91 protein-coding genes, 2 tRNA genes and 2 pseudogenes (1 of these 95 running past the window's edge) are annotated in these 84,298 nt (G+C 59.8%); 60 read left to right on the top strand and 35 right to left on the bottom strand.

The features are described from left to right. On the bottom strand, positions 1-1,604 hold a 1,604-nt coding region (gene rne, locus MCB86_RS03745), incomplete at its 3' end, for a ribonuclease E (RefSeq protein WP_239609862.1). Between the two features lie 552 nt (positions 1,605-2,156). On the opposite strand from rne, the gene rluC reads away from it, so the two are divergent. Genes rluC through sppA form a run of 3 tightly spaced genes read left to right on the top strand, consistent with a single transcriptional unit; the run spans position 2,157 to position 4,762 of the window. After that, positions 2,157-3,110 carry a 23S rRNA pseudouridine(955/2504/2580) synthase RluC gene (gene rluC, locus MCB86_RS03740; protein WP_239609859.1) on the top strand — a complete coding sequence of 318 codons (954 nt, stop codon included), beginning with the start codon at positions 2,157-2,159 and terminating at the stop codon, positions 3,108-3,110. Then, positions 3,103-3,789 (top strand): HAD-IA family hydrolase, encoded by a 687-nt coding sequence (locus MCB86_RS03735; protein WP_239609857.1) that lies wholly within the window; start codon positions 3,103-3,105, stop codon positions 3,787-3,789. The genes rluC and MCB86_RS03735 overlap by 8 nt, the downstream gene beginning before the upstream one ends. Continuing rightward, positions 3,779-4,762 (top strand): signal peptide peptidase SppA, encoded by a 984-nt coding sequence (gene sppA, locus MCB86_RS03730; RefSeq protein WP_239609854.1) that lies wholly within the window; start codon positions 3,779-3,781, stop codon positions 4,760-4,762. The genes MCB86_RS03735 and sppA overlap by 11 nt, the downstream gene beginning before the upstream one ends. Before the next feature lie 18 nt (positions 4,763-4,780). Here the strand turns inward: sppA and MCB86_RS03725 are convergent, their stop codons facing one another. Next, the gene (locus tag MCB86_RS03725; RefSeq protein ID WP_239609850.1) at positions 4,781-5,359 is read right to left on the bottom strand and encodes a nucleoside triphosphate pyrophosphatase; all 579 of its coding nucleotides are present in this window, start codon (positions 5,357-5,359) and stop codon (positions 4,781-4,783) included. Positions 5,360-5,463: 104 nt separating this feature from the next. Here MCB86_RS03725 and MCB86_RS03720 point away from each other — a divergent pair, with 104 nt between their 5' ends. The 14 genes from MCB86_RS03720 to MCB86_RS03655 all read left to right on the top strand — a co-directional run bounded on the left by MCB86_RS03720 (position 5,464) and on the right by MCB86_RS03655 (position 17,235). Then, positions 5,464-5,991 carry a YceD family protein gene (locus tag MCB86_RS03720; RefSeq protein ID WP_045162876.1) on the top strand — a complete coding sequence of 176 codons (528 nt, stop codon included), beginning with the start codon at positions 5,464-5,466 and terminating at the stop codon, positions 5,989-5,991. 12 nt (positions 5,992-6,003) lie between these two features. Further along, a complete protein-coding gene (gene rpmF, locus MCB86_RS03715) occupies positions 6,004-6,186 on the top strand; it encodes a 50S ribosomal protein L32 (protein ID WP_019342480.1) in 183 nt (60 codons plus the stop codon). Between the two features lie 3 nt (positions 6,187-6,189). Continuing rightward, entirely contained in the window at positions 6,190-7,260 is a 1,071-nt protein-coding gene (plsX, locus tag MCB86_RS03710) for a phosphate acyltransferase PlsX (RefSeq protein WP_239609848.1), read from the top strand. 59 nt (positions 7,261-7,319) lie between these two features. Continuing rightward, complete coding sequence (gene fabD, locus MCB86_RS03705; protein ID WP_045162874.1) at positions 7,320-8,258, top strand: ACP S-malonyltransferase; 939 nt, start codon at positions 7,320-7,322, stop codon at positions 8,256-8,258. 14 nt (positions 8,259-8,272) lie between these two features. Then, entirely contained in the window at positions 8,273-9,016 is a 744-nt protein-coding gene (fabG, locus tag MCB86_RS03700) for a 3-oxoacyl-ACP reductase FabG (protein WP_045162873.1), read from the top strand. A 190-nt stretch (positions 9,017-9,206) separates the two neighbouring features. After that, the gene (gene acpP / locus MCB86_RS03695) at positions 9,207-9,443 is read left to right on the top strand and encodes an acyl carrier protein (RefSeq protein WP_003283670.1); all 237 of its coding nucleotides are present in this window, start codon (positions 9,207-9,209) and stop codon (positions 9,441-9,443) included. Positions 9,444-9,619: 176 nt separating this feature from the next. Further along, the gene (gene fabF / locus MCB86_RS03690; RefSeq protein WP_045162872.1) at positions 9,620-10,864 is read left to right on the top strand and encodes a beta-ketoacyl-ACP synthase II; all 1,245 of its coding nucleotides are present in this window, start codon (positions 9,620-9,622) and stop codon (positions 10,862-10,864) included. A 2-nt stretch (positions 10,865-10,866) separates the two neighbouring features. Then, positions 10,867-11,682 (top strand): aminodeoxychorismate lyase, encoded by an 816-nt coding sequence (pabC, locus tag MCB86_RS03685; RefSeq protein WP_239609845.1) that lies wholly within the window; start codon positions 10,867-10,869, stop codon positions 11,680-11,682. Continuing rightward, the gene (gene mltG / locus MCB86_RS03680) at positions 11,679-12,746 is read left to right on the top strand and encodes an endolytic transglycosylase MltG (RefSeq protein WP_045162870.1); all 1,068 of its coding nucleotides are present in this window, start codon (positions 11,679-11,681) and stop codon (positions 12,744-12,746) included. Before pabC ends, mltG begins: the two co-directional genes overlap by 4 nt. Continuing rightward, positions 12,743-13,375 carry a dTMP kinase gene (gene tmk, locus MCB86_RS03675; protein WP_045162869.1) on the top strand — a complete coding sequence of 211 codons (633 nt, stop codon included), beginning with the start codon at positions 12,743-12,745 and terminating at the stop codon, positions 13,373-13,375. The genes mltG and tmk overlap by 4 nt, the downstream gene beginning before the upstream one ends. Continuing rightward, entirely contained in the window at positions 13,368-14,357 is a 990-nt protein-coding gene (locus MCB86_RS03670; RefSeq protein WP_239609843.1) for a DNA polymerase III subunit delta', read from the top strand. The genes tmk and MCB86_RS03670 overlap by 8 nt, the downstream gene beginning before the upstream one ends. A gap of 31 nt (positions 14,358-14,388) precedes the next feature. Then, positions 14,389-14,745, top strand: coding sequence for a PilZ domain-containing protein (locus MCB86_RS03665; RefSeq protein ID WP_025241024.1), 357 nt, complete (start codon positions 14,389-14,391; stop codon positions 14,743-14,745). Between the two features lie 125 nt (positions 14,746-14,870). Next, positions 14,871-15,656, top strand: coding sequence for a TatD family hydrolase (locus MCB86_RS03660; protein WP_045162867.1), 786 nt, complete (start codon positions 14,871-14,873; stop codon positions 15,654-15,656). 181 nt (positions 15,657-15,837) lie between these two features. Continuing rightward, positions 15,838-17,235 (top strand): amino acid permease, encoded by a 1,398-nt coding sequence (locus MCB86_RS03655; protein WP_045162937.1) that lies wholly within the window; start codon positions 15,838-15,840, stop codon positions 17,233-17,235. 226 nt (positions 17,236-17,461) lie between these two features. Here the strand turns inward: MCB86_RS03655 and MCB86_RS03650 are convergent, their stop codons facing one another. Continuing rightward, positions 17,462-18,595, bottom strand: a complete 1,134-nt coding sequence (locus MCB86_RS03650; protein ID WP_239609841.1) for an aminotransferase class V-fold PLP-dependent enzyme — start codon at positions 18,593-18,595, stop codon at positions 17,462-17,464. 71 nt (positions 18,596-18,666) lie between these two features. Between MCB86_RS03650 and MCB86_RS03645 the strand changes: the two genes are divergently transcribed. The 3 genes from MCB86_RS03645 to MCB86_RS03635 all read left to right on the top strand — a co-directional run bounded on the left by MCB86_RS03645 (position 18,667) and on the right by MCB86_RS03635 (position 20,664). Next, positions 18,667-19,287 carry a TetR/AcrR family transcriptional regulator gene (locus tag MCB86_RS03645; protein WP_045162936.1) on the top strand — a complete coding sequence of 207 codons (621 nt, stop codon included), beginning with the start codon at positions 18,667-18,669 and terminating at the stop codon, positions 19,285-19,287. 198 nt (positions 19,288-19,485) lie between these two features. Further along, positions 19,486-20,088 (top strand): DUF4823 domain-containing protein, encoded by a 603-nt coding sequence (locus tag MCB86_RS03640; RefSeq protein ID WP_045162865.1) that lies wholly within the window; start codon positions 19,486-19,488, stop codon positions 20,086-20,088. Positions 20,089-20,097: 9 nt separating this feature from the next. After that, entirely contained in the window at positions 20,098-20,664 is a 567-nt protein-coding gene (locus MCB86_RS03635) for a DUF1285 domain-containing protein (protein WP_239609838.1), read from the top strand. 117 nt (positions 20,665-20,781) lie between these two features. On the opposite strand, the gene MCB86_RS03630 is transcribed toward MCB86_RS03635, so the two are convergent. The 3 genes from MCB86_RS03630 to dapE all read right to left on the bottom strand — a co-directional run bounded on the left by MCB86_RS03630 (position 20,782) and on the right by dapE (position 23,209). Beyond that, positions 20,782-21,153 carry a hypothetical protein gene (locus tag MCB86_RS03630; RefSeq protein ID WP_239609835.1) on the bottom strand — a complete coding sequence of 124 codons (372 nt, stop codon included), beginning with the start codon at positions 21,151-21,153 and terminating at the stop codon, positions 20,782-20,784. Positions 21,154-21,260: 107 nt separating this feature from the next. Further along, positions 21,261-22,067, bottom strand: a complete 807-nt coding sequence (locus MCB86_RS03625; RefSeq protein WP_239609832.1) for a putative RNA methyltransferase — start codon at positions 22,065-22,067, stop codon at positions 21,261-21,263. Beyond that, on the bottom strand, positions 22,061-23,209 hold the full coding sequence (gene dapE / locus MCB86_RS03620; protein ID WP_045162861.1) for a succinyl-diaminopimelate desuccinylase: 1,149 nt from the start codon (positions 23,207-23,209) through the stop codon (positions 22,061-22,063). Before dapE ends, MCB86_RS03625 begins: the two co-directional genes overlap by 7 nt. A 209-nt stretch (positions 23,210-23,418) precedes the next feature. Here dapE and tcdA point away from each other — a divergent pair, with 209 nt between their 5' ends. Beyond that, positions 23,419-24,225: a tRNA cyclic N6-threonylcarbamoyladenosine(37) synthase TcdA gene (gene tcdA / locus MCB86_RS03615; RefSeq protein WP_239609830.1), complete on the top strand. Its 807-nt coding sequence runs from the start codon at positions 23,419-23,421 to the stop codon at positions 24,223-24,225. A gap of 47 nt (positions 24,226-24,272) precedes the next feature. On the opposite strand, the gene MCB86_RS03610 is transcribed toward tcdA, so the two are convergent. The 5 genes from MCB86_RS03610 to MCB86_RS03590 all read right to left on the bottom strand — a co-directional run bounded on the left by MCB86_RS03610 (position 24,273) and on the right by MCB86_RS03590 (position 27,867). Further along, positions 24,273-24,686, bottom strand: a complete 414-nt coding sequence (locus MCB86_RS03610; RefSeq protein WP_045162859.1) for a SufE family protein — start codon at positions 24,684-24,686, stop codon at positions 24,273-24,275. Continuing rightward, positions 24,683-25,885 carry an aminotransferase class V-fold PLP-dependent enzyme gene (locus tag MCB86_RS03605; RefSeq protein ID WP_239609828.1) on the bottom strand — a complete coding sequence of 401 codons (1,203 nt, stop codon included), beginning with the start codon at positions 25,883-25,885 and terminating at the stop codon, positions 24,683-24,685. The genes MCB86_RS03610 and MCB86_RS03605 overlap by 4 nt, the downstream gene beginning before the upstream one ends. An 84-nt stretch (positions 25,886-25,969) precedes the next feature. Beyond that, the gene (gene dapD, locus MCB86_RS03600) at positions 25,970-27,004 is read right to left on the bottom strand and encodes a 2,3,4,5-tetrahydropyridine-2,6-dicarboxylate N-succinyltransferase (protein ID WP_239609826.1); all 1,035 of its coding nucleotides are present in this window, start codon (positions 27,002-27,004) and stop codon (positions 25,970-25,972) included. Between the two features lie 46 nt (positions 27,005-27,050). Next, positions 27,051-27,422: an ArsC family reductase gene (locus MCB86_RS03595; protein WP_045162856.1), complete on the bottom strand. Its 372-nt coding sequence runs from the start codon at positions 27,420-27,422 to the stop codon at positions 27,051-27,053. Between the two features lie 112 nt (positions 27,423-27,534). Then, positions 27,535-27,867 carry a thioredoxin family protein gene (locus tag MCB86_RS03590; protein WP_045162855.1) on the bottom strand — a complete coding sequence of 111 codons (333 nt, stop codon included), beginning with the start codon at positions 27,865-27,867 and terminating at the stop codon, positions 27,535-27,537. Positions 27,868-28,005: 138 nt separating this feature from the next. Here MCB86_RS03590 and MCB86_RS03585 point away from each other — a divergent pair, with 138 nt between their 5' ends. Beyond that, a complete protein-coding gene (locus MCB86_RS03585; protein WP_045162854.1) occupies positions 28,006-28,251 on the top strand; it encodes a hypothetical protein in 246 nt (81 codons plus the stop codon). A gap of 11 nt (positions 28,252-28,262) precedes the next feature. Next, complete coding sequence (locus MCB86_RS03580; RefSeq protein WP_239609824.1) at positions 28,263-28,409, top strand: hypothetical protein; 147 nt, start codon at positions 28,263-28,265, stop codon at positions 28,407-28,409. 37 nt (positions 28,410-28,446) lie between these two features. On the opposite strand, the gene dapC is transcribed toward MCB86_RS03580, so the two are convergent. Genes dapC through purM form a run of 5 tightly spaced genes read right to left on the bottom strand, consistent with a single transcriptional unit; the run spans position 28,447 to position 32,845 of the window. Then, a complete protein-coding gene (gene dapC, locus MCB86_RS03575; protein WP_045162853.1) occupies positions 28,447-29,643 on the bottom strand; it encodes a succinyldiaminopimelate transaminase in 1,197 nt (398 codons plus the stop codon). A 52-nt stretch (positions 29,644-29,695) separates the two neighbouring features. Then, positions 29,696-30,361 (bottom strand): hypothetical protein, encoded by a 666-nt coding sequence (locus MCB86_RS03570; RefSeq protein WP_239609822.1) that lies wholly within the window; start codon positions 30,359-30,361, stop codon positions 29,696-29,698. A gap of 56 nt (positions 30,362-30,417) precedes the next feature. After that, a complete protein-coding gene (locus tag MCB86_RS03565) occupies positions 30,418-31,128 on the bottom strand; it encodes a DUF3108 domain-containing protein (RefSeq protein WP_045162851.1) in 711 nt (236 codons plus the stop codon). A gap of 8 nt (positions 31,129-31,136) precedes the next feature. Further along, positions 31,137-31,784, bottom strand: a complete 648-nt coding sequence (purN, locus tag MCB86_RS03560; protein WP_045162850.1) for a phosphoribosylglycinamide formyltransferase — start codon at positions 31,782-31,784, stop codon at positions 31,137-31,139. Continuing rightward, a complete protein-coding gene (gene purM, locus MCB86_RS03555; protein WP_196298676.1) occupies positions 31,784-32,845 on the bottom strand; it encodes a phosphoribosylformylglycinamidine cyclo-ligase in 1,062 nt (353 codons plus the stop codon). The genes purN and purM overlap by 1 nt, the downstream gene beginning before the upstream one ends. Before the next feature lie 370 nt (positions 32,846-33,215). Between purM and MCB86_RS03550 the strand changes: the two genes are divergently transcribed. The 3 genes from MCB86_RS03550 (at position 33,216) to hda (ending at position 36,181) form a co-directional block, all read left to right on the top strand. Beyond that, on the top strand, positions 33,216-34,256 hold the full coding sequence (locus tag MCB86_RS03550) for a DUF2066 domain-containing protein (protein WP_239609871.1): 1,041 nt from the start codon (positions 33,216-33,218) through the stop codon (positions 34,254-34,256). A 135-nt stretch (positions 34,257-34,391) separates the two neighbouring features. After that, positions 34,392-35,480 (top strand): AI-2E family transporter, encoded by a 1,089-nt coding sequence (locus MCB86_RS03545; RefSeq protein WP_239609820.1) that lies wholly within the window; start codon positions 34,392-34,394, stop codon positions 35,478-35,480. Next, the gene (hda, locus tag MCB86_RS03540) at positions 35,477-36,181 is read left to right on the top strand and encodes a DnaA regulatory inactivator Hda (protein WP_045162846.1); all 705 of its coding nucleotides are present in this window, start codon (positions 35,477-35,479) and stop codon (positions 36,179-36,181) included. Before MCB86_RS03545 ends, hda begins: the two co-directional genes overlap by 4 nt. A 201-nt stretch (positions 36,182-36,382) precedes the next feature. Here the strand turns inward: hda and MCB86_RS03535 are convergent, their stop codons facing one another. The 3 genes from MCB86_RS03535 to arsC are packed head-to-tail and all read right to left on the bottom strand — an operon-like array spanning position 36,383 to position 37,741. Further along, on the bottom strand, positions 36,383-36,793 hold the full coding sequence (locus tag MCB86_RS03535) for a DUF2069 domain-containing protein (protein WP_045162935.1): 411 nt from the start codon (positions 36,791-36,793) through the stop codon (positions 36,383-36,385). Further along, the gene (gene wrbA / locus MCB86_RS03530; RefSeq protein ID WP_239609818.1) at positions 36,786-37,391 is read right to left on the bottom strand and encodes an NAD(P)H:quinone oxidoreductase; all 606 of its coding nucleotides are present in this window, start codon (positions 37,389-37,391) and stop codon (positions 36,786-36,788) included. Before wrbA ends, MCB86_RS03535 begins: the two co-directional genes overlap by 8 nt. Continuing rightward, entirely contained in the window at positions 37,388-37,741 is a 354-nt protein-coding gene (arsC, locus tag MCB86_RS03525; RefSeq protein WP_045162934.1) for an arsenate reductase (glutaredoxin), read from the bottom strand. Before arsC ends, wrbA begins: the two co-directional genes overlap by 4 nt. Before the next feature lie 161 nt (positions 37,742-37,902). Between arsC and MCB86_RS03520 the strand changes: the two genes are divergently transcribed. Both MCB86_RS03520 and MCB86_RS03515 read left to right on the top strand, forming a co-directional pair. Continuing rightward, the gene (locus MCB86_RS03520) at positions 37,903-39,123 is read left to right on the top strand and encodes a virulence factor BrkB family protein (RefSeq protein WP_239609816.1); all 1,221 of its coding nucleotides are present in this window, start codon (positions 37,903-37,905) and stop codon (positions 39,121-39,123) included. Positions 39,124-39,157: 34 nt separating this feature from the next. Next, complete coding sequence (locus MCB86_RS03515; protein WP_239609814.1) at positions 39,158-39,613, top strand: TlpA disulfide reductase family protein; 456 nt, start codon at positions 39,158-39,160, stop codon at positions 39,611-39,613. Positions 39,614-39,664: 51 nt separating this feature from the next. Here the strand turns inward: MCB86_RS03515 and MCB86_RS03510 are convergent, their stop codons facing one another. The 4 genes from MCB86_RS03510 to MCB86_RS03495 all read right to left on the bottom strand — a co-directional run bounded on the left by MCB86_RS03510 (position 39,665) and on the right by MCB86_RS03495 (position 44,367). Then, positions 39,665-40,207, bottom strand: a complete 543-nt coding sequence (locus MCB86_RS03510) for a lytic transglycosylase domain-containing protein (RefSeq protein ID WP_045162933.1) — start codon at positions 40,205-40,207, stop codon at positions 39,665-39,667. Between the two features lie 42 nt (positions 40,208-40,249). Further along, a complete protein-coding gene (locus tag MCB86_RS03505; RefSeq protein ID WP_045162842.1) occupies positions 40,250-41,197 on the bottom strand; it encodes a hypothetical protein in 948 nt (315 codons plus the stop codon). Positions 41,198-41,205: 8 nt separating this feature from the next. Then, a complete protein-coding gene (locus tag MCB86_RS03500) occupies positions 41,206-42,921 on the bottom strand; it encodes a proline--tRNA ligase (protein ID WP_239609812.1) in 1,716 nt (571 codons plus the stop codon). A gap of 165 nt (positions 42,922-43,086) precedes the next feature. Next, entirely contained in the window at positions 43,087-44,367 is a 1,281-nt protein-coding gene (locus MCB86_RS03495; protein WP_239609869.1) for an OprD family porin, read from the bottom strand. A 463-nt stretch (positions 44,368-44,830) separates the two neighbouring features. Between MCB86_RS03495 and MCB86_RS03490 the strand changes: the two genes are divergently transcribed. Then, positions 44,831-45,253, top strand: coding sequence for an HIT domain-containing protein (locus MCB86_RS03490; protein WP_045162839.1), 423 nt, complete (start codon positions 44,831-44,833; stop codon positions 45,251-45,253). Positions 45,254-45,257: 4 nt separating this feature from the next. Further along, entirely contained in the window at positions 45,258-45,464 is a 207-nt protein-coding gene (locus MCB86_RS03485; protein WP_045162838.1) for a SlyX family protein, read from the top strand. Positions 45,465-45,518: 54 nt separating this feature from the next. Here the strand turns inward: MCB86_RS03485 and MCB86_RS03480 are convergent. The 3 genes and pseudogenes from MCB86_RS03480 to MCB86_RS03475 all read right to left on the bottom strand — a co-directional run. Further along, positions 45,519-45,731: pseudogene (locus MCB86_RS03480) on the bottom strand (cold-shock protein); the annotation flags it as partial. A 108-nt stretch (positions 45,732-45,839) separates the two neighbouring features. After that, positions 45,840-46,157 (bottom strand): annotated as a pseudogene (locus tag MCB86_RS23020) (cold shock domain-containing protein membrane protein); the annotation flags it as partial. A 269-nt stretch (positions 46,158-46,426) separates the two neighbouring features. Continuing rightward, on the bottom strand, positions 46,427-46,897 hold the full coding sequence (locus tag MCB86_RS03475) for a Dps family protein (protein WP_045162836.1): 471 nt from the start codon (positions 46,895-46,897) through the stop codon (positions 46,427-46,429). A 378-nt stretch (positions 46,898-47,275) separates the two neighbouring features. Between MCB86_RS03475 and aspS the strand changes: the two genes are divergently transcribed. From aspS to nadA, 17 genes are all read left to right on the top strand, one after another. Next, complete coding sequence (aspS, locus tag MCB86_RS03470; RefSeq protein ID WP_239609810.1) at positions 47,276-49,051, top strand: aspartate--tRNA ligase; 1,776 nt, start codon at positions 47,276-47,278, stop codon at positions 49,049-49,051. Between the two features lie 76 nt (positions 49,052-49,127). Continuing rightward, entirely contained in the window at positions 49,128-49,874 is a 747-nt protein-coding gene (locus MCB86_RS03465) for a YebC/PmpR family DNA-binding transcriptional regulator (RefSeq protein ID WP_239609808.1), read from the top strand. Between the two features lie 157 nt (positions 49,875-50,031). After that, on the top strand, positions 50,032-50,556 hold the full coding sequence (ruvC, locus tag MCB86_RS03460) for a crossover junction endodeoxyribonuclease RuvC (RefSeq protein ID WP_045162834.1): 525 nt from the start codon (positions 50,032-50,034) through the stop codon (positions 50,554-50,556). A gap of 84 nt (positions 50,557-50,640) precedes the next feature. Next, a complete protein-coding gene (gene ruvA, locus MCB86_RS03455) occupies positions 50,641-51,246 on the top strand; it encodes a Holliday junction branch migration protein RuvA (protein WP_025241065.1) in 606 nt (201 codons plus the stop codon). Further along, positions 51,246-52,298 carry a Holliday junction branch migration DNA helicase RuvB gene (ruvB, locus tag MCB86_RS03450; RefSeq protein ID WP_239609806.1) on the top strand — a complete coding sequence of 351 codons (1,053 nt, stop codon included), beginning with the start codon at positions 51,246-51,248 and terminating at the stop codon, positions 52,296-52,298. The genes ruvA and ruvB overlap by 1 nt, the downstream gene beginning before the upstream one ends. Positions 52,299-52,349: 51 nt before the next feature. After that, on the top strand, positions 52,350-52,793 hold the full coding sequence (gene ybgC / locus MCB86_RS03445) for a tol-pal system-associated acyl-CoA thioesterase (protein WP_239609804.1): 444 nt from the start codon (positions 52,350-52,352) through the stop codon (positions 52,791-52,793). Between the two features lie 2 nt (positions 52,794-52,795). Next, positions 52,796-53,488 carry a protein TolQ gene (gene tolQ, locus MCB86_RS03440; RefSeq protein ID WP_025241068.1) on the top strand — a complete coding sequence of 231 codons (693 nt, stop codon included), beginning with the start codon at positions 52,796-52,798 and terminating at the stop codon, positions 53,486-53,488. 12 nt (positions 53,489-53,500) lie between these two features. Further along, entirely contained in the window at positions 53,501-53,953 is a 453-nt protein-coding gene (gene tolR / locus MCB86_RS03435) for a protein TolR (RefSeq protein ID WP_045162831.1), read from the top strand. Next, positions 53,953-54,978: a cell envelope integrity protein TolA gene (gene tolA / locus MCB86_RS03430; RefSeq protein WP_045162830.1), complete on the top strand. Its 1,026-nt coding sequence runs from the start codon at positions 53,953-53,955 to the stop codon at positions 54,976-54,978. The genes tolR and tolA overlap by 1 nt, the downstream gene beginning before the upstream one ends. Continuing rightward, the gene (gene tolB / locus MCB86_RS03425) at positions 54,975-56,276 is read left to right on the top strand and encodes a Tol-Pal system beta propeller repeat protein TolB (RefSeq protein WP_045162829.1); all 1,302 of its coding nucleotides are present in this window, start codon (positions 54,975-54,977) and stop codon (positions 56,274-56,276) included. Before tolA ends, tolB begins: the two co-directional genes overlap by 4 nt. Positions 56,277-56,328: 52 nt before the next feature. Beyond that, the gene (gene pal / locus MCB86_RS03420) at positions 56,329-56,835 is read left to right on the top strand and encodes a peptidoglycan-associated lipoprotein Pal (protein WP_045162828.1); all 507 of its coding nucleotides are present in this window, start codon (positions 56,329-56,331) and stop codon (positions 56,833-56,835) included. A gap of 6 nt (positions 56,836-56,841) precedes the next feature. Then, the gene (gene ybgF, locus MCB86_RS03415) at positions 56,842-57,669 is read left to right on the top strand and encodes a tol-pal system protein YbgF (protein WP_239609801.1); all 828 of its coding nucleotides are present in this window, start codon (positions 56,842-56,844) and stop codon (positions 57,667-57,669) included. Between the two features lie 124 nt (positions 57,670-57,793). Next, the gene (queE, locus tag MCB86_RS03410; protein WP_045162826.1) at positions 57,794-58,441 is read left to right on the top strand and encodes a 7-carboxy-7-deazaguanine synthase QueE; all 648 of its coding nucleotides are present in this window, start codon (positions 57,794-57,796) and stop codon (positions 58,439-58,441) included. Positions 58,442-58,501: 60 nt separating this feature from the next. Beyond that, positions 58,502-59,176 carry a 7-cyano-7-deazaguanine synthase QueC gene (gene queC, locus MCB86_RS03405; protein WP_239609799.1) on the top strand — a complete coding sequence of 225 codons (675 nt, stop codon included), beginning with the start codon at positions 58,502-58,504 and terminating at the stop codon, positions 59,174-59,176. Positions 59,177-59,235: 59 nt separating this feature from the next. Next, positions 59,236-59,311, top strand: a tRNA-Lys gene (locus tag MCB86_RS03400). A gap of 188 nt (positions 59,312-59,499) precedes the next feature. After that, a complete protein-coding gene (locus tag MCB86_RS03395; RefSeq protein ID WP_239609797.1) occupies positions 59,500-60,999 on the top strand; it encodes an acetyl-CoA hydrolase/transferase family protein in 1,500 nt (499 codons plus the stop codon). Positions 61,000-61,239: 240 nt separating this feature from the next. Then, entirely contained in the window at positions 61,240-62,298 is a 1,059-nt protein-coding gene (gene nadA / locus MCB86_RS03390; RefSeq protein WP_239609795.1) for a quinolinate synthase NadA, read from the top strand. Positions 62,299-62,348: 50 nt separating this feature from the next. Here the strand turns inward: nadA and MCB86_RS03385 are convergent, their stop codons facing one another. Continuing rightward, positions 62,349-63,779 (bottom strand): M48 family metalloprotease, encoded by a 1,431-nt coding sequence (locus MCB86_RS03385; protein ID WP_239609793.1) that lies wholly within the window; start codon positions 63,777-63,779, stop codon positions 62,349-62,351. A gap of 106 nt (positions 63,780-63,885) precedes the next feature. Between MCB86_RS03385 and MCB86_RS03380 the strand changes: the two genes are divergently transcribed. Beyond that, the gene (locus MCB86_RS03380; protein WP_239609791.1) at positions 63,886-64,137 is read left to right on the top strand and encodes a sulfurtransferase TusA family protein; all 252 of its coding nucleotides are present in this window, start codon (positions 63,886-63,888) and stop codon (positions 64,135-64,137) included. A gap of 17 nt (positions 64,138-64,154) precedes the next feature. After that, a complete protein-coding gene (locus MCB86_RS03375; protein WP_239609789.1) occupies positions 64,155-65,234 on the top strand; it encodes an AI-2E family transporter in 1,080 nt (359 codons plus the stop codon). 31 nt (positions 65,235-65,265) lie between these two features. Here MCB86_RS03375 and MCB86_RS03370 read toward each other — a convergent pair whose 3' ends face one another. Then, positions 65,266-65,739: a peroxiredoxin gene (locus MCB86_RS03370; RefSeq protein WP_239609787.1), complete on the bottom strand. Its 474-nt coding sequence runs from the start codon at positions 65,737-65,739 to the stop codon at positions 65,266-65,268. A gap of 15 nt (positions 65,740-65,754) precedes the next feature. Continuing rightward, positions 65,755-66,315 (bottom strand): glycine cleavage system protein R, encoded by a 561-nt coding sequence (locus MCB86_RS03365; protein WP_025241081.1) that lies wholly within the window; start codon positions 66,313-66,315, stop codon positions 65,755-65,757. Positions 66,316-66,534: 219 nt separating this feature from the next. Between MCB86_RS03365 and dapA the strand changes: the two genes are divergently transcribed. The 4 genes from dapA (at position 66,535) to MCB86_RS03345 (ending at position 69,770) form a co-directional block, all read left to right on the top strand. Next, positions 66,535-67,413 carry a 4-hydroxy-tetrahydrodipicolinate synthase gene (gene dapA, locus MCB86_RS03360; protein WP_045162816.1) on the top strand — a complete coding sequence of 293 codons (879 nt, stop codon included), beginning with the start codon at positions 66,535-66,537 and terminating at the stop codon, positions 67,411-67,413. Between the two features lie 40 nt (positions 67,414-67,453). Further along, positions 67,454-68,554, top strand: a complete 1,101-nt coding sequence (bamC, locus tag MCB86_RS03355) for an outer membrane protein assembly factor BamC (protein ID WP_239609785.1) — start codon at positions 67,454-67,456, stop codon at positions 68,552-68,554. Positions 68,555-68,688: 134 nt separating this feature from the next. Then, positions 68,689-69,558, top strand: coding sequence for a phosphoribosylaminoimidazolesuccinocarboxamide synthase (locus MCB86_RS03350; RefSeq protein ID WP_045162814.1), 870 nt, complete (start codon positions 68,689-68,691; stop codon positions 69,556-69,558). Between the two features lie 122 nt (positions 69,559-69,680). Then, positions 69,681-69,770 (top strand) — tRNA-Ser (locus tag MCB86_RS03345). A gap of 404 nt (positions 69,771-70,174) precedes the next feature. Here MCB86_RS03345 and MCB86_RS03340 read toward each other — a convergent pair. Next, on the bottom strand, positions 70,175-71,209 hold the full coding sequence (locus tag MCB86_RS03340; protein WP_239609783.1) for an alpha/beta hydrolase: 1,035 nt from the start codon (positions 71,207-71,209) through the stop codon (positions 70,175-70,177). A 158-nt stretch (positions 71,210-71,367) separates the two neighbouring features. Continuing rightward, positions 71,368-72,489: an MFS transporter gene (locus MCB86_RS03335; RefSeq protein WP_239609867.1), complete on the bottom strand. Its 1,122-nt coding sequence runs from the start codon at positions 72,487-72,489 to the stop codon at positions 71,368-71,370. Between the two features lie 305 nt (positions 72,490-72,794). Here MCB86_RS03335 and MCB86_RS03330 point away from each other — a divergent pair, with 305 nt between their 5' ends. Beyond that, complete coding sequence (locus tag MCB86_RS03330; protein WP_239609781.1) at positions 72,795-73,694, top strand: LysR family transcriptional regulator; 900 nt, start codon at positions 72,795-72,797, stop codon at positions 73,692-73,694. A 152-nt stretch (positions 73,695-73,846) separates the two neighbouring features. Here the strand turns inward: MCB86_RS03330 and MCB86_RS03325 are convergent, their stop codons facing one another. Together MCB86_RS03325 and MCB86_RS03320 are read right to left on the bottom strand one after the other, a co-directional pair. Continuing rightward, a complete protein-coding gene (locus tag MCB86_RS03325; RefSeq protein ID WP_239609779.1) occupies positions 73,847-74,053 on the bottom strand; it encodes a DUF2795 domain-containing protein in 207 nt (68 codons plus the stop codon). Positions 74,054-74,324: 271 nt separating this feature from the next. After that, a complete protein-coding gene (locus tag MCB86_RS03320) occupies positions 74,325-75,230 on the bottom strand; it encodes an AraC family transcriptional regulator (protein ID WP_239609776.1) in 906 nt (301 codons plus the stop codon). A gap of 496 nt (positions 75,231-75,726) precedes the next feature. Between MCB86_RS03320 and MCB86_RS03315 the strand changes: the two genes are divergently transcribed. The 6 genes from MCB86_RS03315 (at position 75,727) to MCB86_RS03290 (ending at position 82,546) form a co-directional block, all read left to right on the top strand. Beyond that, the gene (locus MCB86_RS03315) at positions 75,727-76,623 is read left to right on the top strand and encodes a dienelactone hydrolase family protein (protein ID WP_239609774.1); all 897 of its coding nucleotides are present in this window, start codon (positions 75,727-75,729) and stop codon (positions 76,621-76,623) included. A gap of 240 nt (positions 76,624-76,863) precedes the next feature. Next, the gene (gene ggt, locus MCB86_RS03310) at positions 76,864-78,531 is read left to right on the top strand and encodes a gamma-glutamyltransferase (protein ID WP_239609772.1); all 1,668 of its coding nucleotides are present in this window, start codon (positions 76,864-76,866) and stop codon (positions 78,529-78,531) included. Positions 78,532-78,726: 195 nt separating this feature from the next. Continuing rightward, entirely contained in the window at positions 78,727-79,374 is a 648-nt protein-coding gene (locus tag MCB86_RS03305) for a hypothetical protein (protein ID WP_045162801.1), read from the top strand. Between the two features lie 223 nt (positions 79,375-79,597). Beyond that, positions 79,598-81,049, top strand: a complete 1,452-nt coding sequence (locus MCB86_RS03300; RefSeq protein WP_239609770.1) for a GMC family oxidoreductase — start codon at positions 79,598-79,600, stop codon at positions 81,047-81,049. Between the two features lie 8 nt (positions 81,050-81,057). Continuing rightward, complete coding sequence (locus tag MCB86_RS03295; protein ID WP_045162799.1) at positions 81,058-81,477, top strand: hypothetical protein; 420 nt, start codon at positions 81,058-81,060, stop codon at positions 81,475-81,477. Between the two features lie 67 nt (positions 81,478-81,544). Further along, positions 81,545-82,546, top strand: a complete 1,002-nt coding sequence (locus MCB86_RS03290; RefSeq protein ID WP_239609767.1) for a 2-hydroxyacid dehydrogenase — start codon at positions 81,545-81,547, stop codon at positions 82,544-82,546. Between the two features lie 15 nt (positions 82,547-82,561). Here MCB86_RS03290 and MCB86_RS03285 read toward each other — a convergent pair whose 3' ends face one another. Both MCB86_RS03285 and MCB86_RS03280 read right to left on the bottom strand, forming a co-directional pair. Beyond that, positions 82,562-83,584 (bottom strand): AraC family transcriptional regulator, encoded by a 1,023-nt coding sequence (locus tag MCB86_RS03285; protein WP_045162797.1) that lies wholly within the window; start codon positions 83,582-83,584, stop codon positions 82,562-82,564. A gap of 10 nt (positions 83,585-83,594) precedes the next feature. Then, on the bottom strand, positions 83,595-84,298 hold the 3' portion of the coding sequence (locus tag MCB86_RS03280) for a GGDEF domain-containing protein (protein WP_239609764.1). It continues 211 nt past the right edge of the window; 704 of the gene's 915 nt are visible here — the last part of the coding sequence; its start codon lies beyond the right edge, outside the window; its stop codon occupies positions 83,595-83,597.

Raw genomic sequence — 84,298 nt, 5'->3', positions numbered from 1 at the left:
GCGGGCGCCGTCCGTGGAGGGGCGGTTTTCACTGCCGCTTCCTGACGAACCAGGGTGCGTGTCGAGCTGACCGGTTGGGCTTCTTCGACCTCGGTCGGGCTCATCTCGTAGCTGGCCTGGCCGGCAATGATTTCCGGGCTGTCATCGCGAAGACGCTGCACTTCGAAGTGCGGCGTTTCCAGATGATCGTCCGGCAGGATGAAGATTCGCGCGCGGGTGCGCAGTTCGATCTTGGTGATGGCGTTGCGCTTCTCGTTGAGCAGGAATGCGGCGACCTGGAAGGGGACGCGGGCGCGAACCTCTGCCGTGCGATCTTTTAGCGCCTCTTCCTCGATCAGGCGAAGGATCGCCAGCGACAGCGACTCGACGTCACGAATGATGCCTTGGCCGTTACAGCGAGGGCAGACGATGCCACTGGTCTCGCCGAGCGACGGACGCAGGCGCTGACGAGACATTTCCAGCAGGCCGAAGCGCGAGATACGTCCAACCTGGATACGGGCGCGATCGGCCTCGAGCGCTTCGCGAACCTTTTCTTCCACGGCGCGCTGGTTCTTCGCCGGGGTCATGTCGATGAAGTCGATGACAATCAGCCCCCCGATATCGCGCAGACGCAGCTGGCGAGCGATTTCCTCAGCGGCTTCCAAGTTGGTCTGCAGCGCGGTTTCCTCGATATCGCCGCCCTTGGTGGCGCGCGCCGAGTTGATGTCGATGGACACCAGAGCTTCGGTCGGGTCGATAACGATGGATCCGCCAGAGGGCAGTTTCACTTCACGCTGAAAGGCTGTTTCGATTTGGCTTTCAATTTGAAAACGGTTGAACAGCGGTACCGAATCTTCGTACAGCTTGATCTTGCTTGCGTACTGCGGCATGACCTGTTGGATGAAGGAAAGCGCTTCGTCCTGGGCTTCGACGCTGTCGATCAGTACTTCGCCAATGTCCTGGCGAAGGTAATCGCGAATGGCGCGAATGATGACATTGGATTCCTGATAGATCAGGAAAGGGGCGGGGCGATCCTGGGAAGCTTCCTTGACCGCGCTCCAGAGCTGCAGCAGGTAGTCCAGATCCCATTGCATTTCTTCACTGGAACGGCCGAGCCCGGCGGTGCGGACGATCAAACCCATGTCGGCAGGGACATCGAGGCCATTCAGCGCTTCACGGAGTTCGTTGCGCTCCTCGCCTTCGATGCGGCGAGAGATGCCGCCGGCGCGTGGGTTATTCGGCATCAGAACAAGGTAGCGGCCGGCCAGACTAATGAAAGTCGTCAGGGCTGCGCCCTTGTTGCCACGCTCTTCTTTTTCGACCTGGACAATAACTTCCTGGCCTTCGCTCAGGACTTCTTTGATGTTGACGCGGCCTTCGGGGGCCTTCTTGAAGTACTCGCGGGAGATTTCTTTGAGGGGAAGAAAGCCGTGGCGGTCGGCGCCAAAATCCACGAAAGCGGCTTCGAGGCTAGGCTCGACGCGCGTGATCTTGCCTTTGTAGATGTTGGCTTTCTTCTGTTCACGGGCACCGGATTCGATATCGAGATCGAACAGGCGCTGGCCGTCGACCAGTGCGACACGCAACTCCTCGGGTTGAGTTGCGTTAATTAGCATTCTTTTCATGTAGTACCGTCGGTTTCCAGGGCAGCGGAAACGGCGTTCGGCACACACGACTCTCGCGGTCGGTGTCAGGTGAGTCAGGAATGGTTGTAAGGCACTCCAGTGTCCAGCGATGTAAGGCCAGTTGGGCCGGCGTCGCGACGACGTCTCCTGCTTGCTGTCGGAACAGAAGCAATGGTTCGGGAGGAGGAATCAGCAATCGGTAGCGGACGGAATGAAGCGTCTATGAAAGCCTTTGCTACGCAATCCGATGGCTGTACATCTCCACCCAACACTCATACTTTGAAAATCGGGTGCCGCTCGCAGAATCCGGGCGGGTTATCGATTATCGCGCTTCCCCGTCGGGGTTACGCATCATGTCTTCAAGGCTTGTTTCGGGGCTTCACCGCTACTTGAGGGAAGCTCCGTCGGACGGCCTCACGTCCTCGAACATTTGCTGGGTCAGGAATGGCGGTTTCGCTGGTATTCATTGACCTGGCCACTTTTGGCGGCGTTCGGGACTATAACAGCAATGTTTAAGTGCTTCAAATCCATGAAAATTGATATCATCCGGCGATGACCAATACCCCCTCTCAGACCTCCGGCGTGCAAATGCTCGAGGTCGCGCCGGAGCTTGCCGGCCAACGCATCGACAACTTTCTTCGTACTCAGCTCAAGGGCGTACCCAAGGCGCTGATATACCGCATTTTGCGCAAAGGCGAAGTGCGGGTGAATAAAGGGCGAATAAAGCCTGAATACAAGCTGCGGGCCGGCGATATAGTCCGGGTGCCGCCGCTTCGATTGCCCGAGCGGGACGAGGCGGTCCCGGTGGCGCAAGGACTTCTCGAGCGACTGGAAGCGGCCATCGTTTATGAAGACAAGGCGCTTATTGTGCTGAACAAGCCTGCCGGCATTGCTGTGCACGGCGGCAGTGGGCTCAGCTTTGGCGTCATCGAGGCGCTGCGTCAACTGCGTCCCGATGCGAAGGAGTTGGAGCTGGTGCATCGCCTGGATCGAGATACGTCCGGGCTGTTGATGGTCGCGAAGAAGCGCAGCATGCTACGTCACCTGCATCAGGAGTTGCGTGGCGATGGTGTCGATAAGCGTTACATGGCGCTGGTGCGGGGGCGCTGGGAGACCGGCAGAAAGCAGGTGAACGCGCCGCTCATGAAGAATACGCTGCGCTCAGGCGAGCGGATGGTCGAGGTCACTGAAGAGGGTAAAGATGCGCTGACGCTCTTCCGCGTGCTACGTCGTTTCGGCGATTTTGCCACGCTGGTCGAGGCCAAGCCGGTAACAGGGCGCACCCACCAGATTCGTGTCCATGCGCTTCACGCGGGGCACGGAATTGCGGGCGACAACAAGTATGGCGACGAAGAGTTTTCGAAGGTCATTCGTGATCTGGGCGGCAAGCGATTGTTTCTTCATGCCTATGCGTTGAAAGTGCCCTTGCCTGACGGTGGCGAACTGAGTCTGGAAGCGCCTGTCGACGACGTTTGGGCGCGGACGCTGGAGAGGCTTGGTGAGTAGATACGAGCTCCTGATCTTCGATTGGGACGGCACCCTGATGGACTCGATCGGGCGTATTGTCGAGTCCATCTCTGTCGCCGCAGCCCGTTGCGGCCTACCGCCCCTCGATGAGGCGGCTATCAAGGGGATCATCGGGCTGGGTTTGCCCGAAGCCATTGCGGTGCTGTATCCACATGTCACGGATGCGCGGACGGCTGAGGCGTTTCGTCGTGCCTATGCCGACCATTACCTCATGCTGGAGGCCGAACCATCGAAGCTTTACCCCGGAGTTGCGCTGGCGCTGCAGCAGTTTCGCGACCAGGGGCATCTGCTCGCCGTGGCGACCGGAAAAGGAAGGCGCGGGCTGGATAGGGTGTTGGACGGGCAGGGTTGGAGCGATTTCTTCGATGTGACCCGTTGTGCGGATGAAACCGCGAGCAAACCTGATCCATTAATGATTCATGAGATTTTGGCACAGTGCCGGGTCAGCCCCGAGCGGGCCTTGATGGTTGGGGACTCGGTATTCGATCTCGAGATGGCCCGGCGAGCTGGGGTAGATAGTGTTGCGGTGTCCTACGGTGCGCAGCCGATCGAGGTGCTGCGCGCATGTTCGCCGCTCATGGCCATTAATTGTTTTTCGGAGCTTGCCGATTGGCTGCGCTCCGCAAGTACAGCAGGGGTAGTTGCGAATGTCGGATGAATGGAAAGCACCTGTGAGCGAGCAGCAGGAAGATCGCAGAAGTTGGAAGTTGCTGGAAAAGACCTTGCTCGCCGGTGTCCAGGAGCAGCGGCGGGCTAGGCGGTGGGGGATATTCTTCAAGCTATTGACCTTCGTCTATCTCTTCGGAGCGCTGCTGATGTTCTCGCCTTTGTTGGAGATCGGCGACAGCAGGAGCGCGAGCGGCAGCCACACGGCGGTCATCAACGTTCGCGGCATGATCGCCGACGAAGAGTCAGCGAGTGCGGACAATGTCGTCGGGGCGCTACGCGCGGCCTTCGAAGATCCCAAAACCAAGGGCGTCGTTCTACGAATCAATAGCCCGGGCGGCAGTCCCGTACAGTCGGGTTACATTTACGACGAGATTCGGCGTTTGCGTGGCGAGCACTCCGACATCAAAGTCTATGCGGTGATCGCCGATCTGGGTGCCTCGGGCGCTTACTATATTGCCAGTGCCGCGGACGAGATCTACGCCGACAAGTCGAGCCTGGTCGGTTCAATTGGAGTGACGGCGGCGACTTTCGGGTTTGTCGAAACGATGGACAAACTGGGGGTCGAGCGCCGGGTTTACACATCGGGCGAACATAAGGCGTTTCTCGACCCATTCCAGCCGGAGAAGCCGGAGGAAACCAAATTTTGGCGCGACGTGCTCGGCACCACTCATCGCCAGTTCATAGACAGCGTCAAGCAAGGACGTGGTGATCGGCTGCAGGTCGCCGATCATCCCGAGCTGTTTTCCGGGCTCATTTGGTCCGGCGAGCAGGCGCTTGAGCTCGGACTCATTGATGGTCTGGGTAATACCAGCTACGTGGCGCGCGAAGTGATTGGCGAAGAGGAATTGGTGGATTTCACCGTGAAGGATTCCGCGCTGGATCGCTTCACCAAGAAGCTTGGTGCAAGCGTCGGTGCCCAGTTGGCGCTGTGGATGGGATTCCAAGGGCCGCAGCTGCGCTAGTTCTCCTAGGTTGAGGGATCAGGGAACTTTGACTCCGACGTTATTCAGCATGTCGACCAGTCGGATCAGTGGCAATCCGATCAGGCTGGTGACATCCGATCCTTCCGTGGCGCGGAACAGGCTGATACCCAAACCTTCGGCCTTGAAGCTGCCTGCACAATCGTAGGGCTGCTCGGCGTGCAGATAACGTTCGATCTGGTGGTCATCGAGGTCTCGGAAATGGACGATGAAGCTGACGCAATCGATCTGGGTGCTTGCGGTTCGACTGTCCAGTAGCGCCAATGCAGTCAGGAAATGTACGCTTTTGCCACTGCAGGCTTGTAGCTGCTGCTTCGCTCGCTCGAATGTTCGGGGTTTGCCCAGGATGCTCTTCTCTAACACAGCGACCTGATCCGAGCCGATGATCAGGTGGTCCTGATGGGTCGGCGCCAGTGCTTGCGCCTTTTCGTAAGCCAGCCGACGCACCAGTTGCTCCGGCAGCTCTTCAGGATGCGCGGTCTCATCTATTTCCGGGGCGCTGCAATCGAAGGTCAGCTGCAATCGCGAGAGCAGTTCGCGTCGATAGGGAGAGCTGGATGCGAGAAGCAGGCGGCGCATTTTCCTTCCTTTTATATAGAGGTCCGATCGTCGGTCGGCGGACCTCAATTGTGCGGCTGAATTCCTTTGACAGTCGAGAGGCGCATCCCTAGAATGCCGCGCTTATGTTGAAAGGACCAATACCTCCGCACGTAGATCCGCGCAAGCTTGCTGACCGAGCGGCTAACCTGAAGGGTGAGCTGCAATTGTCTGGGCTGAAGCGGCTCGTCGATCCTCTTGAGGATGACAAGGGTGTGGTGCGCGCCAGTTTTGATTTTGGGCGCGACGAGCAGCGCACTGTGGTCATTCACAGTGAGCTTGATGTTGAGGTCACCATGATTTGCCAGCGTTGTCTGGAGCCGGTTGTTCTACCTATTCACAGCGAGTGCGATTATGCCGTGGTGAATGAAGGTTCGAGCAGCCAGCACCTGCCTAAGGGCTATGACGTGCTGGAAGTGGGAGAGGATCCTCTGGATCTGCTGGCGCTGGTTGAAGAGGAGCTTCTGCTCGCTCTTCCGATTGTTCCACTCCATGACCAAGAAGTTTGCCAGCCGCCGGCTGGGCCTGATGAGCCCGAGCCGAGTGAGGACGAGGTATCGCGGTCCAACCCGTTCAGCGTACTGGCTCAGTTAAAGCGTGACCCAAACGTTTAGGAGTTGATCCCAATGGCTGTTCAGCAGAACAAAAAATCCCGTTCCGCCCGTGACATGCGTCGCTCGCACGACGCGCTCGAGCCGAACGCCCTTTCCGTGGAAAAGAGCACCGGTGAAGTTCACCTGCGCCACCATGTTTCCCCGGAAGGTTTCTACCGTGGTCGTAAAGTGATCGACAAGGGCGCTGACGAGTAAGTCTTGTCTGCTCCGATCATAGCGATCGATGCAATGGGTGGGGACTTCGGTCCCCACTGCATTGTTCCGGCCAGTCTCCACTGTCTGGCTGAAGTCCCCTCGCTGCACCTGGCCTTGGTTGGCCCATCCTCCATTCTTGAAGAGATCATCGCTCGACGTCCGGGTGTGGATCGCGCGCGTCTGACGATTGTCGATGCCGACGAAGTGATCGGCATGGACGAGCGTCCGACGCAGGCATTGCGCAGCAAGCCACGCTCGTCCATGCGCGTTGCGCTGGAATTGGTGCGCGACGGTCAGGCTCAAGCGTGTGTCAGCGCTGGGAATACTGGCGCGTTGATGGCGCTCGCCCGTCATGTATTGAAGACATTGCCCGGGATCGACCGACCCGCCATGATGACCGCGATTCCTACGATTGAGGGCGCCTGTCTATTGCTTGATCTCGGTGCAAATGTGGACTGTACTGCCGAGCAGCTCTATCAATTCGCAGTGATGGGATCGGTTGCTGCGCAGAGCCTTGGTATCGAGCAGCCACGCATTTCGTTGCTTAATGTTGGCACCGAAGAGATCAAGGGAAACCAGCAGGTCAAAGCGGCAGCTGCGCTGCTGCAGCAGGCGGGCGACATCAATTATCGGGGCTTCGTCGAGGGTGACGGACTGTTTCGCGGTGAAACTGACGTAGCGGTGTGTGATGGCTTCGTTGGCAATATCTTGCTCAAGTCCAGCGAGGGGCTGGCGCATCTGGTTGCCTTGCGCGTCGAAGCGCTTTTTCGCCGTTCACTGATTTCTCGTCTGGTAGGGGCGCTGGCTCTGCCGCTGTTGCGTCAGTTGCGGGCCGATCTGCGCCCGGCGCAGTACAACGGTGCCAGCTTTCTAGGGCTTCAGGGCATCGTCGTGAAAAGTCATGGTAGCGCCGGTGCTGAGGGCTTCCGGTCGGCTATCCTGCGCGCAACCCAGGACGTGGAGCACAATCTGCCGGAGCGATTGCACAGTCGGCTCGAGCATTTGCTCGTGACCAATCGGTCGGTAAAAGGCGCTGCTGATGTGACCACGTCCAACGGCTCGCCATCCAACTGACAATCCGGTGCGTCCCCGTGGCGTATTCTTCTGACGAACAACCACAAGAGAGCCGTTTCATGTCCGCATCACTTGCATTCGTCTTCCCAGGGCAGGGCTCCCAGTCCCTCGGCATGCTTGCCGAGCACGGGGCCCAGCAATCCCTGGTCATCGATACCTTCGCTGAAGCTTCGTCCGTGCTGGGGTACGACCTCTGGGCGCTTTCCCAGCAAGGTCCAGAGGCGCAGTTGAACCAGACCGATAAGACTCAGCCGGCGATCCTGACTGCTTCGATTGCGCTGTGGCGCCTGTGGCTGGCTGAAGGCGGAACGACCCCAGCGTTCGTCGCAGGCCATAGCCTGGGCGAATATTCTGCTTTGGTCGCTGCAGGCAGCCTGCCATTCGTTGATGCGGTGAAGCTGGTCGAGCTGCGTGGCCAGCTCATGCAGCAAGCCGTTCCTGCTGGTTCCGGCGGTATGGCAGCGATCCTCGGGCTGGATGACGCCGATGTGCTGGCGGCCTGTAGCGAAGCGGCGCAGGGCGAGGTGGTCAGTGCCGTCAATTTCAATGCGCCTGGTCAGGTGGTAATTGCTGGCAGCGCTGCGGCCGTTGAGCGTGCTATCGAGATTTGTAAGGCCAAGGGCGCAAAGCGCGCCATGCCGCTGCCGGTCAGCGTGCCGTCGCATTGTGCCCTGATGCGCCCTGCAGCGGAGCGTTTCGCCGATTCCGTCACTGCGGCCGCCTGGCAGGCGCCTCAGATTCCGTTGGTCCAGAATGTCAGCGCGGCGATCGTATCCGATCTCGATACGCTCAAGCATGATCTTCTAGCTCAACTCTACAGCCCGGTTCGCTGGGTCGAGACCATTGTTGCGTTGAACGCGCAGGGCGTGACCGACCTGGTCGAATGTGGCCCGGGCAAGGTACTGTCCGGTCTCAACAAGCGCTGCGTCAAGGGCATCAATACCTACAATCTAGAAACGCCAGAAGCTTTCGCTGCCACTCGTAGCGCACTGGTCTGAACAAGGAGATATTTATGAGTCTGCAAGGCAAGGTCGCCCTGGTGACAGGTGCCAGCCGCGGTATCGGTCAGGCCATCGCGCTGGAGCTCGGTCGCCAGGGCGCCATCGTGATTGGCACGGCGACTTCTTCGTCGGGCGCCGAGCGCATCGCCGAAACGCTCAAGGAAAACGGCATCGAAGGTGCTGGATTGGTGCTGGATGTTACCAGCGATGAGTCCGTCGCGACGACGCTGGAGCATATTCAGCAGCACCTCGGCCAGCCGGCTATTCTCGTGAATAACGCGGGCATCACGCGCGATAACCTGATGCTGCGGATGAAAGACGATGAATGGCATGATGTGATCAATACCAATCTCAGCAGCCTGTACCGTCTGACCAAAGGTGTCCTGCGTGGCATGACCAAGGCGCGCTGGGGGCGAATTATCAGCATCGGTTCCGTGGTAGGTGCCATGGGCAACGCTGGGCAGGTAAACTACGCCGCAGCCAAAGCCGGACTTGAAGGTTTCAGCCGAGCACTGGCCCGTGAGGTCGGTTCGCGCGGTATCACGGTCAATGCCGTGGCGCCGGGCTTCATTGATACTGACATGACGCGAGAGCTTCCCGAGGCTCAGCGTGACGCATTGCTAGGGCAGATCCCATTGGGGCGTCTTGGGCAAGCGGAAGAGATTGCTAAGGTCGTCGCCTTCCTAGCTTCTGACGGCGCCGCCTATGTCACCGGTGCTACGGTACCGGTGAATGGCGGTATGTACATGAGCTGATGTGACGCCCAATGCATGTATGCAGTCATAACGGCTGGTTAGTTCGTTATAAAACTGCGGTTTGTTTATAGACAGATGGTTGAAAGCCGGCTCATGCTTGCCCGCTTTCAGCTTGAAATGCGGAAAACGCTTTCTATACACTACCGCGCAGACCAGCTGCCTGATTTTTCCATAGGAGTGAAAACAAGGTATGAGCACCATCGAAGAACGCGTCAAGAAAATCGTTGCCGAGCAACTTGGCGTCAAAGAAGAGGAAGTTACCAACAGCGCTTCCTTCGTCGAAGACCTGGGTGCCGACTCCCTTGACACCGTTGAGCTGGTGATGGCTCTGGAAGAGGAATTCGAGACTGAAATCCCGGACGAGCAGGCCGAGAAAATCACCACTGTTCAAGAAGCTATCGATTACATCAACGCGCACGCGCAGTAAGTTGTAATCCTGCTTCGAACCAGTAAGCCGCACTGCCTTGAACGGGCAGTGCGGCTTTTGTTTGAGTTAGTTGTATTCAGCTGGTCGTGCCCCTGCGCGCGAGTCTGATGGCTGGTTCTTGCTCGTTGGCGTGCTGGCGGAGCAGAGCAGGTCGAATAAACGTAAGGAGAATTGCTGTGTCGCGTAGACGCGTCGTAGTCACCGGGATGGGCATGCTATCGCCGCTGGGTAACGATGTGCCAAGCAGCTGGCAGGGGATTCTCGCCGGCCGCAGTGGCATCGGCCTGATAGAACATATGGATCTTTCCGCCTACTCCACGCGCTTTGGCGGATCGGTCAAGAATTTCGACGTCGAGCAATATCTGCCAGCGAAAGAAGCTCGCAAACTCGATCTTTTCATCCAATACGGTTTAGCGGCCAGTTTTCAAGCGGTGCGCGATTCCGGGCTGGAAATCACCGACGCTAATCGCGAACGCATCGGTGTCGCGATGGGGTCGGGTATTGGCGGCCTGACCAATATCGAAAACAGCTGCAAGGCATTGATCGAACAAGGACCACGGCGTATTTCGCCTTTTTTTGTGCCGGGTTCGATCATCAACATGGTGTCCGGCTTTCTATCGATCCACCTGGGACTGCAAGGTCCTAACTATGCCATCGCTACGGCATGCACCACAGGAACGCATTGCATCGGCATGGCGGCGCGCAATATCGCCTATGGCGAGGCGGACGTGATGGTCGCGGGTGGTTCGGAAATGGCAGCCAGTGGTCTCGGCATCGGCGGATTCGCTGCTGCTCGTGCATTGTCCACCCGCAATGACGATCCGGCTGCAGCTAGCCGTCCGTGGGACAAGGGCCGGGACGGCTTTGTTTTGTCGGACGGCGCTGGCGCGCTGGTTCTGGAAGAGCTGGAGCACGCCAAAGCGCGTGGCGCGAAAATTTATGCCGAACTGATCGGTTTCGGTATGAGCGCCGATGCCTTTCACATGACCTCGCCGCCGGATGATGGTGCGGGTGCGGCTCGCTGCATTCGCAGCGCAATTGTGGACGCCAAGCTCGATGCGGCACAGGTGGACTATATCAATGCGCACGGCACCTCCACGCCTGCCGGCGACAAGGCGGAGGCCGCTGCGATAAAGACAGTGTTCGGCAGTCACGCCTACGAGCTGTCGGTCAGCTCGACGAAATCGATGGTTGGCCACTTGCTGGGTGCCGCCGGCGCTGTCGAGGCGATATTCAGCGTGCTTGCCATTCGCGATCAGGTGGCTCCGCCAACGATCAACCTCGATGAGCCCGATGAAGGATGCGATCTGGACTTCGTGCCGCACGAAGCTAAACCCAGGACAATTGATGTCGCCGTTTCCAATTCCTTTGGTTTTGGCGGCACCAACGGCTCACTGGTTTTCCGTCGGTTCGTCGAGTGACATTGAGTTGGGTGGACGGACGGCCCGCTGAAGGGCTGCCCGTTCATGATCGGGGGCTTGCGTACGGCGATGGTCTGTTCGAGACCATCAAGGTAGTCAGCGGTTCGCCGCAGCTTCTCGATCGTCATCTGGATCGTCTCGGTCTTGGATGCCAACGTTTCGCTATTCCAGCTGATCTGACAGCTCTTCGCGCACAAATTACCGCCTTCAGCGCGGCGCTTGGTACTGGCGTAGCCAAGCTGATTCTGACCCGTGGTGACGGAAAGCGCGGCTACGGCCCACCGGCTACCTGCCAGCCGCGCACGGTACTGCTGGGCTCGCCACTGCCAGATCATCCCGTCGAGCACCGCGAGCGAGGGGTGCGCTTGTATGCCTGTGCGACTCGCCTCGCTGAGCAGCCAGCTTTGGCCGGGCTGAAACATCTCAATCGGCTGGAACAGGTGTTGGCGCGTGCCGAATGGCAGGATTCCACCTTCGCGGAGGGCTTGATGCGTGATACGTCCGGACGCGTGGTGGAGGCTGTGTTCAGTAACCTCTTCATCGTGGAGTCCGGTGTACTGTTGACGCCATCACTTCACCGTTGTGGTGTGGCTGGTGTGATGCGTGAGGAAATCCTTGAGCGAGCGCGACAGTCGGGGATTCAGAGCAAGATAGATGACGTATCGCTCGGACAGCTGGTCGGTGCGGATGAGGTTTTCGTTTGCAACAGCCTTTATGGCATCTGGCCTGTTCGGCAATTGGGAGCCAGCGTATGGCCGGTGGGTCCGCTCACACGTAAACTTCAATGTCTGGTAGCTGATCTGTCGAGTAATTCGTGATTCGAAAACTGTGTTTTGCGCTCTTGGGCGCCGTGCTGGTCGCCGCGCTGACGCTCGGACTGATTGCCTGGAAACTCTACGCCGCGCTGGATCAGCCTTTGCAACTTGATGAGGCGCAGACGCTGGAAGTCGAATCTGGCGATACGCCCAGTGGCTTGTTTCAGCGCTTGGAGGGAGAAGGCAAGCTGAACGACTCGTTTTGGTTGCGACTGTACTGGCGCCTGAATCTTTCTGGGCAGACATTGCACAGCGGCGAATATCAGCTGCGTCCGGAAATGACCGTCCGCGACATGATAGGGCTATGGCAGCGGGGTGAGGTTGTTCAACACACCCTGACCATTGTCGAGGGGTGGAATTTTCGCCAGGTACGCGCCGCGCTGGAAATGTTGCCTACGATTCAGCAGACGCTGGGCGGTCTGTCGGACGCCGAGATAATGGGGCGACTCGGCCAGGCGGGTTTGCATCCGGAAGGGCGTTTCTTTCCCGACACCTACCGCTTTACCCGCGGCGTTACCGACCTCGAATTGCTTCAAAGGGCCTATTCACGTCTGGAAGCCGTTCTCGCCGAGGAATGGGAGCAGCGCAGTGAAGGCTTGCCTTATCAGGACGCATACCAGGCGCTGATCATGGCATCGATCATCGAAAAGGAAACCGGAGTGCCTTCGGAGCGCGGCGAAATCGCCGGTGTCTTCGTGCGCCGTCTGGAACGGGGTATGCTGCTACAGACTGACCCCACGGTCATCTACGGTATGGGCGAGCGGTATCGCGGACGGATCACCCGCAACGATCTGCGCAGGCCGACTCCCTATAACACCTACACCAACAGCGGGCTGCCGCCGACGCCGATCGCCATGGTCGGTCGCGAGGCCATTCATGCCGCGTTGCATCCGGCCGAAGGAAAAAGCCTTTACTTCGTCGCGCGTGGCGACGGCAGCCATGTGTTCAGCGATTCGCTGGACGAGCACAATCGTGCGGTGCGTGAGTACCAGCTCAAGCGCCGCGCCGACTATCGTTCCAGTCCGCCGCCCCGGCAAGCTCCGGTGCCGATCGAGAATATCCAGTGACAGGACTCTTTATTACCTTGGAAGGGCCTGAAGGCGCCGGCAAAAGCACCAATCGTGAGTACCTCGCGCAGCGCCTTCGTGATCACGGCCTTGACGTCGTGCTGACCCGCGAGCCCGGTGGAACGCCGCTGGCCGAACGGATTCGCGAGCTGTTGTTGACGCCTGCGGATGAACCCATGGGCAGCGATACGGAACTGTTGTTGATGTTCGCGGCGCGTGCGCAGCACCTTGCCGAGGTGATCCGTCCGGCGCTGAAACGGGGCGCCGTGGTGCTTTGCGACCGTTTCACCGATGCCACCTATGCCTATCAAGGCGGAGGCCGCGGCCTGTCCTTTCAGCGCATCGAGCAGCTTGAGACCTTCGTGCAGGGCGATATGCGTCCGGACCTGACCCTGATTTTCGATCTGCCTGTGGAGATCGGTTTAAGCCGCGCCGCTGCGCGAGGGCGTCTTGATCGGTTCGAGCAGGAGGGGCTGGGCTTCTTCGAGGCCGTGCGCAGCGCTTATCTCGATCGCGCACGCCAGGTTCCACAGCGCTATCGGGTAATCGATGCGGGCCAATCTCTGCCAATGGTGCAGCGAGCGCTGGACGCGCTCTTGCCCGAGCTGTTGGAGCGTGCCCTTGGCTGACGGCATTCTTCCCTGGCAGGCCAGCCTGTGGCAGCTGCTGGCGGGTCGTCAACAGCATGCCCATGCCTATCTCTTGCATGGTCCAGCGGGTATTGGCAAGCGTGCACTGGCCGAACAGTTGATGGCGTTCCTGCTGTGTCAGCAGCCGGCTCCGAGCGGAGCTTGCGGACGCTGCAAGGCTTGCATGCTACTGGCGGCACACACCCATCCCGATCATTACATTCTGGAGCCGGAGGAGGTCGACAAGGCCATCCGTGTCGACCAGGTTCGCCAACTGGTCGGGTTTGTCAGTCAGACCGCGCAGCTCGGGGGACGCAAGGTGGTTCTGCTCGAACCTGCCGAGGCGATGAACCTGAATGCCGCCAATGCGCTTCTCAAGAGTCTCGAAGAGCCTGCGGGCAATACCGTGCTGCTGTTGATCAGTCATCAACCCAGCCGGCTGCTGCCCACGATCAAAAGTCGCTGCGTACAGCAACGTTGTCCGTTGCCTGGTCGTCAGCAAAGTCTGGATTGGCTTTCCGGCAAGCTTCCGGATCTCTTGGCAGCCCAGCGTGAAGAATTGCTGACATTGGCAGCGAACTCTCCGCTCGCAGCGCTTAAGCTTCACGATATCGGCGTCTTGGAGATGCGCGTGCAGGTGATAGAAGGGGTGAAAAAGCTGCTCAAGCGGCAGCAATCCCCCAGTCAGCTGGCCGAGGCCTGGAATCCGCTGTCGCTGATTTTGCTGTTCGACTGGTTCTGTGAGTGGGCGCATCTGATTCTGCGTTTTCAGATGACCGGCGATGAAGCGGGGCTTGGCTCTGCCGATATGCAGAAGGTCATTCAATACCTGGCGCAGAAGACGCCGTCGACCAGGCTGCTGGTGATGCAGGACTGGTTGCTGGCCCACCGGCAAAAAGTATTGGGCAAAGCCAACCTTAACCGTGTCTTGCTTCTCGAAGCGCTCTTGGTGCAGTGGGCAAGTTTGCCCGAGCCAAGCTAGAATCCATCGGAACTGTTGTTAGGAATACCGCATGAGCCTGCCTGCAAACCTTGGTCCGCGTAACGGCATTCTGTCCCTGACCATCAAGGATAAGTCGGTGCTCTATGCGGCATACATGCCGTTCATCAAGCATGGTGGCTTGTTCATTCCTACTAACAAGAGCTACAAGCTCGGTGATGAAGTCTTCATGCTGCTGAGCCTGATGGACGAGCCTGAAAAGATCCCCGTCGCCGGCAAGGTCGTATGGATTACCCCCAAGGGCGCACAGGGAAACCGGGCCGCTGGCGTCGGCGTCCAGTTCAACGAGGGCGATTCGACTGCCCGCAACAAGATTGAAACCTATCTGGCCGGGGCGATGAAGTCCGATCGGCCAACACACACCATGTAAGCCGCAGTTGCGAAGATCGCTTGGCGGCTTTTTGCCTCTAGCGACGCCCACCTGCATCTGGTCGGTCTGCGACCTCTCGGTTGCTTTGCTCTACAATGGCGCGTTTTCTGTTTGGGTAATTCGCCATGTTGGTTGACTCGCATTGCCACCTCGATCGCCTTGATCTTGCCGTGCACGGCGGTTCTCTTGATGCCGCGCTGAATGCTGCGCGTCAGCGTGGCGTCGGGCATTTTCTTTGTATTGGTGTTAGCGTCGAGAATACCGCGGCGGTCAAGGCGCTTGCGCAACGCTATGACGATGTCGACTGTTCGGTAGGCGTGCATCCGTTGGATCTCGAGCCCGGTGCCGAACCTGCACTGGACTGGCTGCTGCAAGAGCTGGATGGGCCAGGCGTGGTGGCGATTGGCGAAACCGGCCTCGACTATCATTACGAGCCCGAAGCCGCCGAGTTGCAGCAGCAGTCCTTCCGCCTGCACCTGGAGGCCGCTCAAGTCTGCGGCAAACCGGTAATCGTTCACACGCGGGCGGCCCGTGCCGACACGCTGGCGCTGCTTCGCGAAGCGGCACTGCCACAAGCCGGCGTATTGCATTGCTTCACCGAAGATTGGGACATGGCCAAGGCGGCGCTGGATCTGGGCTTCTACATCTCGCTCTCCGGAATCGTGACCTTCCGCAATGCCGATGCGTTGCGAGACGTGGCCCGCCGCGTGCCGACGGATCGCTTGCTGGTCGAGACCGATTCGCCCTACCTGGCGCCGATCCCCTATCGGGGCAAACCGAACCTACCGCAGTACGTGCGCGAGGTCGCCGAGTTTCTGGCACAGTTACGTGGTGTCGATTTCGACGTCTTCGCCGAGCAGACCACGGATAACTTCAAGCGACTCTTCCCGTTGACTCGGGTCAAGGGCTGAGCGAGGTTGCCGCTCGAAGGCGCGTGCCCTTCAAGCCTCGTCGTCCAATGGCGTGTACAATCCGCGCCGCTTCGGTCCGCATGCCCGAACCCCGGCATGCGGATACGAGGGTTCAACTCGGCTCCGTATCACTGTCATGAGCCGGACCGCTTCCTCGTCACAGACCAATCAAGGTGACGCCATGTCCAGCGAGACGCTGCGTACCGGGCCGCTTCAGCGCGGCCTGCAAAATCGCCATATCCAGCTGATCGCGCTCGGAGGCGCCATCGGCACGGGGCTTTTCCTCGGTTCGGCCGGCGTGCTCCGCAGTGCGGGGCCGTCGATGATTCTGGGCTACGCCATTGGCGGGCTGATCGCTTTCCTGATCATGCGTCAGCTTGGCGAGATGATCGTCGAGGAACCGGTCGCGGGTTCCTTCAGCCATTTCGCCCACAAATACTGGACGCCTTATGCCGGTTTTCTTTCCGGCTGGAATTATTGGGTGCTCTACGTGCTCGTAGGAATGGCCGAACTGACGGCAGTCGGCAAATACGTGCAGTTCTGGTGGCCCGAGGTGCCGACCTGGGCCACCGCGTCGGCCTTTTTCGTGCTGATCAATCTCATCAATCTGGTGAACGTGAAAACGTTCGGCGAGACCGAGTTCTGGTTCGCGATCATCAAGGTTGGCGCCATTGTCGGCATGATCGCGCTGGGTCTGTATTTGCTACTGAGCGGGGAGGGCGGTAAGCAGGCCAGCTTCAGCAACCTGTGGAGCCATGGTGGATTCTTCCCCAACGGCGTAAGCGGGATGGTCATGGCCCTGGCAATCATCATGTTTTCCTTCGGTGGGCTGGAGTTGGTGGGGATTACCGCCGCTGAAGCATCGGATCCGAAGACCGTCATCCCAAAGGCTATCAACCAAGTCGTCTACCGCATCCTGATCTTCTATATCGGCGCGCTGAGCGTCCTGCTGGCGCTGTACCCCTGGGACACGTTGCTGGAAACCCTGGGATCTGCCGGCGATCCTTACAGCGGTAGTCCTTTCGTGCAGATCTTCTCGTTGATCGGTAGCGACACTGCGGCACATATTCTCAACTTCGTGGTGCTGACCGCGGCCCTCTCGGTCTACAACAGCGGTGTCTATTGCAACAGCCGGATGCTCTACGGTCTGGCTGAGCAGGGCGATGCACCCAGGGTGCTAATGATGGTGAACCGTCGTGGGGTCCCGGTTCTGGCAATCGCGCTCTCTGCTCTCGTGACGATGCTCTGCGTGCTGGTGAATTACCTGTTACCCCAGACGGCCCTTGAGTTGCTCATGTCACTCGTGGTCGCGGCGCTGCTGATCAATTGGGCGATGATCAGCCTCGCACACTTGAAGTTTCGCAGAGCAATGACAGCGCAGCGTATCGATCCCTCGTTCAAGGCTTTCTGGTGCCCTTTCAGCAACTACCTGTGCTTGGCTTTCGTGGCACTGATTGCGGCGATCATGCTCTCGATGCCGGGGCTACGTACCTCGATCATTGCCATCCCGATCTGGGTCCTGTTCATCTGGGTGTGCTTCCGGCTTCGGCTTTCCAGTCGGCGCGCCGCGCCTGGCTGATTGCTAAAGCATGTTGCTATCGCCAGCCAAAAAAAACCCGGCGTCGCGAGGAGCCGGGCCAAGACCATTAGGAGTTTGAGGTCACGTTCCTCGCTCCCTCAGCTGGCCGAGCATTGGGGGGATTGCGCGGCCAGTGCCTGAAGTATTGGCCTGGATCGCCAACTTTGCCGGGCGATTCATGCGCTTTTTAAAACGGATTTGGAATAGTTACGCGCACCTTGATCGCTCACTTTGCAAGCAGGCCGCGAACCACCGTCAATGTCTGCTCGATGACATCAGGGCGCGTGTAGAAATGGGGCGAGAGCCGTATACCACCACCACGAAGGGCACAGACGATCTGCTCGGCCTTGAGCTGCTGGAACAGCGCTGCGTTTTCCCAGCCATTGGCTCTGAAGGTCATGATGCCGGCCTGTCGAAACGGGTCGGTTGGGCTCAACAGCTCGACGCCGGGCATGGCCGCCAGCTCATGCTGCAGGTGATCGATGCGTTCGGCTAGCGCTCGGCTCACCTCGCTCATGCCAATCTCTTCGAGCAACGAAAGGCTGGCATCCAACGCCATGGCACCGAGCATATTCGGGCTGCCACACTCGAAGCGGCGGGCACTGCGGGCTGGCTGCCAGTCGCTGCGGTCGTAGTCGCCTGCGTGTTCGAGCATATGCCAGCCGTATTCGTGGAGCTTCAGTCTGGCGCGCAGATCGCTGCGGCAGTAAAAGACGCCGAGGCCCTCCGGTCCCAATAGCCATTTATGCCCATCGGCCATCGCGAAGGCGCACCGGTATTGCTGGACGTCGAAAGCGAGTGCGCCGAGCTGTTGGATCGCATCGATGCACAACAACACACCGCGCTGCTCGCAGCCTTCGCCTAGGCGGGGCAGATCGAGCCGTAGGCCGCTGGCGTACTGTACGGCGCTGATTGCCATGAGGCGTACCTTGGGTCCGCAGGCAGCCAGGAGCGCGGCTTCCGGATCGTCGCCCTTGAGGCTGACTTGTATCACTTCCACGCCCTGAGGTTGCAAAGCCTCCCAGACGACCCGGTTGGACGGAAACTCTTCGTCACTGATGACGATCTGGTCGCCGGCGTCCCAGTCCAGGCCAAAGGCTACGAATGACAGCGCTTCCGACGTGTTCTTGACCAGCGCGATATCGGCCGATGTCGGTGCGTTGAGCATCCTGGCCAAGCGATCACGTAATTGGCTTTCGACTGCCAGCCATTGGGGATAGTCCCGCGCGCCGAGCGCCATGTTCTGTTGTGCAAAGGCGGTCACGGCTTCAGTTGCCCGTCGAGGCCAGGGTGCGACAGCGGCGTGATTCAGGTATCGCAAACCTTCGATCTGAGGGAATTCGTCATTCAACGTACTCATAAGAGATGTTCCGTGCATTTTCTGACTAGATGGGCATAATCATCTGCTTCGATTTCAAGCCGCAGCCTCTTATGCAAAATGAACCCCGGAAGGTCCGCGAATTTCGCCGTCGCGAGCAAGAGATTCTTGATACAGCGCTCCAGCTGTTCCTTGATCAAGGAGAAGACAGTGTCACCGTCGAGATGATCGCCGACAGGGTGGGCATCGGCAAAGGCACCATTTACAAGCATTTCAAATCCAAGGCCGAAATCTATCTGCGGCTCATGCTCGACTACGAGCGGGACCTGAATGAGCTGCTGCATTCACCGAGCCTTGATCAGGACAAGGAGGCGCTGTCTCGCGCCTATTTCGAATTCCGCATGCGTGACCCCCAGCGCTATCGGTTGTTCGATCGCCTCGAAGAGAAGGTCGTCAAGGGCAATCAGGTCCCGGACATGGTCGAGGAACTCCACCGGATTCGCGCTTCCAACTTCGATCATCTGACCCAATTGATCAAGGGGCGCATTTCCGAAGGCAAGCTTGAGGACGTGCCTCCCTATTTCCACTATTGCGCGGCCTGGGCGTTGGTGCACGGCGCAGTAGCGCTTTATCACTCGCCGTTCTGGAGCAACGTACTAGAAGATCAGGAAGGTTTCTTTCAGTTCTTGATGGACATTGGCGTTCGCATGGGTAACAAGCGCAAGCGCGACTAGTTCGAATCGCCGGAGACGGGTGGCGGCTTGCGGAACGGGAATCCGGCCAGTAAGCCGTGTCGTTGGCCGATCCTTCGCGCAGTCGAGTGCCGTTGTGGCAGGAAGACGAGCACGCGCTACAGCCGTTTTGCGCGGAGCTGGCTTGTTTGCTGCATTGCTTTGCTATTCGCCGGTTTTCCGTCATTGGCAGGAGCAAAGATGAAAGTATTCAGCCTTATCGTGGCCGTGCTGGTTTTGGGCGGGTGCATGCAGGTCAGTGACATGGCCGAGGGCACTCGCAACCAGCTGCGAGACGTCGGGTTTCTCGATCACAGCGAGACCGTGAGGTCCGCATCATGGCGGCTGCAGCCCGATTCGTTCATCTACATCGCCCAAGGCCACTTCGTCCCGCCCGGCAATGCGTATCCGCGGCCGAACGTGGTAGCTGAGGAGGCGTTCAAGGGGTTTGTCGAATACTTTCCGCTGGTTCGTCGCGCTCCAGAGCCTGCAGGATTGGAAGAGGCATTGAACCAGGCAGCGGCTGTTGGTGCCCATTACTTGCTGTACACGCGATTTGCCGCCGCCGATGACCGCATCGGCAGTTTCGACGAGCTCGATGATCAGCGCGCGCTCGATCGACTTGGGGTCGATACCAGCGTGGTCCAGCTGATGCTGATCGAAACCGGGAATCGGTATCTGGTCGATACGGCGCGAATTCGCAGCCGCGGAGGGCTGCTTAATATCTATGATGCGACACCGCAGGTCTTGTTAGGGCCGCCGTTGCGCGATTATGCCCGACGCCTGACGGGCCTCAGCCGTTAAGGAGCGCACATGAGCGATGCTGGAAAAGCCGCGAATCTGCTGGGGCAGATTCCAAAGACTGAGAACAAGGGCCTGCCACCGGTTCATTTGTGGAACCCGCCCTTCTGCGGCGATCTGGATATGCGAATCGCCCGCGACGGTAGCTGGTTCTACATGGGTACGCCGATCGGAAGACCTGCCATGGTGAGGCTGTTTTCCACGGTCATTCGACGAGACGGCGACGACTACTTTCTAGTGACACCGGTAGAGAAGGTAGGCATCACCGTTGATGACGCACCTTTCGTGGCGGTCGAGTTGGAGGTCGAGGGCAGCGGCGAAGCTCAGGTGCTTCGCTTCGTCACCAATGTCGGCGACGAAACCGAAGCGGGTGCAGAGCATCCGATGCGGGTCGAGCTCGATCCTACCAGCCAGGAGCCGGCCCCCTACGTGCATGTGCGTGCCAATCTCGAAGCGCTGATTCACCGCAATGTCTTCTATCAGTTGGTCGAGTTGGCGGTCCCGCGCGAGATCGATGGCACCAGCTGGCTGGGCGTCTGGAGCCATGGCCAGTTCTTTCGGATTGGTCGCCCCGAATAGTCGGCGTAAGGGGCAGATTTCCGAGAATTTCGCTTCTGTGCGCCCAGTAATGGCCGACTGATCAGCTGTCTGGCGGCGGAGCGGGTAGCACCTGAATGCCACGGTGCAAACCAACATTCAGTCCGTGCGCCAGAGAATCTCCGCTTCGCCACGCTCGCTGACGCTGATCCAGCGATCGGCATTTTCGACTGACTCTTCTTCCTGCCAGCCACCTGGTGCGCAGCGGATTTCCACGCTCAACGCCTGATAAGCGGCGCGTGCGCAGGCGACGTCGTCGTTCCACGGGGTCGCATCGCTTTCCAATAGCAAGCTGTGCCATTTACCGACCGCCTTCGGAAACCAGGTCACCGGGATATCGCCGGCCTTGCACTTGAACGTCTTGCCCTTGGTTTGCCAGGGAGAGCAGGGTCCAACAGCCCGGTTCAGCCATTCAGTCACGGCGTCCTGGCTGGCGTCCCTGAGGTAGATCTCGATGTCCGGTTGACGCATGGATGATGGCCTTGTCGGTGGTGGTTGCAGCCTATTGAGAAATGAACCGGCGTGGCTTGGCTGGCCTCGTAGGATTGGTCGGCTACGGCTCTCTTACGTGCGCGATGCTACCGGTCACGCTGAATCCAGTCGTAGCGTATCGCAACCCGAACCTTGAGCGGTGTGTCGATCACTGCGGCACGGCGCTCGGCGCTGGCGCGCCAGCCGTGCGGTGTCATCGCCAGCAAGTCGGCGCGGGCTTCGGCGCTATCCAGTCGCAACTCGTAGCCGAGGGTTTCACTATGGGCCAGATGCATGCCGCCGGGGATCAGCGACAGGTGCTTCTCGTCATCGTACTCGCGTACTTCGTCATACAGCAGCCCGCGCAGTTCCCAAAGATGTTCACGGGTCGGCCCCATGCGCAGCAACCCGCCGCCGGGCGCTAGCAGGCGCTCAGCTTCGCTCCAATCCAGCGGGCTGAACACGCTGGCGAGCAGGCCGCAGCTGGCGTCAGCCAGCGGCACCCGGGCCATGCTCGCGACCAGCCATTCCAACTGCGGTGCGCGTTTGCACGCCCGCTTGACCGCCTCGCGGGAAATGTCCAATGCATAACCTTCGGCATCCGGCAGGGCTTGGGCGATCTGAGCGGTGTAGTAGCCCTCGCCGCATCCGATGTCCAGCCAGCGCGACGGCGAGCGTTCGGCCGCCAGCTGCGCCAGACGAGCCGCCAGCGGCGCGTAGTGGCCGCCGTCGAGAAAGCGTCGACGCGCTTCTACCATGGCCTGGTTGTCACCCGGGTCGCGGCTGTTCTTGTGTTGCACCGGCAGCAGGTTCAGGTATCCCTGGCGGGCGCGATCGAAACGGTGATTCGCCGGGCAGGCGACACCATTGTCGACCGTGGCGAGCGCGCCCTGGCAGAGCGGACAGATCAGCATGCGAGCAGGTTGACCAGGGTCTGGTAGTAGATTTCGGTCAGCAGGTCGAGATCGCTGGCGAGGATGTGTTCGTCGACCTGGTGGATGGTCGCGTTGACCGGGCCGAGTTCCACGACCTGGGTGCCGAGCGTGGCGATGAAACGGCCATCGGACGTGCCACCGCTGGTCGATGGCGTGGTCTCGCGGCCAGTGACCTGGCGGATGGCCGCGGCCACGCCATCGAGCAGCTCGCCAGGCTCGGTGAGGAAAGGCAGGCCGGACAGCGCCCAGTCGACCTTCCAGTCCAGGCCATGCTTGTCGAGAATCGCGGCGGTACGTCGCTGCAGTCCCTCAACGGTGGACTCGGTGGAGAAGCGGAAATTGAACACCGCTTCCAGGGTGCCGGGAATGACATTGGTAGCGCCGGTGCCTGAATTCAGATTGGAGATCTGGAAGCTGGTCGGTGGGAAGAAGGCGTTGCCGTCGTCCCAGTGCTCGGCAGCCAGTTCGGCCAATGCTGGCGCGGCGAGATGAATCGGATTCTTCGCCAGGTGGGGATAGGCCACGTGGCCTTGCTGACCGCGCACCGTCAGGGTGCCGCCGAGCGAGCCACGGCGCCCGTTCTTCACCACGTCGCCGACCAGGTTGGTGCTCGAAGGCTCGCCAACAATGCACCAGTCCAGTCGCTGAGCACGCTCACGCAGGCGCTCGACCACGGCCTTGGTGCCGTGATGGGCCGGACCTTCTTCGTCGCTGGTGACGAGGAAGGCGATCTGCCCCTTGTGGTTGGGATAGTCCGCGGTAAAGCGTTCTACTGCGACGATCATCGAAGCCAGGCTGCCCTTCATGTCCGCCGCACCGCGCCCGTGGAGCATGCCTTTCGCGTCGATGCGGGCGGCGAATGGCGGGTTCTGCCAGGCGTGCAATGGGCCGGTGGGCACCACGTCGGTGTGGCCGGCAAAGCACAGCACCGGGCCTTCCTGACCGCGGATCGCCCAGAAATTTTCCACGTCCTCGATGTGCATCGACTCGATCGCGAAGCCGCAGGCCGCGAGACGTTCGCTCATCAGCTGCTGGCAGCCCTCGTCCAGCGGAGTCACCGAAGGCCGGTTGATCAGCTCGCAGGCGAGTTCGAGGGTGGGCGAGAGGGCGGCGGTGGTCATCACGGCTCCGAGGCAGGCGGGAAAAAGAGCGCCATATTAAAGCAAAACCTGGGTTCTGCCGTGCTGTGCGTAGTGCCTTCGGCGGAGCCGACAGGAAAAGGTGTTCTGCCTGTCGCTTGGTGCCGGGCCTGAGGCAGCGTGATGCACGGCCCTGTGTCAGCCGGAGCGAAGGAACATATAATCGCCCGAGTCTTTTTCGGGGTATCGACATGTCCATTGACGATCAGCGTTTCGGCGGTATCGCCCGTCTTTACGGCTCCCTAGGCCTCGGGCGGCTGGCGGCAGCGCATGTCGCCGTGGTCGGGATCGGCGGGGTCGGGTCGTGGGCGGCCGAGGCGTTGGCGCGCAGTGGCGTCGGCGAAATCAGCCTGTTTGATCTGGATGATGTCTGCCTTACCAATACCAACCGGCAGGTTCATGCATTGGACGGTGCGGTCGGCAAGCCCAAGGTCGACGAGATGGCGGCGCGAATCAAGGCGATCAATCCGGGCTGCGTGGTGCACGCCGTTGCAGACTTCGTCACCCGAGAGACCATGGCCGAATACATCACCGAGCAGATGGATTGCGTCATCGATTGCATCGACAGCGTGCCGGCCAAAGCCGCGCTGATCGCCTGGTGCAAGCGGCGCAAGATCCAGATCATCGCCACAGGCGGTGCCGGTGGCCAGGTTGACCCTACGCAAATTCAGGTTGCCGACCTGAACAAGACCTTCAACGATCCACTCGCGGCGAAGGTGCGCTCGCTACTGCGGCGCGAATATAACTTCTCACGCACGCCGGGGCGCACCTACAGCGTGCCCTGCGTGTTTTCCACCGAGCAGCTGCGCTATCCGAAACCGGATGGCGGCGTCTGCCAGAGCAAGAGTTTCGTTGGTGAAGGGGTCAAACTCGACTGCGCTGGTGGCTTTGGTGCGGCGATGATGGTTACTGCCAGTTTCGGCATGGTGGCGGCGGCGCGTGCCGTCGACAAGCTGGTCGCCGGCGCCAGGCGGCCGTCGGAGCGAACACGAGGCTGATGACTGGGGTCAGTCACGCTGGTGTGCCATTGGCGCGCCGAGTGCGATCAGCCGCTCGAGGCCAACTCGCGCATTCGCTGCAGCACGGCATTCATTCCATTGGCGCGCGACGGCGACAATTGCCGCGATAGTCCGAGTTGCCCGAACCAGTCGGCAATATCCAGCCGCTGCAGTTCGCTCGCGCGCAGACCGTTCGCGCGCAGCAGCAGGACCGCGAGCAAGCCTCGCAGCAGGCGGGCTTCACTGGTGCCGCGGAAGTGCCAGTGATCGCCGCGCGGCTCGCCGAGCAGCCAAAGCTTGCTGTCGCAACCGGTTACGAGATTATCGTCGGTGCGCTCGGTGTCGCTGAGCGGTTCGAGGCGATCACCCCATTGCATCAGCAGGCGCGCACGCTGTTCCCAGCCCGCTGCCTGCTGGAAGCTCTGCAGCGCTCCTGTGGCGGCAATGGACAGCTCGCTCATTGCAGGATTTCCATGGCACGGTCCAGGGCGCCGAAGAAGCGCTCGATGTCGGCGCCGTCGTTATACAGCCCGAGCGATACACGAATGGCGCCATCAACCCCGAGCGCCTTCATCAGCGGCTGGGCACAGTGGGTTCCGCTGCGTATGGCGATGCCTTGCTCGGTCAGGAGGTGGGCCAGATCGCCGTGATGCACGCCGTTCACGGTGAAACTGGCGAGCGCCAGCCGAGGTTCGCCCAGCAGCCGCACGCCTTCGCGCACCGCGAGCCCGGCCAGTAGCTTCGTGTGCAGGGCCTGCTCATGGCCGGTCACCGCCGTTGCGTCCAGTTTGGAAAGGTAGTCCAGGGTCGCACCGAGGCCAATGACCGCGCCAATGGGTGGCGTACCGGCCTCGAAGCCTAGCGGTGCGGCGTGGAACTCGGCATGCTGAAAATCAGCGACGCGGACCATCTCGCCACCGAATTGCCAGTGCCGGAGCTTGAGCAATGACTCGCCTCGCCCATAGAGCGCGCCGACGCCTTCGGGTCCGTAAAGCTTATGGCTGGACAGCACGTAGAAGTCGCAAGCCAGCGCTTGCATGTCATGCCGTCCATGCACGACGCCTTGCGCGCCATCGACGATTGTCAACGCCCCCTGAGCCTTCGCCAAGGGCAACAATTCGGCAAGTGGTTGCCAGGCGCCGAGCACGTTTGACAGCTGGCTGACGGCAAGCAAACGGGTCCGCGGGCCGATGAGGCTGGCGGCCCGCTCCAGATCGATCACGCCGCGATCGTCCAGCGGCAACACCCGTAGCTTGGCATTGCGCCGCTTCGCCAGCTGCTGCCAGGGCAGCAGATTGGCGTGATGCTCTAGCGCGCTGACCACGATCTCGTCATCCGTGTCGATCAGCGGTTCCAGGCCATAGGCAAGCAAGTTCAGCGCTTCGGTGGCGCCTCGGGTGAAAACGATTTCGGTCGGGCTGGCCGCATTAAGCCATCGTGCCACCTTGATTCGTGCGTCCTCAAAGGCGCGCGTCGCGCGCTCTGCCGGCTGATGCTGGGCGCGGTGCACATTGGCGGTGCCGCAGGTGTAATAACCCGTCAGCGCGTCGATCAACGCTTGGGGTTTTTGCGCCGTGGCGGCGCTGTCGAGATAAGTCTGGCCCTGGGCTTCGAGAATCGCCAGGGCCGGAAAGTCGGAGCGCCAGGGGGACAAGAGCATAGCGTTAGGCCTGAAGCTGGAGGCTGGAAGCCAAAGCGGTGCGCTGTTGCGTTCAGCTTCCGGCTCTGGCCCCCAGCCAAGCGGTCAGTTGTGCGCGTGCAGCGCTTCGTTCAGCTCGATCGCCGATTTGTGAGTCTTGCATTCCACCGCGCCGTTCTGAGAATTGCGGCGGAACAGCAGGTCTGTCTGGCCGGCAAGTTCGCGTGCCTTGACCACCTTGACCAGCGCGCCCTGTTCGTCGAGCAGGTTTACCTTGGTCCCGGCGGTGATATACAGGCCTGCTTCGACAGTGTTGCGGTCGCCGAGCGGAATACCGATGCCGGCGTTGGCGCCGATCAGGCAGCCTTCTCCCACGGAAATGACGATATTGCCGCCACCCGACAGCGTGCCCATGGTCGAGCAGCCGCCGCCCAGGTCCGAGCCCTTGCCTACGAACACGCCCGCTGAGACGCGCCCCTCGATCATGCCTGGGCCTTCGGTGCCGGCGTTGAAGTTGACGAAACCTTCATGCATCACCGTGGTGCCTTCGCCCACATAGGCGCCAAGCCGGATGCGTGCGCTATCGGCGATACGCACGCCGGCCGGCACCACGTAGTCGGTCATCTTGGGGAATTTGTCGACGGAAACGACTTCCAGCAGATAGCCCTTCAGACGCGCTTCCAGCTGACGCTCGGCCAACTCGGCCAGATCCACCGCTCCCTGATTGGTCCAGGCGACGTTGGGCAGCAGCGGGAAGATCCCAGTCAGGTTCACGCCGTGCGGCTTGACCAGGCGATGGGAGAGCAGGTGCAACTTCAGGTAGGCCTCGGGTGTGGACGTCGGTGCAGTGTCTTCGGCGAGCAGCGTGACCACCAATGGGCGCTGACTTTCGGCCAAACGGGTCAGCAGGGCGTGCTGTGCGGTGTCGAGCGGCTTGATCGCATCGGCCAGTTGAGCGGCCTGGGTCGTGCTGATGGCAATCGCCTGGTTGCCGCCTTCATAGCCGAGCAGCGGCGCAATGACGGCAACCAGTTCACCGGCCGGGCGCAGCAGCGGCTGCGCGTAGAAGACTTCCAGCCAGCTGCCCTGACGATTCTGGGTGCCGACGCCGAAGGCCAGGCTGAATAGGGTGTTGCTCATAGGGAAAATCCTTCTTATTAATCGCGGCTCGTCGTGGCGAGCGGTATCAGTTCTTGGCTGCCAGCGCGGCAGCGTAAATGTCCGGCTTGAAGCCGATTAGCGTCTTGTCGCCCAGGTCGAGCACCGGGCGTTTGATCATCGACGGCTGGGCCAGCATCAGCTCGATGGCCTTGGCCTGATCGAGGTCGGCCTTCTGCGTGTCGTCCAGCTTGCGGAAGGTGGTGCCTGCACGGTTGAGTACGATTTGCCAGCCGTGTTCATCGCACCAGGCTTCCAGATGGGCGCGGTCGATCCCGGCGCTCTTGTAGTCATGGAAGTCATAGCTTAGCCCTTGCTGGTCGAGCCAGGTGCGGGCTTTTTTCATGGTGTCGCAGGCTTTGATGCCGTACAGACAGAGTCCTTTGCGTTTCTCGGGCATGACAGCTCCGCGTTCTCCGGCCAAACTGGGCCGCGGATTATGCCACGATGAGGCAAAGCCTGCCGCCCGTTGGGGCACTGCCTGGCAGGGTGCGTTGTCGCTCAGGAGGGCCTTAGCCCGTGGCGCTATCGGCTTGGCTGAGCAATCGTTCGATTGCCTGAGTATCGGTAGGGCGCACCACTCGAGCCAATTCCTCTCCCTGGCGCATCAAAATCAGGGTTGGCCAAAGCTTGACCCGGAAGGAGCGGCCCAGCGGGCGGCCCGGTCCATCCTCGATTTTCAAGTGGCGAATGTCGCGCTCGGCCATGGCTTGGGCGAGCAGAGGCTGCGCCGTACGGCAATGACCGCACCAGCCTGTACCGAACTCGAGCAGAGTGAGACCGTCGAGCGCATCGACCTCGTCGCGGGAAGGGGCGTTGGACATGTAGGTTTCGCTCATTGGCATAGAGGGCTCCCGGTCGTCTGTTTATAGGTGGAGTCGCGGCAGTGCCATGGGTTCAGTGAGTGGGTCACGAAGAAGACGTTCGACCTTTTTCTCCCTCTACGTTGTCCATTGATCACAGTCGCAACGATGAGGTCATGTATGGCACGCAAGCATTTCGAAAACCATGAAGCCATCTCGTCCGCCGTTCCTGCCGATGACGGATTCGAGGCAGTGATAGCCGTGAAACGGCGGGGGACGGAAGAAAACGCCCAGGTATTCAAGGTGGCTAACGGGCGGCGGTATGACCTTGCCTCCGAGGCCGAGACTGCAGCCGAAGCTGCACTGACCAAGGTCACGGAGGTCAGCGACGAAGGTGAACTGATCTGGGAAGAGAACGCAATCTGAAGGAGGATGCCATGAACGAACCCGAAAAACCGGATGTGGACGAGCGTGACAAAAGCGACGAGCCCGTCACTGGGGACATTCCAGAGCACATGAAACCGGAAAATCTGGAAAAACTGCGCGATTACGGCAAGGACAAGATCCCGCCGGGGGTGGCCTGAATCGGTAAGCCGGACGTCGCAACGTCCGGCTTCCAGATCACGACTTGGCGATGAAGGCGCGGATGCGCTCGGCAGCCTCGACGCAATCGGCGAGCGGCGCCACCAGCGCCATGCGTACCCGGCCCGTGCCCGGGCTGAATCCATCCACTTCACGTGACAGATAGGAGCCCGGAACTACGGTCACGTGTTCGCTGGCAAAGAGTTCGCGCGTGAACTGCTGGTCATCGCCAGGCGTCTTAGGCCACAGGTAGAAGCCGCCATCGGGACGCTGCACCTCCATAACGGAGGTGAGGATGTCCAGCACCGCATCGAACTTCTCGCGATACAGCTGACGATTGGCCTGTACATGAGCTTCGTCGTTCCAGGCGGCGATGCTGGCCAGCTGTGTTTGCACCGGCATGGCGCAGCCGTGATAAGTGCGGTAGAGCAGGAACGCCTTGAGGATATCCGCGTCGCCAGCGACGAAACCTGAGCGCAGGCCGGGCAGATTGGAGCGCTTGGACAAGCTGTGGAAGACCACGCAGCGTTTGAAGTCCTCGCGTCCCAGGGCGGCGCAGGCGGTCAACAGCCCTGCCGGCGGGTGTTCTTCGTCGAAGTACAGCTCGCTGTAGCATTCGTCCGCAGCAATAACGAAGTCATATTCGTCGGCCAGAGCGATCAGCCGCTTGAGCGTCTCGAGTGGCACCAGCGCGCCGGTGGGGTTGCCCGGCGAGCAAAGGAAGAGGATCTGAGTGCGTCGCCAAGTTTCTGCCGAGACCGCATCGAAATCAGGGTTGAAACCGTTTTCGGCGGTGCAGGGCAGATAATGCGGCGCGGCGCCGGCCAGAAGCGTTGCGCCTTCATAGATCTGGTAGAACGGATTGGGGCTGATCACCAGCGCATCGGCGCTGCGCTTGACCACGGCCTGGGTGAAGGCGAAGAGCGCTTCGCGAGTACCGTTGACCGGCAGCACGTGGCGCGCCGGGTCGATGCTCCCCGCCGTAACGCCGAAGCGACGCTCGCACCAACGGGCGATCGACTCACGCAGTGCAGCAATCCCAAGGGTGGACGGGTATACCGCGAGTTGGTCCAGATTCGTCGCCAGTGCCTGGGCCACGAAATCGGGCGAAGGATGTTTCGGCTCGCCGATCGACAACGCAATCGGGCGCTTGTCGGCCGGCGGTTGCGCGCCGGCGAGTAACACGCGAAGTTTCTCGAACGGGTAGGGCTGTAGCAGGGACAGGTCGTCATTCATGGTCGGAGTCTTCGAAGCGTAGGGAAGCGCGGCGATGGGCGCTTCGATAGGTTCATTCGTTGCGGGCGCCACCGTAATAGGCGCAGCCACGCAGTGTCTGGTTGTCGAGGCGCAGCTCGGCGGTCAGATGGCTGACGGCACCGGTGGCACCATCGACGCAGCGTTGCGGGGCGACCCAGAGATCGATGCGTTGGCTGTTGGCTTCGCTGCTGAAATTGGTTTGCCCGCCGGGCAACTGCTCCTCCAGATAGGGCACCGCCAACGGCGCCTGGCCGGGCCGCTCGAGCAACAGGCCTTTGGTCGTGATTCGAACGCTCCAGCCCGGTTCGTGACCGCCGGCGCGCAGTGCCAGCTGGTTGAATCCGCTCGCGTCGCAGCCGGGTCCTTCGCTCTGAAGGCGGTAAACCTGGGTCAGCTGCATTTGGCTGCTGCCATCGGCGCGTGAGATCAGCCTGCCACGCACATCGGCGAACAGCGGTCGGCCGCTGTCGGAGAGCAATGCCTGGGCATCGTCAGACAATCCGGTCGTGCCGGTATCGAGCAGCTCGACCTGTCGCTGACCCTGACAGCTACGCAATAGCAGCATCCCTTCGTTGCGCGTGACTTCGCCCTGCAGCCGTTCGACCGCTTGCCGAGATGGCTCGTCGCGCCAGGAAAACGCTTGGCAGCCAGCGAAAATCGGCAGCAGAAGGAGCAGCAGGGAGCGGGGGTAGGTCATGACGGACTCGGCGTAGCAGCGGACGGTAAGGCGCCAGCAGGCTGGCGCGGTGGGGATCAGTTACCCTTCACGGCTTTGCCGTCGACGGTGCCTTCGTCGAGCATGATCTGGTATTCCTTGCCGTCCTTTTCGATCTGGTGCAGGCGGACCAGCAGGTAATCCCAATCGGTGGCGAACCAGAGAATGGTCTGGCGTTTGCTCTGCGTCGGATCGCGCACGCGTTCCACTTTGATTGCGTCGACCTGGCCGGCTTTGGTGCTGACCTTCTCCTCGCCGAGTACGCGGAAGTCATAGGTTTCGATTTCATCGCCGTCGACCACCTGGTAACTCATGCTCTTTTCGCCCGCCGCCACGGCGTGTTGAAGCGCGATCTGGTAGGTGGACTTGTCCAGCAGGCCGCGGTTGAGCGGCAGCTTGACCGGGTCGCCGCGATCTTCGCCGACAACCTGTTTGGCGGCCCAATCGAAATCATGCTTGATGGTCTTGCCCTTGCCGAGCCCGCTGCGCTTCAGGCGATACTTCTGCGGCAAGAAGCTTTCGCCCTCGACCTTGAACGTGCTGCGTTCATTGAAACTGGCTACCAGCATGGAAGCCTCGAAATCCAGTTCCCAGATGTCACCCTCGCGCTTTTCCAAGCTGCGCTGGGCGGTGCCGCTGACAGGAACTTGCTTCCAGTCTGCGGTATAGCTGGCGGAGAAGGGCTTGAGCTCCAGGGCCTGAACTGGCAAAGCCAGTACGGCAAGAGCAAGCAGCAAGACGCGACGCATAAGATCTCCTAGATTCGTAACAGATGGCCGGTAGTCGGCAGTGGGGCGCCATCCAGCATCGCGCCTTGCTCGGTAAGGCGCAAGCGGCCTTCGGCAAACCAGCGAACGGCCAGTGGGTAGATGATGTGCTCCGCCGCATGCACCCGATCGGTCAACTGGCCGATGCTTTCGCCGTCTTCGATGGTGAGTGTGGCCTGTACGGCAACCGGCCCGCCATCGAGCTCTTCGGTGACGAAATGCACGCTGCAGCCGTGCTCGCGATCGCCGGCTTCGAGTGCGCGGCGATGGGTATCCAGCCCCTTGTACTTCGGCAGTAGGGACGGATGAATGTTAAGCAGCCGGCCCTGGTAGTGACGGACGAAGCCAGGGGTGAGAATGCGCATGAAACCGGCCAACACCACGAGCTGTGGCTTGTGCCCATCGATGACGTGCATCAGAGCCGCATCGAAGGCTTCGCGGTCGGCAAAGTCCTTGTGCTGCACCACGTGGGTGACAATACCGACAGCTTGTGCACGCTGGAGGCCGAACGCTTCGGCGCGATTCGAAACAACCGCACGGATGCGCACCGGATTGTTTTCGCCCAGGCTATCGATCAGAGCCTGCAAGTTGCTGCCAGACCCTGAAATCAGCACCACGACGTCGCAGGGTGCGCTCATCAATGACTTTTCAGGTTGTTCAGTACGACGCGGTCTGCGGCTTCGTCAGCCGATGCGATCCGGCCGATCACCCAAGGGCTTTCGCCAGCGCTGCGCAAGTTGTCGAGAACGGTCTCGACCTGCTCCTGAGCGACGCAGATGACCATGCCGACTCCGCAATTCAGCACGCGGTGCATTTCATGCTCCTCGACGTTGCCTTGCTGTTGCAGCCAGTCGAAAACCGCAGGACGTTGCCAGCTGCCGACGTCGATAACGGCCTGGCTGCCTTCGGGTAGCACGCGCGGAATGTTGTCCAGCAGGCCGCCGCCGGTGATGTGCGCCATGGCCTTGACCGCACCGGTGTCCTTGATCAGCTTGAGCAATGGCTTGACGTAGATGCGGGTCGGCGCCATCAGCAGCTCGGTGAGCGGCTTGCCATCGAGTTGGGTGTTCTCGATGTCGGCTCCGGCTACTTCGATGATCTTGCGGATCAGCGAATAGCCATTGGAATGCGGGCCCGAAGAAGGCAGTGCAATCAGAGCATCGCCGGCAGTCACTGTCGAGCCGTCGATAATTTCGCTTTTCTCTACTACGCCGACGCAGAAACCGGCTAGGTCGTAGTCTTCGCCTTCATACATGCCGGGCATTTCGGCCGTCTCGCCACCTACCAGCGAACAGCCGGCCAGCTCGCAGCCGGCGCCGATACCGGTAACCACGGTGGCGGCGATGTCGACGTTGAGTTTGCCCGTAGCGTAGTAATCGAGGAAGAACAATGGTTCGGCACCACAAACCACCAGATCGTTGACGCACATGGCCACCAGGTCCTGACCAATGCTGTCGTGCTGGTTCAGGTTCAGGGCCAGGCGCAGCTTGGTACCCACGCCATCTGTACCGGATACCAGCACCGGCTGCTTGTAGCCAGCGGGTATTTCGCAGAGCGCGCCGAAGCCGCCCAGGCCGCCCATGACTTCAGGACGCGCGGTGCGCTTGGCCACACCCTTGATGCGTTCGACCAGCGCCTCGCCTGCATCGATGTCGACACCGGCGTCCTTGTAGCTGATGGAGGGTTGCTTGCTCATAATCCGGACCTGTGAGGAGAGTGCGGGGCGACCGGTGGGACGAGACGATTGTCTCAACGTGGCGAAGGCGCCGGACCGGTCTGCGGAAAGCGCGCGATTTTATCAGGCTTGCCGCAGAGCGGCCATCCCGGACGCAGTTGCGTCGGGCAAGTTCGCACAAACTGCCTGGTTTTTTTAGCCGCATGCGCAACAGCCAAGTGCGGCGGTTGCCCCGATTCAGGCGCCTGTTTAAGGTATAACGCTTGATTCATCGTGGCCGGTCGTCATCGCGACCGACCGGCTCCCCACGACTGGCCAGCCAGCGAGTATTTCCATGCGCCTCATTCCCCGCTTTTTTTTCGCCCTCTGCGGTGTGGCCGCATCTGCCCACGCCATGGCTGCGCCCCTCAGCGATCTTTACAAGGTGCGTGAACCGGTTGCCAGCCAGCAGCCGGCGGAACGTGAGGAGGCGCTGCGCAAGGCATTCGATACCTTGGTCTTGCGCCTCACGGGTAAGGCCGAGGCGGACCAGGCCGCCGTTGCGCAGTTACGCAAAGATCCGCAACAGCTCGTCAGCCGATATGCCTATGAAGACAATGCGGTCGTGGTGAACTTCGACCCGACCACTACCGAGCGTGCGCTGCGGTCCGCCGGGTTGTCGTTGTGGGGGGCTGACCGCCCCAGCATTCTCACCTGGTGGCTGGGAACGTCGCCAGAAGGCTCGCAGCTCGTCGGCGATGCGCAGGAAGGTTCGTCCGAACTGCGCGCGGCCGCCCAGCATCGCGGCTTGCCGTTACGTCTGCCACTGGCCGATCTGAGTGAGCAGCTCGCAGCCACCACCGAGGCCGTCTCGGCGAAAGAACCACAGGCGCTCCGCGAAGCCTCGGAACGCTACGATGCCGATGGGCTGCTGGCGGTGGTGGCGAAACAGTCCGGTGAAGCCTGGGAAGCCAACTGGCGGCTCTGGCTCGGTGACCAGCAGACGCAAGGCAAGGCGAGCGGTGACAGCCAGGCTGCAGTGGCCGATGAGGTGATGCTGGCAGTCAGCACGTTCCTGGCGCCGCAGTATCGGGTGGCGCCAGGGGAGACGTCGGAGATCACGCTCGAGGTGCTGGGCGCCGATGTCGATCGGTTTGCCGAGCTGGATCGCCTGCTCGAACCTTTCGGTGCGCGCTTGCAGCGAGTCGAAAGCGACCGGTTGGTGTATCGCCTCAACGCCAGCCCGGAGCAATTGCGGGCGCAGTTGGCATTGGCGCGGCTGCATGAGGTCCCTGCCGATGAAGCCGCTGCGCCGCCGCTTGGCGCCGACGTGCCGGCTGGCGAGGTCGGCGCACAGCCGATCGACGCCGAAGCACCGCTCGAGGAGCCGGTTCAGCCTGCTGCCGAGCAAATCCCACCGGCAGAGCAGGGCGAGGTGCTGCGCTACCGCTGGTAGCAGTATGAGCGGGCCGCCATGCCCGATACAACCGGAGCGGGCGCTGCAATTGGCGGCGCCCGCCGGCTACGAACCTCCTCTTTCGCCTGCAGTGGCCGTGCGGCCTCGAATCAACCGGAGCAAGGCGTCTTGACCATGACGATCACTCATACCAACCGCTGGCTATGGCTGGCGGCGTTATTACTGCTTGGCTGGCTGATCTATCAGCTTTCACCCATTCTTTCGCCGTTTCTAGTCGGCATTCTGCTGGCCTACCTGGGTGATCCGCTGGTCGATCGGCTGGAGCGCTGGAAACTGTCCCGCACCTGGGGCGTGATACTGGTGTTCGCGTTGTTCAGTCTGCTGTGTCTGGTGCTACTGCTGGTACTGGTGCCGATGCTGGGTAAGCAGCTGATGCATCTTTATCAATTGGCACCGTTGGGACTCGACTGGTTGCAGATGACGGCACTGCCCTGGATGCAGATGCAGTTCGGCCTCGATGAGGACTTTTGGCGCTTCGACCAGATCAAGAGCGCTTTTTCCGCCAATCTCGGCAGCACCAAAGATGTGGTAGCGGTCATTCTGAGTCAGGCCACGGCCTCCAGTATCGCCTTGCTGGCCTGGTTGGCGAACCTGCTGTTGGTACCTGTGGTGTGCTTCTATCTGTTGCGCGACTGGGATTTGATCATGGCCAAGCTTCGGTCGTTACTGCCGCGGCGGCGCGAAGAAACCGTCATGGTGCTAATGCGCGAATGCCACGAGGTGATCGGTGCCTTTCTGCGAGGTCAATTGCTGGTGATGCTGGCGCTTGCCGTGGTCTATTCCGTCGGACTCATGCTGGTCGGCGTAGAGCTGGGGTTGTTGATCGGCGTGCTGGCTGGTCTCGCCAGCATCGTGCCGTACATGGGATTCGTGGTCGGTATCGGTGCGGCCCTGATCGCCGTACTGTTCCAGTTCGGTCTCGAGCCCTATCCATTGCTGGGCGTCGCGGCGGTGTTCACGGTCGGGCAGATGCTCGAAGGCATGTTGCTGACGCCGTTATTGGTTGGGGATCGGATCGGTTTGCATCCGGTAGCGGTGATCTTCGCGGTGCTGGCTGGCGGGCAGCTGTTCGGGTTCACCGGTGTGCTGTTGGCGTTGCCTGTGGCTGCGGTGATCATGGTTCTGCTGCGTCACGTGCATGATCTCTATAAACTCTCGGACCTTTACGCCGAGCCGCCGGTCGAGCCGCCCCGCCAACCATGAAACCCATTCAACTGCCCTTGGGCATCCGTCTTCGTGACGATGCCACCTTCGCCAACTTCTACCCGGGCGCCAATGCCGCTGCGCTGGGCTACGTCGAACGGGTCTGTTCGCCGGAAACCGGCTGGTCCGACGAGTTGGTCTACCTCTGGGGCAGTACTGGGGTCGGGCGCAGCCATCTGTTGCAGGCCGCCTGCCTGCGCGTCGAGCAGCGAGGCGAGTTGGCCGTGTATCTGCCGCTTGCCGATGTGGCTGAGTATGGCCCGGCGCTGTTGGATAATCTGGAACAGAGCGAGTTGGTCTGCCTGGATGATCTGGATGCCGTGGCGGGCGATCCGGTGTGGGAGGAAGCTCTGTTTCATCTGTTCAATCGACTACGCGACAGTGGCCGCCGTTTGCTGCTTGCCGCAGATGCCTCTCCGCGAGAAATCGCCGTGCAGCTGGCGGATCTCAAGTCCCGCTTGAGCCTTTCACTGGTATTTCAACTGCAGGAATTGTCGGACGAGGACAAGCTGCGCGCCCTGCAGCTTCGTGCCTCGCGCCGCGGTTTGAATCTGCCGGATGACGTCGGTCGCTTTATCCTCACCCGCGGTGCGCGCAGCATGAGCGCGTTGTTCGAATTACTCGATCGGCTGGACCAGGCCTCGCTGCAGGCGCAGCGCAAGCTGACCATTCCGTTTCTCAAGCAGACGCTCGGCTGGTAAGGGCAGGATGCAGCTGCTTCGTTCGTTCTAGCCGCTGGCGCGGCCGAACGTCGGGCGGGTGCGCTGAAACCTTCTCCGAGAAGTGCGAAGGCCTGGGTAGGGTGGGCTTCGGTCCAGCGAATACCGAACTGGCCACTCCCTCGCACACGACGCCTTCAGCGCCGTTCTCTCATGGCACTGTTGCTGTGCCGCGGGCCCGCCTCAGCTTTCGCCCGAGGCTTTGCGCTCGTACTGATAAGCCCAGCGGGTATAGAGCAGCGCACTGACGAAAAGCGTCAGGCTGATGATTGCCTCCAACCATCCATATATCGCTCGGGCGGGATTGATGGCGGCGAGTACGCCCTGAATGAAGTAGAGATTGACGATGAAGCAAGTCCAGGCATGAGCGCGTGGGCTGCCCGAGATCATGCCTGGGGCGACCAGAAGCAGCGGAATCAGCTGGATGCCGACCACGACCCAAGTGCGCGCACCGTGCAGGTCGGCGAAAACCAGATTCCAGATGGTCAGCAGGACAGCGAGGCCGATGAAGCTGGCCAGGCTTATTGCTCGGCTGAGTTTTACCCGGGGCGTCAGCCATTCCAGGGAGGGGAGTGGTTTAGGCGTTCTAGCCACGGTCATTCTCCAGACGCTTGGCGGTTTGCGCGAGGCGCTGGCCCAGGGCTCGACAGAGGTGGATTTCATGCTCATCCAGCAGACGCTTGCCGTCTGCGCCAGCATGGTGGCTGGGACCGTAGGGGGTGCCGCCGCCGCGGGTCTCGAGCAGGGCGTTTTCGCTGTAGGGCAGGCCGAGCACCAGCATGCCGTGGTGCAGTAGGGGCAGCAGCATGGATAACAAGGTCGACTCCTGGCCGCCGTGCAGGCTCGAGGTCGAGGTGAAAACGCCGGCGGGTTTGCCCACCAGTTCCCCCGTCAACCAGAGCCCGCTGGTGCCGTCGAGAAAGTATTTCAGCGGGGCGGCCATGTTGCCGAAGCGGGTCGGGCTGCCAAGAGCCAATCCGGAACAGTTCTTCAAGTCGTCGAGTGTGGCGTAGACCGCCCCTTGCGCCGGGATCGTCGGCGCCACTGCCTCGCATTCGGTGGATATCGCCGGTACGGTGCGCAACCGTGCCTCGAGGCCACTTTGCTCCACTCCGCGCGCAATCTGTCGCGCCATTTCGGCCGTCGCGCCGTGGCGGCTGTAGTACAGCACCAAGATGTACGGCGCACTCACGGCAGGATCTCCAGCACTTTCTCCGGCGGCCGGCCGATCACTGCGACATCGCCGGCAACCAGAATCGGCCGCTCGATCAGTCTGGGATGCGCGACCATCGCATCGATGATCTGGGCGTCGGTGAGCGCTGGATCCGTCAGGTTGAGCGCCTTGTACTCCTCTTCACCGCTACGCAGCAGCTGTCGGGGTGCAATGCCCAGACGAGCTAGAATCTGCTTGAGTTCTGTGGCCGAAGGAGGTGTTTCCAGATAGCGGATGACGGTCGGGGTCAGGCCGCGCTGTTCGAGTAGTTCCAGCGCGCCGCGTGATTTCGAGCAGCGTGGATTGTGATAAAGGGTCAGTTCGGTCATTTGTAATTGCTTCGCGCCAGTGTAGGCAGCCATTGTAACCTTCAATATGGCGAGGCCTGAAACGCCAGTCGCAGGTAACTGTCTGCGAAGATGGACTTTCGGTTGTCATAAGCCTGTGAACAAGCGCGTCCGAAAATCGCGATTGGCACCAAGGGGATGGAATGCAGCAACGAGTCAAGGATTTCGTAGAGTTCGGCCGTTTCCTGGTGCAGCGCTTCCTGGCGGATCGCGGCCCACACAGTGCCGCCGCGTTGACCTACACCACGCTATTTGCGGTGGTGCCGATGATGACGGTGACCTTCGCCATGCTGTCTGCCATTCCAGCGTTCCAGGGGGTTGGCGAGCAAATCCAGATGTACATTTTCAGCAACTTCATACCCTCCACGGGCGCAACCATCCAGGAGTATCTGGTTGCCTTCACGGATCAAGCAAGGCAGCTCACCTGGTTTGGTGTCGGTTTTCTGATGGCGACGGCACTGATGATGCTCCTGACCATCGAAAAAGCGTTCAACGTGATTTGGCGGGTGCGTCAGCCACGCCGTGGCATCTCGAGCTTTCTTCTGTACTGGGCGATTCTGAGCCTCGGCCCGCTGTTGCTGGGTGCGGGGTTCGCCATGAGCACCTACATCACCTCACTGTCATTGATCTCCGGCCCGCACGCACTGATCGGTGCACGCACCGTGCTCAAAGCGATGCCACTGGTGCTCAGCATTGCTGCGTTCACCTTGATCTATGCCGCCGTGCCGAATACCCGGGTGCCGCTACGGCACGCCATTGTCGGAGGTAGCTTCACGGCGGTTTTATTCGAGGCGGCCAAGCAGATGTTCGGTTTGTATGTCAGCTATTTCCCCAGCTATCAGCTGATCTACGGAGCCTTCGCCGCGGTGCCGCTGTTCCTGCTCTGGGTTTATCTTTCCTGGATGATCGTGCTGTTCGGTGCGGAGCTGGTATGCGGGATGTCTTCGTCCCAGCAATGGCGGCGTCGCTCGGTCCCGCGCCTGCTGGTCATGCTCGGTTTGCTGCGGGTGCTTTACGAAAGCCAACTGGCTGGACGTGAGGTGCGGCTGCGCGACGCCCATCGAAATGGCTGGCAACTGCCAGAGGACGAGTGGGACGAGATCCTTGAGTTCTTCGAGCGCGAGCAACTCGTCTGCCGGACCGGGTCATCCGGATGGGTGCTATGTCGCGATCTCAACCATTACAGCTTCGATCAATTGTTGCGTTGTAATCCCTGGCCGCTCTCGGGCAGACACGCGTTGCCGGAGCATCTGGACGAGCCATGGTATCCGACGCTGCGGCAATCGCTGGAGCTGCTGGAGAAGGAGCAGGCCAGCCTGTTCGGTGGTAGTGTCGCGGACTGGCTGCAAGCGCGACGGATATGAACGAGCCGGTGCCCGGCATCGCAAAGGAGCGAAGATGATCAAACGATCCATTGGGCTAGTCAGTGTGCTCATCAGCCTGACGCTGGCTGGCTGCTCAGAAGACTGGGGGCCCGACCAACACGGTGCCGCTGTCACGTCGCAGCAACTCGAAGGCCAGTGGTTGTTGATCAACTATTGGGCCGAATGGTGCGGCCCATGCCGTACCGAGGTTCCCGAGCTGAACGCGCTGGACCAATCGAGAGACGACATCACCGTGCTCGGGGTCAATTTCGACGGGCTTCAGGGGGACGAATTGATCGCTGCGGCTGACGCGCTGGGCATAGGTTTCAGAGTGCTCAGCGTGGACCCTGCCGAGCGACTGGACTTGCCACGCAGTACGGTACTTCCGGTGACCTACATCGTCGACGGCTCTGGAACGGTCCGCGAAAGTCTGGTTGGCGAGCAGACTGCCGAAGGGCTCCAGACTCACCTGAAGCGGCTGGAGCGATAGGTCTAAAGCTTTCAAACAAGGTAGTGCGCTATTTTTTGCTGCAGGCGCCTATCAAGGCTTCACGTACCAGAAGTCTTGCCAGAAGCCGATGACCTTCGCCGGGTAATGCTGTTTGCCGAGGCTGCCGTTGTAGCGAGCCAGAGCGCGATTGATATCACCGTTTTCCTTTTTCAGGTAATAGCTGAGGATCGTGCAGCCGTAGCGCAGATTGGTGGCGTTGTCGGTGAGATTGTCCTGTGGGCGCCCTAGTTCGGCTTTCCAGAATGGCATCACTTGCATCATCCCTTGCGCGCCCACGCTGGAAATGGCGAATCGGTCGAACCGGCTTTCGGCATGGATCAGCGCCAGTACCATGTCAGGTCTCAGCCCCGCCTTGCTAGCTTCCTGATGCACCAGCCGCAAAAGCGTCAGCCGTTCTTGCGGATCGGGGACGTAGCGTTTGAGACGGGTCGACATGTCCAGCAGCCAGACTTCCGCGTCAAACCGATCCTCAAAGCTCTCGGCCTCCAATACGGTGCGCTGCATCAGCTCGCGCAGCTCCGGCTCGGGTGCTTGGCGAACAGCTGCAGAGATCGGCCAGGCAGCCATCAACATCAGCAGCCATAGGCTGGGTAGGGCTTTCACTGGGGAGCGGTCTCAGTCGTCTTCGCCCGGATCGCTGGCCTGGCGACCAGCGTCTTGCATCAGGCTACGGAGAAACTCCTGCTGCAGATCCGGATCGTTGTGGGTCAGTTCGATCAGGCTCTGCTCGAGTTCGCTGGCTTCCTCCTCGAGCCCCAGCTCCGAGAGTCGTTTGACGCGATGGACCCACTGGTTGACGTCGTCGCCTTCGAGATCGTCGAAAATGAGGTCGTGGGCCTCGAGCAGCTTGCCACGCAGGTTGCGACTGACCAACAACATCGCGTCGGCGCGGGTCGCATCCTGTGGATCTTCTACCTGCAATTGGAGTTTACCGACCTGGCTAATGTCTTGGTCGGTGAATGGGCCATCCAGCAGATTCAACCGCAGTATGCCGTTGCGGTCGGTACTCAGCTCATGGGTCTCGGGGCCTGCAACGACCAATACCGGACGCTCGGCCCAAGGCAGGCTGGAGTACTCGAGCCGAGCATCGCCGCGTTGCTCGTCGAGGCTGGCGAGGTTCTGCTGTGAGCGACCATTGGATTCGACATTGATGAAAGGGTTAAGGCCCGCAAAGCCGTAGCTGATCCAGTCACGAGTAACGCTCTCCGGTAAGTTACCGAGCATGACCACGTTGAGCACATTGGCCCCTATTCCGGCGACCACCGCAACGCTACCCAGTGGGATTTCGTACAGCTCGCGCCATGCCTGGTACGGCGTATAGCGGTCATAGCGGCGGGTTACCTCGAAATCGGTGACCTCGAAGGTCTTCTGGTCGAGCACGCGAACACGCCGCTGTGGCAATTCCAGTAACGGGGCACCCACTTCTATGCGCAGGCTGTGGTCAAGCAGCTTGCGTTCGGTACGGGCTTCGTGTTCGCTGCGTTGGGGCAGATGGTTGGCGCAGCCACCCACAAAAAGCGCCATGCAAAGCATGGCGCAGGTTGAAGCACTTCGGTTGAGCATGATTTCCGTCAGCGACTGGCGCGCGAATTGATGAACTCGAGGATGTCAGCGGCCGGCACAGCCTGGCTTTCAGTATCACGACGATGCTTGTATTCCAGCGTGCCGTCAGCAAGTCCGCGATCGCCCACGACGATGCGATGCGGGATGCCCACCAACTCCATATCGGCGAATTTGACGCCGGGACTGGTCTTTTTGTCACGATCATCGAGCAGCACATCGTAGCCGGCAGCGGTGAGTTCCGCGTAGAGCTTATCGGTCGCTTCGCGAACGGCCTGGTTCTCGTACTTCATCGGTACCAGTGCGATCTGGAACGGTGCTAGCGCATCCGGCCAGAGAATGCCGCGGTCGTCGTAGTTCTGCTCGATTGCGGCGGCAACGACGCGCGAAACACCGATGCCGTAGCAGCCCATGGTCAGAACCACCGGCTTGCCGTTTTCGCCCATGACGCTGCAGTTCATCGCCTCGCTGTACTTGGTGCCGAGCTGGAAGATATGGCCAACCTCGATGCCGCGCTTGATGACCAGCGTACCCTTGCCGTCGGGGCTCGGGTCTCCAGCGACCACGTTGCGCAGATCGGCCACTTCAGGCAATGGCAGGTCGCGCTCCCAGTTGACGCCGAAATAGTGCTTATCTTCCTGGTTCGCGCCAGCTGCGAAGTCGCTCATAAGCGCGACCGAACGATCGACGATGCAGGTGATAGGCAGATTCAACGGGCCCAGCGAGCCAGGGCCGGCGCCCATGGTGGCACGGATCTCCGCTTCCGTTGCGAACACCAGGGGGCTTTCTACCTCAGCCAGGTTCGCCGCCTTGATCTCGTTCAGCTCGTGGTCGCCGCGAACGATCAACGCGACCAGTTGGCCTTTCTCGGCACCCCGCACGACCAGTGTCTTGATGGTCTTTTCGATGGGCAGCTGGAACTGCTCGACCAGTGCGGCAATTGTCTTGCAGTTAGGCGTATCCACCAAGCGCAGCTCTTCGGTGGCGGCGCCGCGCCCGGCTTCGCGCGGGATGGCCTCGGCCTTTTCAATGTTGGCGGCATAATCTGAGCTGTCGCTGAACGCGATATCGTCTTCGCCGGACTCGGCCAGCACATGGAATTCATGCGAACCGGTGCCGCCGATCGAGCCGGTATCGGCCTGTACGGCGCGGAAATTCAGCCCCAGGCGGGTGAAAACGTTGCAGTACGCCTGGTGCATACGGTCATAGGTTTCCTGCAGCGACTGCTGATCCGCATGAAAGGAGTAGGCGTCCTTCATGAGGAATTCACGCCCGCGCATCAGGCCGAAGCGCGGACGGATCTCGTCGCGGAACTTAGTCTGAATCTGATAGAAATTCATTGGCAGCTGCTTGTAGCTGTTCAGCTCGTTGCGTGCCAGATCGGTGATCACCTCTTCATGCGTCGGACCGACGCAGAACTCACGATCATGGCGATCCTTCACGCGCAGCAGTTCAGGGCCGTACTGCACCCAGCGGCCCGACTCCTGCCAGAGCTCGGCAGGTTGGATCGCCGGCATCAGCACTTCCAGCGCGCCGGCCTTGTTCATTTCGTCCCGGACGATTGCCTCGGCCTTGCGCAGTGCACGCAGCCCCATCGGCATCCAGGTATAGAGACCGGAAGCCAGCTTGCGAATCATTCCGGCACGCAGCATCAGCTGGTGGCTGATGACCACAGCGTCGGAAGGGGTTTCTTTGAGGGTCGAGAGCAGGAACTGACTGGTGCGCATGTGGGCCGTTGTGTCCTTGCAGAGCGATGAATATGGCTCGGCATTGTACGGCGGCGCCACGGTGGCGTACAGAATCGATCGGCTGGCTGGGCTGCTATGACGAAGAAGCCCGGCGAGTGCCGGGCTTCCTGTGTTGCACGAGCTACAGCTGGTGGGCCTCCTGTATTACAGGATGCTCAGCGGGTACTCGACGATCAGACGGGTATCGCTCAGGTCGTTATCCAGGCCATTGGTGGCCTGATAGAACGCCTGGCGTACGCGCAGGGAAAGATCCTTGGCAGGGCCTTCTTGGAAGACATACTTGGCTTCCATATCCCATTCGCGTTCTTCAGCGTCGGAGTTGCCAGCACCCATGTTGATGTTGCTACCGCTCACGTAGCGGGTCATGAAGCTAAGACCAGAAACACCGTAGGCAGCCATGTCTAGGTCATAACGGACCTGCCAGGACTGCTCGTCTTCATAGTAGAAGTCGGAGTATTGGACTGAGTTGCCTAGCCAAACGGTGCCGCCACCGTCTACGCCATAGACATAGCCATTGGTATTGTAGCCGCCATGCGACTTTTGATACGCGACTGTGAACTTATGAGCGCCAATGCCGTAAGTAGAAGCAAGGCTCCAGATGGTGTTGTCTTCGTCGCTACCAGTACCGGTGAACTCCGAATCGTATTCGGTCTGGTAGATGTTGAAGTCAAAAGCCAGCGATTGGTCTGCGCCAAGGCCCATGTTGTAATTGGCGTTGCCGTAGAACTTCTCGAAAGCGTCCTTTACGTCCGAGTAGTACAGCGAGGTGCTGAGGCTGTCGCTGAACGCGTAGGTGCCGCCGACGAGGTTGATCTCTTTTAGTCCTACGGAGTCATGGTCTGCTTCAGATTTGGCGCTCAGTGCAGTAAAGCGACCGACGTTCAACTCGAGCCCATCGATCTCGCTGCTGGTGATGAGGCCACCGCGCGCGGTTTCCGGCAGCAGGCGGGCGTCATCGGTTGAAAAGACCGGCAGGGCCACGAACTGAGTGCCGTACTTCAGTACGGTGTCTGAAACGCGGAATTTGACTGCTGCGCCGGCTGAGGAATAGTCGTCCTGCGGCTTGCCTTCGCTGTCCCGTGGGAATATGTCCGGCCAAGCACGACCTTCGCCACTGTCAAGCTTGACGCCCAGCAGGCCAATTGCATCGACGCCGACGCCGACGGTGCCTTGAGTGAAGCCGGATTCGAAGGTGCCGATGAAGCCGTGGCCCCACGCTTCGCGATAGCTCTGGCCATTGGCGGCAGGGGTACCACCGAAGCCGTTGTCGCGAGCATCACGGTTCATATACAGGTTACGATTCAGGATTGTCAGACTGCTGCCTTCCACAAAGCCTTCCGACTCGGACTGGCTGGACGCCAATGCCATTTGCGACGTACCGGCCGCAACGGCCATTGCGATTACGCTCCACTTCATCACTTTCATCGTGATTGCTCCTTTGGTTTCAAATTGGTGCTTGCTTTCCTGCGTGCGCCGGAAAGAGGCATCTTTATTTTCGGTATACAAGCTCAATTTCAGTCCTTGTTTCCTAGCTGGTCGAAACCTGCAGCAAGCCCTGGAATTTTGTTTCCGAGAATTACTGTGTAGCTGGGGAAACTAGCGCCAGCAAGCTTAACCCAGCTATTTGTGTTTTTCTCCCCCCTCGTTTAGTGCTTTTTTTACTTCAAAGCAATAACCGTGCACAAAAATGCAAAGCTGATGTTCACCGCAATTCTTGCTGCCCATAGCGCCTGGCTCGCTCTAAATCTGGGCTTCGGTGTGTTGGCCGTGCTCAGGCTTGGTGCGCCTCGGCTTGCTGTTGCTAGCGGGGCGTTGGGGTATTCTTTAAACCGGTGTTATGCGCAGCATCGTGGTTGCGCTGATTTTCGATATGAGCAGGAGTGCCGTTATGTTCGTTCTCGATTCACGGCTGGAGCAGGACACGTTAAATCTGGGCGATTTTCCGTTATGCCGCTTGCTGTTGATGAATGACGCAAATTACCCCTGGTTCATTCTCGTACCGCGTCGCGAAGAGGTCAGTGAGCTGTTTCAGCTGGATCCGGCGGATCAGCAGGCGCTGTGGCGAGAGGTAACGGCCTTGGCCGAGACACTGAAAGACACCTTTGGCGCGGACAAGATGAACGTCGCGACGCTGGGTAATATGGTTAATCAGCTGCACATGCACGTGATCGCCAGGCGTCGGGGTGACGTTGCCTGGCCAGCGCCTGTCTGGGGACATCATCCGGCGAGCCCGTATAGTGACGCGCAGGTTGACGCTATCAGACAGAAGCTGAAATTAGTGCTCACTGACAATTTCCGTTTTGCGGAGTGACTTTATGGAGCTGGAGCAACGCATCACCGATCTCGAGGCGCGCCTTGCGTTTCAGGACGATACGATTCAGACCTTGAACGATGTGCTGATTGCGCAGCAGCGTACGGTCGAGCGACTGCAGGCGCAGTTGGGCATGCTGGCCAGGCGGCAGGAAGAGATACAGAGCAGAATGGGTGGCGACGAGGATGAGGCGCCTCCGCCGCACTATTAGCAAGGTTGCGGCGGAAGCTAAAGCGCCAGATTGATAAGGATCTGACGCGGCGGGTCATTCGCCTGACTGGGTGGCGACCACGTCTTCGGCCTGGAGACCTTTGTCGCGCATCATGATGGCGAATTCGACGCGCTGGCCCTCAACCAGTACGCGATGGCCTTCGCCTCGAATCGCCCGGAAGTGGACGAAGACATCGTCGCCACTGTCTCTTGAAATAAAGCCAAAACCTTTCGAGGTGTTGAACCATTTGACCGTGCCTGTCTCGCGACCGGGGGCGGGCGACGCGGCGCGCTTGGGCTGACCTTTAGTGGCCTTTGGGGCTGGGATGTGGCCGGTTGCGCGCACGTCTGTAGCTTGCGCGGTGGCCAGTTGTAGCAGTACGGCAACAAAGGTCAGCATGAGGCTGACAAGCATGGCTGGCTGGCCTGCAATGGCAGCGACGGGAACCAGCAATATTGCAGCCTGAATCACGACCGCGGCGATCAGCAGTACCGCTGCGGCCAGAAGAACGGGGCGGCGACGCCCGCTTATGTTCAGCTGTGCAGATGAGGCGAACTGTACGTTCAGCAGACCCAGGAACAGCAGACACAATGCGTCGGGCTGCAGCAGGGGCGATATTGCGCCGGTGAGGCTGGGTATGAATGACAGCGCCAGAGCCGCAACGCCCACTAACACATGGATAATTTTAAGCATTCGAATAACTCACAGTTAAATGGCACGACAGAAAGCAGCAGGCGTTGGGCAAATAGAAACTGAGCGTGGGGCAGTGATCGCTCGTATTTGATGGTGCCTGCCTGCGGCGCGCGTATTTAACAGTAAAGGAGGGCGCCACTCAAATGGCTTGCGGTGAGGGGAATATGACGGGTGGCGCGGGTTGGGTTGCTGGAAGGGGCGCTTGGTTGGTTTGCCTCGGATAGCCGCCTTCGCGACTATCCGAGGTGCAGGTAGTTCGCCGTCTCGTATCAAGCAGCCAGTAAGCTGCGCAGCATCCAGGCGGTTTTCTCGTGGATCTGCATGCGTTGAGTCAGAAGATCTGCGGTGGGTTCATCGCTGACCTTTTCCAGCAGCGGAAAAATGCCGCGCGCAGTACGCACGACCGCCTCCTGTCCTTCAACCAGTAGTTTGATCATCTCTTCAGCAGTTGGAATACCGTCCTGCTCTTTGATCGACGACAGCTTTGCATAAGCCGCATAGGTGCCTGGAGCCGGGAAGCCCAAGGCGCGGATGCGTTCGGCAATGTCATCCACGGCGACGGCCAGTTCGGTGTATTGAGTCTCGAACATGGTATGCAGGGTGTTGAACATCGGTCCCGTCACATTCCAATGGAAGTTGTGCGTCTTCAGATAAAGCGTGTAGGTGTCGGCCAGCAGCCGGGACAAACCGTCCGCGATAGCTGCGCGGTCCTGCTCGGCAATACCAATATTGATTTCCATGGTCTTTCTCCCGTTTGATGAGTGGGTTGCAGTTATGCCAGAAAATGAATGCCTGCGGCGAGTGGCGCTACGTCGCGAGTAGCAGGCTGTTGGTTTGAAGCTATCGGGTGCGGTTGGTTTCAACTTCCGTCGATGATCGCTTCCATTGGGCAAGACTATCGGCGCCGGCTGCGTCGAAGCGATTATGTAGATATAATCCCGCGCTTGTGTCGGGCGGCTTGTTTGCCGTAAAGGGTAGAGCCGCGCGCTCTGTGCCGGTTGCTCAACCTTTCAATGCCGACGAGCAACATCCAGGCGCAGCGCCACGATGACGCCGTCTGTCCAGTCGCGAATCGAGCGATCCAACGAATTTCCAAGATACGAGAAGCGAACCTCACCATGATGCGCAGCCACTATTGCGGCCAGTTGAACGAAAGCCTGGACGGCCAGGAAATCACTCTTTGCGGCTGGGTTCACCGCCGTCGCGACCACGGCGGGGTCATCTTCCTCGATGTGCGAGATCGTGAGGGGCTGGCACAGGTGGTGTTCGATCCCGATCGTGCCGAGACCTTCGCTACAGCAGACAAGGTGCGCAGCGAGTACGTCATCAAGATCACCGGCAAGGTGCGCCTGCGTCCGGCCGGTGCGGTCAACCCGAACATGGCATCGGGAGCGATCGAAGTGTTGGGGTATGAGTTGGAAGTGCTCAACGAAGCGGAAACCCCACCGTTCCCCCTCAACGAATACAGCGACGTCGGCGAGGAAACCCGCCTGCGCTACCGTTTCATCGACCTGCGCCGCCCGGAAATGGCTGAAAAGCTCAAGCTGCGCTCGAGCATCACCACCAGTATCCGCCGCTACCTGGACGAGAACGGCTTTCTTGATGTCGAGACGCCTATCCTCGGCCGCCCGACGCCTGAGGGCGCGCGTGACTATCTTGTGCCCAGCCGCACTCATCCTGGGACCTTCTTCTCGTTGCCTCAATCGCCGCAGCTGTTCAAGCAGTTGCTGATGGTCGCCGGCTTCGATCGTTACTACCAGATCGCCAAGTGTTTCCGCGATGAAGACCTGCGTGCCGACCGCCAGCCGGAATTCACTCAGATCGATATCGAGACCAGCTTCCTCGCAGAGTCCGACATCATCGGCATCACCGAAGGCATGGTTCGCAAGCTGTTCAAGGAGGTGCTGGGCGTTGAGTTCGGCGAGTTCCCGCACATGCCGTTCGAAGAAGCCATGCGCCGTTACGGCTCCGACAAACCGGATCTGCGCATTCCGTTGGAGCTGGTCGACGTCGCCGATCAGTTGCAGCAGGTCGAGTTCAAGGTATTCAGCGGTCCGGCCAATGATCCCAAGTGCCGTGTTGCTGCGTTACGCGTACCGGGCGGTGCGAGCATGCCGCGCAAGCAGATCGACGACTATACCAAGTTCGTTGGCATCTACGGCGCCAAGGGTCTGGCCTATATCAAGGTCAACGAGCGCGCCAAAGGCGTCGAGGGACTGCAGTCTCCGATCGTCAAGAACATTCCGGAGGACAAGCTCAACGTCATCCTCGATCGCGTCGGTGCGGTCGATGGGGATATCGTCTTCTTTGGCGCTGATAAGGCCAAGATCGTCTCCGAAGCGTTGGGCGCATTGCGAATCAAGCTGGGTCACGACCTGAAGCTGTTGACCTGTGAGTGGGCGCCTATGTGGGTGGTCGATTTCCCGATGTTCGAGGAGAACGATGACGGGTCGCTTTCCGCGCTGCACCATCCGTTCACCGCGCCTAAGTGCACGCCGCAAGAGCTCGAGGCCAATCCCGCCGGCGCGCTGTCGAGGGCTTATGACATGGTGCTCAACGGTACTGAGCTGGGCGGCGGTTCGATTCGTATCCATCGCAAGGAAATGCAGCAGACCGTATTCCGCATCTTGGGGATCGACGAGGCCGAGCAGGACGAGAAATTCGGCTTCCTGCTCGACGCTCTCAAGTATGGAGCGCCGCCGCACGGCGGCCTGGCGTTCGGTCTCGATCGCCTGGTGATGTTGATGACCGGCGCGCAGTCGATTCGCGAAGTCATCGCTTTCCCGAAAACCCAGAGTGCTGCGGACGTGATGACCCAGGCACCTGGGGCGGTTGATGCCAAGGCGTTGCGCGAGTTGCACATTCGCCTGCGTGAGCAGCCGAAAGCCGAGTGACGGCGGCGCCGGAGCCCAGGGAAACCTGGGCTCTTGGTTTCAGCAAGATGAAAGTTGATCAGAAAGGGAGGCAGTTATGGCTGGTCATTCCAAATGGGCCAACATCAAGCACCGGAAAGGGCGTCAGGACGCCAAGCGCGGCAAGATTTTCACCAAGCTCATTCGTGAGCTGACCGTTGCGGCGAAGAGTGGAGGGATTCCTGCGGACAACCCGCGCCTGCGCCTTGCGGTGGACAAGGCGTTGGTCGCCAATATGACCCGCGACACCATCGATCGCGCGATTGCCCGCGGTGCCGGTACCAACGAGGCCGACAACATGGCGGAGCTGACCTATGAAGGCTACGCGCCCAACGGTGTCGCCATCATCGTCGAGGCCATGACCGACAACCGTAACCGTACCGCGGCGGAAGTCCGTCACGCTTTCAGCAAGCACGGCGGCAATCTAGGTACCGACGGCTCGGTCGCCTACATGTTCGATCGAAAAGGTCAGATCAGCTTTGCTGCGGGCGTAGACGAAGATGCGCTGATGGAAGCCGCGCTGGAAGCCGGTGCCGACGATGTGGAAATGGGTGAGGACGGCTCCGCCCTAGTGTCGACCGGTTTCGCCGATTTCCATGCAGTCAACGAAGCGCTGAGCGCCGCAGGCTTCAAGGCGGAGGAGGCGGATATCGCCATGATTCCTTCGATCGCCGCGCCGCTGACCGACCTGGACACGGCCCAGAAGGTCTTGCGTCTGATCGATGCGTTGGAAGATCTGGATGACGTGCAGAACGTTTACCACAACGCTGAAATTCCAGATGAGATCATGGAACAGCTGGACTGATCCGCTGGCAGCAACGCAGCCGGAAGCGACTTCGGAGCTTCCGGCTTTTTGTTGGGCTTTTTGCCGGTTTGGCCATGGCTATTCGTTATGTCGCTGGTCGCGGCACATGGAGCTCCTTATACTGGTGGCTGGATAAATAGACAGTAATGGCGATGGCATGACGCTTATCCTGGGGATCGACCCTGGCTCACGAATCACCGGCTACGGCGTCGTACGCGATACCGGTCGCAACTGCGAATATGTGGCATCAGGCTGTATCCGCACCGGTAGCGGTGAGTTATCGGCCCGGCTGCAGGCGGTATTTACCGGCGTCAGCGAGGTGATCCGCTTGCACGGCCCGGTCACCATGGGTATCGAACAGGTGTTCATGGCCCGCAACGCGGATTCCGCGCTCAAGCTGGGGCAGGCACGTGGCGCCGCAATCGTGGCTGCCGCGGAACAGGGGCTGGAGATCGCCGAATATACTGCCACTCAGGTCAAACAGGCCATTGCCGGGACGGGTGGGGCCGACAAGCAGCAGGTACAGATGATGGTCATGCATCTACTGAAACTGGTGCAGAAGCCGCAGATCGATGCGTCCGACGCGCTGGCGATCGCCTTGTGTCACGCCCATCATCGGCAGAGCCTGATTCCACATGGCCTGAGCGGCGCCAAGCGTCGAAGCGGGCGCCTGCGGCTGTAATGCCCATGCCTGGCGCGCTAGGGGCTGACAAAAAAGAACAACCGGTCTGCTTGCGTACTATCGGCCGAAAGAGGATGTATCACAGTGATTGGACGTTTGCGCGGGACCCTGGCTGAAAAACAGCCGCCTCACCTGATATTGGACGTGAACGGCGTTGGCTACGAGGTCGAGGTGCCGATGACCACGCTTTATCGTCTGCCTGCAATAGGCGAGACGGTGACGTTGCACATCCATCTGGTAGTGCGTGAGGACGCGCACCTGTTATACGGATTCGCCGAGAAGCGCGATCGCGAGCTGTTCCGAGAATTGATTCGCCTCAACGGCGTGGGTCCCAAGTTGGCGTTGGCGCTGATGTCCGGGCTTGAGGTGGACGAGCTTGTGCGCTGTGTCCAGGCACAGGATACCTCCGTGCTGGTGAAGATTCCCGGCGTTGGCAAGAAGACAGCCGAACGTTTACTGGTTGAACTCAAGGATCGCTTCAAGGCGTGGGAAACCATGCCGTCCATCGCTACCTTGGTGGTGGAACCTCGTGGAGTTGTGGCAGTCTCAAGCGCCGAGAATGATGCTGTGAGTGCCTTGATTTCCCTGGGCTTCAAACCTCAGGAGGCCAGTCGTGCAGTATCTGCCGTACAGGAAGACGATTTGAGCAGTGAAGACCTGATCCGCCGTGCACTCAAGGGAATGGTCTAGTGATCGAAGCTGATCGTCTGATTACCGCTACCGGCCGTGACCGCGAAGAGCAGTTCGATCGCGCCATCCGCCCGCTGAGTCTGGCTGACTACATCGGGCAGCCGGTCGTGCGCGAACAGATGGATCTGTTCATCCGTGCCGCCAGGGCGCGCAAGGAGGCCTTGGATCACACGCTCATTTTCGGCCCGCCAGGGCTCGGCAAAACCACCCTGGCCAATATCATTGCCCAAGAGATGGGTGTATCGATAAAGAGCACATCAGGGCCGGTTCTCGAGCGTCCGGGCGATCTCGCTGCGTTGCTGACCAACCTGGAGGAAGGCGACGTCCTCTTCGTCGACGAGATTCATCGACTGTCACCCATCGTGGAGGAAGTACTCTATCCGGCGATGGAGGATTTTCAACTCGACATCATGATCGGAGAGGGGCCGGCGGCGCGTTCGATCAAGCTCGACCTGCCGCCGTTCACCTTGGTTGGTGCGACCACGCGTGCCGGTATGCTTACCAATCCGCTGCGCGACCGCTTCGGAATCGTACAGCGTCTCGAGTTCTACTCCACGGCCGATCTGGCAACGATCGTCACACGTTCCGCGGGCATCCTCGGCTTGCCTATCGAAGCCGCCGGCGCGCTAGAGATAGCCCGGCGCGCCCGCGGTACGCCGCGTATAGGCAACCGGCTTCTGCGCAGAGTTCGCGACTTCGCTGAAGTTCGTGGCAATGGCGAGATTACCCAGGGGACTGCAGATCTCGCCTTGAACATGCTCGATGTCGACGAGCGTGGTCTGGATCATCAAGACCGGCGACTGCTGCTGACCCTGATCGAGAAGTTCGATGGTGGCCCCGTCGGCATCGACAGCCTTGCGGCGGCGATTAGCGAAGAGCGTCATACCATCGAAGATGTTCTCGAGCCCTACCTGATTCAGCAGGGCTACATCATGCGCACACCGCGAGGGCGAGTGGTCACTCGTCACGCCTATCTGCATTTCGGTCTGAACCTGCCGAAACGCCTGAGCGATTCGCCAGTAGGCGACCTTTTCGACAATGACACAGCGTGACAAAAATATTGTTGTTTCACCCAATTGGCATTTGCAGGGCCTGGCACTAGTATGCGCGCGGAATCACATGCTCAACCGTTCTCTCACCGGTGTCGCGTCTACTACGAAGACACCGATGCGGGCGGCATCGTTTACTACGTCAATTACCTCAAGTTCATGGAGCGGGCCCGTACCGAGCGGTTGCGCAGCCTGGGTTTCGCCCAGTCGCAGCTGGTGGGTGAAGACCTGCTGTTCGTCGTGCATTCCAGCGAAGCGCGTTACCACGCGCCAGCGAGGCTTGACGATGAATTGCTGGTGTCCGCCGAAGTGGTAGAGACCAAGCGTGCAAGCCTGCGTTTCAAACAGCAGGTGCGGCGAGCGAAGGATGATCTGCTGCTCTGCGAAGGGCAGTTCGTGGTGGCCTGTGTGCGCACCGAGAGTTTGAAACCCCGCCCCATTCCCGAAGCGCTGCGTGCAGCTTTCGCCGGGTCGGGTCTACCCCCAGCAGGAGAGTAAGCGTGGAAGCCAACGTCGATCATATGTCCATGTGGAGCCTGATCAGCAACGCCAGCTTTGTGGTTCAGCTGGTCATGCTGATCCTGGTGGGCGCCTCGGTGACTTCGTGGATCATCATCTTTCAGCGCGGCAACATGCTGCGGGCCGCCAAGCGTTCGCTGGACACCTTCGAGGAACGTTTCTGGTCGGGAATCGATCTTTCCAAGCTGTATCGCCAGGCGGGCAGCAACCCGGACCCGGATTCCGGCGTCGAGCAGATCTTTCGGGCCGGCTTCAAGGAATTTTCCCGTCTGCGCCAGCAGCAGGGCGTGGATCCAGATGCAGTGATGGATGGTGTGAACCGCGCGATGCGCGTCGCCATTTCCCGTGAGGAAGAGAAGCTGGATCAGAGTTTGCCGTTCCTCGCCACTGTCGGCTCCACCAGTCCCTATATCGGCCTGTTTGGTACCGTTTGGGGCATCATGAACTCTTTCCGCGGCCTGGCGCAGGTTCAGCAGGCGACCCTGGCCACCGTGGCGCCAGGTATCGCCGAGGCGCTGATCGCCACTGCCATCGGTCTGTTCGCAGCGATTCCAGCGGTCATCGCCTACAACCGCTTCTCGGCGCGTGGCGAAATGCTCATTGGCCGCTATTACACCTTCGCCGATGAGTTCCAGGCGATCCTTCATCGCAAAGTCCACACCACAGAAGATTGAGGCCCACAGGCCATGGCAAGAATTCGCAACAGACGCAAACCTGTCGCCGAGATGAACGTGGTGCCCTACATCGATGTGATGCTGGTGCTACTGGTGATCTTCATGGTGACCGCGCCGATGCTCAATCAGGGCGTGAAGGTGGACCTGCCCAAGGTCAGCAGCGAAGTCCTGCCTCAGGATAACGATGCGCGCGTGTTGACCATTTCGATCAAGGCGGATAAGAGCTACTACTGGAATATCGGTAGCGAGGTGGACACCGAAACCGCGCAGGACAAGGCCTTGACGCTCGACGAGATGACCAAGGCGGTCACTGCGATCATGAACCAGAACCGCAGCCAGGGTAAGCAGGTGCAAGTCTTCGTGCGCGGCGATAAGGCAGTGGATTACGGGTCGGTTATGTCGGCCATGGGTGGACTGCAGGAAGCCGGTGTGGGTAACGTCGGCCTGATCACCGAGGCGCCTTGATGCAACAGTCGGAACGTTCGCGCTCTGAGAGCCTCTACTGGCCCACCATTCTGGCGGTGGGCTTGCACGTCATCATCTTTGGCATGCTGTTCGTCAGCTTCGCCATGACGCCCGAGTTACCACCGTCCAAGCCGATCGTTCAGGCCACCCTGTATCAACTCAAATCCCAAAGCCAGGCGAAAACCCAGACCAACCAGAAGATTGCCGGCGAGGCGCAGAAAACCGCTGCCAAGCAGTACGAAACCGAGCAGATGGAGCAGCGCAAGGTCGAGCAGCAAAAGCAGGCTGCAGCTAAAGCTGCGGAACAAAAAAAGGCCGAGGAGGCTCGAAAGGCCGAGGTAGCGAAGGCCGACGCCGCCAAGAAGGCTGCTGAAGCTCAGAAAGCCGAAGAGGCTAAAAAGGCCGAGCAGAAGAAACAGGCGGATATTGCCAAGAAAAAGGCAGCCGACGAGGCGGAGAAGAAAAAAGCCGCTGAAGAATCGAAGAAGGCTGCGGAAGACGCGAAGAAGAAGGCAGCTGCCGAGGCCGCGAAAAAGAAAGCGGCGGAAGACGCGAAGAAAAAAGCGGCAGCCGAAGCTGCAAAGAAAAAAGCGGCGGAAGAGGCGAAGAAAAAAGCTGCCGCCGAGGCCGCCCGCAAGGCGGCTGAAGATAAGAAAGCGCAAGCGCTGGCCGAGCTGCTGTCCGAAGATACGGAGCGGCAACAGGCCATGGCGGATACGCAGGGCGATCAGGTGGCCGGCAACTTCGATGATCTGATTCGTATGCGTGCTGCAGAGGGTTGGACTCGGCCGCCATCGGCACGAAACAACATGTCGGTTACGCTACGGGTCAACATGCTGCCGGATGGCACCATTACCGGCGTGACGGTTTCGCGTTCGAGCGGTGATTCGCCCTTCGATAATTCCGCGGTCGCAGCAGTAAAGAATATTGGTCGGCTGACCGAGATGCAGGGGCTTTCTGCTCAGGAGTTTCAGCCGTATCGCTCGTTCATGATGACATTTACGCCTGAGGATCTAGCGTTGTGATCAATTACCTTCGAGGTTTTGTCGTTCTTCTTTTATTTGTGCTGGGCAGTGCCGTGGCGCAGGAAAAGAATATTGTGGTTACCAGTGGTACCGATCGCGCGATTCCGATCGCGGTCGTACCGTTTGGCTGGCAAGGCGGTACTGTACTGCCTGAAGACATGGCCGAAATCATCGGCAACGACATGCGCAATACCGGCGTCTTCCAGCCGATCCCGAAGCAGAACATGATCAGCTTGCCAACTCGCGGCAGTGAGATCATTTTTCGTGACTGGAAGGCGCTGGGTGCTCAGTACGTCGTGGTTGGCAATATCGAGCCCTCCGCCGGCAAGCTGCAGATACGCTACGAGGTGTTCAACGTCACCACTGAGCAGCAGGTCATGACGGGCACCGTGGGTGGCGCGCAGGACCAACTGCGCGACATGGCGCACTACGCTGCTGATCAGGCCTTTGAAAAGCTCACAGGCATCAAGGGTGCATTTTCGACACGGCTTCTTTACGTCACCGTTGAACGCCTTGGGGGGGCAAACACGCGCTACACGTTGCAGCGTTCCGACTACGATGGCGCGCGCGCGGTGACCTTGCTGCAATCTCGAGAGCCGATTCTGTCACCACGCTATTCGCCGGATGGCCGCCGTATTGCCTACGTTTCGTTCGAGCAGAAACGCCCCCGCATCTTCATGCAGCACATCGATACCGGTCGTCGTGAGCAGGTCACCAATTTCGAAGGGCTCAACGGTGCGCCGGCATTCTCACCGGATGGCAATCGTCTGGCATTCGTGCTATCGAAAGATGGCAACCCGGAGATTTATGTGATGGACCTCGGGTCGCGCCAGCTGCAGCGGCTCACCAATCACTATGCGATCGATACGGAGCCTTTCTGGGGCGCTGACGGTCGGACTATTTACTTCACCTCGGATCGTGCCGGCAAACCTCAGATCTACAAGCAAAGTCTGGGTAGCAACAATGCCGAACGGGTTACCTTCGTGGGCAACTACAATGCCAATCCGAAACTCTCCGCAGACGAGAAGACCTTGGTCATGATTCATCGTCAGGAGGGCTATACCAACTTCAAGGTAGCGGCGCAGGACCTGCAGCGCGGCAATTTGCGGCTGCTCTCTGACACGAGTTTAGATGAGTCGCCTACTGTTGCGCCTAATGGCACCATGCTAATCTACGCGACCCGCCAGCAGGGCCGGGGAGTCTTGATGCTCGCATCCATTAATGGTCGAGTTAGGCTCCCGCTTCCTACTGCTCAAGGCGAAGTCCGTGAGCCATCGTGGTCCCCTTACCTGAACTGATGCGGTATCAACGCTTTACCTAACCAAAAACACACACCTGGGGTTGTTACACATGGAAATGCTGAAATTCGGTAAGTTCGCTGCGCTGGCTCTGGCTATGGCCGTAGCTGTTGGTTGTTCGTCCAAGGGTGGCGATGACTCTGGCGAAGGTTCCTCCGCCATTGATCCGAACGCTGGCTATGGCGCTGACAGCGGTGCCGTCGACGGCAGCATGAGTGGCGAAGAAGCCGCTCTGCGCGCCATCACTACCTTCTACTTCGAATACGACAGTTCTGACCTGAAGCCGGAGGCCATGCGCGCTCTGGACGTTCATGCCAAGGATCTGAAGTCCGCGGGCAACCGTGTAGTGCTGGAAGGCCACACCGACGAGCGTGGTACTCGCGAGTACAACATGGCTCTGGGTGAGCGTCGTTCCAAGGCTGTTCAGCGCTACCTGGTTCTGCAGGGCGTGTCTCCTGCTCAGCTGGAACTGGTCTCCTACGGCGAAGAGCGTCCGGTTGCCATGGGCAACGACGAGCAGTCCTGGGCCCAGAACCGTCGCGTTGAACTGCGTAAGTAATAAGCCATGTTCAAGCACCGTTACGCGCTGACGCTTATTGCACTTGGTCTGCCGCTGTTCGCGGCAGCTCAGGTCCCGGTGGTGGAATACGACTCGCAAACCCAAGGTGGTGCGCCTGAGTCGGGTTACTCCTCCGGGGCGGATACGGGCGGTGCCTATGTCGGGGGCGGAGCGTCTGCTCCGTCCTCGGCGCAGGGTATGCTCTTCGTTCAGCTGCAGCAGATGCAGGAAGAGATCGCGCAGCTGCGCGGTATGCTGGAAGTGCAGCAGAACGAGATCCAGCGCTTGAAGCAAGAAGGGCTGGAGCGTTATCAGGATTTGGACAGTCGCTTGTCGAGCGCCTCATCAGGTGGATCGGCTAGCCAGAATTCTTCAACCGCCGATGCAACGAATGTCGGCGAGTCTGTACGGGTGCCAGCAGGCGCTCCAATGCAAGGCGCGGCGAGTAGTCAGTCGGCTGATCCTGAAAAGGAGAAGCTGTACTACGACGCCGCATTTGATCTGATCAAGGCAAAGGATTTCGAGAAGGCCAGCCAGGCTTTTTCCGCCTTCCTGCGCAAGTATCCCAGCAGTCCATACGCCGGTAATGCGCAGTATTGGCTGGGCGAGGTGAACCTCGCCAAGGGCGATCTGCAGGCAGCCGGCCAGGCTTTTGCCAAGGTCAGTCAGGCGTATCCGCAGCACAATAAGGTGCCGGATTCGCTGTACAAGCTGGCTGACGTCGAGATACGTCTGGGCAACCGGGACAAGGCCAACGGCATTCTGCGTCAGGTCATTGCTGATTATCCGAATAGCTCGGCAGCGCAGTTGGCTCAGCGTCAGCTGAATCGATAAGCCCGATGCCGGTCGCGGCTGTTGAACAAAACCCGCCCCTTGGCGGGTTTTTTCGTTAGAATCGCCGCCCCTTTCCCGCAACGGAGGCGGATGGCCTGTTTAGCCGTCACGCCCGTGGCTGATAATGCAAGATACCCTGCGAATTACCGAGATCTTTTACTCGTTGCAGGGGGAAACGCGTACCAGTGGATTGCCCACTGTATTCGTCCGCCTGACCGGCTGCCCCCTGCGCTGTCAATACTGCGACACAGCCTACGCGTTCAGCGGCGGTCAGGTCATGCCGCTCGAGGCGATTCTTAAGCGGGTCGCTTCCTTTAAACCTCGCTACGTCTGCGTCACTGGCGGTGAGCCCCTGGCTCAACCCAATTGCCTTCCTCTGTTGCGCAGCCTCTGTGATGCCGGCTACGAGGTGTCCCTGGAGACCAGCGGCGCGCTGGATATTTCCGGTACAGACGAACGGGTGAGCCGAGTCGTTGACCTTAAAACGCCGGGCTCCGCCGAAATGGGGCGAAACCTGTACGAGAATATCGGTCAGCTAACAGGCAATGACCAAGTGAAGTTCGTGATCTGCTCGCGCGAGGATTACGACTGGGCTGTGTCCAAACTCATCGAATACCGGCTGGACGCCCGTGTGGGCGAAGTGCTGTTTTCGCCCAGTCACGGTCAAGTCGATGCTCGCTCGCTGGCCGACTGGATCGTCAGTGACAACCTCCCGGTGCGACTGCAGCTTCAGCTGCATAAGATCCTTTGGGCCGACGCACCCGGTCATTGATTCGTTGGGAACGCCCTTCGTTTTTTCATGGTGCGCCGTTGTTTTCGATAGGTAGGTGTAATGACTGACAAGAAAGCCGTGATTCTTCTCTCTGGCGGGCTCGATTCTGCAACCGTAGTTGCGATGGCCAAGGCACAAGGACACACCTGCTACACCATGAGCTTCGATTATGGTCAACGCCATCGCGCCGAGCTGCAGGCTGCAGAGCGCGTCGCTCGACAGTTGGGCGTGATCGAGCATAAGGTCATCGGCATGAATCTCGATGGTATTGGCGGCTCGGCGCTTACCGATGCCAGCATCGCGGTGCCGGAAGAGACGGGCAAGGGAATCCCTGTCACCTATGTGCCTGCCCGCAATACCGTATTTCTTTCGCTGGCGCTGGGGTGGGCAGAGGTGCTGGGTGCTCGGGACATTTTTATTGGGGTCAATGCAGTCGACTACTCTGGTTACCCCGACTGCCGGCCTGAATTCGTGGAAGCGTTCGAACGCATGGCCAACCTCGCCACGAAGGCTGGGGTAGAAGGGCAAGGCTTTGCCATTCGCGCGCCTTTGCAGAACCTGAGCAAGGCGGAGATCGTTCGTGCCGGTGTCCGGCTGGGGGTCGATTACGCCATGACCGTTTCCTGCTATCAGGCCGACGGCGAAGGGCGCGCCTGCGGCAAGTGTGACAGTTGCCGCTTGCGCGCGGCGGGCTTCGAAGAAGCTGGCGTCACGGATCCGACTCGCTATTTCTAAATTCTTTTCCTAAAAAAAGTTGATTTAATCAATCAAATCAGTATCATGCGCCCCGCATTGGGTCGTTAGCTCAGTTGGTAGAGCAGTTGGCTTTTAACCAATTGGTCGTAGGTTCGAATCCTACACGACCCACCATATCCCCCAAGTGGGCAAAAGCCGGATACCGATTGGTCATCCGGCTTTTTTATGCCCGTCATCCGCGATGCGAAACGGTTTTATCCCTCGATTTTTATCGTTTTTCACTACGACCTTGGTCTGTGAATGGGTTTAGAACAAACGTAATAGACTGCGACCTCCCGATTGTCCGTTGGTTTGAGGCTCACATGTATTCCGATCGCATTCGCTTGTCCTCTCTGCAGAGCAAGGTCATGAGCGCCCATGAGGCCGCTACTCTTATCCAGGACGGGATGACCGTCGGCATGAGCGGCTTTACCCGCGCAGGTGAGGCCAAGGCAGTGCCTCTGGCACTAATCGATCGGGCAAAGGATGAGAAGCTGAAGATCAGCTTGATTACCGGTGCCAGTCTCGGCAACGACTTGGACGGCAAGATGGCGGCGGCAGGTCTGCTAGCTCGCCGGGGGCCATTCCAGGCGGATGCGACCCTGCGCAAGGCGATCAATCAGGGCGAGGTCATGTTCATCGACCAGCACCTTTCTCACACCGTCGAGCAAATGCGCAACAACCAGATCAAGCGCCCGGACGTCACCATTGTCGAGGCGGTGAGCATCACCGAACAGGGTCATATCGTTCCGACTACCTCTGTGGGCAACTCAGCTAACCTGGCGGTCTTCGCCGATAAGGTTATTGTCGAGCTGAACTACGCGCACAATCCGAACCTGGAAGGGCTGCACGACATCTACTTCCCAGGCGAGCGTCCAAACCGCGGTCCGATCCCGCTGACAAAGGTAGACGACCGCATCGGCACGACCGCTATTCCGATCGATCCGGCCAGGATCGCCGCTATCGTTATTACCGAACATCCAGATTCCTATTCCACCGTCACACCGCCGGATGAAGAAACCCAGGCCATCGCCAATCACCTGGTTGAGTTCTTCAAGAAGGAGGTGGCAGCTGGCCGTTTGCCGTACAACCTCGGTCCGATGCAGGTCGGTATTGGCAATATCGCCAACGCTGTGGTGTGTGGTCTGATCGATTCGCCGTTCGAAGATCTGATGATGTATTCCGAAGTGCTGCAGGATTGCACGTTCGAGTTGATCGATGCCGGCAAGATGAAGTTTGCTTCGGGCTGCTCGATCACGCTGTCCGAGCGCTGCAACGATCGCGTGTTCGGTAATCTGGAGAGGTACAAGGACAAGTTGGTGCTGCGTCCGCAGGAGATCTCCAACCATCCGGAGCTGGTGCGTCGTCTCGGCATCGTCGGAATCAACACCGCGCTGGAGTTCGATATCTACGGCAACGTCAACTCGACGCATGTTGGCGGTACCAAGATGATGAACGGCATCGGTGGTTCGGGCGACTTCGCTCGTAACGCCAACATGGCCATCTTCGTGACCAAGTCGATTGCCAAGGGCGGCAACATTTCCAGCGTCGTGCCCATGGTTGCGCATGTCGATCACACCGAACACGACGTGGAAATCCTGGTCACCGAGCAGGGGCTGGCCGACCTGCGTGGGCTGGCACCGCGCGAGCGTGCACGCGTGATTATCGACAACTGCGTGCATCCGTCCTACCGCGAGGCGCTGAATCAGTATTTCGACGGCGCATGCGATCGGGGTGGCCAGACGCCCCACATGCTGCGTGAGGCCATGCAATGGCACATCAACCTGGAAGAACGTGGCCACATGCTCAAATACGAGCGGTGACATGAACAAAACCGCCGGCTGATGCCGGCGGTTTTCATTTGGGCAACCCAGAATGCATGGCCTGGCACCCCCTCGCTTTCCCTTTTGCAAAGGCTTCGGCTAGTATTCTTGCCCCTTGAGCGGGCACGAAGGTGAAGTCTGCATATCGCGCTACCTCTCCCTTTTGCCTCGTCCGAGCCATCCGGTTGACCGGGTATGCTCGGCGCTTCGTGCAATAACGAGCTTTGCAGGACCGCGAACATGACGCAGATACCCGAACGTATTCTTGTGCAGGCTCATCTGGCGGCCAAGCAGCCAAAGCCGCTGACGCCCGAACAGGAAGCGCAATTGCGCAATGATATTGCCGTCGAGTTGAAACGGCAGAACGCGGTACTCGTGGCGCATTACTACACCGATCCGGTAATCCAGTCGCTAGCCGAGGAGACCGGTGGCTGTGTTTCCGACTCGCTGGAAATGGCCAGGTTCGGCAATGAGCATTCTGCGCAGACGGTTGTGGTTGCTGGCGTCAAGTTCATGGGTGAGACGGCAAAAATTCTTAACCCTGAAAAGCGCGTGCTGATGCCTACCCTGGATGCCACCTGTTCGTTGGATCTCGGCTGCCCGGTCGAGGAGTTCTCCGCGTTCTGCGATCAGCATCCCGAGCGCACCGTGGTCGTCTATGCCAACACCTCCGCGGCGGTGAAGGCGCGGGCTGACTGGGTGGTGACCTCAAGCTGTGCGCTGGAAATTGTCGAGAGTCTGATGGACAACGGCGAAAAGATCATCTGGGCACCCGACAAGCATCTTGGGAGCTATGTGCAGCGGGAGACCGGCGCCGATATGCTGTTGTGGGATGGCGCCTGCATCGTCCACGAAGAGTTCAAGGCGAAACAGCTGGAGGATATGAAAGCGCTGTATCCGGATGCTGCCGTTCTGGTTCATCCCGAGTCGCCTGAATCGGTCATTGCGCTGGCGGATGCCGTCGGCTCCACCAGTCAGTTGATCAAGGCGGCGCAGACGCTGGCCAATCCAACCTTCATCGTCGCCACCGACCGCGGCATTTTCTACAAGATGCAGCAGCTCTGCCCAGACAAGGAATTCATCGAGGCGCCAACGGCGGGCAGCGGCGCCGCTTGTCGCAGCTGCGCCCATTGCCCGTGGATGGCGATGAATACGCTTGAACGCACCCTGGCTTGTCTGCGCACCGGCAGCAACGAGATCTTTGTCGATCCAGCGCTGATTCCGCGTGCGATCAAACCGCTCAAGCGCATGCTGGATTTCACCCAGGCCGCGCGTATCAAGCAGGCTGGCAACGCCTGAGGTAACGGCATCCGTAGCTTTGCAAACGGCGCCTTTCGGCGCCGCATGATTCAGCGCAGCATGTCCTCGACCATTCGCTTCTCTTCGATCAGCTGCTTCTGCCGAGCGTCGATACGTGCGGCTGTCTGGAAGTTGCTCGAGCGACGTTTGGCGAAGTCCAGCTGTTCGATGGCCTGGTCGTAGTCGCCGACCAGTGCGAAATATTCCGCACGCCCCTGATGCAAGCCGATGATGTTTCCGGTGAGCCCACGGATCTCCGAAACCTGATACCAGATGTCCGGATCCTTGGGGCGAGCTTCAACCAAGGCATCCAGTTCCCGCTCGGCCTCCTGCAGCTTGTTTTCCTTGATCAGCAGATCAATGTTTGTCTGGCGCACGGGGTAGCTGCCGGGATACAGGCGGAGCAGCGTTTGGGTACGCGCGCGCGCGGCGGCAAGGCGGTTGGCGGTGATGTCCAATTCAACCTGAGCCAGGTTGTAGGTGGCGTCGTCTGGCTCCTTCGCCAGCAGTGGCTGCAGATTGTCGGCAGCTTCCTTGAGCTGGCCGCTCCTGATCTGGGCCAATGCCAGGCCGTAGCGGGCCGCGTCGAGGTTTTCATCTTCGCTGAGCATGGCCCGGAAGCGCTTGGCGCTGACGCCCGGCGTGGTCTCGAACTTCAGATCCACTCGCGCGCGCATCAGTTGGTAGCGCAGGCTGTCCTCAACGCCACCCGTGGGGTACTGCTCGGCGCGGTTTTTGGTATCAGCGATACGTGACTCGGTAACCGGGTGGGTCAACAGGAATTCCGGCGGTTTCTGGTCATAACGATACTGGCGCATCAAGCGGCCGAACATCTGCGGCATGGCGCGCGGATCATAGCCGGCTCGTTCGAGATTGAGGATACCGATGCGGTCGGCTTCCTGTTCGTTCTGCCGGGAAAAGCGTCGTTGCGCCTGGATCGCAGCGGCCTGGGTGGAAACGATCGCGGCGATGCCGGCGTCACCCGCGCCAGCGGCAGCCGCTACCACCCCAGCGAGCATTGCCGCCATCAATGGGAGCTGCATGCGTTTTTGCTCTTCCAGGCCGCGGGCGAAATGGCGCTGGGACAAGTGCGCCAATTCGTGTGCCAGGACCGAGGCGTATTCTGCTTCAGTCTGGGCATGCAGAAACAAGCCGCCGTTGACGCCGATAATGCCGCCCGGTGCGGCAAAGGCGTTCAGTTGCGGGCTGTCGAGCAGCACGAATTCCAGCCGGCGATCCTGCAGCTGACTGCTCTCGGCCAGCCGGTAGACGCTGCGTTCCAGGTAGTCCTTCAGCAGCGGATCCGACAGCTGCGGGACCTGCCCGCGCAACAGGCTGAGCCAGGCACGGCCGAGTTGGTGTTCTTGTTCCGGCGAGACGATGCCCGAGCTGGAGTCGCCGAGGGAGGGTAGATCATTGGCCACGGCTGGCTGCCCGATCAGGCATGCCAGCGTCAGCAGAGTAGGGCGCAGCAATTTCATCCAGACTGGCTCTTGAAAGCAGGAACGTTACTGTAGCCTTGTGCCAGGGTAACTGGCCAGGGGCGGGGGCAGGTCGGTATCCTGCGCTTCTTTCAAGGAGACCAACATGATCCAACAGAGTGTGCCCGACACCGTCTGCGATGCCGAGCTGGACGCCGTCGGGTTGCAATGTCCGATGCCTCTGCTGAAGGCGAAGCTTGAACTCAATCGACTGACCAGCGGCCAGATATTGAAGGTCACCGCAACCGATCCGGGCTCGCAGCGGGATTTTCGCAGTTTCGCCAAGTTGTCCGGTCACGCGCTGTTGCGTGAAGAAGCCGGCGATGGCCTCTATCGTTACTGGCTGCGCAAGGCCTGAAGTTTCTAAGGAAAGATATGCTCAACGTACTACGCAGCTGGATCCATCGCTATTTCTCGGACGAGGAGGCCGTGGTTCTGGCTGTATTGTTGGTGGTCGCCTTTGCTGTGGTGCTGACGCTGGGCGACATGCTCGCGCCAGTCCTCGCAGGGCTGGTGCTGGCGTTTCTGATGCAGGGGCTGGTCGGTGCGCTGGAGCGCGTCAGTATCCCGCATCTGGTGGCTGTCTGGTTGGTGTTCCTGATGTTCGTCGGGGCGCTCACGGTCTGCATGCTGTTCCTGGTGCCCTTGGTCTGGCAGCAGGTGCTGACCCTGTTCAACGAATTGCCCCGGATGCTGGTGGAGTGGCAGTCCCTGTTGCTGCTCCTGCCCGAGCGTTATCCGCAGCTGCTGACCGAAGAGCAGGTGCTGCGTGGCATCGATTTCATGCGGGGTGAGGTAGGCCGCTACGGTCAGACAGTGCTGACATCGTCGCTGTCCAGTCTGCCGTTGCTGCTGACCCTGATGATCTATCTGATCCTGGTACCGATTCTGGTGTTCTTTTTCCTCAAGGATCGCCAGCAGATCGGTGACTGGCTGAGTGGCTACCTGCCACGTGAGCGGGCGTTGATCACGCAGGTATCCCAGGAAATGAACGTGCAGATCGCCAACTACATTCGGGGCAAGGCGATCGAGATTCTGATATGCGGTGCAGTGTCGTACGCAGTCTTCGCAGTGCTGGGGCTCAACTACGCTGCATTGTTGGCGCTGCTGGTGGGTGTGTCCGTGGTGGTGCCTTATATCGGTGCCACGGTGGTGACCATCCCCATCGCCTTGATCGGATTGTTTCAGTGGGGGCTGGGTGATCAGTTCATCTATCTGATGGTGGCCTACGCGATCATCCAGGCGCTGGACGGCAACGTTCTGGTGCCTCTGCTGTTCTCCGAAGCTGTCAATCTGCACCCGGTGGCCATCATTTGCTCGGTTCTGCTGTTCGGCGGGCTTTGGGGCTTCTGGGGGGTCTTCTTTGCGATACCCCTGGCGACCTTGTTCAAGGCGGTGCTATACGCCTGGCCGCGTAGACCGCCCACGGTCCCGGTCGTGGAAAGCGTGAGCTAGAACGAAAAAGGCCGGCTTGCCGGCCTTTCTCTTATTTTAGATGCAGCGTCTGAGCAGCCTGCAAAACGGCTTCGACATGCCCGGGTACTTTCACGCCTCGCCATGCCTGACGTAGCACGCCGTCGCGGTCGATCAGAAAGGTGCTGCGATCTACGCCCAAGTATTCCTTGCCGTAGAGCTTCTTAAGCTTGATCACGTCGAACAGTTGGCAGAGCTGTTCATCCTTGTCGGAGATGAGCTCGAAGGGAAATCCCTGCTTGGCCTTGAAGTTCTCATGCGTTCTCAGGCTGTCCCGTGAGACGCCGAAGACCTGCGTGTTGGCTTCGCCGAAGGCGCCGTGCAGATCGCGGAACCCCTGGCCTTCGGTGGTGCAACCTGGCGTGTTGTCCTTCGGGTAGAAGTAGAGCACGACCTGCTTGCCCTTCAGCATTTCGGAGCTGACCTGGATGCCACCAGTGGCCTGAGCCTGGAAGGGAGGAACGGGTTGATCGACTTCAACGGGCATTTGCGGGTTTCCTTATCAAGGGTTCTGCGGGCGCCAGGGCTCTATCAGGGCGTCCAGATTCAGCGCGTCGGCAAAGTCCAGAAACTGATCACGCAGCCAGCTGATCTGCGTGCCCGCCGGCAGCGTGACGGTCAATGTCGCGTTGAGCATCGTGCCGCCGGTCTGGGGCGCCTGATAGGTGTCGCAAGTCAGGCTCTCGAGCTCGACACGGTGGTCGATAAAGAACTGGCACAGCTCATTGAGGATGTCCGGGCGGTATACCGAGCTGACATAGGCCACATAGGGTAGCGCTTGCGGGCGAACTTCCAATGCTTCGCTGCGTACCACATTGGTGGTGAATTCGTGCTTCTTGGCCAGGGCAGGCAGCGCGGTCTCCATGCGGGCGAGGGCGTCCCAGGTTCCGGTGATTTCCAGAACCAGCGCGCAGCACTCACCATGACGGGTCAAGCGCGTACTGACCACGGCACAGCGATTCTCGTTGCTGGCTCGGCAAAGCACATTGGTGAGCGCCATCGGGCTGCGGCCCATGGCGCTGATGACGAGAAACTGTTCTCGGGGTACTGGGGGGGTGGACATGCAAGTTCCTGGCGGTGATGAATCGGTCGGCCAGCCAAGCCGAAAACGGCTAAGGGTAGCGAAAAGCATCGCCAGAGGGAATGCGTGCGCAGGCAAGCATCGCTAAAGGGCCCGGTTAGCGTCTGATCGCTCCGACGGCAGGATGCATCTAGCGTACTCGCAAAGCGCTCAGGAGCCTTGTACCATTACGCCTCTCTTTTTCCGGCAGGAGTGGGTTGCATGATTGCGGGCAGTATGGTGGCGCTGGTCACTCCCATGGACGCGCAAGGCGCTATTGATTGGGATAGCCTGAGCAAGCTGGTGGACTTCCATCTGCAGGAAGGCACCAATGCAATCGTTGCGGTCGGTACCACTGGCGAATCGGCAACGCTCGAAGTTCCTGAGCACATCGAGGTGATCCGCCGCGTGGTGGATCAGGTCAACGGCCGTATTCCGGTTATTGCCGGCACCGGTGCCAACTCCACTCGCGAAGCCGTCGAACTGACTGAAAATGCCAAAGCGGCAGGTGCCGATGCGTGTCTGCTGGTCACGCCGTATTACAACAAGCCGACCCAGGAAGGCATGTATCTGCACTTCCGACATATCGCCGAAGCTGTGGCGATTCCGCAAATTCTCTACAACGTGCCTGGTCGCACCGCCTGCGACATGCTGCCGGAAACCGTCGAGCGCCTGTCCAAGGTGGCGAACATCGTCGGCATCAAGGAAGCGACCGGTGACCTCAAGCGCGGCCAGGAGGTGCTCGATCGCGTCAGCACGGATTTCCTCGTCTATTCCGGCGACGACGCCACGGCAGTCGAGCTGATGTTGATGGGCGGCAAGGGCAATATTTCCGTTACCGCCAACGTCGCACCTCGTGCGATGAGTGAGCTGTGCGCCGCCGCCATTGCCGGCGATGTGGAAAAGGCTCGCGCCATCAACGCGTTGCTGATGCCGCTGCATCAGAGCTTGTTCCTCGAGGCCAATCCGATCCCGGTGAAGTGGGCGTTGCACGAGATGGGCCTGATGCAGGACGGTATTCGCTTGCCCCTGACCTGGCTCAGCCAGCGTTGCCAGGAGCCGCTTCGCGACGCAATGCGTCAATCCGGTGTGCTGGCCTGAACAGTATCCGGTGTACTGGTTTAATAATGAAGGAACACGCATGAAGCGACTGGCCGGCCTCTCGACCCTAGCCCTGATCATCTCTGGAACCAGCGGCTGTGGCTGGTTGTGGGGCGAAGACGGATATTTCCGCGACCGTGGCAGCGATTATCTGCAGGCGCGTCAGATGCCACCGATGCAGGCCCCGGCGGGTGCTGCGCTGCGCCCGATCGAGCCGCTGCTGCCGATTCCCCAGCAGGTAGCCGATACCCGCGCAACAGGCGAGTACGAAGTTCCGCGTCCTCAACGTCTGCTGATCGCCGAAGAGACCAGCGAGTTCAGCCTGCAGACATCGGAAGATGCGCGCTGGCTTGTCGCAATGCGTGCACCCTCTCAGGTCTGGGCGGCGGCCAGGCAATTCTTCACCGATAACGGCTTCCAGATCGCTGAAGAGCGGCCTCAGACCGGCGAGTTCACCACCGCCTGGCAGACGCGCGATCAGTTGGCTCCAGCCCTGGTGCGCAACCTTGGCCTTGGTGAAGGTGAGACGCGTGTTCGAGTTCGCATCGAGCCGGGCGTGCAGCGCGATACCAGCGAAATTTTCCTGCTCAGCGTTCAACGCCCTGCAGGCAGCAGTGCCGACGTCGCATGGCCTGACGCACCGGCCAATGCCGAGCTCGATCGGGTGCTACTCGATGAGTTGCAGGCAGGCTTGAACAGTAGCGCCGCGCAAGGCGGTTCTGCCTCGCTACTTGCCGAGCGCGAATTCGATGCGCCTAGCCGCGTGACGCTCAGCGAAGCAGGCAGCGGCGCTCCGGTGCTGCAGCTCGATACCGACTTCAATCGTGCCTGGTCGAGCGTCGGGCGAGCGCTAGCCGCCAGCGACATCCTCGTCGAAGACCTGGATCGGAGCTTGGGCGTTTATTACATCAACCTATCGGAAGGCGCCGCGAATCCAGACGAAAAGCCCGGATTCTTCTCCCGCTTGTTCGGCGGGGCGCCAGACCGCGAAGAGATTGAAGCTCGCGCCGAGCGTTACCAGGTTCGCGTGACCGATGTGGGTGGCAACATCCAGGTAACGCTCGACAAGGACCTCGACACCGTCGCACCCGCGGATGTTTCGCGTCGCGTGCTGACTATGCTCAAGGACAACCTGGACTGATTCGACGAATCAGCCCGCCCCAACCAATCCAGGCGAAACCCATCGGTTTCGCCTGTTTCGTTTGATGACAGACCTATCGTTACGGTTGCCCGATTCCGCAGCGTACCGAAGGGTTGGTAACCGCGAGAATCGCCATGGCCATTTCCAATGCTCTCAGCTTGAAGAAAATCTATTCCGGCAAGGTTCGTGATCTGTACGAAATCGACGACAAGCGCATGCTCATGGTCGCCACCGATCGGCTCTCGGCGTTCGACGTGATTCTCGCCGAGCCGATCCCTGAAAAGGGCAAAATCCTCACGGCGATTTCCAATTTCTGGTTCGACAAACTCGCCCATCTTGTCCCCAACCACTTCACCGGTGACAGCGTTGAGGATGTGGTCCCTGCAGAGGAGTTGCCTCTGGTGGAAGGGCGCGCAGTGGTTGCCAAGCGCCTGAAACCTGTTGCGGTAGAAGCCATCGTGCGGGGTTACATCGTCGGCTCCGGCTGGAAGGAGTACCAGAAGAACGGCACCGTTTGCGGCATCCAGCTGCCGGCCGGGTTGAAGGAAGCTGCCAAGTTACCGCAGCCGATTTTTACTCCATCGACAAAAGCTGCCGTGGGCGACCACGACGAGAACATCTCCTTCGAGCAGTGCGAGGCCGTCATCGGCAAGGAGTTGGCAGCTCAGGTACGTGACACCTCCATTGCGCTCTACACCGCAGCCGTCGAATACGCCGCGACTCGCGGCATCATCATTGCTGACACCAAGTTCGAATTCGGTCTGGATGAACAAGGCCGTCTGACGCTCATGGATGAAGTGTTGACGCCTGATTCCAGCCGCTTCTGGCCCGCCGATAGCTATCAGGAAGGCAGCAACCCACCGAGCTTCGACAAGCAGTTCGTTCGTGATTGGTTGGAGTCTACCGGCTGGAACAAGGAGCCGCCTGCGCCGCCAGTTCCGGCCGACGTCGCGCAAAAAACCGCTGACAAGTATCGCGAAGCCCTGACGCGCCTTACTGCCTGAATCAGGCACCTGGTTGAACGCTCGGCCAGCTAGGCGAAGCTGGCGCAAGATGCTGAATAACGAGAAAAAAGATCCCGGCGGGGTTCGACAATCGTTCGCGAACTGCTATGATGCGCGCCGCTGGAGAGATGCCGGAGTGGCCGAACGGGACGGATTCGAAATCCGTTGTACCCTCGCGGGTACCTAGGGTTCAAATCCCTATCTCTCCGCCATTAAATATAGCCTAAGCCCCTGAAATGCCTAGAGTTTCGGGGGCTTTTGCGTTTTGGTCCTCATCCGAGATGTCTCTCGTCCGTAAGGAAGCCCACTTGGCCTGGGACGGCGGGCATGACGACACGCCATCGAAGGTGCGTTCGGCTTCTACACCCATCTCATCGTCTCGGGCCATCAGGAAAGCGAAGGTGCGCAAAGCCTCGCCGGCATTTCAGCGGTGACGAACAAATGCTCGCGTATGGCTTCACGCTGAACATGCGCCGCTTTATTTGCGTCGGCACGGCTAGTACGTCGAGCGAGAAGCGCGAAGAACGTCCTTCACGACTACTACAGCAGACCGCCAGGCAGGCCACTCCGACCAGCCGAGGTTCCGTATGGCTTCGGCTTGCTCAGGAGAGGTTTTCTACTTGAGGTTGTCGCTAAAGAACGACGTAAGTTTTTTGAAGGGGATTAGATCGACGCGATCGTAAAGATCGACGTGGCCGGCGCCCTCAACCCAATACAGCTCCTTCGGCTCGCCGGCGAGGCGATAGGCTTGCTCGCTAAATTCCTTCGAGTGCGCCTGATCACCGCTGATGAACAGCATCGGACGGGGCGAGATCGTCTCGATATCGTTGAGCGGGTAGAAATTCATGAGCTTGACGTTGCTGGTCAGCGTTGGGTGCGTGGTCAGCTGCGGCGACGAGCCGGCAGGCGTGAATTCGCCTCTCGGCGTGCGATAGAAGTCGAAGAACTCACGCTGGATCGGGTGGGTGTTGTCGTCCAACTCATGGACCGTCCCGCCGGTGTAGCGGGTGTCACCGCCGCTGAATTCGGCATCGCGTTGTTCGGCGGCCTCGGTGATGATCTGCTTGCGCTGCTCGAGCGTCTGCGACTGGTTCAGTGCGTCGCGGTTGGCCGCGCCCATGTCGTACATGCTGACCGTCGCGATGGCCTTCATGCGCGGGTCGATCTTGGCGGCACTGATGACGAAGCTGCCGCTGCCACAGATGCCGAGCACGCCGATCCGTTCCTTGTCCACGAACGGCTGGGTGCGCAGGTAATCCATCGCTGCGCTGAAGGCTTCCGCATAAATGTCCGGTGCGACAGCATTGCGAGGCTGTCCCTCGCTTTCGCCCCAGAACGATTGGTCAATGGCCAGCGTAACGAAGCCCTGTTCGGCCAGCTTCTGCGCATAGAGGTTCGAGCTCTGCTCTTTCACGGCACCCATCGGATGTCCCACGATAATGGCGGCATGTCGCGTGTTGCCCGCCGATTGCTTGGGCATGTACAGGTTACCCACGATTTTCATCTTGTACTGGTTGTCGAAGGTTACCTTTTCCAAGCGCAGGGTCTCGCTCTTATAGAAATTGTTCGCGCTATTGGAGAGGTCTTGCCCCATGGCGCCAAATGAAGCGATGCTCGCCAAGAGCCCCAGCGTCGGGAGAATTTTGCTCATCGGTTGTTCCTTTTTTGGGTAGGGTAGTGAGTGGGCTGGCGTCGAGGCGTCAGCACGGTGATGCACACATCGAAGCAGCTGTTTGTCCGTCCACTGGCAAAGACGTCGGCAGGCTGGTGCCCATTTCCAAGTCATCGACGAGCGCTTGGCTCGGCTGCTCAATAACCGGCCGCGCGCGATGTCCTGAAGGTGGTGAAGGCCGCGATCAGCAAGAGCAGTGCGCTTGCCACGAAGGTGCTCTGGTAGCCATGCGCGTCGAAAAGCACACCGCCCAACGTCGAGCCCAGGGCGATCGATAACTGAATGACCGCGACCACCAAGCCGCCACCCACTTCTGCGCTTTCCGGAAAGGTCCGCGGTACCCAGCTCCACCAGCCGACGGGTGCGGCGGTGGCGATCAGGGCCCACACTCCGAGAAGCACGACCACGATCGCTGTATTGCTCCCGAGGGCCACGAGCGCTAGAGCGATCACGGCCATCAATAGGGGGATGGCGATCAGCGTCCGGTAGAGGCCTCGCTTGAGCGCCGTGCCGATCAATGTGGTGCCGATGAGCCCCATGAAACCGATCACCAGCAGAGTGAGCGAGAGCGTGGACACATCGACTTGTGTAACCGTCTCGAGAAACGGCCGCAGGTAAGTGAACAGGGTGAACTGGCCCATGAAGAAGGCGCCGAGACCCAACATGCCCAAGGCCACCACCGGTTTGCGCAATAGCCTGAAGGCATTCGTGGACGTGCTTGGTTGGTTGCTGGTCGGCAGGGACGGCAGGGCGATCCACTGCCAGATCATTGCGACTGCGGCCAGCGGCACCAGGCAAAAGAATGCGCCGCGCCAGCCGATGATTGATCCCAGGTAGCTGCCCAGTGGCGCCGCGACGACCGTCGCTAACGCATTGCCACCATTGAAGATGGCAAGCGCCCGTGGAACCTGAGGTGCAGGCACCAAGCGCATGGCGGTGGCCGCCGAGAGCGACCAGAAGCCACCCACGACGATGCCGATCAGCGCGCGACCGAGCATATAGATGAGGTAGTTTGGGGCCAGGGCGATGATCACACCGGAGAGGCCCATGGCGGCAGTCAGCCCTAACAGAAGTGTCTTGCGATTGATGCCCAAAGTCAGCGAGGCGAGGAACAGGCTGGTGAGCACGGCAAAAGCGCCGGAAATCGCGATGCCTTGACCCGCCATCCCTTCACTGATTCGTAGATCCTGCGCCAAGGGCGAGAGCAGGCTGACCGGCATGAATTCGGACGCGATCAGCGCGAAGACGCACATCGACATCGCGAAGACGCCGCTCCAGCAGGTTGCTGGATGCGCGCTGTTGGGCGTAATGCCAATGCCAGCCTCGTCAACAAGGGCGTCACTCATTGCGGCAGTCATGCGATTGCGGTTCCTCCAGGTAGGTCTGTAATGGCAGCGTCAGTGCTCGGCCCCGCGACTGACGGCGACAGACTCTCCAGGGCCACGCGGGCCAGTCGATCTCTTCATGCCGGCATTGTCGTCACACACGTCTGCTTTGATTAGCTAATCAATGCTTAAAGGCCTTATAAGAAGCACTAATCAATGGTCCATGCGAGACTGCCACCATGGCCAGACGTAACCTCAACGACCTTCTGTCTTTCGTCACAGTTGCCCGTGAGGGCAGCTTTACGCGCGCCGCTGCGCAACTCGGCGTCACCCAGTCGGCGCTAAGCCAGGCGGTGAGCGGGCTGGAGAAGCGGCTGCAGATCCGGCTGCTGACCCGAACGACGCGCAGCGTTTCGCCCACGCCGGCAGGTGAACGCCTTCTGCTAGCAATCGGTCATCGCTTCGACGAGATCGAGGCGGAGCTGGATGAGCTGACCGAGATGCGCGACAAGCCTGCTGGCACGGTGCGAATCACCTGTGGTGACCACGTACTGCGAACGCTCCTGTTGCCGAAGTTGGCGCCCGTGCTGCTGGATCTGCCTGACGTTAACGTGGAGTTCGACGTTAACTACGGGTTTCGAGACATCGTGGCGGATCGGTTCGATGCGGGGGTGCGTTTGGGCGACACCATCGACAAGGACATGATTGCGCTACCGATCGGTCCGAAGCTGCGGATGGCGGCGGTGGCCGCGCCGAGCTATTTCGCCAAGAGGCCCGCGCCCAAAACGCCACATGAACTCACGGCGCACCGCTGCATCAACATGCGCTTTCCTACGCATGGAGGCCTTTACGTATGGGAGTTCGAGCGCGCGGGCCAACAGCTGAATGTCCGCGTCGAGGGACAGATCGTGCTCAACAGCACGCCGCATATCGTTCTTGCCGCGCTCGAAGGGCTGGGCATTGCATTTCTGCCGGAAGACGAATTTACGCCGCATATCGAACAAGGACGACTGGTCCGGGTGCTGGAAGAGTGGTGCGAACCCTTCGAGGGCTACTACTTGTATTATCCCAGTCGGAAACAACCCTCTCCAGCCTTTGCGCTCGTCATGTCCGCGTTGCGTTTCACCGCACCGGTGTAGGGGGAAGCGGTTCATGCCTCGGTTTATCTCATGGCCGCTATAAGAGGTGCATCAGCGACGCAGTAGTTCGAATAAACGAATCGAGAAAGAACTAACAAAATGCCGAGCCGGCAGCATAAGCAGCGCCGGCTCGGGGCGCTGCAGAACGCATGCTAGCGAGTGTCGCCGTAGCCCTTCATGACATCGGCCATATTGCCGTATTCCTGTTCAGGCATACGGTTGATTACATCGATCACCTCGGGCTCCGCGCCGTTATTCTTGGCGTGTTCCACCAAGTCTTGTTTCTTAGCGGGATAGTCTATTCCCTTCAAATAAGTTGAAACATTAGCGGGAGATTCGCCGCCTACTCCTCGGGTCATGATTAGTACCTCCGATAAAGAGGGGTTCAATATTTACGCGGTTGTACCTGGCGTTGCGCTAAGTGGGCAAAGCGTTGTCGCCTCAGAGGTACGAGGAGTTATCGATGGAAAAATTTCGACCGCTCGTCGTCTCTACCTGGGCCGTATTTCCGAGGTTGAAGCGCAGGTCGAATCATCGCAGGGCGCGAGTGCTGAAGGAGCAGCCGAGGCAACGCTCAACGGCTTTCGCAGGCGAGAGGGATGGTCGCTTTGTTGCGAGCACAGCCTTAACTCACCAGCTGCTACCTTCTGACGGAGCGCCGTGCCCAGCGTTCAGGGCTGCTTGTTCGGCGTCTTCCACAAGACAGGTGGATAGATGACGCAGCCTCGCAAGGGGCTCTTCGACGATATACCTCGCATTGACAGCCTTCGAAAAGGCATAGGAGAGGTTGACCCCGAAGAAGCCGCTATAGCACCGCGACAAGTGCGACGCATCGCTGAAGCCCGCCAGCTTTATCGCCGAAGCAGTGGGCACGCCAGACAATGTCAACGTGACGAATTCGACCAATCTGTACCACAAGCGATGCCTGCGCAGCGGCGTCCCGACATGGACGCTGAACAGCCGTATCAGCCCGGATTCCGAGAGGCCGACTTCGCTTGCCAGCGCGCGAACGGAGATGTTCAGTGAGGCGGTATTCCTGAGACGCTCGATCACATAGATGACGCGTGGGTCGGGACTTGCGATATCGCTGGTTGTACAGCCATGAATAAGGGCCTCCACGCGCCTCTGTGCCTCTTGGAAATCCGGCGCTTCATCGCGCAGCTGAATCAGGCTGGCCGCCAACTGCCTCTCTTCTGCCAGGTTGTGGTAGACGCCAGCGGTGATCGACCTCATTCGGCGCTTCAATACCTGGAAATCCAGCTTCGCCGCGTCCAGATAACAGGCCGACATCACGCCTCCCTGGTTTTCAATGCTGATTCTGGTGCCGGCCGGAATGAGAACGCTCCTGGCGTCGATCCAGCGTCCGTCTCCTCGGACTTGGAATCTCACAGACCCTTCAAGACAAACCAGCAATGATGAGGCAGCCGAATGCAAATCCCTGATGCGCAATTGGGTGCGCCCCAGATAGATATAGCGCCTGCTTGAGACGTAGATCAGCGCGGGCCTGGATTGTTGGCTGGAGCCAGAATGAGTCATGGCCTAGTTGCTTCGTTGTTGTTTTTATACCGGATGGTTGCTTTTGGCCATCACTGGATGGCTTTATACCAGCTTGTACTGCAAAACTGCGGCTAGTGTAGTTCCCGCTACAGCTCTGTCAAAAAACGCAAGGCGCGAAGTGTTGGGCCAGAAACACTGGATCCTGTTTGCACGTGGAAGTGGCCGCAACGCAGCTCGACGGCCTGGCGCTTGGGTTTTGGCGCTCTTGCCAGTGCCAGGAAGTTCGACGCGGGACAGTGCAGGGCATGCTGCGGGGGCATATTCAAGGGAACTTTTCGCTTCAGTCGTTAAAAGTTGTGTGAGGTGGCCTAACGAGTGGGTCACTTTCGTGAGCGGCCGGTCACTTGTATGAATTGAGCGTGTTCGAAGATTGTTGGCGGCTTATCGCCCTTGTAAGTTTTTTGTTCAGGCACCTTGCTGTATGTGTGGGGTGCCATCAGCAACTAGCGAGAACAATAACAAGAGGGCGAACTGTATGAAGATCAAGATATCAATGGTGAGAAGTGCGCTGCTGATCACTTCACTACTGGCAAGTGCCTACGCGTTGTCCGCACCAGGCCCGTCCGCTCCTTGTACGGATTGTACGCGGGGGCCCAATCCGACGGTTGCCTCGCTCAAGAGCAGGTCCGGGCCGTTCAACGTCGACAGGTTTTCGGTATCCGGGTATTTGAAAGGCTTCGGGGACAGCACGGTGTATTACCCCACCAATGCCACTGGGAAGATGGGCGCGATCGCAGTCATCCCCGGCTATCTGTCCTATGAGAGCAGCATTGACTGGTGGGGGCCGCGTCTGGCTTCGCATGGTTTCGTGGTCATGACGATGAATACCAATACCATCTACGATCAACCCGATAGTCGCGCTACGCAGCTCAGCCGAGCGCTGGACTACCTCATCGAACAGAGCAACAGCCGTTATAGCCCGATCGCTGGCAAGGTCGACAGTACACGCCTGGGCGCCATCGGATGGTCGATGGGTGGGGGTGGTTCGCTCAAGCTTGCGACCGAGCGGTCGCTCAATGCGATCATCCCCCAGGCGCCTTATTACGCGGGCTTCAACAGTTTTGATACGATCAAGACGCCTGCGATGATCCTGGCGTGCGGTGCCGATGTGGTGGCGCCGGTGGCTGCGCATGCATCGCCGTTCTACAACAGAATCCCGAATGCCACCCCGAAGGCCTTTCTGGAGATCTACGGCGGCTCGCACTTCTGCGCCAACTCCGGCTATCCCAACGAAGACCTGCTCGGGATGTATGGCATCTCCTGGATGAAGCGCTTCATCGATTTCGATCGCCGCTATGATCAGTTCCTCTGCGGCCCCAATCATGAAGCCGATCTCAGTATTTCCGAGTACCGCGAGAACTGCGATTACTGAGACCGGCGCGTTTGGGCAGAGGGATGGTCCAGCTCGCCTCTGAGTTTTAGGGGCGAGCGCTTTGTGGCCCGATGCCGAGCGGGCAACGATGCAACGCGATGGTTCATGGGGCGTTCTCGCCATCGGTCGACGGATATGGCCGGGCCTGGTTCGCGTCAATACTCGTCTATCTTGTTGATTGTTCACCGTGCGTCCGTCTCCCGTCGCCCGGCCAGAAACCAACAAGAAGGATAGAGCCACATGCGTCCACTACTCTGTGTCGCTTTGACCGTTTCGCTTTTCGCCAGTAGCCATGCCGCCCTTGGCGCCAAACTCGAAGGCGCGGCAGTTGCGGCGCCGGACGCCTACAGCGCGAAGGTCGCAGCAGGGGTGCTCAGTGCCGGTGGCAACGCGGTGGATGCGGCCGTGGCGACCGCTTTCACACTGGCCGTCACCTACCCGGAGGCCGGCAATATCGGCGGCGGCGGGTTCATGACTCTCTACATGGATGGCAAGCCCTACTTTCTCGATTATCGCGAAGTCGCACCCAAAGCGGCCAGCAAGCGCATGTATCTTGATGACAAGGGTGAAGTCATCGAAAACATCAGCCTGGTCGGCGCCAAGGCGGTCGGCGTTCCGGGAACGGTGTTGGGGCTGTGGGAGGCGCACCGGCGCTTTGGCACACTGCCCTGGAGCGAGCTGATCACGCCCGCCGTAGGCTACGCGCGCGAAGGCTTCAAAGTGGCTGATCAGCAATTCCAATACCGCGAGGATGCCGTCGGGCTATTCAACGGTACGACCAACTTCGAAGCGTATTTCGGCGCCATGAGCCCAGGGACCAACTTCCGCCAGCCGGAGTTGGCCGAAACGCTCGAGCGCATCGCCGATCAAGGCGCTGACGATTTCTACAAGGGCAAGACGGCCGATCTGCTAGTCGCACAGATGCAACGTGACGGCGGCCTGATCACCAAGGAAGATTTGGCCGACTACCGCACCCTATGGCGCGAGCCGATGCGTATCGACTGGCGCGGCAAGAGCCTTTACACCGCTCCTTTGCCCAGCTCAGGTGGCATTGCCCTGGCTCAGTTGATCGGTATCAAAGAGCAGCGTTCCGCCGATTTCAAGGACGTCACGTTGAATTCGGCGCGCTACATTCATCTGCTCGCTGAAATCGAGAAACGCGTATTCGCTGACCGTGCCGACTATCTCGGCGATCCGGATTTCTCCGATGTGCCGGTCGCGCAACTGATTGCCACGGATTATCTGGTGCGACGCGCCGCCGAGGTCAATCCAACGGCGATCTCGGCCACCGAACAGGTGCGTCCAGGGCTGGAACCCCGACAAACCACACACTTTTCCATCGTCGACGCCGACGGCAATGCGGTGAGTAATACCTATACGCTTAACTGGGATTTCGGCAGTGGGGTAGTAGTCCAGGGCGCGGGCTTCCTGCTCAACGACGAGATGGACGATTTCAGTGCCAAGCCGGGCGTTGCCAATGCATTCGGCGTGGTGGGCAGCGATGCCAACGCCATCGAGCCGGGCAAGCGCATGCTGTCTTCGATGAGCCCGAGCATCGTCGTCCAGGATGGGCAGGTCAGCCTGGTGCTCGGCACACCCGGTGGCTCACGGATTTTCACCTCCATTTTTCAGGTGCTGAACAACGTGTACGACTTCAACCTGCCGCTGGAAAAGGCTGTTTCGGCGCAACGCGTTCATCACCAACTGCTGCCCAAGGACACCATTTACTACGATGCCTACGCGCCACTCACCGGCGAAGTCGCGGATGAGCTGAAGGCGATGGGGTATGTCCTCGAGGATCAGGGTTGGTCGATGGGCGACATCCAGGCCATACGTGTGGAGGGCAAGACACTGCAGACCGCATCAGATCCGCGCGGCCGAGGCGTGGGTATGGTCATCAAGCCATGATGGTCTGCTGAATAACCCGTTGCGCGCGGCCGAAGAATTCCGCTAACGCGATCGGTCGCGTTCTGCGGAACGGTTCGGCCCCGGCGCCCCTGTGATTGCTTACGCCTAACGTTTGCCTGCCGGCGCCTTTCGAGTGCGCCGGCACTGCGTGGTGATCGTGCTGTCTGAGCAGTTCACACCGCACCGAGACCTCCGATGATCGAGTGGCTAAAAAATAACCATCAACTGATCTCGCTGATCATTTCCGCCAGTACGCTGCTGGTGTGGGTGTTCTACGCGCAGCTGTTACTGCTCAACTTCCGTCGGCAGCGCAAGCCGAGCCTAATCATCAATCGTGGTGCCGGCAGGGGGTTGAGTTCGCTCTGCCTGATTTCCAACATGAGCGCCGAGCCCATGTTCATTAACCAACTAGTGGTTTGCATCGAGACGTCCAAGGGCCCGCTGGAGCTCGATGTGACCGATATCCGGCAGAGCATCGATGACGAAGACGGCGCCTCGCCTGATCTGCCGATCCACCAGACTACCCATCAGGGGCCGTTGCGCAGCGGTGACTTCATCCACATCGGCACGTTTCAGGGCATGTTGCGTCGCGTCGCCGAGCGGCACGGCATTGAACTACAAGGTCACAAACCGGCCGGCGACTGGACGTTCCATACGCTGGAGATCCGTGCGGTGGCGTACTACGGCCCTGAACGTCATCCGATCGGTGTTCTACGGCGGTTTCGTCTGGGCGACGGTGAGCCGGAATGCATCCTGGTGCCGGAAAGCCCGTTTACCCATCAACTGCTGTCGCGTCGTGATCGCCGCAGGGTGCGCCAGTGGCTAAGGGAATCGCTTGGGTAAGAACGGCTGTTGATCGGGGTGGATGCGTCTGGCTCGACGCTTCACTACGAAAGGGTTCGGAACTTGAGCGGCTGATGGCGGTCTCGTTTAGCTGGCAATGCTGCCGGCGGGCGAGCCCCGTAACGGTAACGGATGCTTGCGATGTGCAGCGTGTAGCGTGGTTGCGCAATTGATTACGGCAGCTCGTCCGCGGACAAGCTTGCGATATGGAAGGGTAGTTCGCGTGGAAATCAACCGCATAAGCGCAAGGGATGTCGACAAATCACATTATGAGTTGGTGGTAATCGGGTCGGGTTTCGGGTCCAGTTTCTTTCTGACCGAAGCGTTGAAGCACCTTACCGGACGCGCCTTGATCATCGAGTGGGGCGATTTTCATCCCTGGGATTGGCAGATCCAGACCCAGAGCAGTTCGGCGATCACACCGGAATCCACCTACGACAACCGTGGCGAGAAGCCCTGGAACACCACTATTGCACTCGGCGGTGGCATGAATTGCTGGTACTCGCAGACGCCGCGATTGCACCCCAGCGATTTCGCCATCCGAAGTCGCTACGACGTTGGCAACGATTGGCCGCTGAGCTACGACGACCTCGAGCCGTACTACTGTCAGGCCGAGCAGATCATGTCGATTGCCGGTGACCCGGACATGGGCAAGGTGCTGCCACGCAGCCAGCCATTTCCGCAGCCACCGCACAAGGGCTCCTCGATCGACATACTGATGAAGGAGGCGATGCCCGATCATCACTTCATCATGCCGACCGGGCGCGCTCGGGTCGCGACCGGCACCCGCGGCGTCTGCTGCGCCAATGCCACCTGCAATCTCTGCCCGATGAACGCCAAGTTCACTGCGCAGAATGGCCTGGCCGAGCTGTACAGCCATCCGAAAGTGGACGTCTGTCTGAAGACCGAGGTCCGCACGCTCGAATACGAAGGCAGCACCATCAAAGGCGTGACGCTGCGGGCCGAGGACGGTGAGTTCAAAGTGTTCGGTGATCTGTTCGTGCTCGGCGCCAATGCCATCCAGAGCCCGGCTATTTTGCTGCGCTCGGATATCGATTTCGGCGAAACCGGTATGGGCCTGCATGAACAGGTGGGGGCTAACGTCGAGGTCTATCTCAACGGCCTGGGCAATTTCGACGGCAGCACCATCACCACTGGCCTGAACTATTCGCTTTACGACGGTGACTTCCGCAAGGAGCACTCGGCGTGCCTGGTTTATTTCGAGAACCGCTGGCCCTACGGCCTGCGCCCCGAACGTGGACGCTGGAACGAGACATTACCCTTGATGCTGGTCAGCGAGGATTTGCCCAACGTGAAGAACCGGGTTGTGATCGATCCGCAAAGCGGGCAGCCGATCATCGACTATCAAGGCGAGTCCGAGTACGGCATGAAGGGTGTTCAGTACGGTCTGGACAGCCTGGAAAAACTGCTCGCACCGCTGCCGGTCGAATCGATCAATTTCCGTGAATGGCGCCTGACCGAGTCGCACGTGCAGGGCACGCTGCGCATGGGGCAGGTCGATGACGGGGCAGTGGTGGATGGTCAGATGCTGCATCACCGCATGAGGAATCTGGTGGTGGTGGGGACGGCAACCTACCCGAGCTGTTCGCCGGCCAATCCCAGCCTGACGGCTGCGGCCCTGTCCATTCGCGCCGCCGATCTGCTGTATAGCTAAGGATGCCCATGAAGCGTCGTACGTTGTTGCTTTCATCCGCCGCCACGCTTGGCCTGGCGGCGGTCGGTTCGGCCGCCTGGGTATACGAAGACCGTCAGGTATTCATTCCTGAACTGCTGCGCCAGCTCGTCGGTGATTTCCAGATGGCCGCGGAGGATCAGCGAAAATTCGTCGATGCATTGGCCGGACACTATGGGTCGCAGAAGCTTGCGGCGCTGATGGGGCTGTACAAGATTCGTCAGGAAACCGGTGCCGGCAGTGCTTATACCGATCTTCGGGTGGATAACTTTGAACGCCGTTTGCTGACCGACTTCATGGTCTCGACCGATTATCTGCGCCATCAGCACGAGTCCCGTCCGACGGTGTCTTTCCTGGGGTACCGGTTGCCTTGTAGCAACCCCTACGCGCGGTTCGACGGGCTGGCCTGATCTGATCCCAAGGGGGCATTTCGCGGCGAGCCCGCGCCCCGGTGATCCGCTCTCAGGAGGCAAACCCATGCGTATCGCGGTATTCAGCACCAAACCCTACGACCGCCGGTTTCTCGATCAGGCCAATCAGGCGCACGGACATGAGCTGGTCTACTTCGACCCGCAACTGACGGTGGAAACAGCACCGCTGGCGGCGGGTTTCCGTGGAATCTGTGCCTTCGTCAATGACCGGCTCGATCGCGAAGTGTTGCAGGTGCTGCGGGCCAGCGGGACCGAGTTGATCGCCCTGCGCTCGGCCGGGTTCAACAATGTCGATCTGGTCGAGGCGGAGCGGCTCGGGATGACCGTGGCGCGTGTACCGGCTTATTCGCCGCATGCCGTGGCGGAGCATGCGGTCGCGTTGCTGCTGAGCCTCAATCGGATGACCCATCGCGCCTACAACCGCGTGCGTGAGGGCAACTTCGCACTCGATGGGCTGCTGGGTTTCGATCTCTATGGCAAGACCGTGGGTGTGGTCGGCACCGGCAAGATCGGGCTGGTTTTTGCCGAGATCATGCATGGTTTCGGCTGCAAGGTACTGGCCAGCGATCCCTTTCCCGATGCCCAGGCCAAGGCATTCGTGCACTACGTGCCATTGGACACCCTGCTGGTCGAAGCCGATATCGTCTCGCTGCATTGTCCGCTGACGCCTGAAACTCATCACCTGATCGATGCTCGGGCTATTGCCCGGATGAAAGATGGCGTCGTACTGATCAACACCGGGCGCGGTCGGGTAGTGGATACCAAAGCCGTCATCGACGCGCTCAAGAGCGGAAAAATCGGTCGGTTGGGCCTGGATGTGTACGAAGAGGAAGAACAGCTGTTCTTTCAGGACCTGTCCCAGCGTGTCATCAGTGACGACCTCTTCATGCGCCTCACGACGTTTCCCAACGTGCTGATCACCGGCCACCAAGCGTTTTTCACCGCCGAGGCACTGGGCAACATTGCCGAAACCACCCTCAGCAATATCTGCGCATTCGAAAGCGGCACCGGCGAGCTTCGGAGAGTCACGGCCGACAAACGGGTTTGAACGGGCGAGTGGGGGCTATTCGAACAACTGACGCAGGCCGCTCGGCACCAGGCCGGTCCAGCGCTTGAACGAGCGGCGGAAATTGGTCGTGTCGTTGAAGCAGAGATAGCTCGCCACTTCCTCGTTGCTATAACCCTTCATCTGGTAGAGATAGAGCGCGACGTGTTTACGCACCAGGTCGAGTTGTTCCTGAAAGTGCGTCCCGTGCTTTTGCAGCTTGCGCTTGAGAGAGGCCGGGCTCATCTCGAAGGCCAGCGCGACCCGTTCGAGATTCAGTGGCGTGCGGATATTGGCGTGCAGATATTCGTACAACTGATCGACGAAGCTGCTTTGCCAGCCGAGGCTCGCCAGTTCGGCGTGGCTGGCATTTCGGGCAACCTGACCGGCAGTTGCCGAGGCATTCGGCCAAGGTTTGTGCAGGTATTCGCGCGGCACGCTCATCATCGTCAGCTGGCTGTCGAAGGCCAGATCCTCACCCATATGGACCCAGTACTGTTCGATGTGGCGCGGTTGCGAATAACTGAAATGAAAGCGCCACGGCAGCCGCTCGCCCGACAGTCGACGGCTCATCGCGACTACCGCCGTCAGGCTGGCTTCAGCGAGAAATCGGCGCAGTTCGTCCGTTCCCCAGCTTTCCACCCAATACAGATGAGCCTGCTTTTCATCGAGCAGCAACCGCGGTGTCAGCAGGGGACTGAGCATCGCGCGCAGGTACTGCAGATGCTCCAGTGCCTGGAGCAGCGTACTGGCGTGGTTCAGCGCATGGCTGGTTTCGCCGTAATGACCAGGGAGCAATCGTTGGCCAAGCAGGAAACTGCTGTCGTCGGCATCCAGCAAGCGCTGAGCGTTGGCGATCAGGGCAAGATACTGAGCGGGGCTGAGGCGCGCACGGCCGCTGGTGACGTCCTCGTAGAACAAACCCGTGCCGCGCAACAGCTGATGGCTATCGATCCCCCGTGATAATGCCAGATCGATCAGTACGGCCGGCTGATGATGGGCCGCGATGAAGCGTGTGTCGCACTCGTAGCCGATGGCCATGGTTCGCTCCTCAGGCGCAGCGCGGTAGCTGCTGCTTGGCCTTGGCCAGGCCTAGGTTGAGGCGCTTGAGAAGCTGCTCGGCATCTTCATCGAAGGCCATCACCGCCGCGCTGCTGGCGCGCAGGTGTACCCGTTCGCCATGCTGAGCGGTCTTGTGTGCCAGGCTGGCCACGGCCTGTTGCAACTCCCTGGCGATCAAACGGGCCTGGGTCTCGCCGGTGTTCGGCAACACCGCGACGAAACGATCCCCGGCCAAGCGGCAAAGCAGGTCCTGGCGGCGCAGGTTGAGCAGCAGCAGTTGCGCCATGGCCTGCAAAATGGCGTCGCCCTCGGTTTGACCGTAGCGTTGGTTGATCGCGCTGAAATCATCCAGATCCACAACCACCAGGGACAGCGGTTGTTGCTCCGAGCGGGCTTGGGAAAGGGCCAGTTGCACTTGCTGGCGTAAGTACTCGGCGGCGCCCAGCGGCGTTAGCTTGTCGAACAGACGGTGCTCGCGGAAGCCTTTTTCGCGCTTGTTCATCTGCTGGCTGATGGCGCGCTGCTCCTGGTTCAGGTGGTAGATGCCCAGTGTCAGCAGTAGCAGACCGATGGGCATCGGTGCGGTTTCCAGCCAGTTGTCCCAAATCGCCAGTTCCGGCAAATGGATGAATTCGTCCAGGGTGTCCATCCACCAGGAGAAGAAGACACAGGCCAGGCCCAGTGCCAGCAGCC

The sequence above is a fragment of the Pseudomonas sp. KSR10 genome (assembly GCF_022355455.1).
Taxonomy (GTDB): domain Bacteria; phylum Pseudomonadota; class Gammaproteobacteria; order Pseudomonadales; family Pseudomonadaceae; genus Stutzerimonas; species Stutzerimonas stutzeri_E.
This window is presented reverse-complemented; position numbering and strand designations above follow the sequence as displayed.

What these genes read in the sequence shown, in the direction of transcription:
- arsC (WP_045162934.1), bottom strand. Translation starts at nt 37,741, where the DNA reads ATGACCGAACTGACCCTTTATCACAATCCACGCTGCTCGAAATCACGC.
- MCB86_RS03520 (WP_239609816.1), top strand. Translation starts at nt 37,903, where the DNA reads ATGCAGCAACGAGTCAAGGATTTCGTAGAGTTCGGCCGTTTCCTGGTG.
- ruvC (WP_045162834.1), top strand. Translation starts at nt 50,032, where the DNA reads ATGACGCTTATCCTGGGGATCGACCCTGGCTCACGAATCACCGGCTAC.
- MCB86_RS03375 (WP_239609789.1), top strand. Translation starts at nt 64,155, where the DNA reads ATGCTCAACGTACTACGCAGCTGGATCCATCGCTATTTCTCGGACGAG.
- MCB86_RS03380 (WP_239609791.1), top strand. Translation starts at nt 63,886, where the DNA reads ATGATCCAACAGAGTGTGCCCGACACCGTCTGCGATGCCGAGCTGGAC.
- MCB86_RS03465 (WP_239609808.1), top strand. Translation starts at nt 49,128, where the DNA reads ATGGCTGGTCATTCCAAATGGGCCAACATCAAGCACCGGAAAGGGCGT.
- fabG (WP_045162873.1), top strand. Translation starts at nt 8,273, where the DNA reads ATGAGTCTGCAAGGCAAGGTCGCCCTGGTGACAGGTGCCAGCCGCGGT.
- MCB86_RS03545 (WP_239609820.1), top strand. Translation starts at nt 34,392, where the DNA reads ATGACGATCACTCATACCAACCGCTGGCTATGGCTGGCGGCGTTATTA.
- MCB86_RS03315 (WP_239609774.1), top strand. Translation starts at nt 75,727, where the DNA reads ATGAAGATCAAGATATCAATGGTGAGAAGTGCGCTGCTGATCACTTCA.
- MCB86_RS03490 (WP_045162839.1), top strand. Translation starts at nt 44,831, where the DNA reads ATGTTCGTTCTCGATTCACGGCTGGAGCAGGACACGTTAAATCTGGGC.
- MCB86_RS03720 (WP_045162876.1), top strand. Translation starts at nt 5,464, where the DNA reads ATGTTGAAAGGACCAATACCTCCGCACGTAGATCCGCGCAAGCTTGCT.
- MCB86_RS03335 (WP_239609867.1), bottom strand. Translation starts at nt 72,489, where the DNA reads ATGTCGATGTGCGTCTTCGCGCTGATCGCGTCCGAATTCATGCCGGTC.
- MCB86_RS03350 (WP_045162814.1), top strand. Translation starts at nt 68,689, where the DNA reads ATGGCCATTTCCAATGCTCTCAGCTTGAAGAAAATCTATTCCGGCAAG.
- sppA (WP_239609854.1), top strand. Translation starts at nt 3,779, where the DNA reads ATGTCGGATGAATGGAAAGCACCTGTGAGCGAGCAGCAGGAAGATCGC.
- dapE (WP_045162861.1), bottom strand. Translation starts at nt 23,209, where the DNA reads ATGACCACCGCCGCCCTCTCGCCCACCCTCGAACTCGCCTGCGAGCTG.
- MCB86_RS03625 (WP_239609832.1), bottom strand. Translation starts at nt 22,067, where the DNA reads ATGCTGATCTGTCCGCTCTGCCAGGGCGCGCTCGCCACGGTCGACAAT.
- MCB86_RS03645 (WP_045162936.1), top strand. Translation starts at nt 18,667, where the DNA reads ATGCAAAATGAACCCCGGAAGGTCCGCGAATTTCGCCGTCGCGAGCAA.
- MCB86_RS03485 (WP_045162838.1), top strand. Translation starts at nt 45,258, where the DNA reads ATGGAGCTGGAGCAACGCATCACCGATCTCGAGGCGCGCCTTGCGTTT.
- MCB86_RS03475 (WP_045162836.1), bottom strand. Translation starts at nt 46,897, where the DNA reads ATGGAAATCAATATTGGTATTGCCGAGCAGGACCGCGCAGCTATCGCG.
- hda (WP_045162846.1), top strand. Translation starts at nt 35,477, where the DNA reads ATGAAACCCATTCAACTGCCCTTGGGCATCCGTCTTCGTGACGATGCC.
- MCB86_RS03585 (WP_045162854.1), top strand. Translation starts at nt 28,006, where the DNA reads ATGGCACGCAAGCATTTCGAAAACCATGAAGCCATCTCGTCCGCCGTT.
- acpP (WP_003283670.1), top strand. Translation starts at nt 9,207, where the DNA reads ATGAGCACCATCGAAGAACGCGTCAAGAAAATCGTTGCCGAGCAACTT.
- MCB86_RS03385 (WP_239609793.1), bottom strand. Translation starts at nt 63,779, where the DNA reads ATGAAATTGCTGCGCCCTACTCTGCTGACGCTGGCATGCCTGATCGGG.
- MCB86_RS03320 (WP_239609776.1), bottom strand. Translation starts at nt 75,230, where the DNA reads ATGACTCATTCTGGCTCCAGCCAACAATCCAGGCCCGCGCTGATCTAC.
- MCB86_RS03395 (WP_239609797.1), top strand. Translation starts at nt 59,500, where the DNA reads ATGTATTCCGATCGCATTCGCTTGTCCTCTCTGCAGAGCAAGGTCATG.
- rluC (WP_239609859.1), top strand. Translation starts at nt 2,157, where the DNA reads ATGACCAATACCCCCTCTCAGACCTCCGGCGTGCAAATGCTCGAGGTC.
- dapC (WP_045162853.1), bottom strand. Translation starts at nt 29,643, where the DNA reads ATGAATGACGACCTGTCCCTGCTACAGCCCTACCCGTTCGAGAAACTT.
- MCB86_RS03580 (WP_239609824.1), top strand. Translation starts at nt 28,263, where the DNA reads ATGAACGAACCCGAAAAACCGGATGTGGACGAGCGTGACAAAAGCGAC.
- MCB86_RS03725 (WP_239609850.1), bottom strand. Translation starts at nt 5,359, where the DNA reads ATGCGCCGCCTGCTTCTCGCATCCAGCTCTCCCTATCGACGCGAACTG.
- fabD (WP_045162874.1), top strand. Translation starts at nt 7,320, where the DNA reads ATGTCCGCATCACTTGCATTCGTCTTCCCAGGGCAGGGCTCCCAGTCC.
- tolA (WP_045162830.1), top strand. Translation starts at nt 53,953, where the DNA reads ATGCAACAGTCGGAACGTTCGCGCTCTGAGAGCCTCTACTGGCCCACC.
- MCB86_RS03285 (WP_045162797.1), bottom strand. Translation starts at nt 83,584, where the DNA reads ATGGCCATCGGCTACGAGTGCGACACACGCTTCATCGCGGCCCATCAT.
- MCB86_RS03365 (WP_025241081.1), bottom strand. Translation starts at nt 66,315, where the DNA reads ATGTCCACCCCCCCAGTACCCCGAGAACAGTTTCTCGTCATCAGCGCC.
- rpmF (WP_019342480.1), top strand. Translation starts at nt 6,004, where the DNA reads ATGGCTGTTCAGCAGAACAAAAAATCCCGTTCCGCCCGTGACATGCGT.
- MCB86_RS03640 (WP_045162865.1), top strand. Translation starts at nt 19,486, where the DNA reads ATGAAAGTATTCAGCCTTATCGTGGCCGTGCTGGTTTTGGGCGGGTGC.
- MCB86_RS03330 (WP_239609781.1), top strand. Translation starts at nt 72,795, where the DNA reads ATGGCCAGACGTAACCTCAACGACCTTCTGTCTTTCGTCACAGTTGCC.
- MCB86_RS03500 (WP_239609812.1), bottom strand. Translation starts at nt 42,921, where the DNA reads ATGCGCACCAGTCAGTTCCTGCTCTCGACCCTCAAAGAAACCCCTTCC.
- MCB86_RS03595 (WP_045162856.1), bottom strand. Translation starts at nt 27,422, where the DNA reads ATGCCCGAGAAACGCAAAGGACTCTGTCTGTACGGCATCAAAGCCTGC.
- MCB86_RS03495 (WP_239609869.1), bottom strand. Translation starts at nt 44,367, where the DNA reads ATGAAAGTGATGAAGTGGAGCGTAATCGCAATGGCCGTTGCGGCCGGT.
- MCB86_RS03515 (WP_239609814.1), top strand. Translation starts at nt 39,158, where the DNA reads ATGATCAAACGATCCATTGGGCTAGTCAGTGTGCTCATCAGCCTGACG.
- nadA (WP_239609795.1), top strand. Translation starts at nt 61,240, where the DNA reads ATGACGCAGATACCCGAACGTATTCTTGTGCAGGCTCATCTGGCGGCC.
- MCB86_RS03505 (WP_045162842.1), bottom strand. Translation starts at nt 41,197, where the DNA reads ATGCTCAACCGAAGTGCTTCAACCTGCGCCATGCTTTGCATGGCGCTT.
- MCB86_RS03340 (WP_239609783.1), bottom strand. Translation starts at nt 71,209, where the DNA reads ATGAGCAAAATTCTCCCGACGCTGGGGCTCTTGGCGAGCATCGCTTCA.
- MCB86_RS03550 (WP_239609871.1), top strand. Translation starts at nt 33,216, where the DNA reads ATGGCTGCGCCCCTCAGCGATCTTTACAAGGTGCGTGAACCGGTTGCC.
- MCB86_RS03630 (WP_239609835.1), bottom strand. Translation starts at nt 21,153, where the DNA reads ATGCGTCAACCGGACATCGAGATCTACCTCAGGGACGCCAGCCAGGAC.
- tolR (WP_045162831.1), top strand. Translation starts at nt 53,501, where the DNA reads ATGGCAAGAATTCGCAACAGACGCAAACCTGTCGCCGAGATGAACGTG.
- aspS (WP_239609810.1), top strand. Translation starts at nt 47,276, where the DNA reads ATGATGCGCAGCCACTATTGCGGCCAGTTGAACGAAAGCCTGGACGGC.
- dapA (WP_045162816.1), top strand. Translation starts at nt 66,535, where the DNA reads ATGATTGCGGGCAGTATGGTGGCGCTGGTCACTCCCATGGACGCGCAA.
- MCB86_RS03370 (WP_239609787.1), bottom strand. Translation starts at nt 65,739, where the DNA reads ATGCCCGTTGAAGTCGATCAACCCGTTCCTCCCTTCCAGGCTCAGGCC.
- MCB86_RS03295 (WP_045162799.1), top strand. Translation starts at nt 81,058, where the DNA reads ATGAAGCGTCGTACGTTGTTGCTTTCATCCGCCGCCACGCTTGGCCTG.
- MCB86_RS03655 (WP_045162937.1), top strand. Translation starts at nt 15,838, where the DNA reads ATGTCCAGCGAGACGCTGCGTACCGGGCCGCTTCAGCGCGGCCTGCAA.
- ggt (WP_239609772.1), top strand. Translation starts at nt 76,864, where the DNA reads ATGCGTCCACTACTCTGTGTCGCTTTGACCGTTTCGCTTTTCGCCAGT.
- MCB86_RS03665 (WP_025241024.1), top strand. Translation starts at nt 14,389, where the DNA reads ATGAGCCTGCCTGCAAACCTTGGTCCGCGTAACGGCATTCTGTCCCTG.
- purN (WP_045162850.1), bottom strand. Translation starts at nt 31,784, where the DNA reads ATGAGCGCACCCTGCGACGTCGTGGTGCTGATTTCAGGGTCTGGCAGC.
- MCB86_RS03325 (WP_239609779.1), bottom strand. Translation starts at nt 74,053, where the DNA reads ATGACCCGAGGAGTAGGCGGCGAATCTCCCGCTAATGTTTCAACTTAT.
- MCB86_RS03590 (WP_045162855.1), bottom strand. Translation starts at nt 27,867, where the DNA reads ATGCCAATGAGCGAAACCTACATGTCCAACGCCCCTTCCCGCGACGAG.
- MCB86_RS03305 (WP_045162801.1), top strand. Translation starts at nt 78,727, where the DNA reads ATGATCGAGTGGCTAAAAAATAACCATCAACTGATCTCGCTGATCATT.
- MCB86_RS03565 (WP_045162851.1), bottom strand. Translation starts at nt 31,128, where the DNA reads ATGCGTCGCGTCTTGCTGCTTGCTCTTGCCGTACTGGCTTTGCCAGTT.
- dapD (WP_239609826.1), bottom strand. Translation starts at nt 27,004, where the DNA reads ATGAGCAACACCCTATTCAGCCTGGCCTTCGGCGTCGGCACCCAGAAT.
- MCB86_RS03610 (WP_045162859.1), bottom strand. Translation starts at nt 24,686, where the DNA reads ATGAGCGAGCTGTCCATTGCCGCCACAGGAGCGCTGCAGAGCTTCCAG.
- MCB86_RS03660 (WP_045162867.1), top strand. Translation starts at nt 14,871, where the DNA reads ATGTTGGTTGACTCGCATTGCCACCTCGATCGCCTTGATCTTGCCGTG.
- queE (WP_045162826.1), top strand. Translation starts at nt 57,794, where the DNA reads ATGCAAGATACCCTGCGAATTACCGAGATCTTTTACTCGTTGCAGGGG.
- MCB86_RS03650 (WP_239609841.1), bottom strand. Translation starts at nt 18,595, where the DNA reads ATGAGTACGTTGAATGACGAATTCCCTCAGATCGAAGGTTTGCGATAC.
- tcdA (WP_239609830.1), top strand. Translation starts at nt 23,419, where the DNA reads ATGTCCATTGACGATCAGCGTTTCGGCGGTATCGCCCGTCTTTACGGC.
- ybgF (WP_239609801.1), top strand. Translation starts at nt 56,842, where the DNA reads ATGTTCAAGCACCGTTACGCGCTGACGCTTATTGCACTTGGTCTGCCG.
- pal (WP_045162828.1), top strand. Translation starts at nt 56,329, where the DNA reads ATGGAAATGCTGAAATTCGGTAAGTTCGCTGCGCTGGCTCTGGCTATG.
- queC (WP_239609799.1), top strand. Translation starts at nt 58,502, where the DNA reads ATGACTGACAAGAAAGCCGTGATTCTTCTCTCTGGCGGGCTCGATTCT.
- ybgC (WP_239609804.1), top strand. Translation starts at nt 52,350, where the DNA reads ATGCGCGCGGAATCACATGCTCAACCGTTCTCTCACCGGTGTCGCGTC.
- bamC (WP_239609785.1), top strand. Translation starts at nt 67,454, where the DNA reads ATGAAGCGACTGGCCGGCCTCTCGACCCTAGCCCTGATCATCTCTGGA.
- MCB86_RS03290 (WP_239609767.1), top strand. Translation starts at nt 81,545, where the DNA reads ATGCGTATCGCGGTATTCAGCACCAAACCCTACGACCGCCGGTTTCTC.
- MCB86_RS03570 (WP_239609822.1), bottom strand. Translation starts at nt 30,361, where the DNA reads ATGACCTACCCCCGCTCCCTGCTGCTCCTTCTGCTGCCGATTTTCGCT.
- MCB86_RS03510 (WP_045162933.1), bottom strand. Translation starts at nt 40,207, where the DNA reads ATGTTGATGGCTGCCTGGCCGATCTCTGCAGCTGTTCGCCAAGCACCC.
- MCB86_RS03635 (WP_239609838.1), top strand. Translation starts at nt 20,098, where the DNA reads ATGAGCGATGCTGGAAAAGCCGCGAATCTGCTGGGGCAGATTCCAAAG.
- MCB86_RS03605 (WP_239609828.1), bottom strand. Translation starts at nt 25,885, where the DNA reads ATGCTCTTGTCCCCCTGGCGCTCCGACTTTCCGGCCCTGGCGATTCTC.